Origin of the sequence: Haloarcula pelagica (genome assembly GCF_030127105.1) — an archaeon.
Lineage (GTDB): Archaea > Halobacteriota > Halobacteria > Halobacteriales > Haloarculaceae > Haloarcula > Haloarcula pelagica.
This window is the reverse complement of record NZ_CP126161.1, coordinates 170,211-278,858: the sequence shown is the minus strand read 5'-3', so window position 1 is coordinate 278,858 and position 108,648 is coordinate 170,211. Positions and strand designations below refer to the sequence as shown.

Genomic DNA, 108,648 nt, shown 5'->3' with positions numbered 1-108,648 from the left:
CCCGTTCGGACCGTGGACCATCGGAGGGCATGCGTCGGTCTACTGCCGTCACGACAGTAGGTCTTCGCCCTGTGTGGCACCCGATGGGCGTCCCGACCACGTGGACCGACGCGACCCGTTTTATCCGTCCAGCCCGTTCCGAGGGTATGGGAAAACTGCCGGAACGGCTGGCGGGCGTCGCGGATGTCGACTGTGACGGGATACAGGCACTCGTCACCGGATCGACGAGCGGGATCGGGCGGGAGACGGCCCTCGCGTTGGGGCGACTCGGTGCCGATGCCGTCGTCGTCCACGGGCGCGACGTGGCGGCCGGGCACGCCGTCGTCGACGAACTGACCGCGACCGGTACTACTGCGACCTTCGTCCCGGCCGACTTCGCCGACGTGGCCGCGGTCCGTGACCTCGCCGAGACCGTCCGCGAGGAGACCGACAGGATCGATATCCTGTTCAACAACGCCGGTGGCCTGTTCCGCGAGGGACGGCTGACAGACATCGGTATCGAGTACACGTTCCACGTCAACCACCTCGGTCCGTACCTCCTGACGGCGACGCTGCTCGACCATCTCCGGGAGGGCGCACGCGTCGTCACGACGGCGTCGGGGGCACACCGCGGCCCCTCGCTGGATCTGGAGCGGGTCCAGCGAGTCGACGACTACTCGGGCTTTTGGGCCTACAGTCACTCGAAACTCGCGAACGTCCTCTTCGCGGCGGAGCTGGCCCGGCGCCTCGACGCCGCCGGCCGGGCGGTCACCTCGAACAGCGTCCACCCCGGCGCGATCCCCGGCAGCGGGTTCAGTCGGTTCCTGCCGGGGCCGATCCCGCAATTGGTCCGGACGCTGGAGGCGGTCCCCGGTGTCACGTCGGTCGCCGACGGCGCGGCGGAGTTACTGTTCGCCGGCGTCTCGCCGCGTACCGCCGACATCTCAGGACGGTACTTCAGCGAGCAACAGCCAACCACTCCGTCGGAAGCTGCCCGTGACACGGCTGCCGCCCGCCGGCTCTGGGAGCGCAGCGCGGAGCTTCTCGATATCGACGAACCGCTCGCTCGGACGGACCCACCGGGCGGGACAGAGTGAGATGAACCACGATCGAATCCACGCGCGGGAGCCCAGCCACCACGTCGACCGGTGGTCGGTCGGGACCGTCGAGGCCGTCGAACGACGGGACGGACACTGGTACGTGACGGTTCGCCCGCCCGACGGCGACCCGGTAGAACTCGTCGTGACGCTGGCCGTCCGGGACCTCGTTCTCCGCCGATTGAATCTCGACGGCGACTCACCCGTCGGTGAACGTGTCTGGTACCGGAAACACGGCGGGTAGCGACAGCCGCTCTCTCAGGCGGTCGTCGGTGGCGTGATGATCACGTGATCCCGCACGGCTTCGAGGACGGTCGCGGGTAACTCGATGTGGCCGTCCGGACCCTGTTCGACGCCGAAGATCTCGGACCGGTCGGTTTCGACGATCACCGACTCCAGCGACCCGGACTCGGTGTCCATCGTGATGTTGTGCAGACGGCCGACGTGTTGTCCATCGGTACTCATCACCTGTTTTCCGGAGAGGGAACTCGCAAGCATCGGGGACACACTGGACGTGTGTTCGAGAGGTAAATAAAGGTATGTCGCCGTCTCGTCCGTCGGAGGAGATCGGGCGCTGTTCGGTGACCGTCGGCACGTAAAACGGAGAGCCAGGGGTGCGCTTTCAGCCAAACCCTTAACAGCCAACGAATAAAGGTAGAGGTATGCCCGATCCCGAACAGGGTGTCGCGACGCTGCGCGAGAAGATCCGCGAAGGCGAGCGCGAGATCGACGACGAGCGCGACCGTGAGGTCCTCATGGAGTTCAGCGACCAGCTGAAGCTCCTCCGGGAGACGTACGGTCACCATCGGCACCTGAAGCTGCTGAGACACTGCGTCCGGATGGCCGAGCACGCCCCGGCGTCGCTCGTCGACGCTCTCGACGATCGCGACGCCGCCGAGGATATCGTCCGCTGGATCCACGACGAGTACGACCTCGACGAGTCCCCCGAGACGAACCAGAACTACCGGGTCGCGCTGCGGGTCTTCGGCCGGCGTGTCACCGACGAGAACGGCGACGAGCCGCCCCAGTCCATCGACTGGGTCAACTCCACGCTCCCGCGTGACTACGACCCCTCGCCCGACCCCAGCGAGATGCTCCGCTGGGAAGACGACGTCGAGCCGATGCTCGACGCCTGCCGGAACGCTCGCGATGAGGCGGCGGTAGCCCTCCAATTCGACGCCGGACTCCGTGGTGGCGAGCTCTACGAGCTGTCCGTCGACGACATCAGCGAGTCCGACCACGGACTCACCGTCAGCGTCGACGGGAAGACCGGCCAGCGCTCGGTCGACCTGATCCCGTCGACACCCCACGTCAACCGCTGGCTCTCGGACCATCCCGGCGGCGCCGGCGACCCGCTGTGGTGCAAGCTCTCCAGCGCCGAGCAACTCTCCTACCAGTCCTATCTCGACATGTTCAAGCGACCGGCCAATCGGGTCGACGTCGAGAAGGACGTCACTCCCACCGCGTTCCGAAAGTCGAACCTCGCCTGGCTCTGCCGGCAGGGAATGAACGCCCGCCACATCGAGCGCCGGCAGGGCCGGGCCCATGGCTCGGACGCCGTCGCCCGCTACACCGCGATCTTCGACGACGACATCGGTGACGAGTACGCCCAGATGATGGGCCTCGAGGTCGCCGACGAGGACGACAGCAACGAGTTCGCGCCGCTGAACTGCCCGCGCTGCGACCGGGAGACGCCCAAGCGGGAGGACCGATGCATGTGGTGTGGGCAGGCGCTGTCGGCCGCTGCGGCCAGCGAGGCCTCCTCGCAGGACCAGGACATGATGGCGGCGATCGCCGAGCAGCCCGAACTCGCCGAGGCGCTGATGGATCTGAAGGAGATGACCGACGACGTCCCCGGCGTCCGGATCGCGTTCGAGACGGACTGACCTACTCGCCATCGTCGTCCTCCTGGGTGTGTTCGGCCAGCCACTCCAGGGCCGCCTCCGCTCGTGGAGCGAACGTCGTGTCGCTCTCGGCGACGGCCTCCAGCTGGTCGCGGTGGTCCTCCAGTGCGCTCGCGATGCGGTCGAAGTGGTCCTCAGTCTCGTGTTGTAGCGTCATCAGAAATCAGCCTCCTCCAGCGATCGTTCGGGGTCCTCGCGGATCTCTCGAGCCGCCTGGTGTAGTTTCCCGCGGGCCCGCAGGTCCGGCGCCGGCGCCGTGACAGCCTCGAAGGCGTCACGACTCCGCCAGCGCTCGGCCAGTTCGCGGGTGATCCGGCCGAGACCACCACAGAGCTTGCACGTGTTGTTCCCGTGCATACAGCGGTCCTGGGCGTGACACAGGTCGTCGTAACACTCGACGTACTCACCGGTGCCACGGCAGCGGATGCAGTCCATCCACTCGCCGCGCTCGTGTCGCATCATGGTATCACCAGCCAGACAAACAGCAGACTCGCGATGCCGATCGCGAGCACGACGACCCCGGTCTGTTGGGGGGTCACGCCTCTTCACCTCCGATTTTCGGGCCACTGGCGTCGACTGTGTCCGCGTAGCGACCGAGCTTCACCAGGACAGTCCTAGTCGCCCCCTCAGCCATCCCGAGATCTTCGGCGATCTCGCCCAGGTAGCCGTTCGGGCCGTGATCGTCGACGACATCGTGAACGTCCTCTTCGGAGACGTCATCCGGGAGCCGTTCCTGGACGGCGGTATCGCCCCCGCCCGTAGGGTCGACGAGCTCGGAGTCGTCAGGTTCGTGATCCAGCGGGACCGGGTCGTCGGCGTCGTGCATCTTCCCGTGATGCGTCGCGAGGTCGCGGGGCTGGTCCCAGGGACCGTCGCCACAGACGCCACACCAGACTGGGTCGGTATCGTCGTCGGGCTCCTCGACCGGGTCGCCGACGCGATGCTCGTCTTCCTGGTCGTCGTCGACGTCGTCCTCGCTCTCCTCCTTGTCGACGTCGTCGGCAAGTCGGTATAGGTTCCGGCGCTTGTCCTCGGGATCCTTCCGAGACTCGACACGCCCGTCGCGTTGCATCTTCGAAAGGACGTTCCGGTAGTGGCCCGACGACGTTTCAAGCAACAGTTCAATCTCGCTGCTGGGGAGCTCGCCGTGTTCCTCCAGGAGGTCGGCGATGTCACCTGCCATGCCGGGCCCCCCCTCGCTGTCGGAGTCGTCATCATGTGACCGGGCTTCGTGGATCGCCAGACCGCGCTCGGAGTCGGTCGTAAAGTCACAGCCGTCGACGTCGCAGGCCAGATCGTCGTCGAGGTCGTCGTCCTCCTCTTCGTCCTGGACCTCGTCGTCATCCGGCTCGTCGCCCCCGTCGACGACATCGGTGTCCTCCTGGCCGCCGCCGGCCTCCTCGTCGACCGACGCGTCGGCGTCGTCGTTCTCGTCGTCGGCGCCGTTCGCAAGCGCCGCTTCTTCGAGTTCGGTCCCGCGGTGGGCGAGTGCGAACAGCTCGTCGGCCTGGTCGTCGGTGACATCGACGACTTCGACGGGGTGCTTGTCCATCCCGGCCAGTCGCGCAGCTGCGACACGCTTGTGGCCGTTGATGATCGTGCCGTCCTCGCGGACGACAGGATAGCTCCCCGCGAACTGGTTGCGGTAGCAGCGCCGGAGGACGGCGTCCTTGGGCTCGAAGTCGTCGGGGTGGGCCGGGTGCGGCTCCAACCCGTCGACGGCGCGGAACTCGATGCGCTTGCGGGGCTTGAGGACCTGCACGGACTGCGCGGTCCGGACGAACGCCGACCCGATCTCGGCGTCGCGACTCTCGTCGTAGCAGTCGTGCAGGATGAGACTCCCGCGGGAGTGATGGACGCGATCGACCCACCCCTCGAGGACGCCGTGATCCGTGTGGACCCGGACGCGCTTGCCCTGCAGGGCCCAGTCCAGCGCGTCGTTGAACGGGTTGCTCACAGTCCCAACACCTCCCGCGCTCGCTCGACGAGGTCAGCTGCTCGCCGGCCGTGCATCCAGGGATGGAGCGCTCGGTCGTAGCCCTCCAGGACGGCCCCAGGCGGGACGTGACAGCCCTCGGCCTGCATGTGGTTGCCAGCGGCCACAACCCGGCGTTGCATGTCCCAGACGAGCGGACTGAGCCCCTCACGGTCCGGGCGGCTCTCGACCGGTGGGCGGACCGTCATGCGGTCTCACCCTCCCGGTAGGAGACGACGTCGCAGTCGCCGTTCGCACACCAGCGCTGACCGTGGGCCAGGACCTCGTCACCGTCGCCAACGACGTGACATGCCGGGCAGGATTCGGGCGCGGGTCGCCGATCGGCGACGTCCTCCCAGCTCTCGCCCTCGGCCTTCGCGACGCCGGGATCGTCGACGTCGTAGGTGTCGCCTTGGGGACTCACGACAGCGCACCTCCGTTTCCCTCGACGGCTCGGCGGTTCGCGACGGAGTGACAGTCGTTGCAGAAGTACTCGTGTGACTGCTCCCACCCCTCATCGGACGACCAGTACTCCACGCGGTCAACCTCCGCGGGATCCAGGTCGGCCCCGCACAGCGGGATGTACTGTCCGAGCCCGGACTCGATGTGGTTGACGCTGGCCTCCAGGATGTAGCAACCGTCGAGGCTCATTTTACCACCGCCACATCGGGGCCGTCCTCGACGATACACGCCGAGCACTCGCCACACTTCGTCCGCTCGTCGAGCGGGACGCCCTCGCGCTTCTCCCGGTCGTACGGACACCAGACCTCTTCGTCGCGGATCTCGGCGGCAGAGTCGACTGCCCGGTACCGGCGGTCGCCGTACTGGCGCTGGTCGTTGGACTGGTTGACGGTGATGTGCTCGGCGTCGGACCAGTCCAGATGCGAGCTCGCGCTGTACAGGAAGACCTCGACGTCGGCGCCGGCGTCATCGAGCAGCTGCGCGATGCGGTCGATCTTCCGGATGTCTGCCTCGTGTCGAACGTCCCCGGCCTGGGAGAACTTCAGCGCTCGTGCCTCCACCGAGTGCTTCCGATCGACGATCGCGAGGAAGGCCTCGGCGAAGGTCTGTGCGTCCAGGCAGTCCCAGAGGTACTCCTGCCGGCGGAAGTACGCCAGCACGTAGTCGTATCGCTTTTCGTCGACGACGGCGTAGCACTCGTCGCCGTCAACCTGACAGCGCTCGGTCCAGCGGTTGGGACAGTCGTGAGCGGCGCCGAGGTTGAAGATCCCGACGTACTTGCTGACCTTGCTGTTGTTCCCCCACTGGATGTAGTCGTTCAGCAGGAACGACCAGTCGCGGATGTCGTCGCAGTCTTTCATCCGGGACTGCAGGTCGCCGATGCCGTCGATCTCCGTGACCGGCGGGCCGACACGGCTCGGGATCATCGTCGCGCCCTTGCGCTGCTTACTCGCCATGGTCTCCCCCCAGGAAACAGTCCGAACAGGGCAGTCCGTGTTCGTCGGGGCAGTCTCGCGACCCGTTGGGACACAGCCCTTGGTCGCCCATGCCCCGGTACTGCTGGACGGCGTGGACGGCGCGTCCGCCGTCGGTCTGTGCTCGCTTGCTCGCTGCCTCACCGAGCCTGTCCGAGAACAGTCGGAGCTTGTCGCGACGGTTGTCCGGAAGCCGCTCGAAGACCTCGTCGACGCGCACCCCGGCGTTGATCGCCCGGACGAGATGGCGCGACGTGGTGACGCCGAAGCCGAAGTCGGTACTGCCACCCTCCCCGTCTGCAATATGAATCGAGAGGATGACGCCGTCTTCGTCGAGGTGGGTCTCGCCGCTGCCGTCCGTCGCGACGCGCTCGACGCGCACGTCGTGCATCTCCTTGCGCTCGTGACGCTCGGCGGCGTCGCTGGCCCCCACGAGGTCCTCGGCCTCCTCGGTCCAGGGACAGTCCTGGCAGTCGGCGCGGGGGGTCATCGCTCGCCCCCCAGCCGGTCGGACTCCTCGCGATGGATCAGTTGCGGGGCACCGCCCAGGAGATCCCGCGCCTTCGCCGCGGACGCGGACTCAGCAAAGCGAGCGTCGTTGCCCATCGTCGCCTGCAGCGCCGACCACCCCACGACTTCGTAGGATTCGTCATCGGGGTCATACCCGATCTCGGTGACGCCTGTGCTCGACCACGTCACGGCGACCAGCTCGCCGTCGGCATGTGAGAGCGTCCGCGACCAGTCGGTCGCCCCGGCAGCGCTGGCGGGCGCGTCCTCCTGGCAGACCTCGCGAACCCGGCTGACGGTCACTCGACCGTCGACGATCTCGTCGAGGACAGCCAGCGCGCGGTCGCTGGCGGGCTGGCCGATCGGCAGCGGCAGCCGGTCGGTCGAGAAGGGCAGGTCCTCGGCGGCGAGATGGGCTGCCATCACGCCTCACCTCCCCCGTCCGCCTGGCGCTCGTCCCACTCGAACTCGTAGTCGGGCTCGAAGTCCTCGTCACCGATCGTCAGCGCCGGCGACCCGGTTACGCCGCTCTCGTCGACATCGTCGAGGATACACCGCTTGCACGGCGCGTAGTTACGCTTCCAGCACCAGCCGCGCTCGACCGGTTCGGTCTCGACCTCCTGGCCGTCGACGTGCTGGCACTGCTCCTCGGTAGTGTGGTAGATCGGCGTCCCACAGGTCCGAGTCACTCGGACCCGGACGGTGTCTTCCGGGTCGCCGTCGTCCTCGGCGATGCGCTCGCGACGACTCTCGCGTGTGAGGTTCGGCATCAGCACACCTCCTCCAGGTCGACGGCGCGGTCGCTGATGATCCACGCATCGGACGTGATCCCGGCCGGCTGGCCGTCGCTCTCGCACTGGAGGTCGTCCTCAGGGACCCACACCGTCTGGCCGCCGCGGGTGACGGCCGTGACAGTCTGCCCGCGCAGTTGCGGGTGCTCGGTCCGGCGCCGGCGCTCGGCGCGGTCGGCAATATCGATCATCAGTGCCCCTCCAGCTGGTCGACGGCGTCGGCCCGATCGGCGGCGTCGGCCTGGACCAGTTCGGCGCCGGCGTCGCTCAGTTCGTACGTGTTGGTCCGCTTGTCTTGCCGGCGCTTCGCGACGTAGCCGGCCTCGACGAGGGCGTCGAGGTTGGGGTAGAGTCGGCCGTGGTTGACCTCCTCGCCGTAGTAGGCCTCCAGCTTGCGCTTGAGCCCCAGCCCGTAATCGGACTGGCCCTCGCTGGCCGCCAGGAGGTAGCAAATCTCCATCTGGAACCGCGTGAGGTCGCCACCGTCGGGGGCCGTCCCACGCTGTTCGGTCCGGGACATCACTCGGCACCTCCCTCGGTGTCGGGCTGTTGGGCGGGTTCGGCGCCGGCGAGGCGGTGGTCGCCCTCCTCGACCTGCAGTTCGATCGCGTCGGCGATCTGCCGGAGCTCGCTGGCGGCCTCCAGGAGGCCGTCGGCGTCGAGGACGGCAAGCCCGGTGCCGTCGCCCGAGCCGCCGGTCAGCAGCTGGGCGCCGTCGCCGTCGAGGTTGGCGAGTGCCATCAGCACATGATTTAGCGCGTCGGCAGCGTTGGTCCGTGCTTCCGAAACGTCGCCGTGGTTAGCTGTGGTTCGGAACCGAGACATCTTCTGAAGAGCACGCTGGGTGTGCGTCTCCGGGCCGGTGCCAACGTACCCGTCTGGTCCGTACTTGTTTTCCTTACTCGCGAGTCGTTTGACCGCCGCAGCGACTAGGAGCAAGCACTCGTGCTCCAGGTCGGCGTAGCCGTCCAGCCCGCCGAACTGGACGATTGGCCCCGAGCCGTCGGCGGCCACCTGTGCATCATCGCTGTCGGCGTTGTCGCACGGGAGGTGGGACTCGACACGGTCGCGCACGTCCTGTTTCGCACGCGCGATGAACGGCTCCTCGTCGCGCCGTGGTTCCATCCGCCACGTCCGGTTACACTCCGGACACGAACCGAGAACATCGCCGCTTGGGATCCGCCGAACGTCGATGCCGCCGTCGGCGCGGAGTTTCCGCTCCTGGTCGTCGCGGTCGTGGACGGGCTGCTCCAGTTTCAGCCGCCCGCGGGGGAAGGCGTAGCGCTGGTGGTCGTCCAGATCCTTGCTGGTGCGCTGGGGGTAGACCACCTCGATGACGGGGTCGATCGCGGGGAAGTCCTCGTTGTAGTCCGCGACCGTCTGCGGACCCTCGCCGAGGACGTAGTCTTCCGCCAGCGTCGCCGGCGTCGCGACGACGACCATCGTCGCCTGGTCTTCGTCCTCCTCGCGATCGAGGACGTGGTCGCCGACGTGGAGCGCGGGGCGTTCGCCATCCGCGAAGGAGTTGTCGATGGCGCCGTTGTCGTCGGCCGTCGCCCCGTCAGTGTTTTCACCGTCGCCGGCGGACGATTCGCCTGCAGGCGAGTTTTGGCCTGCACAACCCCCCAGCGTTTTCGAGCCCACGTCCTCGCGTGGGTTCTCGTCGGTCGCCGAGGAGTCGCTACTGTCACGACCGTTTGCACGGTCGACTGCGCTGTCGGTGGGCTCACTTTTAAGAGCCCGACTGTCTGATTTTTGCATGGCTTCGTAATCTCCCTTGGTAGGGACGGAAGCCAGCGGCCCCGAGGTGCCCTTAACACCATTTGAGGGGCCGTTTTTGCGAGTTAACGTGTGGCTTCCAAGTCGTGACAACGGGTAGCTGTCACTTAAACGTTACCGATGGTTACGCGATATCGGATACGGTCCATCGGTTATATAATGCCACATTACCAATGGTATATTTACGATGGCTACCCGATCCGATGGCGTAGTGAGACTGACGCCAGCCGACTTCGAGATCCTCGGCGTCCTTCGCGATGGGCGAAACCTCGCGACCAATATCGCCGCGGAGATCGACAAATCGAGGAAGTACATCAACAGGCGGATGGGCTACCTGCTGGATTATGAACTGGTCACGAAGGTGGGGCCTGTTGAGGACACCGGTCTGTACGAGATCACCGACCGCGGTCGACTGGCGTACGAGCATCGCGAACGCTACCACGACGAGGATATCGACTTCGACGACTTTCTCGACGAGCTCGCCGACCAGTCCTGACATCGTTCTACGCGGGCCTCGCGAGCAGTGCCAGTTCGTCCGCCAGCCACGCCGGCGTCTCCAGGTCGGCCAGCTCGCCGTCGCGATACGATGCCTCCACACTCACGTCGCCGTCGGGCTCGACCAGGACGATCCACTCGCGATCGTCGGGATGGGACACCCGCACGCGCTGGCCGTCGTCGGTCGTCTCGATCACGCGCACGTCGACCGCGGTCCCGTCGTGGGCCGTGATGGTTGTCTTCTGTGACATGCACCAGGACCGACGGGCGAGTCGAGCATAAAAAGGGGTTACATGTCCGGATCTTCGACGGCGACGCCCAGGTCGTAGGCTGACCGGACGGCCTCGTCAAGGACGCTGTAGCTCCGATCCCGCGACGCCCCCTCGCGCTCGATGAGGTCGTACTCGACGAGCTTCGCGAGCTTCCGGCGCTGGGACCGCTCGCTCAGGGGCTGGCGCTGGCGCCCCTGGTAGACGCCGTCGGCGACGGTCTCGTATCGACGATGGAGTGCTTCGCCGGAGATCGTCCCCGCCTCGCGCACCAGCTCGTACAGGACGTGGTGATGGAGCGCCAGCGAGTCCAGCGCTGCCTGGCGCATCCACTCGCGGGCGACGTCGTAGGCGTCGTCGACGTCCATCTCTCGAACCGTGTAGTGCCCCCGATCGACGGCGAGTTCCGCAGCGGCCAGGACTGAGTAGATCCCGTGGCGGGCGACGCCGGCGACGTCGTCGGCGATCCGCTCCAGCTGCTGGCGCGAAAGGACCTGGCGCTCCAGCCCCGTCGCGACGCGGGGTTCGAGGATATCGGCGAGTTCGTCGACGCCGTAGCGGTCCAGGGCGATCCGCTGGCCGTGGAACCGCGCGGCGATCGAGCGGGGCGCCTGGGCGAGCCAGTCGTCGGCGTCGTAGGCGACCACGACGAGCGAGATCGCCTCGACGTCGGCCAGCCGTTCCAGCGCTTTCGTGTCGTGGACCTCGGCGGCCTCGTCGAGGACCACTGCCAGGGGCTCGTCGACGCGCTCACGTAGGGAGAGCGCGAGGTCCTCGCGCGGGGTGTTCCGCGCTGGTCGGGGTCCGATCGCCGCCAGGACCTCGCGGATGATCCCCGCGGTGGTCTGGCCCATGCACTCGACGCGGGTCCACTGGATTCCGGCATCGTCGGCCAGCTGCGAGAGCGTGTGCCGGGCGAGGACGCTCTTGCCGACGCCGGGCGGGCCCGAAATGAGGACGTCCTGGCCGCGGCGCTGGAGGCGGGATGGCACGACGGCGCTGGAGAGCTGGTCGACGGCGGCGTCCCGGTGGAGGAGGTGGTCAGGGGACCAGGTGTCGTCGAAGACCGACCGGTCGGCTATCATGTTGGCTGTGAGTGACGATAGACCGGTATATAAATGGGTGCGTGATGTCCGGAAGCCGGCGGTCAACCCCTACCAACGCTGTCACAACCTTTTTTCATGGCTTATCTTTCTTTATCAGAGTGCTAGAATTTTATCTGTGGTGATGACTATCTTGCTATATAATGGGAAGAAGCCCACCAGCGGCGGTAAAACGTCAACTGAGAAGGGAAGCCAATTACGGGTGTGTGATCTGTGGAAAGCCCCTAATTCAATACCATCATATCGTGCCATACAGCGAGGAAGAACACCATGACCCAGATCGAATGGTCGCACTATGTTATGAACACCATGCTCACGCTGGGCCTGACGCGGAAGCACTAACACCAGACGTACTATATGACGCGAAAGAGGACCCACACAACTCAAAAAGGGTGGACTATCCGTTTTATTTTGATCCTTCGCGACCGGAGATCGGGGTAGGTAGCAACCGGTTTATTTTGGATCAAAGAGACCACATGGATATTCTTTCTATCGCTGGTGACCCGGTCATACAAATGGGCTACGACGACGGCTTTCTCACGTTTTCAACAAAGATGGGCAGAAAAAGCGGAAGAACCTGTGCTCGCGTAAATGAGAACGAGTGGTGGGCGCTGACAAACCGGGTTTGGGACCTGACGTATAAACCAGACGAGTTGAAGATTTGGCACGAGCAGTACGACATTGGGCTACACATCACCTATGATTCAGACGAAGATCTCGTCCGCATCCGCGGTTCCTTTTATAATAATGGCCTCCATGTCGAAGCTACAGAAAATAAACTAAAACTCGGAAGTAACATAATAAAAGGTAGTACGATCACAGATACTCAAGTCGGAATAGCCTTCGGGGCATCCAATTCATAGCTCCCTTTCTGGGTCAGAAAAGTGCTTACAATATCTCATTTGCGTGCTCACACCCAATGAGTTGATAGCCACAAATAGGGCATTGCTCTCTGTCGCACCCGGCCGCGTGTAACTCTCCTTCGGTGACACCACAGTCGGGGCATGTCGAGTTACGGGGTGGCTGATACACAATCACACCTAATTGCTCTGTCTGGTCTTCGTCACCGAAACAGACTCGTTGGGTGGATTGGTTCATCTGGGTTGGGCTGTCAACTGAAACCTCGTATTTGACTTAGTGCTGCTCTCTGTAAATATATTTGTATGTCGTAACACATTTGCTCTGCTCAGATAGAACGGTCTTACCCCTCCGCCACCGGTCAGCGACATGATGTGCCACCAAACTCCCGCTGGTCCAGCACGTGGACGTATCGGTAGGGATCCGACAGCGCCCGTATCACGTCGCGGTGGGGGTCGGGCTCGCTGCCGAGCCCGGTCAGGACGGCCTCGCTAAACTCGGAGCACGGCGCAGTGATGAATTGGCTGTCAGTCACAGCGAGCACCCCTCGCAGGCGAGCAGGTTCGGGCCGTCTCCAGGCCCATGTTGACGACCGTCTGGAGGTTGCCGCACGGATCCCGGCGGAGGCCCCACTCAGGAATCATCGCGACACCGCACCTCTTGCTCGACGTAGCAGTCGCCGTCGTAGACGATCCGGTACAGCCCTCGTGCCCGCTTTTCGATCCAACCGGCGTTCTCCAGGGCGTTCAGGGCGTCGTTGACACGCTGACGCTCGATCCCGGTCACGTCTCGGATCCGTCGGGGGTTGACCTGGTACTCGTCGCGAAGCACGTTCAGGACTTTGCGCTGCTGACTCGACGGGTCGAAGCTCTTGTTAGCCACGCTTGGTCGGTGATGTCTCACTCTGTCACCTCAAGTGTATCTATCGCCTGCATATCTATTGTAGCTTTTGGTGTCCGCTTTATTGTCCGTTACAACGTAACGGTTAAGTGCCTGCCTGTTGTACTATGAAGTAGAGCACGAGTCCGCTGTAGAAGCGGCCCGGCGCACCAACGCCGGACCAGTGCTCTGGAGATCAGAGCATGACTGACTACATCGAACCCACGGAAAAGCGTACCGTCCCCGACCACGCCGGCACGGTCGGCATCGACAGCGAGGGACGCACCCACTACTACCCAGCCGCGAAGGCTCGCGACGAGCGCGTGTTCGTCCAGGAGGACGACGTCGTCCTGGTCTTCGACCTCGCGGGCACCGACCGCGACCTCGACGACTGGGTCGGCCACGTCGACTGGTCCGAGTGTTACTACGACGAGGGCATCGTCGGCCAGCTGGAGCGTGGCCTGGAGGCAGGGGCATGAACGGCGAGCACCCGAAGGCCGACACGCGCCGGCGTGAGGCAATCGACCGCGTCGCCGACCGCTTCGAGAGCCAACTCCTGGGCGATATCGTCCGCGACCGTTGCTACTACGACGACGGGCCGGTCCTCCGCCTGGCCAACGTCATGGAGCGCGCCTACTCGCTCGCCGACGCCGGCGATGTCGAGACTGAGGCCGCGTCGAAGGGCGCCTTTGGCGCCGCCGAGGAGATCCGCGACGTGATCGACGCCGAGGCCGAGGCCCAGGTCCTCGCGCGGCTGGACGATGTTGTCGCCGACCAAGACGACATCATCGACCACCACGGCCCCGATGGCCTTCGCGCCGTCAACGAGGCGAACAAGTGCCAGGAACTGGGCGAGATCCCCGGTGGTGATGCGTGATGGCGTCGAAGCGCGCCGAACTCCGCCCGGCGACGGATCCGATCGACCTCGACGAACGCGACGCCCGGGCGCTCACGGAGGTCATGACCGTCACCGAGGGCGGCCGTGCCCGCGGCGCTGACGGGCTGTTCGAAGTCACCACTCAGTCGGGCAGCGAGTACCTGGTCGACATGCACGACGGCCGCTGTGAGTGCTGGGACGACTCAGTCCGTTCCGCTGGCTGCAAGCACCGGCGACGCGTCGCGTTCGCGACCGGGCGGCGGCCGATCCCCAGCTGGGCCGACCGCGCGGCGATCGACGACGATCTCGGCCGCTTCGTCGCCGGCGAGCCCGACTACCAACACTTCGATAACGGGGGGTCCGCCGGTGCCGAGTGACCACCCTGCGGGCTCTCCCCAGCAGCGCCTCGCGGAGATCCGCAAGCAAGCTGGCCTCGTCCTGGACGCGATCGACGAGGACGCCGACGCGGCGGTCGACGTGGCGACCATCGCGATGGCCGCCGACATGGCGCTGGACGAGCTGGGCGACGACCCCGACGAGAACGGCGACCCGGTCCGCGCCGACGGCGGGGGTGGCGTCGTGGTCGAGCACACGCTCCCGACGTGCCAGCGCCGTCGCTACCGGTGGGTGCCCGACGGCGACGAATGGACCCGCCACGTCGAGGAGCGCGACGGCGACGACTGGCGGCCGGTCGGCGACGAAGTCGTTGAAGACGTGACGATCACGCACCTCACGGAGGCGTCGCGATGATCCGCGTCGAGAAGGAGCTGTCGGTGCCCTACACGCGCCGGGCGATCGTCGTCAGCTACGACCGCACCGACGGCGTCGGCTGGGAGCTGGACTGATGGCCGGCTACTTATCGTTCGCGGCGCCGGAAACGGAGTTCAAGCTCGTCTGGGAAGAGGTCGAGATCGGGACCGGCGGGCTGACCGAGAAGCGCCCGACGGGCGAAATCCGCTGTGTCGAGTGCGGTGCGACGGCTTGGAACATCGACGACTTCCCCCACGAGCAAGACTGCCCCCAGCGGTTCGTCCACTCGCGGTGGTACGCCGAGCAGTTGCTGGGCTGACCGCTTATCGCGACATTTTCGTGCTGTTTTCAGTCTTCCACCGGAAAATAAGCACAGCGAGTGCCAACAGAATACCGCCCACGACGATTGCCGGGGCGTTCGCGAGCATGTCTTGAACGAACGGCAATCCGGGTACGGTGTCGACACCTGTCTGCATAGAGGCTTCTGTAGGGGGCGTACAATTAAATCATGTGTACCCGAGTAGCGTAAGGGGCTAATGGTTCAAATCGGGTAATATAATATTACTTAGATCCTGCGCGAGTATATGTGCGGAAACAAAACGGCTGATGAGCGTGAGCAAATGGCCGAAGAAGATGATCGCCATGATGACGCGATAGTTGTGGCCACTCCGAAGGCAGCATCACGTGGTGCCTATGCATATCACGAACCGGATGTAGACGGCGATCCGATGTGCAATGCAGGCCCTCCAGATACCGAATTTGTGCCGATGACTGTTGCCGAGGCTCAGAAGAAAAACATGGCCCCATGTGAATTTTGTGAACGGATTCGGTAATACCGCCATTGAGTGTGCCTTATTCTATCAATAAATGATACTTTTTCGCTAATTGACTTCACCAAAACCACCAGGCTGACCGAATCGCTACAGTCGCAAGCCCCTGTCATTCGTAAATTACAAAAATACACTCACGGAGTGGTATTTATGGATGATGTATCTGGGGTTGAAACTACACTGAGCCGATGGTTTAGGGGGCATTGGCAATCGGTTTTTATTATCGTGGCAATTGCTGGCGTTGCGATATATCTTGAATGGGGGCCGCTCACGAAACCTGGGTTCCCGTATCCAAATGACTTCTTTTCAAACCTCATTCCGGTGCTTCACGCTCGTGCCTCTGTCGCAAGCGGCGAGTTGCCACTCTATACTGAGCAGTGGTACGGTGGCGAGTGGCAGTTCGCAAACCCGCTGTGGAAAGGCTTCTATCCGCCATGGTGGCCGATGTTCCTGCCCTGGGTGCCGATGCTGGCATACTATAAGTTCCTGTATGCGGCCCACATCATCGCAACAGCGGCGGTATCATACGTCTATGGCCGGCGATACCTAAATCAACTCTCCGCTAGCGTGATCGCGCTATTATTCACGCTGATAATCATCCACTTCAACGGCCATATCGAAAAGGTGCTTTCATGGCCGTGGATTGTCCTAGGGCTGTGGCAGCTCCATCCATCCCAGATCGACACCGACCCCTCTCGTGCAGGACTCCTGGCCGGATTCGGTGTGGCTGCAGGCTATCTGTCTGGGAGCATCTATTTTGGGACGTATCTGTTGGTGGCCGCGGCCTGCGTTTTTGTGGCGCGTCGGAGTGCAGCAGCGATGAGAACCGCCGTCCTGAGCGGGCTGATCGCCACTCCGAAGATTCTCTCTCTAATCCCGGTCTTACTGCGGGACACAGCACGGCCACAGATGGGCGGTGGGCTGTCAGTAACGCAGATTCTCACAGGACTGTCGGGCTACTGGCTCGTCGAAAACGAGCTTTCACGTGGCCCACTCACTTTCGAGTCGTACGCTGTCGTCGGGTTTCCGATGGTGTTACTCGGAATCGCGGGGTTCTGGCTGCTGTACTATACCGAGGATACTGAACGCAAGCACTGGGGCGTGGGTGTGACAGCGGCCATCGTCCTTGGTGTGGCGCTGTCGATGGGCGTCAGGATCGCCTACGATCTCCCTGTCGTCCAGTTCCTTCGAGTCGCACCACGAGGGGTGTATCTGGTTCTCTTGGGTGTCGTTCTGTTAGCTGTTGTGGCAATCCGAGCCGGTGAGCGTGCTGAGTACAGACCACTAAGAGTGGCGATAGCAGTGGCGGTCGTCCTCGCAGCTGTGAATGGCGTCGCCGTCGCGGCCGAGACGCAACAATCTACTGGGGGATACAACGTTGAGACAGGCGACCAAGTCGCGGCCGCGCTCGCAGCGACGACATGTGATGATATCTGGGTTGAGGCAGGCGTCCCTGATGACCCAGAAGTCGGGTATACGCTAACAAAAGAGGGGTACCGGCTCCAGGTCACGTACTACGGTCGCTATGGGCAGGAGTACGCGATCAACAACAGCGACGGGACGGTCGCTTTCGATGCGTTGCTGGTCAACGAACCAATCTCGGTAGGCGGTCCGGTGAGGCTAACTGGGCAGTGGGGGGCTGCGCGTCAGTTTATCTTTGATTCCTCGCAAGTCCGGGAGTATACAACTGTCAATTCGACTGGTGGCCCAGTGTATATCTATACGAGGCCGAGTTGTCACCCCAGCGCAACCGCCTGACCCAACAAGCACGAGTTGACTATTACGCCCGGTCGGCCGTCTCCGACAGCTGAGACTGGATGTCACTGACGACCTCCGAGACCGGCGCTCGCGTCCCGCACTGGAGCGCGATGCGGCCGGGCTCTCTGGTCAGACTCTCGATCTCAAAGCCGTCCTCGCCGGGGATGTCCAAGACCACATCGTCAAGCAGCGACTGACCGGCGTCTAGCCGAGAAAGAACGAGCTCCGCGGTCACGCGGGGCGAGTCGGCGCCGCGGACGATCTGTGAGGCCGCCACCTTCGCCTCGCGGCTGGTGGTCACGCTGTTGATCGTCTGCGTGGGGAGCTCGCGATCACCGGCACTGAACGTCTCCGCCTGATAGCTCCCCACGGGCTTGAACTCGTACGAGATCGTCAGCGGCTGCCCGTCCGTGATGTCGCCGCTTGATAACGTTGTGATCGTCCCGGGCTGATACTCGATTGAGTAGTCGATACTCTCCTCGTACTCGGTCCCGTCGTTGGCGACCAACGACTCCCGGCCGGGCAGCAGGCGATCCTGATCGAGCGCCTGTGCGGTGCCGTGGTCGGCGATGATCGGCTCGCCGTCGCGGCGCCGGAAGCTGCCTTCGACGGTCGCCTTCTTGTAAATCCGGAGGTCCTTCTCGACACTGCGAGAGACGACGGCGCCGGGGGTCGCGCTCCCGCGAGTACCGCCGCGGGCCCAGTTGACCTCAATCGAGCCCGAGGCTGGATCCCACTGGAGCTCCCACAAGCTGTTGGCGTATGCCGCGACCACGTTGAGCCAATCCAACACAGAGCCGTTAAACGTCCGGTTTTGGAGGACCGGCGAGTCTTCGAGACGGGCGTAGAGCTCGTAGCCGTCAAGCCGCGTCGGATCGAAGCCGGACAGCGGCGTCGCCCCATCCCGGATTCCGCTGCGGCCGATCTGCGCGCGGAAGCGGAGCTGTCCGCCAGAGGAGGGGAACGTGAAGGTCGCGTTCGACGGCGACGCGGTCTCGTAAGTCCCGCCGTTGTTGTTGGAAACAGCAATCTGCGAGTCAGTCGTGAAGCCTGTAAACGACGAGTCGACCCGGGCGCCGACGACGGCAGCTGCCGTCGCAGCATCCTCGAAGTCAAGCTGTGGTCCGTTAGGGTAGAGCTCCGGGCCCGAGAGATGGTAGACACCGTCGCCGTCGGGGTCGGTTGTGTTGTTGTCGAACGTGTGTGAAAACCGGGTATCGTGTGGGGCGATCACGTCGATAAACCGCTCACCAGTCCCGTTGCCTTCTGTCCGAGCCCGGACTGTGTACGTATTCCCAGCTTCCAGCCGCGGCGCCTCGGCCCCGAAAACGGTCTCATAGACGCCGTCCCACGACATCGACAGCAGGTTGTTGGTCTCGCCGATCCGCTCCTCGCTAGTCGGGATGTCCGGGCCGGCAAGCTCCCAGATGACGAACGGCGCATCGGTGGTGCCGTAGTTCCTGTAAAAAATCTCGAACGCGCCCGCTGGGATGTCATACTGAGGCGTGAAATCGTAGTAGCGCACCGAAACCTGGTCGCGAAAGCCGATCGCCTCGTTGCCAGAGAGTGCCGTGTCGCCGGTCGAGCCAAACCCGTCGCCGGTTTCGTCGTCCCAGTCCTCGGCCTCAACCGTCCAGCAGGTCTGGAGTGATTCGATGCCGCCGTTCGTGAACTGCGCCGGCGTCGTATCCAGTAACTGCCCGTTCGGGTCGGTTTCCTTCTCCGCCAGCCGATTGAGCAAGTCCGTCTCGCTGCTGGCCTCTTGGACCAGCCGCTCGTCGGTCCCGCTGGCGGGATCGTCGAAGTCCGTCGCGTACGCTGTGTTGCTCTGGACGGCATCCCGAGCTGCGATGTAGGCCTCCTCCTGGTCGACCTCGATCGCGACCGGCGCGTCCAGTTGCTTGCCACCCTCGCCCACGAGGACGGCCCGATCGTCCTGGCGCTCGACGCGGCGGAGTTCGTCGATCGGGAGCCGCTGGCCGTTGAGCCACGCTCGCATGTCGGGCTCGGCACCCTCCCAGGAGTCGTCCAGCCACCGGTCGCTCTTGCGAACGGGGACTTGCAGCTCGGGCTTGCCGTTGAGGTTGGGAAGATACTGGGCTTGGTCGATGGGGTCGACGCGAAGCGTTGACCCGCTGGGGTGGTCGACCTCGATGCGATAGCGGTCACTCATATCTCGACCTCCGCCTTCGGAACGATCCCGCTGGTCGGCTCGGGCCCGGGCGCGTAGCTGGCGGCGATCGGGCCGAGCAGGTCTTGGAGGCCGGCGGGCGGCGCCCCACCACCGGGCTCGCGCCAGATAGCGTTATCGAGCCCGCGGATGAACGAGCCCAACACAGTGGCCGTGCTGGACCCGTCCGAGAACGTGAACCGGCCCACCACGACGGGCAGGTCGATGCGCTCCAGCGCCGCGGACTGGAGGTTCCACGAGGATGCGCCCAGCGAGACGTTGCTGTAGTTGACGCCGTCCCACCGCGACGCCGACAGCGAGCCGTCAGTGGTCACGCGCAACCGCTGGGTCTCGAAGCGGATCCCGCCGCGGGGGTCGTGCGTCGTCGAGTAGACGCGCTGCCACTGCGAGGGGACGGTCGTGCCGTCGATGGTCGCGCTCTTGGACCGACCGTAGTCGTCCCACACCCGGCTATCGGTCTGCCACTCTTGACCGTAGGCCACCGAGTAGAGCAGCGTCGGTCGGTCGAAGCTCACGCCCGTGGCGTCGTAGATCTCGATGTTCGCGTTCTCTCCGTCCTCGACGCGAGACGACGACGCAGAAGTCACGTCGCCGGTCGTCTCGTCCCACCATCGGATGTCGGACGCGGCGGCGGGCACGCCGATCTCGCCGATCGAGGGATCGCCGCTGCTGTTGGGCGTCGTCGTTGTGACGGCCCGCCAGTGGGACTGTCGCGAGCCCTTGAGCGTGAGCCGCCCGTCGAAGCGGAAGAGGCCGTCCGACCGCGGATCCGGGCGCTCGCTGCGGACGTTGTCCAGCGCGTAGTAGCCGTCCTCCTTGGTCGGCTGTGAGCGGCCGGCAAACGGGACCACGTCGATGCCGCTGGCGCTGAACAGCTCTTCGACTTCGCGGGCAGAGAGTTCGGCGAAGCGACCGGCGTAGTAGCCCGTCAGCGTCTTTTCGTCGGGGTCGCTGGAGATAGGCTCGACGGTCCCGGGGCGGCCGTTCAACTGCCCAAGCTTCGAGAGTTGTTTGCGCTGGTCGCCGCCGGCGCGGGTCTGTGCATCCGAGGGGATGTTGACGGCATGGAGCAGGCGCTGTGTCATGGGGTTCGCTCACCGCCCTGGAGGACGCTCTGGATGTCGCCGGCGTTGCCGAACGAGATCGTTCCCGAAAACGACGACGTGTCCTCGCGGGCGTCGGTCGGCAGCTGGAACTGGAGGACGACCACTTCACGGGGTTCGAACTTCCCGCCGGTGGAGAACTCCGAGTGTTCTAGGGTGGCCGGGTTGTCGCTGGAGATTCGCGTCCGTTCGAGGGCGTTCACGAGTTCGTCTCGCTTCGACCTGGCCGAGTCGTCGGCCGCAGAGTCGCCCCACTGCTCGGTGTTGCCCTCGTGTTGCGTGAACCTGACTTCGGTCCGCGAGACGGCGGCGCCGGCGCCGAGGTAGATCCCGTCGCCGGTGCCGTTCCCCTGGCCCGAGAGTCCGAGTTCTTCGAGGATCGCGAGGCCCTGCTGGGCGCCGTTGAACAGCCAGAGCGTCTCCCGCTGCGGGTCGACGGAGACGTTGCGCGTCGTCCGGAACACCGTTCCGTTGGGAAGCGTGAGTCGGATGCCAGAGAGCGGGGCCATTACCGACGCAACCCCCCGCGCTGGAAGTCGCGTTTGATCTTGTCGACTTCGCGCTTGACCTCGTCCAGTTGTCGCTGGACATCCTTGGACTGGTCGACCTCGATGTTGATGTCTCCCGTTTGGGTCTGGTTCCGGAGGTCGTTTGGGCTAGGCGGCTCTTCTTGCTCGTCAACGAGCTCGCCGGTCTGTTGGCGGTTCCGGAGTTCGTTCGGCCCTGGAGGGCCGCCTGTGGGGAGCGTTCCGGTTCGTTGTCTGTTCCGGAGTTCGTTCGGCCCGCGGTTTGTCGTCACATCAGAGCCAGTGTCCAGTGGGTCTGTCAGCGGATCCGACCGCGAACGGTTTCGGAGTTCGTTCGGTCCAGGCGGCCGCTCGCCTGCGGGGTCGGTAAATGTCTCTGCGGACTTGATCGCTTCTTTGATTTGTTTTGAGGCTTCGCGGCCGAGAATCCCGCCAATCGTTGCAGCGCCAAATCGCTTTTTTAACGCCTTTCCGGCTTCGAGTCCGATGTTCGCGCCCAACTGTGCTGGGTTAGTCGCCCCGAAGATCCCGCTCTGGCGAAGCGTGTTTTGCAACCCTTCAAGTCCCGTATCTTGGGCGCTGTTGTTCGCTGTATTCTGCTGGAGTTGTTCGATGCCCAAGATGCTCGCCAAGTTGAGTCCTGCGCCAGTGGTGGCCGCAAGCACTCCCAAACCGGCTGTGCCCGCAGTTCCCAAGGCCGCCCCGCCGCCGAGGCCGCCGATGAACCCGGTCGTTCCGCCACCACCACCGCCGGCAGCGCCCTGTTCCAGTTCGTCGAGGATATCCTCCAACACGGCGAGCTGCTCGTCGAGCGTGTCTTCGGCGGCGGCCGTGCCGCCAGCGGCGGCGACCCCGCCATCGGTCCGGGGGCGCTGTCCAACAGTCTGTGCGGCGCCGACCGTCACCTCACCGAGCGCCTCTTCGACCTCGTCGCGGGCGCTGGCGAGTGAGGACTGGTCGACGGTGACGGTCAGCGTCGCAGATGCACCAAACTCTGTCATCGGCCCCTCCAGTGGGTGTGGTAGACGATCATCGCCGCCTCCAGATCACGCTCGGGCCACTCCCGGACCGCGCGGGGATCGTGTCCGCAGCAGGCCAGACACGCGATCGCGTAGTCGACCCAACTGGCACGGTCTAACCCTCCTGGGCCGCTTTGAGCCGCTCGCTGAAGCTCCGAAAATCTTGGCGGCCGAGCGTGGTCAGGTCGTCGATCCACTCGTAGAGCCACTTCGCGACGCCCTCAGGGAGCTCGGCGACCGTGGCGACCTTATCCTCAAACGGGTCGCCACCGCTCAGTTCGCCAGGCTCCAGAAACGGCGCGTCGACGAGGCCGGCAGCGACCCAGACGTTCCGTCTCGTCCCGGGGTTGTCGCCCGGGCCGTCGTTGTGGGCTTGCACGTCGGCCATCCAGTCGTCGACCTTCGCGAAGCCGCCGGCAGTCAGCCCCTCCACAGTGACCTCGGCGTCGCGATCGTAGCCGTCGAAGCCCCGATCGTTGCCGTTGATGAGAAGCGAGACGCCACCGAGCGCCGCCTGCGTGGTCGAAACAGACTGGACGATGGATGCGCCAGTCTCTGTTTCGTCGAGGTCGTCGGCGTTAAGGATTGGATCGACGCCAGCGTCCAGCTCCGCGTCGAGTCGGTCGTATTCCTCGCCGAGTGTTCGCGTCTCCTGGGCGGTAAAGTCGGTCATGCGATGCTCACCCCGCCGTTGACGTGGAACGTCTGGGACTGCGTGAGGTTGTTCTCGCCGTCGATAAGGCTGTTCCACGACGTGCTCTGGGGCTTGCACGACGGGAGGCTATACTCGGCGACCGTGTTACCCTGAACGTCGTACGAGAGCGTCAGCGGGATCGCCTCCAACCGATCCTGCGTGCTGGTCGGCGAGGAGGTGCTGCCGTAGGCGATCCCGAGCTGAGTATCCTGCTGCTCGTCGTAGATCGCCTCTAACTCCAGCGTTGTGGTCGGCGCGGCCAGTGTCGCGTCGGCGGGTGTCGGCGTCTCGTCGCGATAGAACCGGTACATGTTGCTGATCGATAGCGTCGCCGACTGGAGCAGGGAGACCTGGGCACCGTCGGCGTCCAACTGACAGCCGTGGAACGGCACGTCGTTGCCGTTGGTCGCCCGCGAGACGCCGGTCGGCGTGATCGACGTGTTGCGCTCCTCGTCGGCGTAGCCCATGGTCAAACTCTCTCGGATCTCGCCGCCCTGGGTGTAGGTCTGGGAGTACTCCAGTGGGATGCACCCCTTGAGCACGCGCTCGCGGACGCTTGGCGGGTCCGACGGCGTCGGGAGGTACTCCGTCCCGACGTACCACCGACTCAGTGCCGCTCGCCCGCTCGTGAACCCGTTGCCGCCGTCGTTGAACACGATATCACGGATGTTGCCGTGCGTATCGTTCGACATCGTCCACGAGAGGCCGAACGACCCTTCCAGGTTCTGTGCGAGCGAGTCGACGGCCTCGGCGTTGTCCTCGGTCCGCATCCGAGTGAGGACGCGCTCCAGCGTCAGCTCCTCGACGGTCGGGTTGCGGCCGGGGGAGTAGTAGTTGGGCGAGCCGGGAACGCTCATGAACCCGTCGCTTTTGACGAACGCGAGTGACGCGGCGCCGGCGCCCGTCATGCTGTTCCTCCGGTCTGGGTGTTACTGGTCATGATTGTAGTCCTGAAAAGTCCGTGCCGGGTCTGGAGCTCGGCCCCGGCGGGCGTCATCGGTTGGTTTCAGCAGCGAGCGCGCGAATCAGCCGGGCACTGTGCCCGCAAAGTCACCGCCGGTAGACTCGGAACAAGATGTCGACATCCGCTGCCCCTGTCGTCTCCTCAACGACAAGTTTAGCCTGTCCGCCCGTGTCCCACCCTATCCGCTCTTCTATCTCGACATCGGAAGATGGGGTGTTCGCCGGGTCGAGAGCGACGCTTGTTTTAACCTCGTCCCACCCGACGCTTGGATTGCCCGCGAACGAGTTAACAACACTTGACGAGCCTGCTGAGATGGTTGCAGACCCACTTCGAACAAGTCGGTACCCATCGGGATAGCGAACGTTTGTCCGGGGTGTTGACGGATAGGTCACCGGCCCTTCGAGCGTGCTCTCATACGGGACGATAGAGACGTTAGATGCCCCCGACACTCCCTGGATATTGATTGCGTCGCCAGTGTTGGAGCCGTCGGTTTTGGGCGAAAATGGGATAACCACATCTCCGGTGCCCTCCTTGAGGATTCCGTCGCCGGCGCACTCACGGACGGCGTTGGGCATAAGGACAGCTGTCGCGTCCTTGACCCTGATACCGTGAGCGCCTTGGTCAGTGAATGTGAACTGACCGCCGTTGACGTAGAGTTGGCCGCCGCCGACCCAGTTGATGCAGGCCGCTCCCTTTGCCCCCTCCATATGGCAGTCAACGACCCGCGTCCGATTCCACGACGAGTTGAGACTCTCAACGATGTTGTTATGGGGGCCGACGAAGGTGCAACCGTTGATTGTCCAGTCCGACCCGGAGTTGCCGAGTGCATCGTCGGTAAAAGCGACGCCAGTGGCAGTGTCTGATCCTCCGCTAAAATCTGACCCTCTGATAAACCCGTTGAACCCCCGCCCAGTTATCTCAATAGCGGCGCCCTCATAGCCGCGCAGCTGGCAATTGCTGATGTGGTGTCCAGCTTCGCGGAGTCGCATCCCAGCCGCGGACCCCGGCATCTTGGCGTGGAGTCCGTCAACCCAAACGGATGCTTGGTCGTCTCCCGGCTCGTTAGACCCGTCCGACTCTTCGGGCTTGCCGGAGAGGTGCAAAAATGGGCTCCCATCTGAGATAGTCACGGTCAGCGACGCGCCCGCGGTTGCCTGCGCTTGCCCGCCACCGACACCTTGCACGGACACTGGGGTGGGGTCGTCGTCGGGCGTCGCAACAGTGTTCGCAAACTCAAACTGCGTGCCATCGGGAGCGAGGTGTGGCTGGTGAACCACGCCGCCCTGTGTGTTGGCGACCAGCCAGTCAACAGCAGCTTGTGTCGCCCCCTCATCTGTGCTGTGGTTTCGGGGGTCCTTGACAGAGACACCCGCCCCCGGAGAGAGCGCGACAACGAAGCCGCGAGCGGTCGCAGCGTGGACCGATTGCGGTTTTCCGTCGGTCTCCTCGGGCGAGATTTCGGGTGTGCTGACCGACGAGGGGGTGATGTCCGACTCGTTGATCGCGTCCCGCGCGGCGCTCGCGAAGTTCGAAATCTGGCTGGCTGCGTAGTCGCCGGCTTGAGCGGCAACCGCGCCTACTCGGCCGAACACCGACTGAACCGGCGCCGCCGCCGAGGCTTCACTGTCCGTGTAGCGTGCGTGGTGGTCATCGTCCGAGACGGTCGACTGGTCGATGTCGTCGTGGGAGATGTCGGCCGGATCGACGCCGATCGTCAGTGTACCGGTGCCGTCGTCGTAGGTTTTCGCGACCAGTCCCGAGGTCTGGATGAGTCCGTTGACAGCGTCTTGAACCTCCTCTTGATCCAGTGCCGACGTGTTGACGGTCAGCGCGTCGTTGGCGTCGTCGTAGCTGACCGTGACCTTGTCGCCACCGACGAGCAGTGCGGCGACCGCGTCCTCAACTTCTTCTTCGTCGAGGGCGTCGGTGTCCAGCTGGACTTCGTCGGCGCTGTCGTTGTGGGTGACGGTGAGATTGTCGCCGGCGACCAGCGTCTGGGCGATCCAGTCCTCAACCTGCTCGCGGACGGCGGCGACCGTGATCGTGTCGCCGGCGTCGTCGACGGTGATGTCGATCCCGGTGCCGGCCGACAGCGTTGATCCGATCTCGTCGCGGACTTCCTCGTCGTTGAGCGCGCTGGTGTCGATCGTGAGCGTGTTGCCGGCGTCGTCGTAGCTGACCGAGATGTTGCCCTCGGCCGCGGCCAAGCCCCCGACGACATCCTCAACAGCCTCCTCGAAGTCCTCGATGAAGCCCGAGGAGAGGCCTGTGACTCGCACGTCGATGACATCGTCCTTGATGAGCTGCTCGGCGTTGGCGCTGACGTAGACCTCGGCCAGCGGGACCGCCGTCAGGCCTGCGAGGTCGGGCGGCGCCGGCCGCTCGGTGTCGATACGCGTCGCATCGCTGGGGTCGCGCTGCTCCGGTTGGCCCTGGGCGACTTGGATGTCGCCGTTGCTGTCGATGTAGACGACGTCCTTGCGCGGGAACGTGTCGTCGGCCTCGGCGATCGTGACGGTGTCCTGTGCGACCGACACCCGCGACCCGTCGATGAGGACGGTCCCGTCGTTGACGACGAGCGTGTCTTGCCCGCCGACGGTGCCCGTGTTGATGTTGACCTCGCACTCGTTGCCGACGCCGGAGACGACAGCAGAGCCACCGAAGGCCTTGGCGAGAAGGTTGTAGTACAGTGCCTGCCAGCTCTCTTTGTCCTGGTACTCGATCATGATATATCACCAAAACGGGACTGTCCTGCGCTAGTCGTCCCGAAGCCGATGCCGGGGGCGTCCGGGATCGGCAGCGTCTCGTATCCGTTGAAAACCACGTCGAACGTCGCCAGGTAGTAGTCGCTGTGGCTGGCCGCGTCGTCGACCTCGTTGGCGAGCGTCAGGTCCGTGTAGCTGACGTGCCGAGCGCCGGCGTCAGGGAACGTCCGCCGGTTCGTGATCGCCCGCCGGACCGCCCGGACGGCGTCGGCCCACGGGATGCCACTCTCGCCGGCGGGGTCGATCTTGCCCCACTCGCTCGTGTGCATGCCCTCGATCCGGACGCCGACGATGGTCTCACGGCGGTGGTCGTATTCGGTCCCGATCGGCTCACTCGTCGTGTCGGCATGCGTGACACCGACGAAGACGCCGTCTTTGAGGTCGCCCGACCGCGAGCGGACGGAGCCAGACATGTCGAACGACCCGCTGCCGTCGTAGAGCTGTGACTCGTCGCGGTCGACGCGGATCAACTCGACTGGGTTGCCGTTGCTGTCGCTGTACCCAGCGGCGATGTTGGACTGAGCGCTGGCCAGCTGGTCCAGGACCCACGTCGTCTCCGGAGCAGTCACGACTCGACCTCCCGGCGGAGCCAGTGCAACGCGTCGCGGATCGCGCGGGTCTCCTCGATGCCCGAGACCTCGACCTCGGGCAAGAACGCGGTGCCGTCAGGAAACATGTCGTCGAGATACGGATACTCGTCGGCGTCGAATTCGAAGACGAGCACCGGGTCGCCCTCGACGGTGTGGTCCGATGTGCCGAACTCGAAGTACTTGATCGCCGGGTGGTCGTAGCCCCACCTGACGGTGATGGAGTTGCCCGATCGGTCGACCTCGGCGCCGGTGAACGAGTCGAGGATCGGTTCGACGTTGTAGTCCTCTTCGCGAGCGTAGCGCTCTAGCCGGCCGCGAACCCGCTGCGTGGCCTGGAACACGATGTTATCCCGGCTGCCGACCAGCTGGCGCTCGGCGTCGTCGAGGACGGCCTTTTGGAGGTCCTGCTCGAACCCGTTGTTGAGTGTGGTCATCGGTGGATCACCGCGCGCCCTGCAAGGTGGTGGTCAGCGCTGGTTCCGATGCGGCACAGTCGGGCATGCTCGCCCACGTCGACGCGATCGTCGGTCTCCGGGACCAGCGCGTCTATCGGGTCCCCGCAGTTGGGGCACAGCAGCGGGAGATGAGGGCCGTCGGCGTCGATGTCCTCGATGGGCGTGGCGTCGGGGTCGTTTGGCTCGCGGAGTCCGAGCGCGGTGGTGAGGCGGGTCCAGAGTCGCGTCACTGATAGACCTCCAGCAGCTCCTCGGCCTTGCGCTCGAACTGCTCGGCCAGCGACTCGACGTTGTAGACCTCGACGTTGTTCGGGATCTGGATCGCCGCCTCCTCGACGAAGTCCGACGCCGCCCGAAACGCGACGGCGCGGCGCACGGTCTGGGGGATGCCCTTGTGGCCGTACTCCCAGACCAGATACACCGCGTTCGCGAACGACTCCAAGACGTACTCGTCGTCCTCGTCCTCCTTGAGGAGGTTCTCGGTGTCGACGTACAGTCGCGACCAGCCACCGTTGTTGACGCGGAGGTAGTAGTCCTCGCCCGACGGCGGCCAGGATCCCTCGTCGTAGTCCGCGCTTGCCGCCCAGTCCTCGAAGGTCCCGTCGCCCTGGCGGACGTGGAGTGCCGACACGCTCTCGGCGTCGCGACGGGCGAGTTTGATCTTCGCGTACGTGCCTTGCGAGGTCTTGGGCGTCGGGCCGTCCTCGTCGACGACGAATGCCGACGCCGTCGGGATGTCTTCCTCGTCGTCGCGCTCCTTTGGGCTCGTGGGGATGTCGATCGCCGTCGCCTCGTCGAGGATGTCAGCGCCGGTGGGCGCGTACCAGTGGCGCTTCAGCGTCTTCTCCAGCCACTCGGTCTGGGCGGTGATGCTGTCGACGGCGATCTGTTGGTCCCCCTCGACATCGCCTGGGAGATCCGCCTCTCGGAGCGCTCGGCGGAGGTCCTCCAGCGTGCAGTATCCTGTGTCAGGCATGGGAAATCACCGCGGTCAGCTCGCCATCAGCGTGATCGTCGCCTCGTCATCCGTCGTGCCGGTCCCGCTCGTACAGCGGAGCCGGATCTCGTCGGCCCCGAACTCGAGGACGTCGTCGTAGTCAGCGCTGCCGGAGTACCCCGAGCGCACACCCTGAATCCAGTCGCGGCCGTTCTTCCGAACGTCCACCGCGTAGTCCGCCGTGCCGTCACCGCGGACGTGGACATCGACGATGTTGTTGTCGAGCAGCCGGAGTGCAACGGCGTTGCCGGCGCTCTCGATGTCGATCGTCTCCTCAGTGGTCGGCACGAGTCAGCCCTCCAGCTCGTCGCGACGTTCGTCGACGGCGTCGATCACCGTCTCGCTGGTCTCGGCGTCCTCAATCTCGGCGAGATAGTCGTCGAGTCCGCCAGCCCGGACTGCGTCGGCCCGGTCCTGATAGTCGTTGTCCAGCCAGCCATTCGCCGAGAAGTCAGTCGCGTCACCGGGATCGAACCGGAACTCACTGTCGCCCTCATCGGGATCGGTATCCTCGCTGTTGCCCTCACCGGCCTCGTCGAGGACCTCGAAGTCGTCGTGGTCGCCGAGGTAGCCGGCGAGATCGTCGTCGACGTTGTGCTCGTCACCAGGGTCGAAGCCGTGGCCCCCGACGCGGTAGTGCCCGCCATCACCGGTGTGCCGAACTCGGGGCATCGTCAGGCGCTCCCGGTCGCGACGACGACCCAGCCGCTTGTCGTCCCATCGACGTTTCGGACAGTCGCCGTGGCGCCAGCGCTCGTGATGTCGGCCGGCCCGGTTCCCACGAAGTCGGCGTCGGCGAACGACAGCGTCGGCGTGTTCGACCCGCCATTGTGGACGACGGTCACCTCGTGACCTTCCTGGGCAGCTGCGTCCAGATCGACGCTGTTGGTCCCGTCGGGGTTGACGACGTGTGTACGGGTGTCCTTCGCGACGGTCGTGGCGGCGCCGTTGCCGGGACTGACGGTCTCGGCGTACGGTGAGGCCTCACCCTCGAAGTGTTCGCGGATGCGGTTGTTGGTGGTCGTCATCGGGTCTCACCCCGGATGTCAACCACGATTTCAGTATCCGATCCGATCCGGTGGTTTTCTTCCAAGCTTTCAAGCTCGGACTCGGCTCCAGCTGCGGTATCCGAGACCACGACGACTTCGTCCACGGTATGTGCCATCCGTCACTCACCTCAGGCACTCGGCAGGTTGTTGATGAGGACGGCGCCGTTCTCGTCCTCGACCGAGAAGTCGTCCCGAGTCCGCATGAAGTACCGCGCGAACAGGTCGTTCTCCGCGGTCTTGTCGGTCGCGTCCAGCACCTCGATCTCGGTCTCCTGCCAGACGCCGTAGATGAGGTTCTCGGGGTAGGTGAACAGCGCCGTATCCTCGGGCCACGCCGCGAACCCGTAAACATCGTAGTTGAACGGCGTCATGTCGTCGTCCGAGAACAGCACGGCCGCCCCGAGCGGATCCTCCCGCTGGGTCAGCTCGTACTCGTAGTTCTCGATGTGCGACAGGTTCATCATGTAGACCGGGCTGTTGACGGTCTGGTTGCGCTTGAACTTGTTCGGCAGCGCTGCCCGAGCCTCGTGCCAGAGGCTGGTGTCGATCGCGCCGTTCTGGTGGTCGTAGGTGTTCGTGTCCGAGCGCTCGTCGAGGATCTTCAGCCAGCCGTCGTTCTGCGAGAGGAACGCCTCCGACGCCCCGCCCGAGGAGTCGTCCTCGTTACCGTTGATCCCGAGGTCCTGCGTGTCCGTCGACCACTGCGACGCCATCTTGTCCAGGACGATCTCGTCGACCTGACCGATGGTGTCCTCGACGGTCTCGCGCGGCAGGTCCCAGTTGAGGACGCCCTTCTCGGCGTCCATCTGGATGCCGTCGGTGTTGACCTCAGCGCTGCCGTTGCTGGTCCCCTCTTCAGTGTTGGCGCCGCGTCGCATCCGCTCACCGACGCCGATCCGGGCGAGCTCCATCTTCTGGCGCGGGAGGATCTCCGTCCGGACCATGTCCAGCAGCATGGACGTGTCCTGGACGCGGCGGAACCAGTCCTCGAAGAGGTCCCGCGGCATCACGCCGCCGGAGAGGTCGGCGGGCGCGACGTCCTTGAGCGCCTCTTCGTTCTGCTTGCGGACGCCGGTCATCCCACCGTACCGCTGGGCGCTCATCGGCGACCCCCCTGGGCGGCCTGCATCTTACTGAGCTTGCTGTCGGGGATGAAGAACGCCTGGCGTTCGCTGATGCCGCCATCGCCGCCGCCTCCCTTTTCGGTGCCGCCGAGCTGCTGGGACTCGGTTGTCCCGGTCTGCTTCGAGATCGCGTCGATGCGCTCGGCGTTCTTCTGGGTCTGCTCGACGACCGCGCGGGCCCACTCGGGGGCGTCATCCAGCGGATCGCCGTCGTCGTCGGCGTTCTGGATCTCGTCGAGGCGCTCGCTGTTCTCTTTGGTCTGTTCGATGATGGTCTGTGCCCACTCGGGGGGCTCGTCGTCCTTGTTGCTCATGTCGTCGGCGGCCGCTGTGCCGCCATCATCCGGCGTCTCGCCGCCGGTGGCGTCCTTGGCTGTCGATGCATCCGGGGGCTCGGACGTACTGCCGTCATCGGACCCGGTCAGCGCGCTGAGAACCGTCGTCGCCGCACGCGTCAGCCGACCTTTGCTCTTTGCGCCGGGCTCGCCGGCGCCGTCGACGTTGATCGCACGGTCGACCACGTCCCACATCCGCTGGGCCGCCTCCTCGCTGTGGCCGCGCTCCAGCGCTTCCTCGATGAAGCCGTTGGGGTTGCCAACGTGCTCGGCGAAGCGCTTCTCGGCGGCCGCTGCTCGTGCCTTCGACGCAGTCAGGATTTGGGCGTCCGGGACGGCCGGGAAGTCGACGGCGCTGACTTCTTGGATGATGCCGTCGGTCAGCTCGTAGTACTCCACGGCGTCGACCTCGTCGGGGACATCCACCTCGTCGGGGAGGTCCTCAGGATCTTCGCCACTGAACGACCAATCGACGCTGACGGCGCCGATAGAATGCCCGCCGAGGATGTCGTCCTCGACGAGTCCCCAGAGTTCGTCGTCGTGGTAGCCCCACGACTGGACCCAGGCGCCTTCGGGGACGGTCTCGCCGCCGATCTCTTCGGCTTCGGCGAGCACCTCGTTGCGCTCGAGGGTCATCCAGTCCGAGGGCCAGACCGAGTGGAGGATCCCACCGTCGGCCTGCTCGGCGTCGATGAAGGCATCGAACTGGGCGGCGAACGCCTCGATCGTCTCCGGGCGCTCCCAGTCGCCGTGGTGGTCGACCGTCCAGGGGACCATGACGACGCCCGTCGCGGTCTGGGCGTCCTCGTCCTTGGCGACGTAGTCGACGCGCTTCTCGTAGTGCTGTTCGTCGCGCTGTACTGGCATGTATCAGTCCTCGTCGGCGGCGTCGTCGGCGTCCTCGTCGTCGTTGGCACGACCGGTTTCGAGGACGCCCCGTTTCTCGCCGCGCTCCTTGTCGCTGTGTTTACTCATAGAGAATCGTGCCCGGTCGTGCCTCGCGCGGGGAGCCGGGAACTCCCGCGGTCATCGGTCTTTGCGTCAGTCGTCAGCTGGGGCCGGCGCCGACGCCCCGATCTGGGGCCAGCCGCTCGTGTCGGTCAGCTCCTCGTAGACGAAGTCCCACTTGATGTGCTCGTGGTGGTAGGAGCCGTGACTCTCGGCGTTCTTCAGGCCCTGCCAGGTTTCCTCGGGGACATCGAGGTAGACGTAGATCCGGTCGACGGGGTCGCCGTGGAACCGGATGTAGAGGTCCCGTGTCTGGCGGTCGTACAGCCCGGAGACGAGATTGCTACTCTCGAAGGCCATCATGTCCGTCCGGACCTCCTCAGGCGACAGCGGGTCGTCCAGCTCGACCGAGAGACTGGCCCGCGTGCCGACCTTGTTGGCCTTCGGTGGCGCATCCTCGGAGCGGCTGGCCTCCGAGTCGGCCTCAAACTCGGCGCCGACGTTGGCGACCAGCGTCTCGCCGTCGACGTCGTGGTCGTCGGGCAGCGGATCCTCGCCGATCATCTCCAGCGCCCGGTCGATTGGGATCGCGCCGCGGACGGCCTGGATCTTCGCCCGCGCCGTCCGTGCCTCCTCCTGTGGACGGTTCGCGCCCCGCAGCTCGAAGTCGATCGTCCAGTCGTCGACGCCGAGTGCGGTCTGATGGAGGATGCGATAGAGTCGCGCCTCGAACTTTGCCTGCTCGGGGGCGATCACGTCCTCGGCGAACTCCTGGACCTGCGCCTGGGAGTTCGAGCGGTTGGACGTGCTGGTGACGTTGATGAGGATCGGCGGGACCTCGTGGACCTTCGCGATCTCGTGCTCGTTGCGCTCGCGGAACTCCTGGAACTCCATGTCGTTGGAGTCGGTTGCCCCCAGCGGTTCGAACTCGATGTTCACATCTTTGGGGTCGCCCTCGTCGAGCGGGTTGTCGGACTCGAACTCGAAACCCTCGACCTCAAGGATGGCCGTCCGGTAGGACTCGCCCTTGAGGTTCTCCTGCAGCTCGCGGAGTTCTTCCTTGCTGTCTTCGGTGAGCGTCCCACCGGTGACCTTGATCGCGTAGTGAGGGATCCCCAGGTTGTCGAAGATGTCGTGGTTCCATTCCTGGGCGGCCTCGTCGGCGGCCATGGTCCGCATCGCTGCGACCCAGTCCGGGATCCCGTAGTACAGCGAGATCGGGCTGGGGTTCGGCACGAAGATCAGCTCGTTGGCCGGGCCGTTCGGGAGCGCGTCGGCACTGTCCGCGACCTCGCCAGTCTCTTTGTCGACGAACGTCGGGTCGTCGCCGTAGCGATCGCCGGCTTCGCCGAAGTAGCGCCGGCGCCCCTGCCGGATCTGGACGTAGCCGTGCCCGCTGACGATCTCCTCTTCTGTCTCGCCGTCTTCGGTCTCGACCTCCGTGGTCGTCTTGCGGACCCGAGTGGTCGCCGACGGAACGTGTGCCAGCCCGACCGGCGTGCCGTCGCCCTCGACGAGGATCTCCAGCGAGGCCCAGCCGATGCCGTGGTAGTCCAGTCGGGAGAGTTCCAGGACCTCCTCGGGCGTCGCGACGGTCGTGTTCTCCGGCCCGATCGACCATTTCGAGTCCGAACCGTGCCAGAAGTCATCGACCGTCTTGTAGGCGTCGCCGTCCGGGTCGGGGTCGCTAGCGCTCGGGTGCGGGACGATGTCGAAGCCGTAGCCACACTCGTAGCGGGCCTTCTTGCGCAGGCACGCCTGATGCGTCTCGTTCAGCTCCTGGAACGCGGCCAGCGTCTCGGGGTTGTACGGTGGGACGATCCCCCGGCCGACGTCCGTCGCGATGCGTCGCTCGTCGAGCTGTGTCGTCTCCGTTGCCTTCTCCATCGCCCCACTGTTGCCGGGCGTCGAGACGGAAAGGGAGACGCGCGTCGACTCCTCGTCTGATGAATCAGTCATGTTAGACGTAGCTCACCCCAGATCCGCTCCGGTCAGTGTCGGACGTCTTCGTGGCCGGCGCGTGCGTGAAGATCGCGTACCGCAGCGCGTCCATCGCGTGGTCGTTTTGCTTCAGTGGGTCGTCGCCATCGCCGCCGTCCCTGTACTGGTACTGTGGAAACTCGTTGCGGACGTTCTGACAGTGACGAACAACCCGGAAATCGTCCTGAAACTCCGAGATCTTCCGGATACCGGGCGACACCTCGTTGGCCGCCTTCTTCGCCGGCAGGCCGTAGTCCCGGCGGAACTCGTGGATGTTCGACGGCTCCGCTGGGTCGCAGTAGATGATTCCCTGCCCGTAGTCGTCGATGAACTCGCCGGCGGCGCGAGCCTGGTCGCCAGTCGTACACCGGCGTTCGTACCATTCGTCGGCGACGATCCACTGGTCACCGCGCCGACAGACGACCAGGACGACTGCGGGGTTGTTGTGGCCCCAGTCGACGCCGTAGACGACCTCGTCGTACTCCTCTGGTGGCTCGTCCATGAGGTGGTCGTCACTGAACCAGGGGTAGACCAGCCCCTCGAAGTCGGTGAATTGGCCCTTGACCTCCTGCTCGTAGAACCGACCCTCGTACTGCTCGACGATCTGGTCGGTGTAGACATCCGGCAGGTGCGGGTTGTCGCCGGTCTCGACGTCGTGGACGAGGTTGACGTCGTTGAGGGCGTCGTCACCGACGAAGGTATCGTAGACCCAGTTGTATCCCTTCGGCGTTCCCGTGATGAACGCGTTCAGGTACGACCCTTCACGGAGCCGGCCGACCATGATGTCCCAGGCCTCGGCCGCGATCGAGGATGGCTCGTCCATCCCGAACCAAGCGATGTTTGGGCCCCGGAGGCGCTGGATCTTTCGCGCGTTGTCGGCCGACTCGAAGATCACCGTAGCACCGTTCGGGAGGATCCAGCGCTTTTTGCTGGGCTGCCACTCGCCGATCTCGAGGTAGCCCCACTTTCGGAGCTCGGGGATGAGGACGTTCCGCAGCGACGGAACCGTCGGCGTGATCACGACGCCGGTCTCGCCAGGGTTCCAGTACCCGACGTTGAGGGCGATGCGCTGGATGAGCGCAGTCGTCTTGCCGGCGCCGATGCCAGAGACGAACGCGTTGTAGGTCGACCCGTAGGAGACAAACTGCTCCTGGTAATCCAGCGGTTCGAGCAACTCGTCGCGTTGCTCCTCTTCGAAACGCTCGGCAGTCGGCTCCGTGATCGGGCCGGCGTCGAGCGGTTGATATCCCTTGGGTGTGGCTGTCATGGGTCAGGCTGAGCGCTGTCTGGCACGACCAGCGGGATCCCCTCGGCGGCATCGCCGTCGCCGCCTTCCTCGTCGTAGGTATCGCCGTACTGGTCGTGGTGGATTTTATAAAGGGTTCGCGTGTCGCCCGTCTCCTTGGCCTGCTGCTTGACCTCGCTACGGTCCTGTCGAGCTGCGACTCGCCGTGCGCGCGCTGTTTCGTTGCGGAACTTGCGAAACAGTTCCTTGGCGTCGTCGTTGTCACCGCGTCGCCGCCACTTGTGGTACTGGTCGACGCTAATCCGTGCCTCTGCACACGCTTCGGGGACCGTCGCCCCAGCCTGGAGCGCGCCGGCCATCACTTCGATGATCGACTCGTCCTGCTCCAGAAGGGAGGTTCGACCGGTGCCACCGTCCTCGTCAGCATGGTCGATGCACGGGCCGGTGTCGGAATCACGCCCCCAACCAGCGCTACGCTGGCAGGGTTCACCGCTGTCCGTATCCGTGCTTCCGCAGATCTCGTCGTCGGTCATGATCAGTCTCTGTGGAAACGTCGGCTGTACTCCGCGCCGAGCAGAAATCCAAGCGCGACGCCGCCGACGAGGTAGTGCCACTCGTCGTAGGCGTTGGCGAACTCGCCGACGGCGCCGTCGGGAAGCGGACCGTCACTCACAGCTGACCACTCCCTTGAGCCAGCTCCAGGCCAGAACCACGACAATGTAGACCACGCCGACGGTCAGCAGCACGACCAACCGCGGGATCGCGATGTACCACGGGCCCTGCAGGGCCTCGTCGAACAGCGACATGGCGACGTTGTCCGACCGGCGATCGTCACTGCTCATCGGAGTCCTCCGTGGTGCTGCGGATCTCTTTGGCCTCGTCGACAGCGTCGCCGAACAGCCGCTTCCCGAACACGACGTAGGACGCGGCGACGATGATGGCCAACACGAGCAGGACGAAAAACGGACTGAGGCGGGTGCCGACGAGTCGGGCCCGGACCCAGAGCGCAAACGTCGTCGCGACGATCGCCGTCGACAGGAGCAGGCGGACGAGCCGGCGGTAGTTAGGCACTCCCACCACCCTTCTCGATGAAGTACTCCAGCCCCTCCGGCCCGGTGATGATCACCGCCATCATCGCGAACGTCGCGAGCGGTGGCGCGCCCAGGGACATCGCGTAAATCCCAGCGGCGACGCCGGTCAGCTGCGTGAGCTGCTTGATGATCTTGAACAGACGGAGTGACATGCCGTACTGGCTCCTCAGGCAGTGATCGAGGCGGTCGTTGTACGCGGCGAGTTCTTGGTTGAGTGGTCGTGACGTGGACATGGTGCCATAACTGCGATGGCCCGGTCGGGGAGTTGCACCCCACGCTCTCGCGAGCGTGCTGGATCCGGGCGGGGCGGCCGACTATGGTCGAGATGAGTCATGGCGTCGGCCGGTTGACTGACGATTCACTGCTGGGGGTAGGGGTGGGTGAAGCGGAAGCCAGTATGCCCTCGCCTTGCGGGTCATCGGGACCGGCCGGCGCGGACAGCCCTCGCGACGGCCAGCCGGAACGTCCCGAAGTCGTCGCCGGCGTAGTCCGGATTTCGCTTCAGGTCGGCGACCTCAACCAGGAGGACGAGCGGGTTGTGGGCGGCACCGAACTCGATCAACGTCGCGACGATCCCGACCGCGGCCTCCAGGGCCTCGTCACGCGACCGCGTCGACGGCGATCGGTGGTGATCGACGGCGCCGCAGAACGAGCAGGCCTTTCCCGAGCCGTCCTCGCCCGGCGGGTGGGCCTCGTCGCGACGATCGGCGAGTTCAGCCTCTTCCCAGTACTCTCGGTCGGCGGTGTTCCAGCGCGGTTCGCCTTCGGGGAGATCGTAGTCGACGAAGCTCAGGATATCGCCCACTTCGCGGCCCCAGCCGTGGTCGAACTCGAAGCGAGCGCGGACCCGCCGAAAGCACTGCTGGCAGCACAACGCCGGGTCGGCGACCAGCGTCTCGAACACGTCCTCGGGGTTGTCGGGGACATCGATGTCGTCGGTCGCGATGCTCGCCGTGGATGGGATCTCGAGAGACATAGCTGGGGGAGGTCACCGCCGGGCCAGGGCGGCTGGTAGCGCGTCGCCTGATAACTGCGGAGGAGTTGATATAAACGAATAGATAGCGCCGGTATACGGACCGGTATCCGGGCCGGATAGCGTTATGTGTCGTACTGCCGACATCGAGTGTCGCCTAGGACGTGGTCTTTGTCGACGAGACCCCGCTCGACGAGGTCTTCCAGTGCCTCACGCGCGGTCGTGTCTGGGAGCTGCGTCCGGGTCCGGATCTCGGTCAGGTCACACGGTCCGTGGGCTTCCAGAACTAGGTAGATGAGCTTCGCGCTCGGTCGCAGCGGAGCGATGTCGGGGTCAGTGATGTTGATACCGTCAGTCATGTGGTAGAGCGCGGGCTGTCGGGCCGCCCCGCGAACGGCCGTGAATCGGTCTCCGAGTCGTCAGTCTGACACTGACCGCCAGTCCCAGACCGCTGTGTCGTCCTGGTCATCGGTACTCGTCCCGGTGGTGAGTGCATCGACGGCTGGATCGGGGTCCCGAATCGCCAACGACCACGTATAGGTATCCAATACGGCATCGTTGGCAGTCTCACCGAGATCCACCACGCCAGTCGCCGGAAGCCCGTCGTCGGCGTACAGCGTCGCACCGTGGGCGCCGGCCTCCTCAAGAGCCTGCACCGCGTCCATGCCCTCGAGGCGATCGAGCGTCTGGCGGACGTGCTCTTTCGAGACGCCGGCGGTGTCGGCGATCTCGCGAGCGGTCAGCGAGGACGAGGCCGACCGGAGCTCCTCGACGATCGCCCGTTGGGCGTCGGTGAACGTCCACTCGATCCCCGAGACCTGGACGTCGGCGAAGTCGGTGGGCATCGCATCGGTCCGGACGAACACCGTCGCGTGGCTGTCGGGATCGTCGGGGTTACGAGCGTACCGGCCGGCGGCCTGTGCGGTGTGGTTCTCGCGAACGCTCGCGAGGATCTCCTGAGCCGTCTCGGCATCGGGACCCTCGAACCCGCGACCGTGGGCGCGCTCCTGGACGCCGTCGACGTCGACCGTCTCGGGGGAAGCATCCAGGTCGAGCTCTGCCAGCAGGTCGACGACGTGATCATCGCCGGGGTCGACACAGCCCTCGACGAGCCCGACGCCCTCGTCGGCGAAGTCGTTCCGTGACTTCTCCTCGCCGTAGTGCATCGTCTTCTTGGACTCGACCTCGCCAGTGGCGTCGCGACGAACGACGTTGTCGACGCCGGCGTCGGTGAGGATCTCCTGCAGCTGTGGCTCGACGCTGCTGGTCGAAATCGCGGTCTGGAACTCGTTGCCGTACTCCTGCCGGAGGTGCTCGACCATCGTCTCGACCTGCTGGCGCTGGAAATACTCGCCGCTCGCGAGCGGCCGGGTCGCCTCGCCCACCTGGACGACACGGAGGCCGCGCTCGTAGCGGCGCCACAGACGACGCTGTTCGGGATCGAGCACTGCGGTGGTGTCGATGTGGGGGACCGTATTCACGGCCCATTTCGGCTGGGCGGGGTGGGCATCCAGGCCGATCACGCTGCGGGCCTGGCTGAAGTCCGGCGCCGTCCGCACGGTCCGGACGTCGTTGTCCTCGTCGAGACAGACGGTCACCCAGACACGGTTCCAGCCGTCGTCATCGCCGACGTTCGCGTCCAGCCGCGGGGGCTGGTGGGGCGTCTTGCCGACGCGGCGGCCGTTCCCTCGGTCCTCGGCGTGAAAGATGGCCCTCGCGAGCGCCGGCGCCAGCGTGTGGGCGTCGTCGTGCTCGATGTACCACTCCCGATCGGGCTCATAGTCCAGCGAGTCCTGGAGCTGGTCGCGCTCCTTGGCGGCGTCGCCACCCCAGCCGTCGTGAGCGACCAGCGAGATGAACGACTCCCAGTTCGTGACGGGCGCGTCGGCGGCCTGTAGGTACGCCGTGATCGCGCGAGCGATCCGGTCCTTGGTGAGGTCCTGGGTGTAGTCGGGCTCCTCGTCGACGACGATGTTCGCCGACTGTCGGAGGCCGGGGACGTGCGCGAAGTTGTGCGTCGCGATGATGAGTGGATGCTCCCCCTCGCGGAGATCATCCCACTGCGTGACGCCACGACAGCCGTCGCCGCCACAGGGCAGTGCGACGCCCTGGTCGTTGTGGTCGGCGAGGTACTGATGCGCGGCAGAGAAGGGGATTCCCTTGCCCTCACACTGCCGGTCGAGCCACTGGCTGGCGGGCTCGCCGTTGATCGTGATCGGCTGCCGGTCGTCTTCCTGGCAGTGACGGGGGTCGTGGTCGCCCGCTGCGACGGGGCAGGCCTCATGCCGGGACAGCAGCACGAAGTGTTCACCACCGTGTTCTTCAGCAGCGGCGGCGGCCTCGTCGCGAGCGTCACGGGTAGCACTCAGGTGGACCACTCGCTGCCCACCGGTGACGTCCTCGAAGGCACCCCACCGCGTCGTCGCGACGGAGTAGGACTTCCCGAGTGAGGTCGGCGCGTCGACGACGGTCTCGTCCTCGTAGCGCATGGCCTGCTTGATCGTCGCGAGGAGCTCCTCGCGAGCGTCATCCGTCGACGGCCACTCCAGCCCTCGTTTCTTGGCCGCCCGGCGCCGTTCGTGCTGGGGCAGGGCCTCCAGCTGGGCGAGCGGGAGCGCACTGGTCGGCTCGCCGTCGACGTCGGCCTCCTGTTCGAAGGCGTCCTCGAGGAGCGGGTGGCGCTCCTCACCGTACTCCGGGTCATCGTCCTCCTCGGATCCGTCGGGGTCGTAGTACCAGTCCTGGTAGCCGACCTCCGAGAGCACGGAATCGCGATAACTGTCGTCCGGGCGCTCGGGCCACTTCTGGAGGTTGGCGCGGTCCATGAGCCGCCGGACCGTGGTCTCGTCACCGCGAGCGACCCAGGAGTCCAGGCGGTTGGCGAGCCAGAACTCGGCCGCCGAACGGTCGGAGAAGCCGGCGGCCTTGTACCGGCCGTTCCAGACACGCTTGATCCGATCGCCGTCGTGGCTGTTCGCGAACGCGAGTTCAAGGCGATCGTCGACGACGTCGTCGTCCGGCCGGTCGCCCTCGCCATCGAGATCCTCGATCGGCGACGGGCTGGTGTCGTTGTCACGGTCGCGGCGGTTGCTCGCCGGCCGCATCGAATCGTCGAGATCGTCGTCTGACAGCGTCGCGACGTCGCGGTCCTCGACGACATGATAGACCCCGCCGCTTGGGTGGACCGACCCTGGCGTGACTACATACCAGTTCTCGGCGCGGATCTCGCCGAGGTTGTCGCCGACGCGGGCGTTCTGTACGTCGCCGGCGTTCCGGTACGTCTCGTGGGCACCACGGCCCGATCCGGAGAGGACCTCAAGCGTCGGTTCGGCAGTGGGGGCCTGAAACGCATCGTCGTCGTGGTCGACGAAGACGGCATCCTCGGTCCCATGGTCCCACTTCCCGGCGTACATCGCGAAGCCGCGGGCGCCGTCTTCGCGGATCTGTCGGATCGCTTCCTCGCCGTCGACGAGGAACTCACGGCCTGCAGGGCTATCCAGGCTGGCCCGGCCCTGGATGATCGGCGCCTTTCCCTCCTCGTCGAGAGGCATGAGCCGAGGCACCTCACCAAACTCGTCGACGAACGCTTCCAGGTACTCCCGGAGCATGTCGGCACGTTCGTCGTCGGAGACGTCACAGACGTCGACCGGGTTCTCGTGGTCGTGTGGACACTCGTCGGGGTTGCTGTCCGAGTCAGGAGCACAGCCCTGGCAGATGAAACTGCCACCGAAGCGGTCGAGGTCCTCGGTGGCGCCGCAGCGGAAGCACTCCTGGGTCACTGGAACACACCTCCCTCTTCGAAGATGAGGTCACGGCGGCAGTCGGGACACAGTCGGCCGAAACTGGACCCCGAGCCGTGTGGACCGATCGACTCCTCGCGATCATCGCGAACCCGGTCACCGCAGGCCACACACCTGCTGGAGGTGAGTTTCTCTCTGCAGTCTGAACAGACCCAGACGATGACGGCCCCGCTCTCGTTGAAAACGTCGCACTTATCGAGGTCGTCGACAGGATCACCGCAGCCGTCGCAGTCTGTCGTCACCGCGACCACCCCCAGTCATCGAGCGTCGACTGGCCGTCGACATCGGGCCGGTCGGGCTCGTCCTCGGGGATCGGGACGTTCTCGACGCGCTCCTCGCCCTCGGCATCGATGCGGTCGTCGACGACGTCGACGGTCTCCCCGTCGTCGAGCTCCGGGCGCTCGCCGATCCACTGGACGGTGCCGTCAAGCGGGTCGCCGGAGTAGGAGCTCCGGCTCATGCCGAGCACCCCCCTGTTTCGACTGTTCCAGCCGATATGTCTATCGCGTTATATGGTGTATTGCTATCCGCCGGCGTCAGCGTCGCTCTATTTCGAGACTGCCCGGCGTTAGCATGTACGCAAAATGACCAGAGCCAGGGGTGGGATTTGAACCCACGAACTCTCGATTACAAGTCGAGTGCTTGGACCACCCAAGCTCCCCTGGCGCTCGCACTCGGTTGTTCTGGGGGGAGCGTTTAGAGAGTATCGCTTTCGGTCGACTTCTCGAACTCGACCCGGTGGGGCGTGTAGCCGTGGGCGTGGTAAAACCGGCGCGCACCGTCGTTGTCCGCCATCGCTTCCAGCGAGATGACATCGACGCCGGCGGCGGCGAGGGCGTCCTCCGCTGCGGTCAGGAGCGCGCTGCCGATCCCGTCGTCTCTGGCGCTCGGGACGACGTAGAGGTTCTCGACGACGCCCCGGACGACATCCTGCTCGTAGCGCCCCGTCTCGACCGAGAACATGACGAATCCGACGACCGCCTCGTCGTCGACGGCGACGCGCAGCCGATCGGTGACGATCCGCTGGAGGATCACCTCGCGGATCGCCGAGCGGTTCGCGTCCGTGGACAGGTGTGACCCGTGAGCGCGCTGGCCGGCCGCCAGCGCGACCCACTGGTCGGCGATCGTGTCGGCATCGGCTGTCTGTGCGGACCGGATCTCCACAGTACGGATCGGGCTGGGACGGAGAAAACGTTTGGCCCGGCTACACGTTCCGGCAGTCCGCACAGAGGAGCTGGCCGTTGAACGACGCGAGGTTCCGGGTGAAGGTCCCACAGGCCGAGCAGATCCCCTGTTGCTCGAACTGGTCGTCAGCGGCGGTCGCCGAGCCGTCCGCGGCGGCGACCTGCCCGGCGGTGGCGGCCTCCTGGCGGTCCGAGACTTGATCTGTCGTCTCGCTCTCCATCCGGGCGGCCGCGAGCACGTCGTGTTCGGTGACTGTCCCCACCGGGTCGCCGTCTTCGACGACCAGCAGCCATCCGGCGGACCACTCCAGCATCGTATCGCGCACGTCCGTCAGGCGAGCGTCCGGTGAGACCGAGGGGACCGACTCGACCATGGCGTCGCCGACTGTCGCGTCGTCGGCGTCGTCGGTGTCCACGAGGTGTCCGAGGAGGTCCTGCTCCGTGACGACGCCGACGGGGTCGTTCCCCCGGAGTACGAGTGCTGTCCGCTCGTCTTCGCGGACGAGTAACTCGGCGGTTTCGTAGAGGTCGTCGGACTCGCTGGCGCCGACGAACTCACGATTCATGACCTCTCGGGCGGTCACCGCAGTCTTCATGTGTGTCAATATCTCACGCGCCGTCTAAAAGGTACCTCCACCACGTTTATGCTACGCGGTGACGTACCTCTTTACCCTTCGTCGGCGAACGTGACTGGCCGGCCGGTCTCACGACAGGTTTCGAGCGCGTGTTTGGCGTCCATCCCGGCGGTGGCGGCGGTCCGGGCGCGCCCGACGCCGACCTTGAGTTCGACGCCGACCGTCTCTTCGACGTGTTCGATGGCGTCGCGGTAGTCCTCGTGGTCCAGCGCCGAGCAGACCGCGATGACGTTGTCGCCGCCCACGAAAAACGACAGCGAGTCGTGGGCAAAGCGCATGTACTTCATCAGCGCCGCGTACCCCTGTTCGATCCGGATGAACGTATCGAACTCGTTGAGCTGGTCGGTGTACTTCCCGGTCGCGTCGTCGACATCGAAGTGTGCCAGTTGCACGTCCGTCCCCGTCCGTTCGGCCGCGGGCAGAACGTCCGTTTCGAGCACTTCCCGTCGGCCGTCGTCCTGTGCACTCCCGGCCCGCTGGAGCCGCTCGGTCGCGGCCCCCAACGCCGCCGCCGGCGTCTCGGCGGTCGCCACCGAGAGGCTCGTCGAGACCGGATAGCGGTTCCCGACGGACTCCTGGATGCGTGCGTGGTCCGCCCGGTCGAGCCCGTTCGTGACGGCGATCATGTTGTCGAACCGCGAGAAGAAGAGGTAGCCGTCGTGGTTCCCGAATAGCTGCGCCAGGTCCGCGTACAGACGTGACTGGAGCGTCTGGAGGTCGACCTCGCGTCTCGGTTCCGGCGTGACCGTCCAGGGACCGTAGTTGTCGATCTGGACGTGTGTTACCTGCGTGTTCGTCACTGTCGGGACACGCTTGGGTGTCACACAGTATCGATCTGTCGGAACCGACTCAGTCGTGGGACGGGAGCACGTCCGGCCGCCGGAGTTCGACAGTGCCTTTCAGCGAGTCGTAGGCGACGATCCCTGTCGCGGTCAGTTTCGGGATGTGTCGCTCGTAGAGTTCCGTCCGAAGCGCCTGCACCGCCTCGTCGTCCACTGTGGCGGGGGCACCGTCTCGCTCGGCCGCCAGCACGGCGGCGGCGAGATCCGCGACGATCACCGGCCTCTCCCGGTCACGAAGCACTTCCAGGGCTCGTCGACAGTGCTCGTCGGCCCACAGCTCCTCGACGACGTGGTCCGGTAGTTGCGTCGGTCCCTCCGTTCCGTTCGAACTCCGTGTGGCCATAGTCGGCACTACAACAGCCCGGTACAAGTATGTGTCGTGGTCTCACACCGCGCGATCAGGCGTGGGTGAGCCGGTAGGGCCACCAGTCCGCTTCCCGCAGGGCCGCGCCCAGCGCCTTGTGGAAGTCCGGGAAGTCCTCGAACTCCTCCCGGTCGACGTACTCGAAGATGTCGGCGACGCTGACGACCGTCTCGTAGTCGATCCGGACCGGGTGGTCGCCGTACTGGTCGACGTAGTCCGCGGCCGAGAGGGGGAAGTCCTCTCCCTCGTCGATCTTCTTCGCGAGTATCGCGTGTCCGTACTTCCGGCGCCCTTCGCTGCCCTCCTCGCCGTCGGGGTCGTGCGGCCAGTCCATGCCCGACCCTCGGACCAGCGGAGCAAAAAGAATTGCCTTCAGCGTCACCAGCGGTTCGGGTCGGAGCCACCACTGGACCGACCACTGCGCCACAGTAGGCCACCGATGAGCAGGAATACGAGGACACCAACGCCCACGCCGACGACCAACACTGTCGGGAGGCCCGCGACCGTCGGCGGGAGCGAACTCGGCAACAGTCCGTCGCCGGCGGCCGGCCCGCCGCTACCACCGGTCCCGCTCCCTGCGGGCTGGCTCGTCGGTGTCGATGTCGCGGTGGTCGTTGCCGTCGGCGTCGCGGTCGGAGCGCCGGGTGTCGGGGTCTGTACCTGGCTGTCGACGATCCGGACGACGCCGACGGCCTGGTCGTTCACGCCCACGTCGTAGGCGCCGGCCGAGTCAGTGACCGCCGAGAGGGTCACCGTCCGCTCCTCGCCGGGCGCGACGGTGACGGTCGTCTCGTTGACCGACTCGTCGTCGAGCGTCATCGTCGCCGCGTAGTCGCCGGCGACGGCGCCGGTGTTCGTGACGGTCGCCTCGACGACGATCCGCTGGCCCGCCGGTGCGTCCTCCGTATCGAGCGCGGTCCCGGTGATCGAGAACGCGGGCGACATGCGGCCGACCGCGATGGTCGTGCCGTTGGGGACGGCCCCTTCGTAGACGATCGCCGTCGACTGGCGGTCGACGATCGTCGTCTCGACGGTGTGCCACTGGCTGTTTTCGTAGCTGTACAGCGACACCTCATCGGGCGTGAGCCCGAGCGACTGGAGCCGCGACTGGTTGACAGCGACTCGCGCCGTCGTCGACTCGACGGGCGCCGACGACGTGACGGAGACGACGCCGGCGACGGTCGCGTCCGTGGCCGGGATCGGAACCGCCGCTTCCGAGGGGTCGGTGTACTCCGTGACCGTCTGTTCGAAGCGGGACTCCCCGGTCGTGACGTTCCACTGCTGGAGACGCAGCGAGCGGTTCGTCGCCGCGGGGATCGGGACCCGGTGTGTCTCCCGAAGCGGGACGCCGTCGACGCGAACGCTGAGGGTCCGCTGGCTCTCCGTCCGGGCGTCGACCGTCGCGAGCGTCCGCGTCACCCGGACGTAACCCGCGAGTTCGTCGTCGGCCCGGAGTTCGTAGACGCCGGGCTGCTGAAAGCTGATGTTCGTCGAGGTGCGCTCGCGTTCGTCCGCTTCGACGACGACGCGGTTCGTCGCGAACCCGCTTCCGTTGCGTGTGAACTCGACCGTGTGTCCGCCGCGCGAGGTACCGAGGTTGCCGACGACAGCCGTGACGGTGACGTTCTCGCCGACGAGAACGTCCGACTGCCCGACGTTCGCGTTGGCGACGTACGTGCTCGGGACAGCGGCGGCCGGCGCCGCGGCCAAGCCCGCGATCGCGAGTGCGGTGACACAGACAGCGGCGAGACCGATCGCCGCCGCCGGGGACCGTTGCTGGTGCTCCATCGTCTCTGTCTGACCAACACCAGCAGTATAAAACTGCACAGTTGTTGTCTCACGGACAGGTCGGTGGCACGCGGCCAGCCGAAACCGCAGAGCGGGACTGGTCCGGGCCGGGGGCTCCTCGTCGACCGATCGAGCCGCGAGAGACGGTGGGACTGGGATTTGAACCCAGGAACCTTACGGTACCTGCTTTCAAGGCAGGCGCAATAGGCCGCTCTGCCATCCCACCGCGCCCGGCAGTTTCGTGTGGCTCCTCTAAGGCCTGTCGGTTCGCCGAACGACCGTGAGGTCGTCGCCGTCGACATCGAGGGCGAGCCCCAGGTCGGCGAGACAGTCGACGGTCCGGGGCGGGACGAGTCGCTCGGCTCGCCGGCGGGCGTTGAGCAGCGGCAGCACGCTCCGGAGGTCGTCGGGTCGGGCGAGGACCGGATCGCTCGGGAGGAAATCGACGGACAGGTCGGCCGCCCGGCCACGGTCGGTCAGCGTCTCGATCGCCGGGGTGGCGTACGCGTCCTCGAAGTCGACGGGCTCGGCGAAGGCGGCGTAGTAGACACGCCCCTCGGTCGAGGGACCGAGCACCACCTCGCTCGACCGGAGCTTCATCGCCGCACTGTCGATGCGCTGGCGCGAGAGCAGTGCCGCCGTCGGATCGACGGCCGCGACGGTGTTGACCTGCTCCTGTTCGAGGAGGTACGTGACGGTGTTGCCGACGCGGCCGGCGAACGTCTCGCCGACCTGGACCTCGTAGCGGGCCTCGTCCGGGTCGGTCAGCGCCGGTTCCAGCACGTCCCGGAGACGCTGTTCCGGCTCCACGTCGGCCGCGACCTGCTCGGCGGGACGATAGTTGACGAGGAGTTCCCCGCCGCTGTCCTCGACGGCGCGACACACGTCTCGCACCATCGCGGTGTACAACTCGACGGCCTCGCCAGCGTCGAGCGGGCCGTCGACGAACGAGTCGAGCACCGCGCCCTCGACCGGCGGCTCGGCCAGGACTGCAACAGTGGTCATACGTCCACTCCGGTCGTCCCGGGTTTGTCGGTTGCGTTCACGACCGGAGGCTTATCTCCCTGGCTCGCCCACGTGAGGTATGCTCGTCCGCGAGCTGATGTCGACCGACGTGGTGACCGTCGCGGTCGACGAGTCGATGGCGACGGCCGTCGGGCGGTTGCTCGACGCGGGCGTCGGCTCCTGTGTCGTTCTCGACGAGGACGGGACTCCGATGGGGCTCGTCACCGAGTCCGACGCCCTCGCGGCTGCTCACGAGACCGGGCGTCCACTGACGGAGATCACCGTCCGCGAGGTCGGCCACCGTCCCGTGGTCACGACGACTCCCGACCGGTCCGTCTCGGCTGTGGTCCGGACCATGACCGCGGAGGACGTGAAGAAAGTCCCCGTGATGTCGGAACTGGAACTCGTCGGGATCATCACGCTCACGGACATCGTCTGGCACCTCTCCGATCTCAAACGCGAACTCTCGACGACGGACCGCGTTCGGAATCGGTGGGACCCGTCCTGAACGGGCGTAGCCGGTCCATACCTTTGCCCGGTATCGTACGACAGGCTGGCATGGGGAACCGATCCGATTCAGCGGTGGACCAACCGTGTCCGTGTCGCAGGTGTCCGGCGACGGTGGACGGCGACCCCACACCCCGGTCGACGGTCACCTGTCCGGACTGTGGGCGTCGGCGGCGACTCTGCGGGGACTGCACCGCGCGCCGGGAGTACCGCCTCGGGTACGCGACGTATCGGGAGGGTCGCCGGCGACTGACCGCCGGTCTCGACCGCTACACCGACGAACGGTGGACCGACGCCCGGGCGCACATCGAGGCCGCGGCCGACCAGTTTCAGACCGCAGTCGGCCACTTCACGACCGCGGTCGGTCGCGCCGAGACGGACGGGATCACCGAGCCGTGTGAACTGGCCCGGCAGAAGGCGACCTGTCTCTGGCAGGCGATGGAGTGGCTCAGCGGAGCGACGTTCGCCAGTGAACAGTCAGCGGAGCTTCTCGCGGCACAGTTCCGCCACGACGGCCGCGAACGGCTGCAGACGGCCGCCGACTACGGGACGCTGGCCGAACCGACCGCGCTGGGCTGAGGCCGGTTATCTGCCTCGTCGTCCCTTCGTCTGGCGGTAGTCACGACCCAGGATGTCGCCGAGCGCGTCGAGAACGGCGGTCCGCTGTTCGTCGCTCTGTTCGGCCGGTGGCACCATCGGGAGCAGTTCGAAGCCCCGGCCGCGGATGGTCGTGGCGTGCTGGTCGACCACGTCGAGTTCGTCCGCGCTCATCGTGGTGTACTCGAAGGCCAGCGCTTCGAGGGCCGCCTGACCGACGGGCAGCAGGAGCTCGGGGTTGATCATCCGCACCTCGCTGTTGAGGTACGGCTCGCAGTTCATGACCTCCTCGTCGGTGGCCGTCCGGTCGGGGTGGCGACACCGCGTGACGTAGGTCAGGAAGGCGTTGTCGAGCGTCGGCTCGGCGGCGTCCGGATCCTCGCACATGTCGACGGCCGCGAGGATGTCGAGCAGGCCGCGTTCGTGCTCGCCGGTAAAGGGGACGCCGGAGTCGTCGGCCGCGGCGCTGGGCGAGTCGCCGAGGACGAGAAACTCCGCGCTCACGTCGCCGTAGCCGTGGACGACGGTTTCACGGGTCGCACAGAGCGCGTCGCAGTTCTGACAGTCCTCGTCCATCCCGAAGGGGTTCGACGCTTCGTCCTGGTTGGCGTCCATGTCAGTCCTCGTCGACGGTGGTCGCGTGGGTGTCTGCGTCGTCGGGGTCGTTCTGTGGGCTGGACGGGTGGTAGTCGGTATCGTACTGGCCCGGCTGGCCGTCGAGTCGGTCGGGGTTGATGCGGCCACCGAGTAGCATGAAGTCCAGTACCGTACAGGACAGCATCGCCTCGACGACGGGGACCGCACGCGGCGGCAGGACGGGGTCGTGGCGGCCCGTGACGGTGATCTCCTTCTCCTCGCCGGTCTCCCAGTCGACGGTGGTCTGGGTCTTCGGGATCGAGACCGGCGGGTGCCAGGTCACCTCGCCGTAGATGGGTTGGCCGGTGGTGATCCCGCCCTGGATGCCGCCGTGGTCGTTGCCCTCCGGCACGGGATTGTCTTCGGCGTCGAACTCCCAGTCCTCGTTGTAGTCGCTGCCGCTCGTCGTGCGGGCCTCGCGGCCGATACCGTACTCGAAGTCGTTGACAGCGGGGATGGAGTACATCGCCTGGGCGAGCCGGGAAGGGAAGCTGTCGAACCGCGGGGCGCCCAGTCCCGGCGGGACGCCGCGACACTCGAAGTAGATGGCTCCGCCGATCGAGTCGCCCTCTTTCTGGTGCCGGTCGGCCAGCTCGCGCATCTCCTCGGCGGCCTCGGGGTCGGCACAGCGGACCTCGTTCTCCTCGCTGTGTTCGAGCATGTCCTCGAAGGTGACCGGGCCGGCCTCCACGTCGCCGATCTGGCAGACGTGGGCCTTGATCTGTACGTCGTAGTCGGACTGTTCGAGGACCTGCTTCGCGACGCCGCCGGCGGCGACCCAGTTGACCGTCTCGCGGGCCGACGAGCGGCCGCCGCCGCCCCAGTTGCGCGTCCCGAACTTCGCCGAGTAGGTGTAGTCGCCGTGGGAGGGCCGGGGCGCCGTGATGAACGGCTCGTACTTGCCCGAGCGGGCGTCCTTGTTCTGGATGACCATGCCGACGGGCGTGCCGGTGGTGTAGCCGTCCTGGATGCCGGAGTTGATCGCGACCTTGTCCGGCTCGCCGCGCGAGGTCGTGATCATCGACTGGCCGGGCTTGCGCCGGTCCAGATCGGTCTGGATGTCCTCCTCCGAGAGTTCGACCCCCGCGGGGACACCGGAGACGACACACCCCATCGCCTCCCCGTGTGATTCGCCGTAGGTCGTCATGCGGAAGAGACGACCGAACTCGTTGCCGTTCATTACGAACGTTTCGGGGGCGGGGGCATTTGAACCTTGTAGATGCAGGCGTGACGGTGGACTCGCTCGGGGACCAACGGGAGTCGCGACGGCCGCTCGAACCGGCCCGGCTCCTGCCGACGGCGTTCTGCTACGACGCCCGTTCGACCTCGATCACGACTTTCCCTTCCGCGCGACCGGCTTCGAGGTAGCGGATCGCCTCCGGGACCCTGCGGAGCCGGAAGCGCCTGTCGATGACGGGCACGATGTCGCCGGATTCGAGGAGCGACATGACCGTCGCGAGGTCGTCGCGGTCGACCTGGAGGGTGAACCCGCGGAACGTCCGCGTGCCAGTCGCCGAGAGCAGCGGTCCGAGGACCATCGCTTGCAGGAACCGACTCGTCGGCCCGCCGACCATGACGTACCGACCGTCCGGGCGGAGCACGCGCCTGTACGCCCGCATCGGGTGCGAACCTGCCGTATCGAGGATCAGGTCGTACCGGGTCCCGGCGGTCGTAACGTCCTCTTCGGTGTAGTCGACGACGTGGTCGGCGCCGGCCGACCGGACCGTCTCCAGCTTCGCGGTGCTGCAGACGCCGGTGACTTCGGCGCCGAGGTGCTTGGCGATCTGTACCGCGAACGTCCCCACGCCGCCCGATGCCCCGTTGACCAGGACGTGCTCGCCGGCCCGGAGTTCGCCCGCGTCGCGGAGCGCCTGGAGCGCGGCGACGGCCGAGGTCGGGGCCGACGCTGCCGCTTCGAACGAGACGGTCGACGGCTTCGAGACGACGCCCGTCTCCGACGCACAGACGTACTCCGCGAACCCGCCGAACCCGCTCTCGGAGAGGTCGGCGACCACCTCGTCGCCGGGGCGGAACCCGGTGACGGTTCGTCCGACCGACTCGACTCGCCCCGCGACATCGACACCGAGTATCGGGAACTTCGGCCGGCGGTAGCCGCCGTAGATGAGGCGGACGAGGAACGGTGACCCCCGCATGAGGTGCCAGTCGCCCGCGCCGACGGACGCCGCGACGACGCGGATCAGGACCTCGTCGTCGTCGGGGACGGGCCGCGCCACCTCGGCGAATCTGAGTACCTCGGGGCCGCCGTACGCCGCGGTGACGACTGCGTGCATGCGCGGCGGGTCCTCGGCTGTCGCGGTCGCGGTCCGGGATGGAGCCTCCGAGCGTGCCGTCTCCGCCATCAGGTCGCTCCTGTCGCCGGTCGTCTCCTCCCGTCCTCGCCGGCGAGGCGGCGGCCGGCGGCTAGTACGGTCGTTCTGTTCGGTCTGGTCCGTCCGAGACGTGGCCGCCACGCCCCGACGGGATCAGTTGTCGTCGTTGCCATTGCGATACCTCGTGCTGTCCTGCCCGAACGTGCCGGACGATCGGTACGCCGGCTCTCGGCGCCAGTCGCCAGTCACGCCGGGCGAAGGACCGACGTAAAAGGAGGCAGTCGGACGACATAACGCTTCGTGCCAGATTGTCACACGATTCCCGTCGCTCCGCGCGGCTCAGCGCTCGACCGCGCCGCCCAGCGATTCCAGGAGGTCGAAGAAGTTCGGGAACGAGACATCGACGTGTTCGGCGCCAGTGACGATGGTCTCGCCGTCGGCGACGAGGCCGGCGACGGCCAGGGACATGATGATCCGGTGGTCGGCCCGGCCGTCGACGGTCGCACCGTGCAGGTCGGTGTCCTCGCCGTAGACGAGCAGTTCGTCCTCGCGCTCCTCGACGGCGGCGCCCATCTTGGTGAGTTCCTCGGCCATCGCGCTCACGCGGTCGGTCTCCTTGTAGCGGACGTGTTCGGCGTCGGTGATCCGCGTGACGCCGTCGGCGGCCGCGCCGAGCGTGGCGATCGTCGGCAGCAGGTCCGGCGTGTCCTCGACGCCCACTTCGATCCCCGTGAGGTCGCTCTTCCGGACCGCGATCTCGCCGGCCTCGCGGTCCCAGTCGAGGTCGGCGCCCATCCGGTCGAGGATGTCGACGATGGCCGTGTCGCCCTGCGCGCTGGGGACCGCCGAGGTGACGACCAGTTCGTCCGCGGCCGCCAGCGCACCCATCGCCAGGAGGTAGCTGATCGAGGAGAAGTCCCCGGGGACGTGGTACTCGCCGCCCGCGGGGGCGTAGGTCTGGCCGCCCGCGACGCTGTACCCGTCGGCCGTCTCCTCGGCGTCGACGCCGTACGCCTCCAGAACCTCCAGCGTGATGTCGACGTACGGCGAGGATTTCAGCCCGGTCGTCAGTTCGATGTCGATGCCCTCGTCGGTGACGGCACCGGCCATCAGCAGGGCGGTGATGTACTGCGAAGAGACATCCCCGGGGATGGCGACGTGACCGCCCGCGATGCCGTCGCCGACGACCAGCGGTGCCTGGTCGTTCCGGCGCGTGCTCTCGGCGCGCCCGCCCAACTGCTCGATGGCGTCCAGCAGCGCGCCCTGGGGGCGGGAGCGCAGCGAGTCGTCGCCGGTCAGGACCGTCAGGTCGTCCTGGAGCGCCGCGGTCGCAGTGACGAGACGGGTCGTCGTCCCGCTGTTGGCACAGTCGATGACGTTGTTCGGCGTCTCGGGGCGACCGTCGAAGCCCTCGACGGTCAGGGTCCGTTCGTCCGCCGAGAGGTCCGTGTCGCCACCGTAGGCCGTGACGGCCCGCATCGTCGCCCGCGTGTCGGCGCTGACGAGGGGATCGGTGACCACGGCCCCATCGGCGTAGCCGGCGGCCAGGATCGCGCGGTGCGTGTAGCTCTTCGACGGCGGGGCCTGTGCGGTCCCGTGGACCGTCGATTCGGCGATGGTAACGTCCATGCAGGGGGCGTTGCGGCCGGGCGACAAGAGGCTACCGCTCGCGGCTCCTGCTGTCTCCCAGAAGACACTTCACTCGCCCATCGTAACCAACGGGCGTGCGCCGCCGTGAGTTCCTCGCGGCGGGTGCGACTGCCCTCTCGACCGCCGTCGCTGGCTGTTCGACCGACTCCGCGTACGCCGGGTCGTTCGACCGGCCGACGGACCGCTGGCCGGCGGCCGGCTACGGCCCCGCCGGCACCAGTCACGCACCCGCCGGCCCCGACGCCCCGACCGAACAGTGGACGCTGGACCGCGAGGCAGTCGATCCGCCGCTGTACGGCTACCTCGGCCAGCCAGCCGTCGGCGACGCGGTCTACGTCGCCGGGATGGCCAGAGGCTACTACGACTCGGAAGACCTCGACAGCGTGCTGGCCGGGATCGACCCCGAGTCCGGCGAACCGCTGTGGACCCACACCGTCCCCGAGGGGATCACCGGTGCCCCGACCGCGATCGGTTCGACGGTCGTCGTCGGCACCGGCGACGGTCGCCTGCTTGCCGTCGAGGGCGGCGAGACCGCCTGGACGACCGGGCTCGACGGCGCCGGACTGACGCCCCGAGTGTTCGGCGAGCGCCTCTACGTCCCCGACGCCAGCGGGGCGCTCCGCTGTCTCGACCGGTCGGGATCGACCCGCTGGACCGCTTCTCGGAGCAACCCACTGGAGTGGCTGCTGGGCGACGGCGAGCCGATCCGCGCGGCGGTCCCGGCCGTCGACAGCGACCGTGTGTACGCCGCGTTCAGCACCGGCGACGGCGGTCGGTCGGTCGTCGCCGCTTTCGATCACAGCGGGCTGCGGCAGTGGCGCCTCGAACTCCAGTCCGAAACCGGGTACGACATCGGTCCCCGGGGGATCGCTCTCGCCGACGGGACGCTGTACCTCTCGTACGGCGGGACGATCGCCGCGGTCGACGCCGAAGCGGGCGAACTCGACTGGGAGTTCGTCACCGGCTACTACACCGCGGGCCCGCCGGCGACCGACGGCGACCGCGTCTACGTGGCCGCGAAGAACCTCTACGCGCTCGATCCCGCCGACGGAACGGAGCTGTGGCGCGTCGTCAACGAGTCGACCCCGCGGAACGACACCGATCTCGACGGCGTCCCGTTCCTCGCACGGCCGGCGGTCGCCGACGGGACGGTCTACCTCCGGGCAGCGGGGTTCGACCCCGCCGACGGGACGCGCCGCTGGGGGACCGACGCCGATAGCTGGGCGGACTCGGGGAAGTACTTCACCGACCCGTACGACCGCGTCCCGATGGCGAACCTGGCCGTCACGGCAGAGGGAGTCTACCTGACACACGCCACTCGGGGGGTACAGAAGTTCGCATGACCGACCGCAGTCGCCGGGAGGTACTCGGCGCGCTCGGTGCCGCCGGACTGGCCGGTGTCGCCGGCTGTGCCAGTGACGGGTCGTCGGACGACGACAGTTCCGAGTCGGTCGGCTCCTGTCCCCCGTACGACCCCACAGTCTCGCCGACCGCGGGGTGGACGACCCGGCTGGGCGGTCGGCGAGGAACCAGCACCGTGCCGGCGAACGCGATGCCCGGGCCGGAGCCGTCCCGCGACTGGACCTTCGAGTTCGACACCGCGATCGGCTACCACACGCCGATCGTCGTCGACGGGACGGTCTACGTCAGCGATCTGGACACGACCATGTGGGCGCTCGACGCCGCTTCGGGCGAGGTGCGCTGGGAGACCAGCGTCCCGGAGTACCCCGGTGCGCCGGCGGTCGCCGACGGGACGCTCGTCTACTTCGCCGATCAGGATGTCAGAGCTCTCGACGCGGCGAGCGGCGAGACGCTGTGGACCGCACTGGAGACGGGCGGTCGCCTGCTGGACGCGCGCCCGGTGATCGCCGACGGGACAGCGTACGTCCAGGTCGGTATCGCCACGTACGCCCTGGACCTGACGACGGGCGAGACGGAGTGGCGAGACGCCACCGGACTCCCCTCGGAAGTGACGCCCGCCGTCGCCGACGGCACCGTCTTCAGCGGCGGCGACGACACCTACGTCCGGGCGCTCTCGACGGCCGACGGGAGCCAACGCTGGCGGTACAAAGCCGGCGACCGCATCGAGGCGAACGTCTGCGTCGCCGGCGGCCGGGTGTTCGCGGGCTCCCGGGACGGGATCGTCCACGCGCTCTCGGCGGCCGACGGGAGCCGGCAGTGGTCATACCGGCTGCCGAAAGACGAGGGGGACCGACCGGAACCGGAGACGGTGACCAGCGATGGGAGTCGCGTCTACGTCCTGGCCGGCGGCAAACTGCACACGCTCGCGGCTGCAGACGGGACCGTCTGCTGGTCGCGTCCCGACCTCAGCGGGAGCTACAACACGGGGCTCGCGGTCGGTGACGGCCGTCTCTACGTGCCGACCGATCGTCGGGAAACCCAGTTCGCGACGCTCGACCCGGCCACCGGCGAGCGCCTCGGGACGTGGGGGGTCGCCGACGCGTACTTCGAGAGCGGCCCGGCAGTCGCCGACGGCGCTGCGTACGTCAGCGGGGGAACCGGCGTCGCGCGGTTCAGTTGAGAGGCGGTAGCTCTTTGCCGCCGACGCCCGGAGACGGGGGCATGGACCCCGATCTCTCCCGACTGGACGACTATCTCGACGAGACCGGTGCCGACGGCTACCTCGTCGACGCCGACTCGGAGCTGTCGGATCAGTACTACCTCTCGGGTTTCGACGCGCCCGATCCGTTCGTGACGCTGTACGACGGCGAGACCCACCTCCTCTTTCCCCGGAGCCTGGAGTTCGGCCGGGCAAAGCGGGAGTCCAGGGCCGAGACCGTCGAGCGGTACGTCGACTTCGACCACCAGCGCCTCGTCGACGAGCACGGGCCCGACGACGCCGTTTCGCACGTCCTCGCGGCGTTTCTCGACAGCTACGACGTGGGCTCGGTCGCCGTCCCGCCGCGGTTCCCGCTGCGGACGGCCGACGGGCTCAGGGATCGGGGAAGACCGTCACCGCCGACACCGACAGCGTCGTCACCGAGATCCGCGCGACCAAGACCGAAGCCGAGATCGAACACGTCCGGGCAGCCCAGCGGGCCAACGAGGCGGCGATGGCTGCCGCCGAGGATCTCATCGCCGCGACCGACATCGAGGGCGGACGGCTGGTCCACGCGGGCGATCCGCTGACCAGCGAGGCCGTCAAAGAGGAGATCGAAGTGACGCTGTTGCGCCACGGCTGTGCGCTGGACGAGACGATCGTCGCCTGTGGCGCCGACGCCGCCGACCCCCACGATCGGGGCAGCGGGCCGCTGTCGGCGGACGAGCCGATCATCGTCGACATCTTCCCGCGGGACAAGTCGACGAAGTACCACGCGGACATGACCAGGACGTTCCTGCGGGGCGATCCGAGCGACGAGATCCGCGAGTGGTACGACCTGACCGAGCGGGCCAAGGCCGCGGCGTTCGACGCGCTGGAACCCGGCGCGACGGGTACCGATGTCCACGACGCGGTCTGTGCTGTCTACGAGGACGCGGGCGAACCGACGCTGCGCAGCGACGAACGCACAGAGACGGGCTTCATCCACAGCACCGGCCACGGCGTCGGCCTGGACGTACACGAACTCCCGCGGCTCTCGCCAAACGGCGGGGAACTGCGCCCGGGCCACGTCGTCACCATCGAACCGGGACTGTACGACCCCGCGGTCGGCGGCGTCCGCATCGAGGACATCGCCGTGGTCACCGAGGATGGCTACGAGAACTTCACCGACTACGAGCAGTCGCTGGTCGTCTGAGGCGTCGACGTGGGTCGTGTGAACTGTCCACAGGATACGTCATGAACTTTTATTATATATGGGTCGAAAGGGAGTGGTACGCGATGCTTGTACCCAAAGCACACCCGATCACGACACGCCAGGACCCGACTACCGACCACGCGATGCGACCCACACGACCCCCAGGATGACGACACGAATCACGACACCCACCGACGACGAATCGTACCCGACCACCACACAGACGTTCGGCGACACCGGCCGGAGCGACCGGGCGCCGATGATGTTCTCGCCGACAAGCAGTGCGGCCATGGGCCAGTTCGACACTGAAGCCGACGAGCCACAGTAACAGAACGCATTTGGCCGGGGCGGTCGTCCCTCCACCATGGCCGATTACACGACCGTCTCGATCCCGAAAGACCTCGCCGACCGCGTCGACGAGACGATCGAGGGGACCAGTTTCTCAAGCACCTCGGACCTCGTCCGGTTCCTGTTGCGCAGCATCGTCGTCCAGCACCAGCGCCAGGGCGAACTCACGGAGGCGGAGTTCCAGGACATCGCCGACGAACTGCGGGACCTGGGCTACCTGGAGTAGTTAGGCCGGATACCGTTCCGGGGGCTCAACGTCGAGAATCTCGACGGTCTGCTCGCGGTCCGAGCGGTCGAACGCACGGAAACAGTCCTCCTCCCACGGCGGGATTGCCACGAAGATGACCTCGTGGAGGTCGTCGGTCACGTCGACTCCCATCCGGCCCGTCGGGTGCGAGATGAACCGACCGTGGGTCTGCCCGGCCGGCGTCCCCAGGTCCATCCCGAACACCGCGTTCACCGAACTGCCCGCAGAGGGGAGATAGAAGTCCGTGAAGACCGGTGTCTCCGGCGGGAGATCCACGTCGGGGAGGTCGCTGGCTTTCGTGACGGCCAGTGAGATCGTCACGGAGTCGGGTTCCGCGTCGCTCGCCATCCGTAACAGCGTCTCGACCAGACCGCGAGTGACGTATACCACGGGTACCCTTCGCGTGGCACGACTAAAACCCCGTCGCCACCCCGACCTCGCTCACCCGAAGACGAACGATCTGACTGTCTTGGCGTAGAGGCTCGGCGTCCGGCTCCGGGACCCGCGGATCGCGTAGGCCAGCGCCTCGGTGGCGTCGGTCATGATGCCGTGCCCGTGGCCGACCAGGATCCGCTCGGGTTCGAGCCGTGTGAGCTTCTTCGGCGGGAACAGCCGCAACATCGGGTGGACGCCCAGGCGTTCGCCCTCTGCCAGGAAGAACGACGCCGTCCCGACGGACTCGGGAACGACGAGCGTGTCGTCATCGTCGCCGTAGAGGGCCGCCTCCTTCCAGAAGGGGTTGTTCCGGAGCTTGTGGACGCCGTAGTCGGTCCCGGGGAGCTGTCTGTGGATGCGCTCGACGGGCGCGTCGAGGTCGCTCTCGACGCCGGACATCCATTCGGGGACATAGACGGGGACATCGTGACGGTTCGCGACGGTGTCGGTGTCGCGCTTGTGGCGGTCGAGCAGGAGCACCGTCCCGGCCACCTCGCCGTACTCGGCGAACAGGTCGTCGATGCCGTCGGCGTCGACCGGGTCGACGACGAAGACGCCGGCCTCGGTCTTGAGGACGTGACTCGCCCGTTGCATGTCCTCGTGTGGGTACGCGAGCCAGCTCGCGCCGCGGTCCCAGCGGTTCGTCACTTCCCAACTCGTCGCCGTGCCCGAACCTTTCATCGGCATAGCCGGTACTGGGGCTTTGATAGTATTAAGCCCGTTCACCCAGGCGGCACCGACACCCTACACGCCGGTCACCACGACGGCCCCGCGCATCCCGAACGGGTTGGTGACGCTGTCGCCACGGACGGAGGGAACCCGGTAGGGCGCGCCGTGGAGCGTCGAGTAGTAGAGGTAGTGGCCCCAGGTGCGGAAGGTGTGCGTGAACGGCTCACCGCCCGGGGGCCGCACTCCGCTGTCGAAACAGCCCACCGACAGCGCGACGACATCGCTCGGGAGCGCCGGATCGACGCCCTCGGCCCAGGTCCAGCGAACCGTCGTCCCCGGCGAGACGAGCACCGCCGCCGGGTCGAACGCGACCGGCGCGGTCGCCAGTCCGACGCCCGGAACCGAGACAGCACGGGCTTCGCCGACGGTCACCTCAACGGTCTCCTGGTCCGTCCGGTCGACGAGGCTCCCGTCCCAGACGGGCGGCTCGACGAAGGCCGCCGTCTCGTTGAGAAACGCGCCGAGTCGCCGGCGGCGCGCGTAGCTGGTCCGGCCACAGCCCAGCGGCTCGTCGCCGGATCGTGTCGGTCCGTCGGCGGACCCCGACCGAGGATCGGTGAGGACGGCCCCGACGGCACCCGAAACCGCGGCGACGGCCGCGAGGACGCCGCGGCGTGTCAGAGCGCGAGCGGCCATCGATGCCCTGGACGGGGCTCGGCACGACGTTTGTAATTCCCCGCCTACCCCGAACTATCGCTCAGAGCCGGTCTGCGTCGATCTCGACGCCCGGGGGCGTGACGACTAGGAAGCCACGGAAGTGCATCAACTCGCCGCCGGCCTCTTTGACGGGCCGAGCGAAACCGGCCGCGAGTCGGTTCAGGTCGCCGTCGACGTTCAACACGAGCACCGCGCCGTCCTCGACGGTCTCGACCCACTCGGCGTCCGGCGTCGTCCCGTCGAGGACTCCCAGGACCACGCGGTCGCTGTTGCCGTCGTCGCCGCTCCCGTCCATCTGGTCTTCGACCGCCTGCAGGTCGAGCCCCTCGAAGTCACTCATGCGGTGAGGGTAGACGGGCGGAGCAAAAAATCCTCCCCACGCCGCGGCAGTTTTCACGCTGGGTCGTCAACGGGCCGGGTATGCTCTCGACGCCCGCGTGGCTCACGCTGGAGGCGAAGGACCCGGACCGGCTGACGGCGTTCTACGAGGCGTTTCTGGAACTGGATGTCGTCTCCGAGTCCGAGCAGGAGGCAGTGCTCTCGGTCGGCGAGACGGCGCTTCGGCTGCGCGCACCGGGGGAGATCCCTCGTGGTGGCCTCCACACCCACTACGCGCTGACGGTCGCCGAACGCGAGTACGACGACTGGCACGACATCCTCGGCGAGCGGTTCGACCTCGTCGAACACACCTTCGGCGACCAGCGGTCGCTGTACTTCTACGACCCCGAGGGCAACTGCGTGGAACTGGGTGAGCGTGCCGACGCGCCGTCGGGCGTCTCGGACCTGTTCGAACTCGTCTTGGAGGTCGAGGACCTCGCGGCCGCCGTCGAGTTCTACACCGACCTCGGCTTCGAGGTCGTCGACGACGGCCACGAGGAGGGCCGGGTCCGGCTCTCGACGGGCGCGTTCGACCTGGAACTGTGGGAACCGCGGCTGGGCATCGCCGACGCCCGCGGAGGGGTCCACGTCGACTTCGGCGTCGTCGCCGAGGCCCCGGATTCGGTGGCCCGGAACGTCGCCGACCGGGCGCTCGCTGTCACTTCGGTCGAGGAAGGTGTCCGTATCCGCGACCCCGACGGCCACTACCTGACGCTGGTCGGGGAGTAGTCAGATACCCGACAGATCTGGGGCCGATGGACAACTATAAGTACCGGAAGCGACCAGATACGGGTGATTATGTCCAACATTGAGGGCACGTCGGAATCTCCGGCGGATCGAGTTCTTCCAGGGCACACTGGATTCCACGTCTGAGATAACAGACGCACGGATTTTCGACACCACGCTACGTGATGGCGAGCAGTCGCCACGCACGTCGTTCAACTACGAGGACAAACGCGAGATCGCGGCGATTCTCGACGAGATGGGGACTCACGTCATCGAGGCCGGGTTCCCCGTCAACTCCGACGCGGAGTTCGAGGCCGTCCGCGACATCGCTGAAGCCACCCACGGGACGACCTGTGGACTGGCGCGCGTGGTCGAGAAAGACATCGAGGCGGCCCTGGATTCGGGTGTGGACATGGTCCACACCTTCGTCTCGACGTCGGACGTACAGCTACAGGATTCCATGCACGCGACCCGGCAGGAGGCACTCGACACGGCAGTCGAGTGTGTCGAGATGATCAAAGACGCTGGCGCCGAGTGCATGTTCTCGCCGATGGACGCCACCCGGACCGACGGGGAGTTCCTCATCGAGGTCATCGAGGCGACCTCGGCGGCGGGCGCGGACTGGATCAACATCCCCGACACCTGTGGGGTCGCCACGCCGCGGCGGTTCTACGACCTCATCGAAGAGGTCGACGCCGCGACGGAGGCCCGGATCGACGTGCACACGCACGACGACTTCGGGCTGGCGTCGGCGAACGCCATCTCCGGCTTCGAGGCCGGCGCGAGCCAGGCCCAGGTGTCGGTCAACGGGATCGGTGAACGGGCGGGCAACGCGGCCTACGAGGAGGTCGTCATGAGCCTGGAGTCGCTGTACGATGTCGACACCGGCATCGACACGACCCGGATCACCGAACTGTCCCGACTCGTCGAGGAGAAGTCCGACATCCCGGTGCCGGCGAACAAACCGGTGGTCGGTCGGAACGCCTTCTCCCACGAGAGCGGCATCCACGCCGCGGGCGTCATCGAGAACTCCGACACCTTCGAACCCGGCGTCATGACCCCCGAGATGGTCGGCGCCGAGCGCGAACTGGTGTTGGGGAAACACACGGGCGCTCACTCCGTGCGGGAACGGCTGGTCGACGCGGGCTACGACCCGACAGAGGCCGAGGTCCGCGAGGTGACCCGCCGGGTCAAGGACTTCGGCGCGGAGAAACAGCAGGTCACCATGACCGAACTGGAGCGGTTCGCCCAGGAGGTCGGTGTCGACGAGGAGACCGAGGAGGTCAGGGCGTAGGCCTATGTCCTCGCCGGTCGCTGTCCCGAATCGTCAGCCACGGGTGAACTCCCGGGGCTCGCCGTCCCGGGCCGTTCGTCAGCACCTCTCACAGAACGTTTATTATCCGGGACGAATTGGTACCGCACGTGATGAGAGCGCGTGCTGGCAGACAGGCTCGTCCGGCCACCAGCACCGCGTCCATTCTTCTCGGCGAGGGTATTGTAGGGGCGCCATAGCCCCCACTACATCCCATCCCGACGCCGACTGTATCGAGGTTCGACCCGACACCAGCGACACCACAATGCACACTGCATCCACACCAACGACCGATCGACCCACAGGAGGGGACCCAATATGAGCGAACGCGCATCAGTTCCGAAAGAGGACGAACAGTCGACAGACCAAGACGAGGCAGCGGCCGACGACGAGCAGGCACCGGTCACGACCGGCGCACAGTCGGTCGTCCGAGCGCTCGAAAACGCCGGCGCCGAGTACGTCTTCGGCGTCCAGGGGGGCGCGATCATGCCCGTCTACGACGCGCTGTACGACTCCGACATCACCCACGTGACGATGGCCCACGAGCAGGGGGCGTCCCACGCCGCCGACGCCTACGGCATCGTCTCGGGCGAACCGGGCGTCTGTTTCGCCACGTCCGGGCCGGGCGCGACCAACCTCGTGACCGGCATCGCCGACGCCAACATGGACTCGGACCCGCTGATCGCACTGACCGGCCAGGTCCCCACGGAGTTCGTCGGCAACGACGCCTTCCAGGAGACCGACACCGTCGGCATCACCCAGCCGGTCACCAAGGAGAGCTACTTCGCGAGCCACTCCGACACCGTCGGCGACGACGTGAGCGAGGCGTTCGCTCTCGCGGACGCCGGCCGGCAGGGGCCGACGCTGGTCGACCTCCCGAAGGACGTGACACAGGGCGAGACCGACGTGGAACCGAAAGCGCCGGAGACGCCCGACACCTACGAGGTGCCCGAGGAGGCCGACGACGAGGCCGTGCAGGAGGCCGCGGAAGTCATCTCCGACGCCGAGCGGCCGGTCATCCTCGCCGGCGGCGGCGTCATCAAGGCCAACGCCTCGAACGCCCTCCGTGAGTTCGCGATGGAGTACGAGGTCCCGGTCATCACGACGATGCCCGGGATCGGTTCCTTCCCGGAGGACCACGAGCTCTCCCTGGAGTGGGCCGGGATGCACGGCACCGGCTACGCGAACCTGGCGATCACGAACACGGACTGCATGCTGGCGATCGGGACCCGCTTCGACGACCGCCTGACCGGCGGCGTCGACTCGTTCGCTCCGGACGCCGACATCGTCCACGTCGACATCGACCCGGCCGAGATCAGCAAGAACGTCTACGCGGACTACCCGCTGATCGGCGACGCGCGCGAAGTGCTGCGACAGCTGTTCGACGCCATGCCGCGAGCGCCCGACGCCGACGAGTGGCGCGAGCAGTGCCAGACGTGGAAACAGGAGTACCCGATGAGCTACGAGATGCCCGACGACGAGCCGCTGAAACCCCAGTACGTCGTCGAGCACTTCTCGGCGGTGACCGACGAGGACACCATCGTCTGTACGGGTGTCGGGCAACACCAGATGTGGGCCTCCCAGTTCTGGGAGTACACCGAGCCACGGACCTGGGTCTCCTCGCACGGTCTGGGAACGATGGGGTACGGCGTCCCAGCCGCCATCGGCGCGAAACTGGCCGCCCCCGACCAGGAAGTCGTCTGCTTCGACGGCGACGGTTCGTTCCTGATGACCGTCCAGGGGCTCTCCGTGGCCGTTCGTGAGCAACTGGACATCACCTACGTCATCCTCAACAACGAGGCCGTCGGGATGGTCCGCCAGTGGCAGGACGGCTTCTACGAGGGGCGTCGGATGGCTTCGGAGTACCCGTGGATCCCGCAGTTCGACAAGCTCGCGGAGGCGTTCGGCGCCGCCGGCTTCCGCCTGGAGGACTACGAGAACGTCGAGGAGACCATCGCGGCCGCACGCGAGTACGACGGTCCCAGCGTCATCGACGCCCACATCGACCCCGGGGAGAACGTCTTCCCGATGGTGCCAAGCGGCGGCGACAACGGACTGTTCGCACTGAACGAGGACCACTTAGACGAGATCTAACGATGACTGGAGGAATGCCTGGCCCTGCGCCACACGACCGGATGCGCCCCGAGGGACGACGCAACTCCCAGGGGATTCGCGTCGACCCCGAAGCGGAAGCGACTCACGAACCACGACAGGCCGTGCTCTCGGCGCTCGTCAAACACCGGCCCGGTGTGCTCGCTGAGGTCTCGGGCCTGTTCAGCCGGCGGCAGTTCAACATCGAAAGCCTCACCGTCGGTCCCACGAGTGACGAGAGTATAGCCCGGATGACGATCCTCATCGAGGAACCGCAGCCGGGAATCGAACAGGCGAAGAAACAACTGCAGAAGCTCGTGCCCGTCGTCTCGGTGATGGAACTGGAACCCGAGGCGCTCCGGCGGGAACTCGCGCTCATCAAGGTGGGCGGCGAGAAACCCGACGATGTCAACGCCGTCGCCGAGATGTACGACGGCCAGGCGGTCGACGCCTCGACCGACTCGGTGACCGTCGAGATCACGGGCAGCAAGCAGAAGATCGACGCCGCCGTCGCGGCGTTCGAGCAGTTCGACGTACAGGAGATCGTTCGCACCGGGGCCGCCGCGCTGGAGCGTGGCCCCAAGACACTGGAGAAACATGACTGACCTATCCACGACCGTCTACTACGACGACGACGCCGACGTATCGACACTCGAAGACGAGACCGTTGCCGTGCTGGGCTACGGCTCACAGGGCCACGCCCACGCGCTGAACCTCCACGAATCCGGGGTCGACGTGGTCGTCGGCCTGCGTGAGGACTCCTCCTCGCGGGCCGAGGCCACCGAGGCCGGTCTGCGGGTCGAGACGCCCGACGTGGCCGCCGCCGAGGCCGACCGCGTCGTCATGCTGGTCCCCGACACGATCCAGCCCGCCGTCTACGAGGCGATCGAGGACGGCCTGGAAGCCGGAGACACGCTCCAGTTCGCCCACGGGTTCAACATCCACTACGGCCAGATCGAGCCCGCCGAGGGCGTCGACGTGACGATGGTCGCCCCCAAGTCCCCGGGTCACCTGGTCCGGCGGACCTACGAGCGCGGCGAGGGGACGCCGGGCCTGATCGCGATCTACCAGGACGCGACCGGCGACGCCAAGGCGGAGTCCCTGGCCTACGCGAAAGCCATCGGCTGCACCCGCGCGGGCGTCATCGAGACGACGTTCCAGGAGGAAGTCGAGACCGACCTCTTCGGCGAGCAGGCCGTCCTCTGTGGCGGTGTGACCGAGATGGTGAAGGTCGGCTTCGAGACGCTCGTCGACGCCGGCTACGCGCCGGAGATGGCCTACTTCGAGTGTCTGAACGAACTCAAACTCATCGTCGATCTGATGTACGAGGGCGGCCACATGGGGATGTGGAACTCCGTCTCCGACACCGCCGAGTACGGCGGCCTCACTCGCGGTGAAGAGGTCATCGACCGCGAGGGGATGGAGCGGATCCTCGAAGAGGTCCAGAACGGCGAGTTCGCCCGCGAGTGGATCACCGAGAACCAGACGAACCGGCCCTCGTACAAGCAGTACCGCGACGCCGAGCAGAGCCACCAGATCGAGGAAGTCGGTGGCGAACTGCGGAAACTGTTCGCGTGGGGCGACGACGAGCAGGCCGCGGAGGAAGCGCCCGCAGATGACTGACGACGGAGATCGCTCCGGGACGACGGAGGCCACAGCATGAGCAACGGCACGCTGTACGACAAGGTGTGGGACCGACACAAAGTCACGACCCTGCCGAACGGGCAGGACCAGCTGTTCGTCGGGCTCCATCTCATCCACGAGGTCACGAGCCCCCAGGCGTTCGGGATGCTCCAGGAGCGCGGCCTGGAGGTCGCCCGACCCGACCTGACCCACGCAACCGTCGACCACATCGTCCCGACGGCGAACCAGGACCGGCCCTACGCCGACGACGCGGCCGAGCGGATGATGAGCGAACTGGAGGAGAACGTCCGGAACGCCGGCATCCAGTTCTCGGACCCGACGACCGGCGATCAGGGCATCGTCCACGTCATCGGGCCGGAGCAGGGGATCACCCAGCCCGGCAAGACCATCGTCTGTGGCGACAGCCACACCTCGACGCACGGCGCGTTCGGCGCGCTCGCGTTCGGGATCGGGACCAGCCAGATCCGGGACGTGCTGGCGACTCAGACCATCGCCATGGAGAAACAGCAGGTCCGCAAGATCGAGGTCAACGGCGAACTCGGCGAGGGCGTCGAAGCCAAGGACATCATCTTAGAGATCATCCGTCGTCTCGGCACCGAGGGCGGCGTCGGCTACGTCTACGAGTACGCCGGCGAAGCCATCGAGAACCTCGACATGGAAGGCCGGATGTCCATCTGTAACATGTCCATCGAGGGCGGCGCTCGCGCGGGCTACGTCAACCCCGACGAGACCACCTTCGAGTGGCTCGAAGAGACGGACTACTTCCAGGAACACCCCGGGAAGTTCGAGGAACTCAAACCGTACTGGGAGTCCATCCAGAGCGACGACGACGCCGAGTACGACGACGTGGTGGAGATCGACGCGAGCGAACTGGACCCCGTCGTCACGTGGGGGACCACGCCCGGCCAGGGCATCGGCATCGACGACCCGATCCCGGCGCCCGAAGACCTCGCCGACGACAAGCAGGACACGGCTCGACGCGCCCAGAAGCACATGCGCGTCGAACCCGGCGAGACGATGAACGGCTACGAGATCGACGTGGCCTTCCTGGGCTCGTGTACCAACGCCCGACTGCCTGACCTGCGCCGCGCGGCCCGCATCGTCAAGGGCCGCGAGGTCGCCGACGACGTGCGCGCGTTCGTCGTCCCCGGCAGCCAGCGCGTCCAGCGGGCCGCCGAGGAGGAAGGGCTCAAAGACATCTTCGAGGCGGCCGGCTTCGACTGGCGCAACGCCGGCTGTTCGATGTGTCTGGGGATGAACGAGGACCAACTGGAGGGCGACGAGGCCTGTGCCAGCTCCTCGAACCGGAACTTCGTCGGCCGCCAGGGCAGCAAGGACGGCCGCACCGTGCTGATGAACCCCCGGATGGTCGCCGCCGCGGCCATCACCGGCGAGGTCTCTGACGTGCGCGATCTGGAGGAGGTGGCGTTAGCATGACCGACGCGACCGAGGAGATCCCCGAGGTCGACTACGTCGAGGGGACCGGTATCCCGATCCGCGGGAACGACATCGACACCGACCAGATCATCCCCGCGCGGTTCATGAAGGTCGTCACCTTCGACGGCCTGGGCGAGTTCGCCTTCTTCGACCTGCGCTTCGACGACGAGGACACCCAGAAAGAGCACCCGATGAACGAGGAGCGATTCGGTGACGCCAACGTCATGGTCGTCAACAACAACTTCGGCTGTGGCTCCTCGCGCGAACACGCCCCGCAGGCGCTGATGCGCTGGGGCATCGACGCGATCATCGGCGAAGGGTTCGCCGAGATCTTCGCCGGGAACTGCCTCGCGCTGGGCATCCCGACGGTGACCGCCGACCACGAGACGATCAACGCGCTCCAGCAGTGGGTCGACGACAACCCCGACGGCGAGATCGAGGTCGACGTAGCCGCCGAGACGGTCCGCTACGGCGGCAACGAGGCCAGTGTCTCGGTCGACGACGCCCAGCGGCAGGCCCTCGTCGAGGGCATCTGGGACACGACCGCGCTGATGAAGGCCAATCGGAACGCCATCGAGGAGACGGCCGGCCAGTTGCCGTACCTCGATCAGCGCCGGTCGGACCTCGAAGCCGACGACTGAACGCCGGGCGGTTTTTCCGGGTGCGCGGTCCGTGATGCCAAGACCCATCTACCGTCGGGTCGGGTCTCCGACATGGAGCGGATACGCGAGATCCACATCGCCCCGCTGGGTCACGAGCGCGACCGCATCGTCGAGCCCATCCGGGAGCACAACGCCGACACCGTCTACTTGCTCAACCAGAGCGAGCGCCCCCAGCGGTTCACCCCGTACCAGCAGGCCCTCGTCGAGGACCTCGAAAGCGACGGCGTCGACATCGTCGTCCGGGAGACGGACCTCCACGACCTCTACGACGTGTTGGCCGTCGTGACGACGCTCACCGCCGACCACCCCGACGACATCGTCCGGGTCAACGTCTCCAGCGGGCCGAAGGTCGCGGCGATCGGGAGCGCCATCGCCTGCATGGCGACGACGGCGACGGCATACTACGTCCACCCGGAACGACACGTCCCAGCGGTCGCCGAGGAGCCACTCACTCGCGGGATGCAGCGAGCGGAGGTCCTGCCCTCGTACCCGATCGAAGCGATCTCTCGCGACCAGGTCGCGGTGCTCGACTGCCTCGACCGGCGGAACTCCGAGAGCTACACCGCAAAGAAGAAAGACCTCATCGAGTTCGCCGAGGAGACCGGGCTGGCGTTCATCGACGACGCCGACCCCGCGAACGACAAGGCGAAGTTCGCCCTGCTGAACGCGAACGTCGTCGATCCGCTGACCGAGGACGGCTACATCGCCGTCCGCGAGGTCGGTCGCACGAAACAGATCTCGCTCACCGAAACCGGACGGAACGTCCTCCACGCGTTCCGTCACAAGCTCTGAACCGGTACCCCGGGTCGATCTGCTGTCATCGGACTCCCGATAGTACAGAGACCACCCAGCCGTTTCGGGTACCAGTAGTATAGATAGTATCGACACTATCGTTTGTATCGAGAGTATACAGATAAAACGTACATACTGGTCCCTCCAAGCAGTGGATGCGCACGGGTCGGCGACACACCGTCGTCGGGTGCCCACCCGCTTCGGCCCTCCACCGCGGGCACCCCGGCGGCGTCGCCACCCCGCGCCCGCTCTCACTGCGTGCGGTGAGAGTGTGTCTCTGACACGCACAGCGGGCCTCTGCCCGAGGCCCGTTCGAACCGCCCCTGGTCCCCCTGACGCCACACGGTCCGTGACGGACGACCGCGGTGTTTTTCTCGCTGCCCCCGGAACTGCGACCGTGACACAGCACGGTCCCCTGCTGCCGTTGCTCGGCCTCCTGCTGGGCGTGACCGTCGGGTCGCTCGTCCTGTGGGTGGCGCTGGACGCCCGGATCAGAGACGAGAACCCGCTGCTGTGGGGGCTGCTCGCCGTCCCCCTGTATCCCGTGTTCCCGGTGGTGTTCTTCCTCCTGCGGCGCCGCGCTGCTCGGGTCGACCGGCCGGACACGCTGTTTTACTTCGCCAGAGCGTCGGCCGTCGGAACGGTCCTCGCCCTCGCTGTCGCGGGGCTGCTCTCGCCGCCGGACCCGTTCTCGCAGGCGACCTACTGGCTGGTCGCCGCTCCGGTCGTCGTCGCCGGCCTGTACGTCTACGACCGGCGCCGCAGACAGGCCCAGACCGTCGGCGGACTGTGAGTCCGGATGCCGGCTCGGTCCGCAACTGCGGGAAACCGAACCACTTTCACCCCCCGCTCGTCTCTGCTGGGATATGACACACGAGATCGCCGTGATCCCCGGCGACGGGATCGGCCAGGAGGTCACACCCGCCGCCGTCGAGGTGCTTGAGGCAATCGAGACGGTCGACTTCGAGTTCGTCGAAGGCGACGCCGGCGACGCCGTCGAGGCGGAGACGGGGACGGCACTGCCGGACGCGACCGCGGACCTCGCCGCCGACGCCGACGCGACGCTCTTTGGCGCGGCCGGCGAGACGGCCGCCGACGTGATCCTCCCGCTGCGGCAGGTCGTCGGCTCGTTCGCCAACGTCCGCCCGGCCGTCGCGTACCCCGCACTCGATGCGGTCCAGCCCCACACCGACCTCGTGTTCATCCGGGAGAACACCGAAGGCGTCTACAAGGGCATCGAGAGCGAGATCACCGACGGAGTGACCACGTGTACCCGTGTCATCACCGAGGACGCCTCCGAGAAGATCGCCGAGTTCGGCTTCGATTACGCGCGACAGAACGGCTTCGACGACGTGACCATCGCCCACAAGGCGAACGTCATGCGCCAGACGGACGGGCTCTTCCTGGAGACCGCCGAGGAGGTCGGCGCCGAACGCGACGCCGAGTACGACACCGCACTCATGGACGCGCTGGCGATGCACCTGGTGATGAACCCCGAGGACTACGGCGTCGTCATCTGTCCGAACCTCGCCGGCGACATGCTCTCGGACCTCGCGGCGGGGCTGGTCGGGGGCCTCGGTCTGCTCCCGTCGGCAAACGTCGGCGAGGAGAACGCACTGTTCGAACCGGTCCACGGCTCCGCGCCGGACATCGCGGGCGAAGGCGTCGCCAACCCCTCGGCGATGATCCTCTCGGCCGCGATGCTGCTCGATCACCTCGGCTACGACGAGGAGGGCGACCGCGTCCGGGACGCCGTGGAGACGGTGCTTGAAGCCGGCCCACGGACTCCCGACCTGGGCGGGGACGGCACCACCGAGGAAGTGACCGCGGCGATCCTCGACGCGCTGTAATCGAGCAAAAACAGTCACCTTCCGATAGAAAGGCGTAAAACCGAAGCGAAACAATCACACTGCGAGGATGCTCCCGGCCGAGCGCAAACGGACTATCGTCCGACTGGTGACCGAGCGAGACGGCTGCTCAGTCGCGGAACTGGCGGCGGAACTGGACTTCTCGAAGGCCACGATCCGTCGTGACCTCCGTGACCTCGAAGCCGAGGGCCGCGTCGAGCGGTCCCACGGCGGCGCCGTCCCCAGTTCGTCCGTCGGGACCGAACGCTCGTACGACCAGCGGGAAGTCGAGAACCTCGACGCAAAGCGTGCGATCGCCGGCCGGGCAAGCGAGGAGATCCGCGAAGGACACGTCGTCTTCTTCGACGCCGGGACGACGACGATGGAGGTCGCTCGCGCGGCCCCGGAGACGGACTTTGTCGCAGCTACGAACATGCCAGAGCTAGCGACGGAACTTTCGGGCCGCGATCTGGAGGTCAAACTGACCGGGGGGACGCTCCGCGCACGGACCCGCGCGCTCGTGGGACCGACCGCAGAGGCGTTTCTGGACCGGACGAACTTCGATCTGCTCGTCCTCGGGACGAACGCGCTCGACGCGACCGCCGGGCTGTCGACGCCCAACGAGGACGAGGCCGCGGTGAAGGCCCAGATGATCGACCGGGCCGCACGAGTGGTCCTCGTCGCGGACCACTCGAAGTTCGGCGAACGCAGTTTCGTCTCGTTCGGGGACCTGTCGGCGATCGACCTGCTCGTCACCGACAGAGCGCCGACAGGCCCGCTCGCGACAGCGCTCGACGACGCCGGCGTCGCCGTCGAGGGAGTCAACGAATGATTGTCACAGTCACCTACAACCCAGCAGTCGACCAGACCGTCCAGTTCGACGAGCCGATGGAACCCGACCGCGTCATGCGGGCCGAGAGCGCCCGCTACGACGCCGGTGGCAAAGGAATCAACGTCGCCCAGTTTCTCACCGCGATGGACAAACCCTGCGTGGCGACGGGCCTGGCCGGCGGGTTCACCGGTCGCTTCGTCCGGGAAGACATGCAGTCCGGCGGCGTCGAGACCGACTTCACCGAGATCGAGGGCATCACCAGACTCAACACGACCGCGCTGGCCGACAGCGAGGAGTACAAACTCAACCTCAACGGCCCCGCCGTCGATAGGAGCGTCGTCGACGCCGTTCTCGAACGTGTCCGCGCACACGATCCGGACTGGGTGCTCGTCGGTGGGAGCCTCCCGCCCGGCCTGGAGATCGCGGACATCGACCGGGTCGCGACGGCCGGCGACTGGGAGACCGTCGTCGACGTTGAAGGGACGATCCTCAGACGGCTCGACGCTCGCTACTCGATGTGTAAGCCCAACCGCCACGAACTGGGCGACGCGACCGACGCCGATGTCTCTACTCTGGAAGGGTGTGCGCGTGCCGCCGGCTCGTTCCGTGACCAGGGGTTCGACCGCGTGCTGGCGTCGCTGGGCGCCGACGGCGCGGTGTTAGCGACGGGCGACCAACTCCTGTACGCCGACGCGCTCGACATCGACGTGGTCGACACCGTTGGTGCCGGCGACGCGTTGCTCTCGGGTGTCCTCTCGGCCTGGGAAGCCGGGCAGAGCGACGAAGCGGCTCTCAAAACGGGCGTCGCGGTCTCGTCGCTGCTGGTCTCACAGGCCGGCACCGGCGTCCCGTCGTTCGACGCCGTCGATTCGCTGCGGGACGAAGTTGCCGTCCGGACACTGTAGCTCAGAACTTCTCGACGTAGTCCTCGACGAACGCGACGATCTCTGTCTGGGACGGTTGATCGGCCGTCCTGACGAAGTGGCCGGCGACCGCGTTGCCAAGCAGGATCGACGCCGCGGCGCCGAGCCCGAGGACGCGCCCGATCGCCAGCCCGGCGTTGAAGTGGTCGCCGGAGCTGGTCGTCAGCGCCGGGTCGTCGACGGCCGGGACCGCGACGCTGTGGGTCCCGTCGCCCGTGACGACGACAGAACGGTCGACGCCGTGGCCGACGAACCAGGTCGGTCCCAGGGCGTCGAACGCGACTTCTGCTGATTCCTCGAAGGTCCGGTCGGTCGCTCCGTCGTAGGCGTCCGCCAGGATGCCCGTCTCTGCGCGGTTCGAGGAGACGACCACGTCGGTCACCTCGTCGAGCCGGCCGATCGCGTCACGGCCGGCCCGGAGCCGATCCGTGTCGAGTTTCCGCACGTCGCCGGGATCGACAAGCACCGTCCCCGGCGGGTCCTCGATCCGGTCCCAGGCGTCCCGGAGACCGTGGTACACGTCCGGCAGGTCGGGTGTCTCGGACCAGTAACCGGTGCCCAGGAGCGCGGCGCCGTCGAGACGAGCCAGCAGCCGGTCGTGGCCGAACCGCTCGTCCAGCGTCGCCCAGTCTAAGTCCATCGTGTCGCCGATTTCGGTCAGCATCAGCTTCCCGTCGTCGAACTCGACGGCGTCGGTGACGCCGGGCTCGCCGATGCTGTGGAGATCGAGGTGGCCGAACTCCGCGTCGAACGGCTCCCGGACCGGATCGTCGTACATCCCGATCAACGTCGTCTCGAACCCCCAGGTGTCGAACGCCCGTCCCAGGTGGCAGGTGTGGCCGCCGGTCCGGCTCCCGTCCTGGAGCCACTCGAAGGTCAGCGAGCTCTCGGCGGCGACCGACTGTTCGACGCGCTCGCCGAAGCCAGCGAGCGTCGACAGTCGCTCGTAGGTCTCGGGGTCCGAGCGGTCGGCGACGACCTCGCGGACGCGGTCGAGGTAGCCGTCGAAGCCGAAGACGACGTGGCCGTGTGCGTCCGGAGCGAAGCCGGCTTCCAGGCCACGCTGTGCCTGCGCGACCGCGTCTCGGGTCTCGTGGTCCGGTTCGTCGGCTGGTGAGTCCGCCATCGCCTACAGCACGTCGTCGGCGGCCGCGCCCTCGAAGACGACCGGTTCGAGTTTGTCGAGGATCTCGTAGGGGTCCTCGCGCTGCCAGACGTTCCGGCCCACGGCGAGTCCGGAGACGCCCACGTCCATGCAGTCCTCGACGAGTTCCAGGAAGTCCCGGTCCGAGGTCTTCGACCCGCCCGACAGCAGGACGCGGTTGTCCGCGGCCGCGTCGACGGCGTGGGCCATCGCCTCCTTGCTGCGGGGGTACTTGACCTTCGTGAAGTCGGCGCCCAGCTCCAGTCCGAGCCGGGCCGCGTAGGCGATGATGTCGGGCGTCCGGTGGTCCTTGACGGCCTGCCCGCGCGGGTACGACCACATCGCGATAGGTAGGTCGTGGTCCCGAGCGGCCTCCTGGACCGGCCGGAAGTCCTCGAAGGAGTCGGGCTCGCGGTTGATGCCGGGATAGATCGTGTAACCGATGGCGTCGGCGCCGAGTTCGGCGGCGTAGTCGACAGACCAGTTCTGCGGGGAGTAGGGGTCACCCATCCAGAGGTCGGAACTGCCGTTGAGCTTCGCCAGCAGGTTCACGTCGTCCTCGTAGCTGGGGTAGTACGTCTCGGCCAGCCCCTTACCGACCGCCAGCGCGGTGACGGCGTCGTGGGTCGCCATCTCGAACACTTCCCGCGGGTCGAGGCGTTCCTCGACGCCACTGAACTGCTTGGGGCCGTGTTCCAGCCCGTGGTCGTGAGCCAGCACGAGCGTCTTGTCGTCGCGAACGATCGGGGAGTCATCCACAGGTCGCATGTAACCGAACTACCCAGAACGGCCATTAACCGTTTTCGGTATCGATCGTTTACTACTGTTCGTGTTCGTTTTTGCTCGTGACACCCGCTCCGGAAACGATACTGCTCGGTTCGCCGGCGCCGTTTTCTGGGTCAGGCCTGTTCGCGGACCGAGTCCCACCGGCCGTTCGACTCCAGTTGCTCCTGTAGTTCCTCGGCGTACTTCTGGGCCAGTTCGGCGGCTTCCTCTATGCGGTCGTCGTTCCCGCCACCACCGAGGCCGAGGGCGTCCTTGACACCCGAGAAGAGCCCGCCACCGCCCGACCCGCCCGAACCACCGGAGCCGCCACCCGGTGCTCCGCCCATCGCCGACTGCTGTTCGATCCGGTCGAGTTCCGGCATGATGCTCGGTAGCTTCGACGTGTTCGCGACGATCCGGGCCGACTCCGGGTCGTCGGCGTTCTCGATCTCGAACTCTACGGCAGTCATGACCAGCCCCCACTGCTGGCTGGAGAACGATGACACTTCGACCTGGTCGTTGAACTGCTGGTCGACCTGCATCCGCTCGGCGGCGATCCGGTCGGTCCAGTTGCTGTCGCTCATGCCAACCGGTTAGGTGGCCTGATGTATGAGCGTTTCCCGCCCCGAGTTACAAGACCCCTGGCCCCCAAGACCGCGCCATGACAACGGTCGGCTTCATCGGCCTGGGCGCGATGGGCGCACCAATGGCGTGGAACCTCGACGACGCTGGGTTCGACCTGGTCGTGTACAACCGGACGACCGACCGCGAACAGCCGTTCGCCGAGGCGGGCGTCTCGGTCGCGGACTCCCCGAAACACCTCACCGAACGCGTCGACGTAGTCTGTCTCATCGTCAGTGACGGCGATGCCGTCCAGCAGGTCCTCGAACGGGAGCGGGGTATCCTGGAAGGCCTCGACGAGTCGACGACGGTCGTCCAGATGAGCACCATCGGGTACGCCGAGACTATGGCTGCGGCCGAACTCGTTCGGGAGACGGGCGCCGAGTTCGTCGACGCGCCGGTCTCCGGGACGGTCGGCCCGGCACGTGAGGGGACGCTGGTCGGGCTGGCGAGCGGTCCGGACGCAGTCGTCGAAGATGTCCGCCCGGTCCTCGCGGCGATGTGTGACCCGGTCGTCCACTGTGGCGAGGTCGGCCAGGGGACCAACATGAAGCTGTTTATCAACCTCCTGCTGGGCGACGCGATGGGCGCGTTCGCGGAGGCGCTGGTGTTCGGCACGGCCAATGGGCTGGGTGTCGACGACATGCTCGAAGTCGTCGAGAACGGGGCGCTTGACTGCCCGCTGTTCGAGGGGAAAGGCGCGCTCATCGCCGACCGTGACTTCGAGTCGCGGTTCCCGGTCGACTACCAGCACAAGGACCTCTCGCTGGCGCTGGACCGGGCCGGCGACCTCGGCGTCCCGCTCTCGCAGACGGCCGCGGCCCGCGAGGCGTTCAGCGCGGCACGGGGCAGCGGCTACGGCCGCGAGGACATGGGAGCGGTGGTCAAGCCGCTCGAATCGACGGTCGACGTGACAGTCGAGGACGACTGATCAGAGGAAGTCGGTCATGTCCGGGGCGTCCCCACCCTGGTCGCCGCTCCCGCCGAACGCCTCGGCGATGGCGGCCATGAACGAATCCAGCCCGCGGGTCTGGTACCAGACCGCCCCCGGTCCGGTGAAGTCCATGACGAGTCCCTCGCCGCTGAGCAGCGTCGACTTCAGCCCGCCGATCCGCCGGGCGTCGAAGTCGACCGACTCGGTCCAGGCGACGACGTGTTCGTTGTCGACGGTGTAGGTCTCCCCGTCGGCCAGCTCCTTCCGTTCGATGCCGCCGAAGGCCTCGATGAGCACGTCACCGGTCCCTTTCAGCGCCAGCGGCGTGATGCTCGCGCCGGCCAGCATCGACTTCAGCCCGCCGAACTCCGAGTCGATGTCGATGGCCGGATCGGAGGCCAGATACGCCCCGTCGACGGCGTACAGCGTCTCTCCGTCCAGGGTATGATGGTTCACGTCCCCGGGTGTCGGCGGCGCGAGCGTGATGGTCCCGGAACCGCCCTCCGCGGTGAACTCGTTGGCCAGGAACGACTCCCCGCCCAGCATCGACTTCGCGGAACTGAGCAGGCCGTCCCGGCTGGTCGTCGTATCGATCGAAACGTTCGTCGTATGGCTGACCATCGCGCCGGGTTCGGCCATGATGGTCTCACCGTCTTCGAGGTCGACGACGACGTGTGTGTAGGATGGCTTGTGTGAGAGTTCGATCTCCATAGCGAGGGGTTCGCTCGGGATGGTATATAAAGTTAAGCTGAGGTACAGGATCGTGGTAGGCGGGCCTTACCGAACGTCGACCCACTCGCCGCTGTCGTCGCTGCGTTCGACGGCGTCGAGCACTCGCTGGACGGCCAGTCCGTCGGCGAAGTCCGGTTCGTAGTCGCCGCCCGCCGCGACGCTCGTGAGGAACTCGTAGTTCTCGTGGACGAACGTGTGTTCCCAGCCGATGACGTGGCCTGGGGGCCACCAGTGATCGAGGTAGGGGTCGCTTTCGTCGGTCATCAGGATCGTCTCGTACCCCCGACTGTCCTCGCGGAGCAGTTCGAGTTCGTTGAGCCGTTCCAGCGAGAACCGCAGGCTCCCCTTCGAGCCCTGGATCTCGATGGTGTGATCGTTCTTGTGGCCGTTGGCGAACCGCGACGCCTCGAGAGTCCCGACGGCACCGTTCTCGAACTCCACCTGTGCGCTGTAGGCGTCGTCGACGGTGACCGGTCGCGTCTCGTCGCTCCCCTCGACCGGCCGCTCGTCGACGAAGGTGGTGAGGTGGCCGCTGAGTCGGTCGATGTCGCCGACCAGGAACCGCGCGAGGTCGACCGTGTGTGCACCCAGATCGCCCAGCGCCCCGCTGCCGGCCATCTCGGCGTCGTTGCGCCAGGACCACGGCGCCTCGGGGTCGACCAGCCAGTCCTGGAGGTACCGGCCCCGGAAGTGGTGGATCTCGCCGAGTTCGCCGTCCTCGATCAGTGCCTTCGCGTACTGGATCGCCGGGACGAACCGGTAGTTGAACGCGATCCCGGCGGGCACGTCCGCGTCGCCCGCCGCGTCGGCCATCGCCTCGGCGTCGTCGAGTGTCGGCGCCAGGGGCTTCTCACAGAAAGTCGGCGTACCGGCCGAGAGCGCCGCGACGGTTGGTTCCCGGTGGACGTGGTTGGGACCGAGGTTGTAGAACACGTCCACCTCGTCGACGACTTCGCGCCAGTCGGTCGCGTAGCGGTCGAATCCGAGCCGGTCGGCGGCCTCACTGAGTGCGTCCTCGTCGCGCCCCACGATCACGTCGCGGTTCAACGCCGGCGCGTCGTCGAAGAACATCGGCAGCCGCGCGAAGGCGTTCGCGTGGGCCTTACCCATGAAACGATACCCCAGGACGCCGATGTCGAGTGGTGTGTCGGTCATGAGTTATTCCGCCCAGTAGGCGTCGCCGGGTGTCGTCTCGAAGACGGCCCGATCGAGCACGTCGACGGCCTTCTCCAGCCCCTCGCGCGCGCTGGTCAGCGAGTCCTCGTGCTCGATCGAGAGCGTCCCGTCGTAGCCGACCATCCGCAGCGTCGAGACCACGTCCTTCCAGTGGCTCTCGTCGTGGCCGTAGCCGATCGAGCGGAACAGCCACGAGCGGTTGGGTTCGTCCGTGTAGGGTGCGGTGTCGAGGACGCCCTTCTCGCGGGCCTCCGAGTCGTACACCTTGGTGTCTTTGGCGTGGAAGTGGTGGATCGCGTCTTCTTCACCCAGCAGCCGGATCGCCTCGGTCACGTCGATGCCCTGCCAGTACAGGTGCGAGGGGTCGAAGTTCGCGCCGACGTGGTCGTTGGTCGCCTCGCGCAGTTTCAGCATGCCGCGTGGCTCGTAGACGAGCATATTCGGGTGCATCTCGATCGCCACGTTCACGTCGTGCTCGGCGGCGTGGTCGGCCAGGTCGCCCCAGTAGTCGGTCGCGACCTCCCACTGGTACTCGTGGGCCTCGGCGTGCTCGGTCGGCCACGGCGCGGTGATCCAGTTGGGTACCTCGTCGTTCGGTCCGCCGGCGGGCAGCCCCGAGAAGCAGGTCACGGCGTCGACGCCCAGTTGGTCGGCCAGCCGGATCGCCTCCCGGAGTTCCGTGTCGGCCGCGGCCGCGCGCTCGTCGTCGGGATGCAGCGGGTTGTTGTGTGTCGCCAGCGCGCTGACGGTCATCCCGTGTTCGTCGAGCAGTTCCCGGAGTTCTGCCTGCGCGTCCTCGTCGTCGAGATACTGGTCTCGTGGCAGGTGGTCGTCGCCCGGGAACCCCCCACAGGCGAGTTCCACGGCGTCGACGCCGATGGTATCCAGGTACGACAGTGCCTCCGCAAGCGACTGGCCCCCCAGTGGGACGGTGAGTACACCGACTTGCATGGATGGTAGTGCGGAAATGATGATAATAAATCCTTGCTCCCGACCCGGAGTCGTCGCTCAGGCGTCGGTCTCGTAGCGCTCGAACAGCGTCGTCAACTGCTGGGCGCGCATCGTGAGCATCTTCGCGTTGACGTACATCTCGCCCAGCGCGAGGTTCTGCTCCTCGGCGATGGCCGCGACGTGTTCGGCCTCCTCGACGTTCTGGCGCGAGGTCTCGGCGACATCGTCGGCGATCGAGGCGACCTCCTCGGAGGTGGCCGCCTGGTCGTCGGTCGCGTTGCTGATCTCCTTGACGCCGGTGGAGGTCTTCTCGACGTGTTCCATGATCGACTCCAGGGCGGTCAGGCCCTCTTCGACGGCGTTCTGGCCGTCCTCGACCGAGTCTTGCATCTCGGTGATCTCGTCGACCGCGTCCTCGGTCTGGGCCTGGATGTCGCCGATACGGTTCTCGATCTCGTTGGTCGCCTCCTTGGTCTCCTCGGCGAGCGTCTTGACCTCGTCGGCGACGACGCCGAACCCGTTGTTGTTCGCGCCCCCGGAAGAGGCGTGGGCCGCCTCGATCGAGGCGTTCAGGGCCAGGATGTTGGTCTGTTCGGCGATGTCGTCGATGAGGTCGACGATCCGGCCGACCTCGGTCATCTGGTCGTCGAGGGTCCGGACGGTCTCGACGACCTCGTCGGTCTGTGTCACCGTCTCTGACATCGTCTCCTGTGCCGATCTGGCCGCTTCGATCCCCTCGACGGTCCGGCGTTCGGTCTTGTCGGCCATCTCCGTGACCTCGTTCGAGGAGGCCGCGATCTCCTCGATCGTCGCGGACATCTGTGACATCTCGTCGCTGATCGTCGTGATCTGCTGGTGTTGCTCGTGGAAGACATCGGCGATCTCCTGGACGGTCTCGGCGACGTTCTGTGAGGCCTCCTTGACCGCCTGGGTCGCGGCGGTCACCTGCTCCGAGGAGTCGGCCACGTCACCGGAGAACTCGTCGGCCGTCTGGATCGTCTGCTCGAAGGCCGCGGCCATCTCGTTGAACTCCGCTCCGAGTTCGTTCAGCGCCGTCGACGGGGTGTCCTCGGCCATCCGTCGGCTGAGGTCGCCGTCGTTCGTGGCGTCGATCGTCGCACAGCACTCGCCGATGTAGGCAGAGAGCTCATCGTGGCTCATGCCCTCGGCGGTCGAGACGCCTCCGTCGGCCGCCGCAGTAGCCTGTGTCCCCGTTCCTCTGGCCGCGGTTTCGAGATCGGCGAGTTTCGTACGTACCGTTTCGAGTTCGGCTTCGACCGCCGCCGTGGCCGCGCGTGCGTCGTCCCGTTCGGTTCGGTACTGTTCGCGGTCCGTCGCCAGTTCGTCCAGCCGTTCCCTGACGGCGACGATCGTGTAACCGCCCCCGACCGCCGCGACCACGGCGCCCCCCCAGCGCCAGCGGCCACCGCAGCCCCGGGCGGACCGAACCCGATCACGGCCACTTGATAGAGTGCGTGGAAGAACTGCCCAGCCACGCCAGCAGTAACCCACCTGTGTCCTGTCCGTGCCATAGTACGTCCTATCGACAGACCCGATATAAATTCTCTTGCCCCCCGTCTTCAGGATTGAGAATGCGCACGGTAGCTTGATAACCACCAGTCGAAAACTGGGGGGTATGTCACGGGCATCGACTGGGGGCGGGGCGGATGTCGAGTTGCTACATCGACTCGTCGGCGGCGACGGCGGGGCCGCACTGGAGGCGCTCTTGGAGGGGTTCACACAGCAACATCCCGGCGTCCCGCTGAGCGATGTCACCAACGAGAACCTGAGTCTGACAGTCAAGAGCCGGATTCTCAAGGAGGACCCCCCGGATATCTGGATCGAGTGGCCGGGCAAGAACCTCGAACCGTACGCCGACGCGGGCGTCATCGGTGACCTGTCGCCGGTCTGGAACGACAGCGACATGGAGCGCAACTACCTCGACGGCCCGACGGAAGCCGCACGGCTCGACGGGACCTATCGGGCAGTCCCGCTGAACATCCACCGCATCAACAACCTCTTTATCAATCCCTCGCTGGCCGACGAGGTCGGTGTCGACCCGTCACGGATCGACAGCCCCAGCGCGTTTGCCGACGAACTGGAACGGATCGACACCGAGACCGACCACGTCGGGATGTTGTTCCCGATGAAAAACCCCTGGACGGTGCTCCAGGTCTTCGAGACGGTCCTGCTGGGCGAGGAGGGCCACGACACTTATCGGGCAATCAGCGACGGCCAGGCGAGTCAGCACCGCCGTGAGATCGTCCAGGCTCTAGAGATCGTCCAGCGCTACGGCGCGGTCGCGACGGACGACCGCGTGTACCTCTCGCTGACGGACGCGAACGAACGGTTCGTCGAGGGCGGTTCGGTGTTCTTCCACCAGGGCGACTGGGCAGCAGGGGCGTACACGGAAACAGAGGGGTTCGATTACGAGTCCGAGTGGTCTCACGTCCCGTTCCCGGGGACGGAGGGCTACTACGCGATGAACATGGACTCGATCGTCTCTGCCGCCGACACGGACAACCCATCGGCCGTCGAGACGTTCCTGCGCTATGCCGGCTCCGCCGACGGCCAGCGCCGGTTCAACCAGAAGAAGGGGTCGATCCCGCCCCGGACGGATGTCGACACCGGCCAGTTCACGCAGTTCCTGCAGGACCAGCAGCGGGCGTTCCAGCAGTCCCGGAGTCAACCTCTCTCGATCACCCACGGTCTCGGCGTCCGCCCGGACCAGCTCATCGAACTCAAGACGGCGATGTCCGCGTTCGTCTCGACGTGGGACGTGGAGTCGGCCGCCGACGCCGTCATCACGGCACTGGAACACGCGGCGTGAGGGCGTTGGTCCCGCCACTCCGGCGGCGCCCAGACCCTCGTCTCCGACAGTGTGAGTCCCTCACGTGCACGAAGCACCGCATCGCGGTTTCCTCTACACTTTTGTAACGGGGGTAGCAATGGCCTGTCATGGGACAGGCAAACGACGTGGATTACGCTGACCTGCACGATCCGAACGCGGAGTACACGATGCGCGAACTCTCGGCGGAGACGATGGGCGTCACCGCGAAACGCGGTGGCGGCCGCGATGTCGAGATCACCGATGTCCAGACCACGATGGTCGACGGGAACTTCCCGTGGACACTGGTCCGCATCTACACCGACGCCGGCATCGTCGGGACGGGCGAGGCCTACTGGGGCGCCGGCGTTCCGGAACTCATCGAGCGGATGAAGCCGTTCGTCGTCGGCGAGAACCCGCTGGACATCGACCGCCTCTACGAGCACCTCATCCAGAAGATGTCGGGTGAAGGGAGCGTCGAGGGCGTCACGGTCACCGCCATCGCCGGTATCGAGGTCGCGCTGCACGACCTCGCCGGCAAGATCCTCGAAGTCCCGGCCTACCAGCTACTGGGCGGGAAGTACCGCGACGAGATGCGCGTCTACTGTGACTGTCACACCGAGGAAGAGGCCGACGCCGACGCCTGCGCCGAGGAGGCCCGCCGTGTCGTCGACGAACTCGGCTACGACGCCCTCAAGTTCGACCTGGACGTGCCCAGCGGCCTGGAGAAAGACCGCGCGAACCGCCACCTCCGGCCCGGCGAGATCCGCCACAAGGCCGAGATCGTCGAGAAAGTCACCGAGGAAGTCAAAGACGAGGCCGACGTGGCCTTCGACTGTCACTGGACGTTCAGCGGGAGTTCGGGGAAGCGCCTGGCCGAAGCCATCGAGGAGTACGATGTCTGGTGGCTCGAAGACCCCGTCCCGCCGGAGAACCTCGAAGTCCAGGAGGAGGTCACCAAGTCCACGACGACGCCGATCACCGTCGGGGAGAACCGCTACCGCGTGACCGAGGAACGCCGCCTCATCGAGAACCAGGCCGTCGACATGGTCGCACCCGACATGCCGAAGGTCGGCGGGATGCGCGAGACCCGCAAGGTCGCGGATGTCGCCAACCAGTACTACATCCCGGTCGCGATGCACAACGTCTCCTCGCCGATCGCGACGATGGCGAGCGCCCACGTCGGCGCCGCCGTGCCGAACTCGCTGGCCGTCGAGTACCACTCCTACGAACTCGGCTGGTGGGAGGACCTGGTCGAGGAGGATGTCATCGAGGACGGCTACATCGAGATTCCGGAGGAGCCCGGACTCGGCCTCACCCTCGACATGGACGCCGTCGAAGAGCACATGGTCGAGGGCGACACCCTCTTCGACGAGGAGTGAAGCGACTCGTCGAGCCGGCGGATCGCCGATTCGCGTTGGTCGACGCTGCGTAACCCCGGTTCACGCTATTCTCGCACTGTTGACGATTTTTTCCGTCCGGCCGTTAAGATCGCACGCCGTCGGGGGAGGGCCACGGTCCCGGAAACTGGGTTCACCAGCCCGGTGTACGCCCGTACACCGACGTACTCCCGAAACGAGTATATCCGGTGTACGGCCGTACAGCGCCGGTAAACGACCGTTCAGGGTTATATGCGGCTCGCACCTCGGCTCGACCTGCGATGTCGACGATTCGACTCCGACTCCGCTCCCGATCAGGGAGAGACAGCACCGCTCGCGACCGCCTGCGTGCCCATCCACGGGGAGGTGAGCCGTGACCCTCGCAACCGACCGCGAGTCCGACAGCGGTGCCTCGCTGCCCCCGCGAGTCCGCGCCGGGCTGGCGGCGCTCGGCATCACCGTCGTCGCGTTGGTGACTGGAATCGTCGGCATCGTCGCTGCCGGTGTGGTCCTCCGCGCCGTCGGCGTCCTGACGGCCCCCGCTGTCTGGGCCCTCAAGCTCCACTCCGTTCAGGTCGGGTTCGCGGCCTTCGCAGCCGTGTTTCTCGCCTGGCGCGGCGACCTCGGCCACTACTGCAAACTCCGCGTCCCGACGCTGGCAGACGCCGCCTGGATCGTCGCCATCCCGCTGGTGTTCGCGGCACAGGGCGTCGTCCTCTCCCCGGTGTTGGCCGCCCTGGGACTGCCACATCCCGATCAGGGGACTGCCGTAGGGAGTATCGACCTCGCGACCCGGCCGCTGCTGTGGCCGGCCGCGTTCGTCGGGATGTTCCTCTTTGCCGCCCCGGCCGAGGAACTCGTCTACCGTGGGATCGTCCAGGGGACGCTTCGTCGGGCGTTCGACGTGGCGGGCGTGGTAGTGCTTGGCGGACTCCTGTTCGGACTCATGCACGTCCTGATCGGCTTCCTCACGCCGAGCGTCGCGCCGGCCGGTGCGCTCCGCTGGGGGCTCACCACGGCTCTCCCGGGGATGGTGTGGGGGTATGCCTACGAACGCACGGAGAACTTGATCGTGACGGCGGTCACGCACGCGATGTCGTGGACGATTTCCTTCCACGAGCTGGTCCTGGAACTGGCCCCGCTCTGACGCCGGCCGCTCAGAGCTCCTCCCACACCGCCCGGAGTCTCGTTCCGGGGCGTCGAAGCAACGCCGCTGCGTCGCCGACCACAGCGGTCGGTTCGCGCCGGAACCGCCGACAGGCGGGGATGATGTCGTGTTTCAGCGCCTGTGCGCCCTTGATGAGGAGGACGCCCGCGAGCCCCGTCAGGACGACCAGCGCGGACAGAGCCATCACGATCCAGACCTCCGCTCGGGTCGCTAGCAGGTTCTGTTCGGTCACCGTATCGGCGAACCAGCCGACCAGCAGTGGTAACGCGGCGACGGCGGCGGTCTTCAGCAGGCCGTCGGCGCGCTCGTCCCAGCGGTTCCCGTGTTCGGCCGCCGCGGCCGCGCGGCCCTGCTGTCGGTAGGTCGCTGCCGGGACGAGTTCCACGCCGTCGAGGCTCTCCGTATCGTCGAGCGTCTGTGAGACCGCGTTCGCGCGGTCGCTGGCCCGATCGACGACCGCCTGGCGGTCGACTCCGTGGAGGGATCGCAGCCGTTCGGTGACGAGTCTGGCGTCGGCAAGCGCAGCCGTCAACGCTTCCTCGTCGAGGTCGTCGAAGGCGAGTTCGAACTGACGGTCGGGGTAGTCCGCCAACACCTCGAAGTCCGTGACCCCGGCACGCACCCGCTCGCGGATCTGTCGTTGGTCCCTTCGGCGCTGGTGTTCGTCCTGTTCGGCGAACGCCTCGCGGATGCGGGACCGCTGTGTCTTGGTCAGGAGTGACGCGGGCTTGTCGTCGGACCGGTCGCTGTCTGCCATCGGTATCAGCGCCCGATTCGCACGTGCTTGGGGCGCCGTGGCTCACGGCGATCACCGGCTGTGCTGTCCGGTGTCAGTTCCGTGTGGAGGGGGGTCATTACGGTCGCGGTAACGACCCCGGAGATAAAAACGGCCTTGGTACCCGGACACCTCGGTCCCGCGCTCGCTGACACCGCCGAGTATCAGTTCCTGTAATTAGACCGAACGTATTTATCAGCAATACAGAGTTTGACTGTGTATGGACGACCCGGTCGAAATTCTCCACGTAGAACCGACCCCGGAGTTCGCCGCGGAAACCCGCGAACACTTCGACCAGGTCGACGGCAACGTCCGAGTCAGGACGGTGTCGGGAGCGACCGCGGCGCTGGACGAACTGTGCACGTCCCGGATCGACTGTGTGATCTCCGACTACGAGATCCCCGATTCGGACGGGCTGGAACTCCTCCAACGGGTCCGCGAGGAGTTCCCGGACCTGCCGTTTATCATCTTCACGGGAGCAGGGTCGGAGGCGGTCGCAAGCAAGGCCCTGACCGGTGGTGCGACCGATTACATCTCGAAAGGGGACGACACGGAACAGTTCGATCTTCTGGCAAACCGCGTCCTGAACGCCGTCGAGCGGTATCGTGCGACCCGCAGAGCGGCCGCCGAGGAACGCGTCAGCCGGGTGGTCAGGGCCGTCGACCGGGCGCTGGTCCGGGCGGACTCCGAGGCCGACATCGAGGGGGACTGCTGTGAGATACTCAGCGACGCCGATCCGTACACGTTCGCGTGGATCGGTGGGGTCGACGAGGAGACCGGCCGGATCGAGCCTCGCGCTTGGGGCGGTGGCGCGGACGAGTACCTGGAGTCGATCACGATAACTGCCGACGAGACGCCGACGGGGAACGGCCCCGCGGGCCGGGCGGTCAGGACGGGGACGCTGGCCGTCTCACAGAACATCCACGACGACGAGGCGTTCGAGCCCTGGCGCGAGGCCGCCACGGAGTACGGGTTCCAGTCCGTCGCCGCGATTCCGCTCCACTACGAGTCACGGCGCTACGGACTGCTCGTGGTGTACGCGGACCGATCCCACGCGTTCGACGAGGCGGAGCGAGACCTGCTGACCGACCTGGGCGACGACATCGCCCACGCCATCCACAGCCGGACGATCCGGAGCGAACTCCGCCGGACGACCGCCCGTATGGAGGCGCTGTTCGCCGATGCGCCCGACATGATCACCGTCCACGACACCGACGGGACGCTTGTCGACGCGAACCGGACGACCCGCGAGCAGCTGGGGTACACGAGCGAAGAACTCGACGGGATGTCGGTCTGGGAGGTCGACGCGGAGATGGACCCGGCGGCAGCGCGGGCGTTCTGGGACCGGATGGACAACGGGAGCCGCCACGAACTGGAGACACAGTTTCGTCGGGCGGACGGGTCGACGTTTCCCGTCGCGGTCCACTTGCGCAAGACGAACGTGAACGGGGACACCCAGTTCGTCGTCAACAGCCGCGACATCACCGCTCGGAAGGAGCGCGAACGGCGACTGGAGACACGGTCCGAGGCGCTCACCGCTGCCATCGACGGGATGGCTATCCTCGACACCGACGACAGGTACGTCTTCGTGAACCCGGCCCACGCCGAGATGTACGGGTACGACGACCCGGACGCGCTTCTCGGCGAGAGCTGGCGGCTGTGTTACGGACCCGACGAGGAAGCCCGCTTCGAGCGCGAGGTGTTCCCCGAACTCGCCGAACACAGGGAGTGGTTCGGCGAAGCTACCGGACTCCGGGCCGACGGCGAGACGTTCCCGCAGGAGGTCTCGCTGACGAGACTCGACAACGGGTACCTCATCTGTGTCGTCAGGGACGTGACCGAGCGACGGACCTACCTCCGGAACCTCGAAGCGATCCAGCGCCGGACTCAGGCGCTGATGGAGACAGAAACCGTCGCCGAGACGGCGCAGGTGGCGGTCGAGACGGCACAGGACATCCTGGACGCGGAACTCAGCGGCTTCCACGTTCTCGACGAGGCGGACGGGCGGCTCCGGCTACTGACCGAGACCGAACCGATCGGCCGAACCTTCGAGCCACTGCCGGGGTACCACCGCCGGGACGACGACCCTGTCTCGGCGGTCGTCTGGGAGGCCTTCGACGCCGGCGATCCCCTCTACATCCCTGACACCGCCGACCACGACCGACTCGCCGGCAACACGCCGGCGCGGAGCGGCGTCATCCAACCGATCGCCGACCACGGCGTGTTCATCGTCTCCTCGACGCGCCCCGACGCCTTCGACGAGACCGACCGGGCGCTCGTCGACCTGCTCACGTCGACGCTGACGGTCGCGCTTCGCCGGGTCGACCGCGAGTCGCTCCTGCAGGAACGGGAACGCGAGCTCACGCGCCAGAACGAGCGTCTAGAGGAGTTCGCGAGCGTCGTCAGCCACGACCTGCGGAACCCGCTGGAAGTGGTGAGCGGGTCGCTGGAACTGGCCGCACAGACGGGCGAGGAGGAGCACTTCGACCGGGGCCGCCGAGCCGTCGGTCGGATGGAACAGCTCATCGACGACCTGCTGTCGCTGGCCCGGGAGGGACACCCGGTCGGCGAGATGGACAAGGTCGACCTCGGGACCGTCGCCGAACGCTGCTGGACGACCGTCGCCACCGACGAGGCACGGCTCCAGGTCGCGGAGTCCGTCGAACTCACCGCCAGCGAGAGCCGACTGAAACAGCTCCTCGAAAATCTGTTTCGGAACAGCGTCGAACATGGTTCGACGGGCAATCGGACGGGGTCCGATGACAGCGTGGAGCATGGCTCCACGGGCAGTCGGCCGGTGGGAGACGACAGCGTGGAGCACGGCGAGGAGGGGGTGACCATCACCGTCGGGGCGCTGCCCTCCGAGTCCGGGTTCTACGTCGCCGACGACGGGCCGGGGATTCCCCCGGACGAACGCGAGGCAGTCTTCGAGAGCGGCTACTCGACGGCCACCGAGGGAACCGGGTTCGGGCTCGCGATCGTCGACCGCATCGCGTCGGTCCACGGGTGGGACCTCTCGCTGGCCGAGAGCGACGACGGCGGGGTCCGGTTCGAAGTGGTGACCGATCCGTCGGCGTGAGCGGCGAGACGGGCCACGGTCGGTGGTCCGGAACAGGCTCCGATAGAGCCATTGGCTCGGCCGCCCAACCCGACGGCGTGGCGCCTGCCCTCTCGAACCTCGCCATCACGGTCGTCGTCGGTCCCGGTATCCTCGCCCACGAGTACGCCCACTACGTCGCCTGTCGGCTGGTCGATGTCGACGTGTACTCGCCGCCCGCGCTCCGTCCGCTGGCCGACGACGCCCTCCTGGAACACGAACCGGTCGACTCGTTCGCCGCGGATTTCCCGATCGCTGTCGCCCCCTTCGCCGTGAACTCGGTGCTCGCGTTCGCGGCCTTCTGGGCGCTCCACGCCACTGCTGGCCCGCTCCAGTGGGTGTGGCTCTGGCTCGGTGTCGCCTTCGGGTTCACCGCCCTGCCCAGCGCGACCGACACTGCCTCGCTGCTCCGAACGGCGGGGACACTCCCGGGAGCCGTACGGCCGCTTGGCTACCTGCTCGCAGCGCCGGTGTGGTTGGCGACCCGCTCGATGGCGGTCGCCGGCGTGTTGACGTTTCTCTGGACGGGCGTGTTGTTCGTCCAGAGCGCCGGTCCGGCCTGAAAAACGCGCGGCCGTGGCCGATCAGAGCGTGAACTGCTCGACGGTCGTCCCGGCGGTGTCCAGGTCGGTGCTCGTCGCGGCGGCGACGGTCACCTGGTTCTCACCGGGCACGACATCGAGCCTGACGACGAACTTCCCGCTCGTGGGCTCGGTGACGGTCGTCTCGGCCGGCGTCTTGATCGCGACGAGGTCGCCGTCGGTCTCGACGCTGACCACCAGTCCGCCGGACTCGTAGTTCGTGTCGACCCACAGGTCCGGGCCGGCGGGTCGCTCGGTCTCTAGGTACCGCTGCCGGACGACTTCGGGCGTCTCGATCGGCTCGCCGTTGTCGATCCCGTGGGCCAGTCGGACGAACTGGGCCATCGACCAGGCCAGCGGCGTCGCCGATCCGGTCCCCTCGCCGAACTCCCAGTTGTAGTCGCTGGGTCGCTCAACGTCCCAGACCTGCTCGGGGATCATCCGGCCGGAGTTGGCGAACCCTTCCATCGTCTCCAGCAGTCGGTCGGGCGCGTTGTCGCCGTCCGCGCCGGCCAGCAGTTCGTACTCCCCGCGCTCGCCGGTGAAGATCGGCCAGAGCCGACCCTTCCCGTCGGGTTCGTGGGGATGCCACGGTGCTCCTTCGGGATCACGTTCGAGTTCGCCGTAGCCGTCGCCGTTGTACCGGTAGAACGCCGGTCCGTGGGGCGTCTCGACGCGGATCGTGTCGTCGACCGCGGAGACGCTGTTGCGGATCGTCTCGTCGTCCCAGGGCTTGATCCCCAGGCGGACGAGTTCGAGGAAGCCGGCGTCGACGATGGCCCGCTCTTCGAGTTTCGGCCCGCCGTTCGCCAGCGCCCGACGGGAGCCGTCGTCGGGGTCCCCGTGTCGGGTGACCCGGCAGTAGTACGGCGTCTGATCGAGGCCGCTGGTCCCCTCCTCGGTGGCGGTCCAGTCCTCGACCTCGTCGACCCAGGCGTCGGCGACGGCGTGCCAGACGAGCGCGTCGCCCTCGTGGCCGGTCTCGGACGCGAGCCAGCCGGCACACGTCAGCCCGGCGATCTCCGCGGCAAGCGAACTCGGCGAGAAGCCCGACTCCTCCTCCCAGCGCTCCTGGGCGGTGACCGGGCCGTTCCGGACCACGTAGTCCGAGGAGCGACGGACGTTCTTGTAGTCGTAGTCGGCGTCGCCGAAGCCGATGCCCTGCTGTGCCAGGTGGTAGGCCATCACCTGCGGGAACGAGATGTTGTCCATCTGTTCGCCGCCCCAGCGGGTCCGTCCCTGGAGGTAGGTGTTTTGCGGGATGAACCCCTGGTCGTCCTGCTGGTACTCGTAGATGTACGACAGCGCCTCCTGAGCGGTCTCCAGTTCGCCAACCGCCTGGAAGGCGGTGAACGTCTGGTAGAGGTCACGCGACCAGACGAAGTTGTAGCCGTACGCTTTCGGCCGGTCGGCGGGGACGACCTCGCCCCACGGCACCGACGGGCTCGCGATCGCCGCACCGTGATACGTCTTGTCCTCGCAGGCCTGGAGAACCATCAACGAGGCCTTGTACTGGGCCGTCAGCGCCTCGTCGTGGGCGACCGAGGCCGGCAGTTCCTTGTCGGCCAGGAACGACTCCCAGCTGTCCTCGTAGGCCGCTCTGACGGTGTCGAACCCGCGTGCGAGGGCGCCGTCGGCTTCCCCGAGCGCGCCGGCGGTGTCCGACTCCTCGGCGAAGCCGAGCGCGACCGTCTCGCTGAGGGACTGGCCGGAGCCGATCCGGCCCACGAGGACGACGTTCTCCTCGTCGACCTCGTTCGAGGAGTGGGGGATCTCGCCGTCGACGAACAGACCGTCGATCCGGTCCGTGCCGGCCACTTCGGCGGAGGCCCAGTCGAAGGCGGACTCGCTGGTCAGCGCGACGGCGACGTTGAACGGCTCGCCGTCGTCGTCGACCAGTAGCGGGTCCTCGTCGTGCACGTCGAACGCGGCCGCGTCCCGGGCCGCGAGCGAGTAGTCCCCGGGCTTGCCGAGCAGGAGGCCCCGGTCGGTGTCGCCCGTGTTCGTCAGCGCCGTGTCCGCGACGGTAAAGACATCGTACGTACTGTCGTCGTCGGCCTCGAAGGTCACCTTCGAGAGCACGGCGTCGTGTTCGGGATCGGTGACGTAGTCGGCCACCAGCGTCCACTTGTGACCGTGCCCGTCGCCGGTCTCGGCGACGGTGTGTCGGTAGACGAGGGCGTCCTCCTCGAGGAGTTCGACCGAGCGCTCGATCGTCTCGGTGTGGTCGTCGGTGCGGTCCTCGTTGTGTGTCCGAGCGACGTAGTCGGAGTCCTCGTCCCTGTCGACGACCAGGAAGTCCATCGTCCGGAGGTTCATCGTGTCGATCCGGGGGTAGCGGACCTCGGTCAGCGCACCCTCTGTCAGGGTGAACCAGACCTTCGACGAGCCGTCGCTGTGGTGGTCGGCGACGGTCCCGACGCCGAACTTCTCGCCGGTCGTCCAGTGGGGTCTGTCACCGGGGCCTTCCGGTGCCGACGGCGTCGGCAGCGCGCCCAGGTCCCGCAGGACTGCCGTGGCTCGGAGCCGGACCGCGTGGCTCCAGCCAAGCGGCGCGGCGCTGTCGGTGTTCCCGTCGTCGAACACCTGCTCGGCCAGGAAGCCGGCGTCCGTGACGAACGGGCCGTCGTTCCGGAGATAGCTGTACAGCTCACCGGCCAGGTCGAGCGGCTCCTCGGCCGCTTTGCCCTCCGTCCGGAGGAGCATCCCGAGTTCGGCGGCTGCGGTGGTCCCCAGTGCGGTCGCGACCGACCAGAGCTTCTCGTGGGCCTGTTCGTTCGTCCGCCAGCCGTCGCCCTCGTAGCGGATCAGCCCGGTGACACCGTTGCCGGTGTCCCGATACAGTGCGTCGACGACGTTCTCGACGTGGGACTGCAGGCGGGTCAGCGTCACCTCGTCGACGGCTTCGACCTCGGCGTAGGCGCGGACGGCGCCGGCCAGTTCCAGCGCGGCGGAGTCGGCCACCTCGTCGAGGTCGCCGTCGTCGAGGCGCATCGCGTAGAACTCCCGGTCGGCGCTCCACAGTTCGTCCAGCGCGTCGTAGACACGCTCGGCCTGCGTGGCGGCGTGTTCCCGCAGCCCCGGCTCCAGGGGCGCGTCGGCGACTGTCGCGTACGCCTCCAGGTACTTCGCGGTGGTGTGGGCGAACTGGCCGGACATGTCCTCCCAGGCGTTCTGACACCGCTCGGGCAGTCCGTTCTCGGCGAGCGCGTCGTCGAGGCCGCCGATGGCGTCGTGGATGGTCCCGACGATCTCGGAACGGGCCTGGGCGTCGAGGATGTCCTCGCGCTCGTCGAGCAGTTCCGCCAGGTAGGTCGTGACGGCGGCGGTCTGGTCGGCCTGGTAGCCGTCGCCGTCGCCTTCGAGCCGCTCGTTGGCCCACCCGGGGGCGAGCCGCTCGTCGACGGCCCAGATCCGGTGTGGCCAGGTCCCGTCGTCGAGCTGGGTTCGACAGTACAGCATGGCGCTGTCGAGCAGTTGGTCGTCGAGGTCGAGTCCGAGTCGGTCGTCGGCGTCGAGCAGCGCGGCCGAGACCTCGCTGTCGTCCCGGAACCACGTGTAGCCGTAGCCGCCCGTGTGTTCGAAGAACGGATCGAACTCGGGCGCGGCCAGCCGAGCGCCGTTCGAACTCGTCAACAGGGAGAGCGCGCGGAGGTCGGCGGTGACCGCGTCCGCGTTGGGCGTGTCTTCCGGGACCTCGTCGATCGAGCGTTCGAGCGCTGCGTCCCGGAGCGCGTCGACGGAGGCGTGTGACCGCGCGGCGTGGGTCACGTCGATGAGTGCCTGTTCGCGGCTCGTCTCGTCGTGGTCCGAAAGCTGGGTCGCCAGTGTCGTCCGCGCGGCCCGGCCGACCCGTTCGAGGTCGGCGGTCACGACGATGTCGCCGGTCAGTGCTTCCTGATCGGGCTTGCCCTCGTGGTGCTCGCGCGGGTACTCGATCGCGGCGTCGTCCAGGAGTTCACCCATCGTCTCGACACGGTTGCCCATCGCCATCTCCAGTTCGGTCGAGGCGGCGACGTAATCGTGTTCGCGGCGGTGGTAGACTTCGACGACCCGCTCGTCGTCGTAGCCGGCCGACTCGTGGATGAGCCGGCTGACCTGTGTCTCCTTGCCTTCCGGCGCGAGGGTCATGAACGCGACCAACTGTGCGTCGGGCGGAACCTCCCCACGGAGTTCGACGTGGGTGAGGTGTGCCCGACCGAGCGTCAGGTCGTACTGGTGGACGCTGAACGCCCCCGCGTCGTATTCCGTCTCGACGAGGGCCGTCTCGCGGTAGTAGTGCTGTCGGATCGGTTCGACGTGATCGAACCAGAGGACGCCGTCGCCGGTGTCGATCCCCAGTCGGGAGCGGTCGACGCCGTGGAGTCCGGAGAGTTCCGCGGAGTAGTCACGGAACGATCCGTCACGCTCGACGTAGACGAGTCTGTCGCCGAATCCCGAGAAGGTCCCCGTCGTCGTGGGGGCCTCGCCAGGGAACGGCTCGTCGAGGCGACGTTTGTAGTCGTTGAGCGCTGTTCGCAGGCGCATGGTTGAGAGAGAGCGGAGATCATTCATAACACCTGTGATGGAGGCGAGTCTTATTACCACCCGTAGTACCCGATTGAGAAAGCTCTTTTAGGCAGTCCCGACAGGGTACACGTACAGATGCAACATCCAGGACCACCGAGGTTTCTCGCCGTCGGTGAGACGACAGAGCTCGCACCGCGTGACCCCGACCCTGCCGCGACCTACCGGTGGGTGCTCTCGGATCGACCCGAGGACAGTGCCGCCGACCTCCCCGACGACCAGGCGGTCGTCCACTTCACGCCGGACGAACCAGGCGAGTACACCGCCTCGTTGACGACGCCCGAGACGACCCACCACCTCACGCTTCGGGTGTTCCCGTCCGAGACCGCAGTCGCGGGCAGCGGGACGGGCGCGAGCGGCTACTCCGGCCAGTCGGGCGTCTCCGGCCGCTCCGGTGAAAGCGGCATGAGCGGCTTCTCCGGCGGTCAGAGCGGGAGCGCCCGCTCGGGCGACCTCGCCAGCCGCGAGGACCAGCGGGGCCGCCCCCGCCTCAAACTGAGCGGCGAGACCGAGGACGGCATCGTGACCGTGCGTGCGACGGTCAAGACCTCGCCCGGCAGCGACGAGGAAGACGAGACGCTCGACGTGGAGTTCGTCGTCGACGACCGTGACCCGACCCCCGAGGACTTCGAGACGAGCCACCGGGCGGCGACGTTCTCGCTCGCCTCGATCGACGAACCGGTCCGGGTCCGGGCCGTCGCTATCGGCGACCAGTACAGCGTCCCCGACACCGTCCGCGTCCACCCCGACGGCGCCGTCGAGAACCTCAACGAACCCCCCGAGTGGAGCACGGGGATGACCCTCTACGAGGTGTACGTCCGCGGCTACAAGGACGCCGACGAGGACCAGTCTGTCTTCGAGGTCATCCAGGAGAGCCTGGGCGAGATCCAGGATCTGGGGGTCAACACGCTGTGGCTCACCCCGATCCTCCAGCACGACGGGTACGACCACGGCTACAACATCACCGACTTCTTCTCGGTCGCCGACGACCTCGGCACCGAGGCGGAGTTCCAGGACCTGGTCGAGGCGGCCCACGACCGGGACATGCACGTCCTGTTCGATCTCGTGTTGAACCACTCGGCGCGTGACCACGAGTTCTTCCAGCGCGCCCAGGCCGGCGATCCGGAGTACCGCGACTACTACGAGTGGCAGGACGACGGCTCTCCCGGCACCTACTTCGAGTGGGAGTACATCGCGAACTTCAACTACGAGAACCTGGAGGTCCGGCGACACCTGTTAGACGCCGTCGACAAGTGGGCCGAGTACGTCGACGGCTTCCGCTGTGACATGGCGTGGGCCGTCCCGGACCCGTTCTGGCAGGAGATCCGCGAGCGTCTCCGCAGCAAGGACGACGACTTCCTGTTGCTCGACGAGACGATCCCGTACATCGCGGACTTCCACGACCTGGCGTTCGACATCCACTTCGACACGACGCTGTATTTCACGCTGCGCCAGATCGGCCGCGGGGACGCCGCTGCCGACGAACTGACCGAGGCCTACCGACAGCGCGCGGTCACCGGGTTCCCCGACCACGCCGGCTTCATGCTGTACATCGAGAACCACGACGAGACACGCTACGTCGAGGAGTGTGGCCGGGCCGCCACCGAGGCCGCCGCCGCCGCGCAGTTCACGCTGCCCGGCGTCCCGATGATCTACGCCGGCCAGGAGATCGGCGAGCGCAACCGCCGCGGGAAGATCTACTGGGAGCACGCCCAGGATGACCTCCGCGAGTACTACAAGACGCTGACCGGCACGCGCAACTCGATCCCCGCCCTGCAGTACGAGGGCGACTACGAGGAGATCGAGTACCAGGCCGACAGCGACGAGGTCGTCGCCTACGCCCGCGAGGCCGACGAGCGCTACGTCGTCGCGCTGCACTTCGGCGAGGGCGAGGCCACCGTCTCGTTCCCCGCCGAGTCCGTCGACGCGACCGACGCGGTGTCCGGTGACAGCGTGGCGGCAGCCGGCGGCGACGCGACCGTCGACAACGTCGTCGTCCTACCCGCTGGGGAGTAACCACGACCATGCCGGAGTACACCACCGACGCCGACGCCACCGAGGGCCTGATCGCGTTCCAGCGCGAGGTGTTGGACGCCCACGACGACCGGTTCGAGGCCGCGAAGGAACTGACGACGCGGCTTGGCGCCCACTGGCGTGACGGCCACGCGGAGTTTGGCTTCTGGACGCCTCAGCTCGACGAGGTCCCTGCCGAGGACGTTCGACTGGAGCTCCTGACCGCCGAGGACGACGTTGACCTGACCGCCGACGAACAGGAGGTCACCTTCGACCGGCAGTTCGTCGAGACCCACCGGGAAGGTGAGTTTACGTGGGCCGCCGTCGACGGTCCACGGCCCGGGACGCGCGAACAACTCGGGACGCTCTACCGACTCAGCTACGAGGTCGACGGCGAGCGCGAGACGGTCACCGACCCGTTCGCCGACTCGCTCCCGTTTGGCGCCTACGGCCCGGCTGAGCTGTACGACATGGCCCGGCTGGACGAGGAGCGCGCGGACCGCGAGTACTTCCAGCGGCTAGAGGACGACGGCGTCGCCCCCCACGCCCACGAGGACAAGGGGCTGCCGCGCTTCGAGCCCGCGACGAGCATGCTGGAGATCCATCCCGGAACGGCCACCGAGTCCGGGACACTGGCCGGCCTGAAGCGCCAGTTCGAGACCATCGGCGAGAAGCAGGCGGCCGAGGAGGACCTGACGCCGCCGGAGCGGAACTTCGTCGGCTACGACGCCGTCCAGTTGATGCCGGTCGCCCCGATCACCCAGAACGAGGACGAACTGGGCTACTGGTTGCCCGAAGTGTCCTCCGGCGACCGCCTGCGGGCGACACTCCGCCGGCCGGACATGGTCAACTGGGGATACGACATCATCATCTCCGGGTTCGGGACGGTCAACCCCGCCATCCTGGAGACGCGCCGCCCCGACGAACTCGTCGACCTCATCGCGACGCTGCACACCCTTCCTGACCCGGTGAAGGTGGTCTTCGACATCGCGCTGGGCCACGCCGACAACGGCGCGCTCCCCCTGCTCAACGAGGAGTGGTTCGCCGGCCCCGGGATGTACGGGCAGGAACTGGACTACACCCAACCCGTCGTTCGGGCCGGTCTGCTGGAACTCCAGCGCCGGAAGATGGATTTCGGCGCCGACGGCATCCGTGTCGACGGCGCTCAGGACTTCACGAACTGGGATCCCGAAGCGGAGGAGGAGTGGCACGACGACGAGTACCTCGCCGAGATGGACCGGGTCACCCAGGAGGTCGCCGGCGTCGAGTACCGGCCCTGGATGATCTACGAGGACGGCCGTCCCTGGCCTCGCTCGGACTGGGAACTGGCCTCGACCTACCGCACGCTGATCGAGGAACACCCCCACTCCTATCAGTGGGGGCCGGTCACCTTCGCGCACAACACGCCGGCGCTCCAGACGTTCTGGGCGACGAAGTGGTGGCGTGTGAAAGAAGTCCGGGACATGGGCGAGAACTGGATCTCCGGAGTCGCCAACCACGACACGATACGCCGCGGGACCCAACTCGAACCGGACCCGCCCTTCAGCCAGCCCCAGATCAACCGTTACCTGGGCGAGACGAGAAACGACCAGCTCCGGAAGGCGTACAACAACCCGGCCTCGACGATCCTGTTCCACGCGTTCATGCCGGGCTGTCCGATGGACTTCACCCACGCCAACATGCGCGCGCCGTGGGGGTTCGTCCGGGACACCGACGCCGTCTGGAACCTCAAGGTCCTCTCGGAGGAGGAGAACTTCCCCGAGTGGCAGATCCGCCCGCAGGACTTCGAGAACGACGCCCACTTCGGGCGGCTCAAGGAGTGGGGCTTCGAGGACCGCGACGAACTGAGCGAGTTCCTCGGACTGCTGGCCGACGCGGTCAGCATGACCGACTACGACAAGGAGGAGATCACGACGCTGCTCAACACCGCCGGGACGCCGATCGGCGACGAGTTCAGCGTCGCCGAACTCGAACAGCTCGGTCGGGAGTGGATGCGTGACCTGGGTGAGTTTTTCAATCTCTCCCACTGGCACGATCAGCAGGACGAGGAGCGCACCGCCTTCGACCTGCGGGTCCGGGAGTTCCGTCACGACCACGAGTGGGTGACGACGGAATTCACGGGTGCGGACACGCTGGAGTACGTCTACCCCACCGACGGGACCGTGCTGTACTACGGGCATCGTCGTGCGTCCGACGACAGCGAGGAACTGCTCTTCGTCGGGACGATGGAGGGCGTCGCCGAGACGGTGACGCCGACGGACCTGGTCGATGTCGACGACGAAGGCTGGGAAGTCGCGCTCGCGTCCCCCGAACTCGATGTCGAGGACGCGAGCGACGCGGTGTCGCTTGCCGACAGCCAGGCGGCGCTGTTCGTCCGGTCGCTGGACTGAACGGTAGGCGCCGCTTTCGGTCGCCCGTCTCCGTATCTCTCGATGACAGCTAGAGCAACGGTTATCCGCCCCTTCCCCCTTCGGTAGCCAACCAATGCGGTGTTCACACGACGGCTGCCGGTGGCAGGCGATCGCCGCCTCGGCGGCTGGCGCCCGGCGACAGTACGCGGAGCATCTGGTCGCGACGCACACGGAACAGGTCGACGCTGACGTACCCGAAGGCAAAGTGCAGGTCCGCGTCGACGACGAGTGGGAGACGATGACCGTCGAGCAGGCCCGGTCGTACCACGACCGCTTCGAGGCCAGCGACGACTGACGCCGGCGCCGGCGTCAGTCCCGCGCGTGGCGCTCGGTCACGTCCCGGAGCCGCTGGGCGACTCCCCGATCGAATCCGCCCTCGGTGATCCGCCACGTCCAGTTGCCCTCGGCCGTCCCGGGCGTGTTGAACCGCGTCTCGCCGCCCAGGCCGAGCAAGTCCTGCATCTGTGTGATCGCGAAGATCGAGTCGGCGGCCCAGACGGCCTCTGTGATGTCCCAGTTGATGTCGTGGCCGTCCGAGTCCACGTAGAAGTGCAGACAGTCCCGCTGGCGGTCGCCGGCCTCGTCGCGGTACCAGCCCATCACGGTGTTGGTGTCGTGCGTGGAGGTGTACGCGACCGAGTCCTGCGGGTAGACGTGGGGCATGTACATGTGGTCCTCCGTACACCAGTCGGCGTACAGCGCCACGTTCATGCCGGGCGCGCCCAGCGACTCGCGCAGTTCGCGCAGCTCCGGGGTGATCCCGCCGAGGTTCTCGACGATGATCGGTAACTCGCCCAGTTCGGCCTCGACGGTCTCGAACAGTTCCCGGCCCGGCCCGTCGCGCCACTCGCCGTCCGCGGCGGTCGGCGCGTCCGCCGGCACGGCCCAGTAGCTCTCGAACCCCTTGAAGTGGTCGACCCGGGTGATGTCGACCCGAGAGAGCAGCGCCTCGAACCGGTCGACCCACCAGGCGTAGTCGTCCTCGGCCATCGCCGCCCAGTCGTAGAGGGGGTTGCCCCAGCGCTGGCCGGTGCCGTCGCCGTCCGGGTTGGTCGGCATCCCGGCGACGGCCGCGGGTTCGTTGTGTTCGTCCAGGTCGAACAGTTCCGGGTTCGCCCACACGTCGGCGCTGTCCATCCCCATGTAGATCGGCATGTCGCCGATGATCTGGACGCCGTGATCGTTCGCGTACTCGTGGAGTCGGTCCCACTGCCGGTCGAAACACCACTGGACGAACTCACGGAAGCGCACCTCCTCGGCCAGTTCCTCACGATACCGGGCGAGCGCCTCGGGGTCGCGCTGTTTGATCTCGGCGGGCCACTGGGTCCAGCCGTCCCCGTCGAAGTGGGTCTTCAGCGCCCGAAAGAGCGCGTAGTCGGCCAGCCACCCGTCGTTGTCGGCGGCGAACTCGTCCAGGGCTCGCTGTTCGCTCTCGCCGGCTGTCTCCTGGAACCGCTCGAAGGCCGTCCGGAGCATCCCGCGTTTGTACTCGCCGACGCGGTCGTACTCGACCCAGTGGTCGTCGAAGTCCGGTCGGTCCGCGAGGTCGTCGTCGGTCAGCCAGCCGTCTGCGACGAGTTCCGTCAGACTCACCAACAGCGGGTTCCCGGCGAACGACGAGTGGGTCTGGTACGGCGAGTTACCGAACGCGCCGTCGGTCGGCCCGAGCGGACAGATCTGCCACAGCCTCTGGCCGGCGCTGTCCAGGTAGTCCACGAACTGTTCGGCCGGTTCGCCGAGCGTCCCGACTCCGTCCGGACTCGGCAGCGACGTGAGATGCAGGAAGATCCCGCTCGACCGCTCGAAGTGCATACCGGGACCGTTCGACAGGCGGACACAAAAGCCCGCCCCTCGCTACTCCGCGCCGAACTCGGCCTCGACGGCCTGGCGGTCGATCTTCGACGGGCCGCTCGTGGGCATCTCCTCGATAAACGCGAGGTGTCGCGGGTGTTTGAAGCCGGCCAGGCGGTCGTCCAGAAACTCCCGGAGGTCCGCGAGCGTCAGCGACTCGTCGCCCTGGACGACGGCCTTCCCGACCTGGCCCCACTGGTCGTCTGGGACCGGGATCACGACCACTTCGTCGACGCCGGGATGGTCGGCGACGGCGTCCTCGACTTCGGCGGGGTAGACGTTCTCGCCGCCGCTGACGTACATCTCCTTCTTGCGACCCTCGATGTGGAAGTAGCCGTCGGCGTCCTCCCGGGCGAGGTCACCCGTCGCGACGAACGCGCCGAAGGTCGCGGCGGTCTCCTCGGGGTTGTCGAGGTAGCCGTCGGCGGCGTGGGGCGACCGCAGAACCAGTTCGCCGATCTCGCCGCGCTCGACCGGGTCGCCGTCGTCGTCGACGATCCGGGCGTCGACGTGGAGCGCCGGCTTGCCGACGGCATCGGCCTTCTCGCGGGGCCAGCCGTCGGGCATCGCGAAGTTGTTGGGGCCACACTCGGTGAGGCCGTACCCCTGCGAGAGATCGATCCCCCGGTCCCACCAGGTCTGCATGACCGACTGTCGGCACGGGCCGCCGCCGGACTTGGCGAAGCGCAGTTGCGAGAGGTCGGCCGAGTCCCAGTCGTCGTGGTCGGTCATCATCCGCAACACGGCGGGGACGGCCACGAGGACGGTTCCGCCCTCCTCGTCGATCACCGAGAGGACCTGCCCGGGATCGAACTCCCGGGCGATGACGACAGTGCCGCCCATGTGCCACAGCGGCACCGTGAGGACGTTCCAGCCGCCGGTGTGGAACATCGGGAACACCATCGGCGTCACGTCGTCGTCGCGCAGGCCCCAGGCGGTGATCGTGTTCACCGAGTTCCAGACGATGCCTTCGTGTGTGAGAACCGTCTCCTTGGGCGTCCCCGTCGAGCCGCCGGTGTGCAACAGCAGGTGTGGGTCGTCGGGGGCGACCGCCGGCGTCTCGACTACCGATCCGTCGGCCGGAAGCGCCGCGTCGTAGCCCGGTGCCTCGGGGAACTCGCTCGTCACGTCCCCGCTGTCGGCACCCAGTACGACGACCGACGGGTCGACGCCGCTCGCCGAGAGCGCGTCGGCCACGTCCGCGGCGAACGGGGCTTCGACCACGAGGAGCCCCGGATCGACGCGGGCCAGTAGCTCGCCCAGTTCCGGCGGCGCGAGACGGTGAGACAGCGGTGCCAGAGTGGCGCCGGCCTTCGCGGTCGCGAAGAACAGATCGACGACGGCGGGACGGTTGCGCGAGACGACGGCGACGCTGTCGTCCGCGTCGACGCCGCGGTCACGGAGGAGGCGGACCGCCCGGTTCGCCCGCCGGTCGAGGTCGGCGTAGGTGAACCGCTCGCCCGTCGTCGCGTCGACTAGCCCCTCGCGCTCGGGGGTGAGCGCGGCCCGCTTCTCGCTCCAGGCGCCGACCCACTCCTGGGGCGCCGACCGATCAACCATCGTCGAGGAACTCCAGCAGGCGGTCGGTGACCCGCTCGTGACGTTCGATAAAGAGGAGGTGTGGGGCGCCCTCCAGGGTGACGAACTCGACATCGGGGAGCCCCGCAGCCAGCAGTTCGCCGTTCTCGTAGGGGACCACGCGGTCGGCGGTGCCGTGCAACAGCAGCGTCGGCTGGGTGATCTCGTCGAGCCGGTCGTGAACGTCGAAGGCGTCGACGCCCGCGGCCTGCCAGCCCCGGGCCTGTTCGCTGGCGTCGCTGTCCAGGCGCCACTCGACGATGCGGTCGATCAGCTCCTGGTTGTCGTTCCAGAACCCCTCTGTCAGTGCCGGCCGCATCTTGTACCGGATGGCCTCGCGCTCGTCGGCGTCCTCCGGGACGTTGAACATCCGGTCGAGCGTCTTGTCGGGGATGGGGACCTCCTGGGGACCACCCGGCGAAGTACACATGAGCGTCAGCGACTGCGCTCGGTCGTACTCCAGGGCGTACTGCTGGGCGATCATCCCGCCCATGCTCGCGCCGACGACGTGGGCCGACTCGACTCCGGCGTCGTCCAGAACCGCTTCGAGGTCGCTCGCCATCTCCGGGACAGTGTAGGGTCCCTCGGGTTCGTCGGAGGCGCCGGTGCCGCGGTTGTCCCACCGGATGCTCTCGTAGTCGCGGCTGACGGCCCGGTGTTGGAACCGCCACATCCACCGGCCGTAGCCCAGTCCCTCGACGAACACGACGGTCTCGGCGTCCGGTGGCCCCTCGCGCTCGTAGGCCAGGCGGACGCCGTCGTTGCTCGCATATGGCATAGACAATCGTTCTCCCGCGTTCTCCTTCAAGGGGGACGTTACCATGTGAACATCGCGGGGTTACGCGGTCCACTCTAGGACGCTCGCGGCCCAGGTGTAGCCGGTGCCGGCCGCCAGACAGAGGACGATATCGCCGTCGCCGAGGCGGTCACGGCAGTCGTCGAGCGCGAGCACCTGATCACAGCTCTGGACGTGGCCGTAGTCGTCCAGATACCGGTGCTGGTCCGCTGTCAGCCCGAACTCCGAACAGAGGTACTCGTGGAAGGACCGTTTCATGTGGGTGATCGCGGCGAAGTCGATCTCCTCGACTCCGTAGCCCGACCGTTCGAGGGCGTCCGTGGCGACCGACGTGAAGTTCGGCAGACTCTCCTCGGCGAGCCGTTCTTTCATCGACTCATGGTCGGGCACCCGAAGGGAGTGTGCGCCGGTCTCGACCGTGTCGTGGCTCGCCGGCCGCGCGGTCCCGCCGGCGGGGACGATCACGTCCCGGGCGAAACTGCCGTCGGTCACGCTCGCGCTCTCGCGGACGCGGGCCAGCGCTCGGTCTTCGGCGTCGGTCTCGACGACCGCGGCCGTCGCACCGCTGCCGAAGTTGAACATGAACGACGTATCGTCGTCCGTGTAGTCGACGAGGTCCTCCTCGCGGCTGGCGGCGACGAGCAGAATCCGCTCGGTCGCTGGCTCGGCCGCGAGCAGGGCCTTCGCCTCCCGGAGCGCGACGGGAAAGCCGGCACAGAGCGCGTAGCTCTCGGTCGCGCCGGCGCCGGTCGCGCCGATCTCCTCGGCCACGGCGGCCGCGGCGTTCCAGACCACGTGGTCTTTGTACTCGCTGCCGTGGTACCGGACCATATCGAGCGTGTCGGCGGCGACATCGGCGTCGGCGAGCGCCTCGCGGGCCGCGGCGACACACATCTCAGAGGGGTGGTCCTCCTCGGGCCGGCAGACGTGTTTCCCGCACAGCCCCATCTTCTCGCGGATCACGTCCTCGGGAATCCCGCTCCGGTCGGCCACGTCCGCGGCGGTCATCGTCCCATCGGGGAGGTAGGTCCCCAGGCCGGTGACGTGGACGGTCATTCGTCGTCCCAGACCTTCGCCGGGAGAGCGTCGGCGACGGTGCCGCCGATTCGGTTTCGGATCGTCCCCAGCAGGCCGTCGGGGACGTAGAGGACGAACAACACGAACACGATACCGACGTAGAGACTGGCGTGGCCGTTCAACAGGGTGTCGATGAGGCCGCCGACGGTCATCCCGCCGACGACCGGCGTCGAGAGGGTCCCCTCGCCGAGCAGCAGGCGGAGATAGGGGAGCAGGCCACCGCCCTGGCCGGACTTCGAGAGGAACTCGCGGACCGTCTCGTCGAACAGCCGGCCGTACAGCGGGCCGGCCAGCGTCCCGAACCCGCCGATGATACTCGCCAGGAGGGCGTCACCGGAGACCAGGAAGTAAAACGAGTTCTCGGGGCTTGCCGAGCGCCTGAAGCCGGCGAACAGCGCGCCGGCGACGCCCGCGAAGAACCCGCTCATACAGAAGGCGGCCAGCTTGTAGACGTAGGTGTTGTAGCCGATCGCGACCGCCCGCTCCTCGTTCTCGCGAATGGCGATCATCACCCGGCCGAAGGGCGAGTGGATGATCCGCTGCATCGCGAAGTAACAGACCAGGACGACGAGTCCGACCATGTAGAACGAGACGGTCGTCCCCGACAGGGTCGTCCCCAGCAGGGACACCTCGTCGCCGGTGAGAACACCGATCGCGAGGTTGAGTTGGTCGACCCAGGGGACGCCGATGTCGAAGCCGCTGGCGTGGCTCGGCCCCACGGCGGGACCGTCACGGGGGTTGCGTGCCACGTAGTCCCAGCCCCGGATGAACACGTACAGCACCTGGGCGAACCCGAGCGTGATCATCGCGAAGTAGACCCCGGAGAGCCGGAACGAGACCAGCCCAACCAGCAGCGCGACGACCACGGCCAACAGCCCCGCGACCAGCAGCGAGATCATGAACGGGGTCTCCGGGCCCAGGAGCGGGAACTTCCCGTTGGCGACGAGGATGACCGTGTAGGCACCGGTCCCGTAGAAGGCCGCGTGGCCAAAGGAGAGGTAGCCGGTGTAGCCGCTGATGAAGTCGAAGGACATCGCGAACAGGCCGAAGTACAGCACGCCGACCATCGTCTCGACGGTCGGTAACAGCATCTCGGCCTCGTACTGGACCGGCGAGTTCAACAGCGTGTGGTAGATCGACGGGTACACCGCGAGCAGCAGGATGATCGCCACGTGGGCGGCGTGCGAGCGGAGGTAGGCCACTGGCCAGGAGACCTCGGTGGTCGTCCCGGCCTGGGTTTCGGTGCTAATGGCCCCCCACCTCCTCGACGCCGAACAGTCCCTGTGGCCTGACGATCAGCGTCACCACGAGCACCAGGAACAGCACCAGTTCCGGCAGCCCGGTGAACTGGATGTAGTTCTGGAACCACCAGGTCATCACCGCGTCGGTCATCCCGACGACGACGGCGGCGACGACGGTTCCCCGGAAGGTCCCCAGGCCGCCGACGATGACGACGATGAACGCAGGGAGGAGCGTCTCCGCTGCCAGCGGGACGCTCGCGCCCCAGGTGGCGTCCCACATCAGCAGGGTACCGGCCGCGCCCGCCAGTCCGATGCCCAGCGCGAAGACGACGGTGAACACCTGGCGAACGTCGATGCCGAGCGCCGCGGCCATCTCCGAGTCCTCGCTACCGGCACGGATGTACAGGCCGTATCGGGTCTTCGTCAGGAACGCCCAGATGCCCACGACGGTGACGATTCCCAGCAGGATCTGGAAGACGGCCATCCAGCGGACGCTGATCCCGGCGACGGCCGCGGGCTCGCGGAGGAACTGCGGTTTCGTCGCCAGGGCTGCCTGCCAGTCCGAGATGGGCTGCATCCCGAACACGCCCAGGACGATCCGGACGATCTCGTCGATCACCAGCGTCAGGCCGAAGGTGAGCAGGATCTGGTAGATCGGCGGGCGGTCGTACAGCGGCCGGATGAGCGTCGTCTCGATGGCCCCGCCGAGGACGCTGAGCCCACCGAAGACCAGCAGGATCGCGACGAAAAACACCGCCAGCCGCGTCACCGACCCGGTCGCCTGCCCGACGACGGTGACCATCACCAACCCGGCCAGGTACGCGCCGACCATCGTCAGCGAGCCGTGTGCGAAGTTCAACACGCCCATCAGCCCGAAGATCAGCGTCAGTCCGCTGGCGATCATCACGTACAGCGCGGACTTGGCGAGTCCGTTGACGACGACGGTTCCCAGTTCCGGGACCGTCAGGAAGTCCGCCAGTGTCTCGACGATCATGCCGAGAGATACCTCCTGAACCGCTCGTCGTCGGCTGAGACCGCGTCGGAGTCGCCGTCGTCGACGACGACGCCGTGGTCCACGATGTAGAACCGATCGGAGAGATCGAGCGCCAGCGGGAGGTTCTGCTCGACGAGGAGGATCGTCGCTTCGGCACTCGCTTCGGAGAGTGCCTCCGCCACGTCGGCGACGATCTGTGGCGCCAGTCCCTCGCTTGGCTCGTCGACAAGCAGGAGGTCGTTCTCGCCGACGAGTCCGCGGGCGATGGCGAGCATCTGCTGTTGGCCCCCGGAGAGCGTCCCCGCTTCCTGTCGGCGGCGCTCTTCGAGGATCGGGAAGGCGTCGAAAGCCAGGGCCAGTCCTTCGGCGATCGAATCCGTGTCGGGAATCGCCGCTCGGAGGTTCTCCTCGACGGTCAACTGCCCGAAGATCCGCCGCTCCTCGGGGATCCAGCCGACGCCGCGGTCGGCGACCTCGTGGGTCTCCAGGCCGACCAGTGAGTCGCCCCGGAACGTGATCTCGCCCTCGCGTGGCGGGTTCAACTGGAGGATCGAGCGCAGCGTCGTCGTCTTCCCGACGCCGTTTCGCCCGACCAGTGCGACGACTTCCCCCTCCTCGACGGCTAGATCGACCCCCTGGAGGATGTGGCTGTCGCCGTAGTAGGTGTTCACGTCGGAGAGTTCGAGCAGGCTCACACGACACCACCCTCGTCGGCAGGCTCGTCGGCGTCGTCGAGACTCCCGGGTTCGTAGCCACCGAGATACGCCGACTGGACATCGGGGTTCGCACGGACCTCCGCCGGCGGACCGTCCGCGATGACCGCGCCCTGGTGGAGGACGACGACCCGCTCGGAGACATCCATCACGATGTCCATGTTGTGTTCGACAAGCAACACGGCGTGGTCCTCGGCTACGTCCTCGATGAGGGCACGGACCTCGTCGACGCTCTCGGAGGAGACGCCGGCGTTGGGTTCGTCGAGCAACAGCACCGACGGATCGCCGGCGAGTGCCATCCCGACCTCCAGTTTCCGCTTGGCGCCGTGGCTGAGCGTGCTGGGCGGGTCGTGGGCGCGGTCGTCTAGGCCCACTCGTTCGAGGATTTCGTGTGCGCGCTCGGTGTGCTCTTCGAAGTGGTCGACGTTGCGCCAGAACCGCGTCGAGTCGCTCCCGCGGGCCTGTTCGGCCACGCGGACGTTCTCCAGGACGGTGCTGTTGGGGAACACCGACGTGACCTGGTACGAGCGGTGGATGCCTCGCTGGGCCGTCTCGTGTGGTGCCGCGTCGGTGATATCGTCCCACTGGCCGCTCCGCCGGAGTTCGACGGTCCCCTCCGTCGGGGCCAACACCCCCGTGAGGAGGTTGAAGAACGTCGTCTTGCCGGCACCGTTGGGCCCGATGAGCGAGCACAGTTCGTCGCCGAGTTCGAACGATACGTCGTCGACGGCGGTCAGCCCGCCGAACTCCTTCGTGAGACCCCGCGTCCTGAGCATGTTACAGCGAGCAGTCCATCTGGTCGCTGTCTGCCGGGATCGTCGTCTCGTCAGCGCCGATCCGTGACAGCGGCTCGCCCGGCATGATGGCCGCACCCCAGTTCTCCGACCACTCGTCGGTCGTCGGGATGGGGTCGGCGACGGTCATCGCCGAGCGGGCCTGGTTGTTGTACTCCTGGAAGGTGTAGCCGCCCTCGCCTTTCGGCGTGTCGGTGACGGTCATCCCCTTCAACGCGCTCGCGATGTCGGGACCCTCGGTCGAACCGCCCTCCTGGACGGCCTGGTGGATCGCCGAGGCTCCGGTGAACGTCCCCGAAGTGAACAGGTCCGGCACGACGCCGTACGTGTCGGTGTAGGTCTCGACGAAGGTGTTGTTGATGTCGTTGTCGTACTGGTTCCAGTGGTACCGGGTCGTAAACGGCCCCAGGTTCGAGTTGCGGATCTTCTCCTGGGTCAGTGGCTCCCCCAGGACGTTCTGCATCGTCCCGCCGACGACGCTGTTGGTGATCCGCGTCGCGTAGCCGCCGAACACCCGATAGGAGTACTCCCCCGAGAGGAAGGCGTTGAACATGCTGGGCAGCGTCGCAACGGTGAACCCGCCGACGACGCCCTCTGCGCCGGCTTCCTCGGCGTTGTCGAGGAGCCCTTCCCACTCGGCGTACCCCTGTTCGACGAACCGCTCGCCGACGATCTCGACGCCCTCGTTCTGGAGGACGGCCTTGTAGTTGTTGACGACCGCGCGGCCGAAACTGTAGTCGGCCCCGAACAGGTAGACACTCGATACGTCGGTCTCGTTGGCGACGTACTTCCCGCCCGAACGGGCGTCCATCGCCGTGTTCTCGCTGGCCCGGTACACCAGGTCACCGCAGGTCTCGCTGTTGGAGGTGATCCCCGCGGAGGCGGCCGGGCCGACCATCATCGGGACGCTGGCCTGGTTGACGACGGTCGTGACGACGCGACTCGCCGACGCGGAGGACGCACACCCAGCGAGGATGTCGACGCCCTGGTTCTCGACGAGGTTCGTCGCGGCCGTCTGTGCGGTGTCGGCCGAGAACTGCGTGTCGCGGATGTAGACCGTATACTCAACATCCCCGACGGTCATCGTCAATTCGCCGGTGCTGGGTTCGGCCGGCGGGGAGTCGCCGGCCTTGTAGGCAAGCCCCGAGAGGAAGCCCCACAGCGACTGCTGGCCGTAGTAGGCCAGGTCCCCGGACAGCGGCTGTAACATCCCGATCGAGACGCTCGTCGTTCCGCTCGATCCGTCGCCCGTGCTCCCGCCGTCACTCGATGAGTCGCCGTCGCCGTTCATGTCTGATCCTCCGTCGCTCCCGTCGCTCCCGCTGCTCCCGTCACCGCCGTCACCGCTTCCACGGTCTTCGCTGACACAGCCAGCGAGCCCGGTCAGTCCGGCACCGAGTGCGCCCAGGACACGGCGTCGTGTGGCATAATCTCTCATACGGAGTAATCTATCGTGTACGATACGCATAGTAGCGGGCGTTTACATGTTAACGCCGCCCGCGAGAAGGTGTCGTTACTCGTCGATGTCGTCCAGCGCCTCGACGACGCGTTCGATCATCTTGCGCTCGCCCCGCCGGAGGTTCTTCGAGACGGCCGGTTTCGAGACGCCGAACTCGTCGGCGAGGTTCCCCAGGGTCGCGCCCCGCGGGCTCTCGAAGTACCCCTCCGAGACGGCCGTCTCCAGCGTCTCGCGTTCGGTCTCCGAGAGGTCCCGACAGCCGTTGACGAGCGTCATCGCCGCGCCGGCGTTCTGGACCACGTCCTGTAGCTCCGGGAGGCCGGTGTTCTCCCGTTCGACCACGTCGAACTCGTTGTCACGGTCCAGGTCCGAGAGGGTCCGGTCGGCGTCGTGGCTCGTGTCGAAGCCCACGTGCCACACCTCGCTGCCGGCCTCGATGTGGAACGGCCCGGTGATGTAGCCGTCGTGTCCACGGATCGTCCGCATCGCCGCCGTCTCCTCGATGACCGTCCTGATCTGTGCGACCTCGCCCTGCCGGCGCAACAGCGAGAGGTCGTTCATGTTTCCGTGTGCCTGTAACGCCTCCAGCCCGTTGTCGAGTGCATCCCTGCCGTCGGCTTCGACGACCATCCGCGTCTCTAACTCGCGGACGCTCTGGTCGAACTCCCACTGCATCGCCGCGAACGCCACCTCGTGGTCGGCAGTGGTGTCGATGAACGGACAGTCGTACTGTTCCATGTCCAGGGCAATGTCAATCATGCACAGTGTCCGCTACTCCAACAGCGAACCTCCACAATCATAAATGATTCTTCCTACGTAGGTTTGAAAAACACGGTGGTTCCGGTGAGCCGTCTGTTCTCACACTGTCAGATCGATCGACATTATCGTCCGTTCAGGCCGCCAGCGACCCGGTTTCCATCACGAACGACCACGCACGTTGTGGGTTCGTGCCACCCCGTTTCAATACTGTTTTAGGGCTCCACTCTGGAGGGACTGGTATGAATTTGCACGCCAGAGATCTCCCCCAGGATGTCAGGGAACTGGGCGAGTTGCTGGGCGACGTACTGGAGACGCAATCCTCCACCGAAGCGTTCGAGATCGTCGAAGATATCCGCACGTCGTCGATCGACTATCGGCGCGGCGACCTGGAGACGCGGGAGTCGATCGGGCGGACGCTTGACCGCCTCGATCCCGAGATGGAGGGGGTCGTCGCTCGGGCGTTTACCACCTACTTCGAACTGATCAACCTCGCCGAAGAGCGCCAGCGCGTCCGGGAGATCCGGGAGGCGAGCCAGGCCGGGACGCTCGAAGACAGCGTCGGCGCTGCGGTCGAAGAACTCGCGGACGCCGACATCGGCTCCGAGACGGTCGAACAGGTCCTCGACGACGTGTTCATCGAACCGACGTTCACCGCACACCCGACCGAGGCCCGCCGGAAGACGGTCAAGGCGAAGCTCCGAAGCGTGGCGAACGACCTCGAAACGCTCGACGAGGTCCGCCTGACCGACCGCGAG

At 66.7% G+C, this 108,648-nt stretch carries 121 protein-coding genes, 2 tRNA genes and 1 pseudogene (2 of these 124 running past the window's edge); 40 read left to right on the top strand and 84 right to left on the bottom strand.

Going from position 1 to position 108,648, the window contains the following annotated elements:
• On the bottom strand, nt 1-31 hold the 5' portion of the coding sequence (locus P1L40_RS01475) for a hypothetical protein (protein ID WP_284009542.1). Its footprint begins 170 nt before the window's first position; the window shows 31 of its 201 coding nt (coding positions 1-31); the start codon lies at nt 29-31; the stop codon falls past the left edge of the window.
• Nucleotides 32-146: 115 nt separating this feature from the next.
• On the opposite strand from P1L40_RS01475, the gene P1L40_RS01470 reads away from it, so the two are divergent.
• Together P1L40_RS01470 and P1L40_RS01465 are read left to right on the top strand one after the other, a co-directional pair.
• Nucleotides 147-1,076 (top strand): SDR family NAD(P)-dependent oxidoreductase, encoded by a 930-nt coding sequence (locus tag P1L40_RS01470; protein WP_284009541.1) that lies wholly within the window; start codon nt 147-149, stop codon nt 1,074-1,076.
• Nucleotide 1,077: 1 nt separating this feature from the next.
• Nucleotides 1,078-1,320, top strand: a complete 243-nt coding sequence (locus tag P1L40_RS01465; RefSeq protein ID WP_284009540.1) for a DUF7861 family protein — start codon at nt 1,078-1,080, stop codon at nt 1,318-1,320.
• A gap of 14 nt (nt 1,321-1,334) precedes the next feature.
• Here P1L40_RS01465 and P1L40_RS01460 read toward each other — a convergent pair whose 3' ends face one another.
• Entirely contained in the window at nt 1,335-1,541 is a 207-nt protein-coding gene (locus P1L40_RS01460) for a PRC-barrel domain-containing protein (protein ID WP_284009539.1), read from the bottom strand.
• 197 nt (nt 1,542-1,738) lie between these two features.
• Between P1L40_RS01460 and P1L40_RS01455 the strand changes: the two genes are divergently transcribed.
• Entirely contained in the window at nt 1,739-2,962 is a 1,224-nt protein-coding gene (locus P1L40_RS01455) for a tyrosine-type recombinase/integrase (RefSeq protein ID WP_284009538.1), read from the top strand.
• A 1-nt stretch (nt 2,963) separates the two neighbouring features.
• On the opposite strand, the gene P1L40_RS01450 is transcribed toward P1L40_RS01455, so the two are convergent.
• The 13 genes from P1L40_RS01450 to P1L40_RS01390 form a co-directional block, all read right to left on the bottom strand.
• A complete protein-coding gene (locus tag P1L40_RS01450; protein WP_284009537.1) occupies nt 2,964-3,137 on the bottom strand; it encodes a hypothetical protein in 174 nt (57 codons plus the stop codon).
• Nucleotides 3,137-3,439 carry a hypothetical protein gene (locus P1L40_RS01445; protein ID WP_284009536.1) on the bottom strand — a complete coding sequence of 101 codons (303 nt, stop codon included), beginning with the start codon at nt 3,437-3,439 and terminating at the stop codon, nt 3,137-3,139. Before P1L40_RS01445 ends, P1L40_RS01450 begins: the two co-directional genes overlap by 1 nt.
• 76 nt (nt 3,440-3,515) lie before the next feature.
• Complete coding sequence (locus tag P1L40_RS01440) at nt 3,516-4,937, bottom strand: ParB N-terminal domain-containing protein (RefSeq protein WP_284009535.1); 1,422 nt, start codon at nt 4,935-4,937, stop codon at nt 3,516-3,518.
• Entirely contained in the window at nt 4,934-5,164 is a 231-nt protein-coding gene (locus P1L40_RS01435; RefSeq protein ID WP_284009534.1) for a hypothetical protein, read from the bottom strand. Before P1L40_RS01435 ends, P1L40_RS01440 begins: the two co-directional genes overlap by 4 nt.
• Nucleotides 5,161-5,379: a hypothetical protein gene (locus tag P1L40_RS01430; RefSeq protein ID WP_284009533.1), complete on the bottom strand. Its 219-nt coding sequence runs from the start codon at nt 5,377-5,379 to the stop codon at nt 5,161-5,163. Before P1L40_RS01430 ends, P1L40_RS01435 begins: the two co-directional genes overlap by 4 nt.
• Nucleotides 5,376-5,606 (bottom strand): hypothetical protein, encoded by a 231-nt coding sequence (locus P1L40_RS01425; protein WP_284009532.1) that lies wholly within the window; start codon nt 5,604-5,606, stop codon nt 5,376-5,378. Before P1L40_RS01425 ends, P1L40_RS01430 begins: the two co-directional genes overlap by 4 nt.
• Nucleotides 5,603-6,373, bottom strand: a complete 771-nt coding sequence (locus P1L40_RS01420) for a hypothetical protein (protein WP_284009531.1) — start codon at nt 6,371-6,373, stop codon at nt 5,603-5,605. Before P1L40_RS01420 ends, P1L40_RS01425 begins: the two co-directional genes overlap by 4 nt.
• The gene (locus tag P1L40_RS01415) at nt 6,363-6,881 is read right to left on the bottom strand and encodes a hypothetical protein (protein WP_284009530.1); all 519 of its coding nucleotides are present in this window, start codon (nt 6,879-6,881) and stop codon (nt 6,363-6,365) included. The genes P1L40_RS01420 and P1L40_RS01415 overlap by 11 nt, the downstream gene beginning before the upstream one ends.
• Nucleotides 6,878-7,321 (bottom strand): hypothetical protein, encoded by a 444-nt coding sequence (locus P1L40_RS01410; RefSeq protein ID WP_284009529.1) that lies wholly within the window; start codon nt 7,319-7,321, stop codon nt 6,878-6,880. Before P1L40_RS01410 ends, P1L40_RS01415 begins: the two co-directional genes overlap by 4 nt.
• Complete coding sequence (locus P1L40_RS01405; protein ID WP_284009528.1) at nt 7,321-7,668, bottom strand: hypothetical protein; 348 nt, start codon at nt 7,666-7,668, stop codon at nt 7,321-7,323. The genes P1L40_RS01410 and P1L40_RS01405 overlap by 1 nt, the downstream gene beginning before the upstream one ends.
• Nucleotides 7,668-7,880 carry a hypothetical protein gene (locus tag P1L40_RS01400; protein ID WP_284009527.1) on the bottom strand — a complete coding sequence of 71 codons (213 nt, stop codon included), beginning with the start codon at nt 7,878-7,880 and terminating at the stop codon, nt 7,668-7,670. The genes P1L40_RS01405 and P1L40_RS01400 overlap by 1 nt, the downstream gene beginning before the upstream one ends.
• Complete coding sequence (locus tag P1L40_RS01395) at nt 7,880-8,209, bottom strand: helix-turn-helix transcriptional regulator (RefSeq protein ID WP_284009526.1); 330 nt, start codon at nt 8,207-8,209, stop codon at nt 7,880-7,882. The genes P1L40_RS01400 and P1L40_RS01395 overlap by 1 nt, the downstream gene beginning before the upstream one ends.
• Nucleotides 8,209-9,450, bottom strand: coding sequence for a hypothetical protein (locus tag P1L40_RS01390; RefSeq protein WP_284009525.1), 1,242 nt, complete (start codon nt 9,448-9,450; stop codon nt 8,209-8,211). Before P1L40_RS01390 ends, P1L40_RS01395 begins: the two co-directional genes overlap by 1 nt.
• 229 nt (nt 9,451-9,679) lie before the next feature.
• Here P1L40_RS01390 and P1L40_RS01385 point away from each other — a divergent pair, with 229 nt between their 5' ends.
• The gene (locus P1L40_RS01385; protein ID WP_284009524.1) at nt 9,680-9,964 is read left to right on the top strand and encodes a phage repressor protein; all 285 of its coding nucleotides are present in this window, start codon (nt 9,680-9,682) and stop codon (nt 9,962-9,964) included.
• Nucleotides 9,965-9,971: 7 nt separating this feature from the next.
• Here the strand turns inward: P1L40_RS01385 and P1L40_RS01380 are convergent, their stop codons facing one another.
• Nucleotides 9,972-10,214 (bottom strand): hypothetical protein, encoded by a 243-nt coding sequence (locus tag P1L40_RS01380; protein ID WP_284009523.1) that lies wholly within the window; start codon nt 10,212-10,214, stop codon nt 9,972-9,974.
• A gap of 38 nt (nt 10,215-10,252) precedes the next feature.
• A complete protein-coding gene (locus P1L40_RS01375; protein ID WP_284009522.1) occupies nt 10,253-11,317 on the bottom strand; it encodes a Cdc6/Cdc18 family protein in 1,065 nt (354 codons plus the stop codon).
• Between the two features lie 161 nt (nt 11,318-11,478).
• Between P1L40_RS01375 and P1L40_RS01370 the strand changes: the two genes are divergently transcribed.
• Nucleotides 11,479-12,198, top strand: a complete 720-nt coding sequence (locus P1L40_RS01370; protein WP_284009521.1) for an HNH endonuclease — start codon at nt 11,479-11,481, stop codon at nt 12,196-12,198.
• A 356-nt stretch (nt 12,199-12,554) separates the two neighbouring features.
• On the opposite strand, the gene P1L40_RS01365 is transcribed toward P1L40_RS01370, so the two are convergent.
• Nucleotides 12,555-12,728 (bottom strand): hypothetical protein, encoded by a 174-nt coding sequence (locus P1L40_RS01365; protein WP_284009520.1) that lies wholly within the window; start codon nt 12,726-12,728, stop codon nt 12,555-12,557.
• A 98-nt stretch (nt 12,729-12,826) separates the two neighbouring features.
• On the bottom strand, nt 12,827-13,075 hold the full coding sequence (locus tag P1L40_RS01360) for a MarR family transcriptional regulator (protein ID WP_284009519.1): 249 nt from the start codon (nt 13,073-13,075) through the stop codon (nt 12,827-12,829).
• Nucleotides 13,076-13,275: 200 nt separating this feature from the next.
• On the opposite strand from P1L40_RS01360, the gene P1L40_RS01355 reads away from it, so the two are divergent.
• The 6 genes from P1L40_RS01355 to P1L40_RS01330 all read left to right on the top strand — a co-directional run bounded on the left by P1L40_RS01355 (nt 13,276) and on the right by P1L40_RS01330 (nt 17,287).
• Nucleotides 13,276-13,551, top strand: coding sequence for a hypothetical protein (locus P1L40_RS01355; RefSeq protein WP_284009518.1), 276 nt, complete (start codon nt 13,276-13,278; stop codon nt 13,549-13,551).
• The gene (locus P1L40_RS01350; RefSeq protein WP_284009517.1) at nt 13,548-13,949 is read left to right on the top strand and encodes a hypothetical protein; all 402 of its coding nucleotides are present in this window, start codon (nt 13,548-13,550) and stop codon (nt 13,947-13,949) included. The genes P1L40_RS01355 and P1L40_RS01350 overlap by 4 nt, the downstream gene beginning before the upstream one ends.
• Nucleotides 13,949-14,326 (top strand): hypothetical protein, encoded by a 378-nt coding sequence (locus P1L40_RS01345; protein ID WP_284009516.1) that lies wholly within the window; start codon nt 13,949-13,951, stop codon nt 14,324-14,326. The genes P1L40_RS01350 and P1L40_RS01345 overlap by 1 nt, the downstream gene beginning before the upstream one ends.
• Complete coding sequence (locus P1L40_RS01340; protein WP_284009515.1) at nt 14,316-14,699, top strand: hypothetical protein; 384 nt, start codon at nt 14,316-14,318, stop codon at nt 14,697-14,699. The genes P1L40_RS01345 and P1L40_RS01340 overlap by 11 nt, the downstream gene beginning before the upstream one ends.
• 94 nt (nt 14,700-14,793) lie before the next feature.
• The gene (locus P1L40_RS01335; protein WP_284009514.1) at nt 14,794-15,018 is read left to right on the top strand and encodes a hypothetical protein; all 225 of its coding nucleotides are present in this window, start codon (nt 14,794-14,796) and stop codon (nt 15,016-15,018) included.
• Nucleotides 15,019-15,679: 661 nt separating this feature from the next.
• Nucleotides 15,680-17,287, top strand: coding sequence for a hypothetical protein (locus P1L40_RS01330; protein ID WP_284009513.1), 1,608 nt, complete (start codon nt 15,680-15,682; stop codon nt 17,285-17,287).
• A 22-nt stretch (nt 17,288-17,309) separates the two neighbouring features.
• On the opposite strand, the gene P1L40_RS01325 is transcribed toward P1L40_RS01330, so the two are convergent.
• The 38 genes from P1L40_RS01325 to P1L40_RS01140 all read right to left on the bottom strand — a co-directional run bounded on the left by P1L40_RS01325 (nt 17,310) and on the right by P1L40_RS01140 (nt 46,956).
• Nucleotides 17,310-19,460, bottom strand: coding sequence for a hypothetical protein (locus tag P1L40_RS01325; RefSeq protein ID WP_284009512.1), 2,151 nt, complete (start codon nt 19,458-19,460; stop codon nt 17,310-17,312).
• On the bottom strand, nt 19,457-20,563 hold the full coding sequence (locus P1L40_RS01320; RefSeq protein WP_284009511.1) for a hypothetical protein: 1,107 nt from the start codon (nt 20,561-20,563) through the stop codon (nt 19,457-19,459). Before P1L40_RS01320 ends, P1L40_RS01325 begins: the two co-directional genes overlap by 4 nt.
• Complete coding sequence (locus P1L40_RS01315; RefSeq protein WP_284009510.1) at nt 20,560-21,090, bottom strand: hypothetical protein; 531 nt, start codon at nt 21,088-21,090, stop codon at nt 20,560-20,562. Before P1L40_RS01315 ends, P1L40_RS01320 begins: the two co-directional genes overlap by 4 nt.
• Nucleotides 21,090-22,109: a hypothetical protein gene (locus tag P1L40_RS01310; RefSeq protein ID WP_284009509.1), complete on the bottom strand. Its 1,020-nt coding sequence runs from the start codon at nt 22,107-22,109 to the stop codon at nt 21,090-21,092. The genes P1L40_RS01315 and P1L40_RS01310 overlap by 1 nt, the downstream gene beginning before the upstream one ends.
• A 133-nt stretch (nt 22,110-22,242) precedes the next feature.
• Nucleotides 22,243-22,800, bottom strand: a complete 558-nt coding sequence (locus P1L40_RS01305) for a hypothetical protein (RefSeq protein WP_284009508.1) — start codon at nt 22,798-22,800, stop codon at nt 22,243-22,245.
• Nucleotides 22,797-23,729 (bottom strand): phage tail tube protein, encoded by a 933-nt coding sequence (locus P1L40_RS01300; protein WP_284009507.1) that lies wholly within the window; start codon nt 23,727-23,729, stop codon nt 22,797-22,799. The genes P1L40_RS01305 and P1L40_RS01300 overlap by 4 nt, the downstream gene beginning before the upstream one ends.
• 142 nt (nt 23,730-23,871) lie before the next feature.
• Nucleotides 23,872-26,511: a hypothetical protein gene (locus P1L40_RS01295; protein WP_284009506.1), complete on the bottom strand. Its 2,640-nt coding sequence runs from the start codon at nt 26,509-26,511 to the stop codon at nt 23,872-23,874.
• On the bottom strand, nt 26,508-27,119 hold the full coding sequence (locus tag P1L40_RS01290; RefSeq protein WP_284009505.1) for a hypothetical protein: 612 nt from the start codon (nt 27,117-27,119) through the stop codon (nt 26,508-26,510). Before P1L40_RS01290 ends, P1L40_RS01295 begins: the two co-directional genes overlap by 4 nt.
• Nucleotides 27,116-27,574, bottom strand: coding sequence for a hypothetical protein (locus tag P1L40_RS01285; RefSeq protein WP_284009504.1), 459 nt, complete (start codon nt 27,572-27,574; stop codon nt 27,116-27,118). Before P1L40_RS01285 ends, P1L40_RS01290 begins: the two co-directional genes overlap by 4 nt.
• Nucleotides 27,571-27,825, bottom strand: a complete 255-nt coding sequence (locus P1L40_RS01280; protein ID WP_284009503.1) for a hypothetical protein — start codon at nt 27,823-27,825, stop codon at nt 27,571-27,573. The genes P1L40_RS01285 and P1L40_RS01280 overlap by 4 nt, the downstream gene beginning before the upstream one ends.
• Nucleotides 27,822-28,571 (bottom strand): hypothetical protein, encoded by a 750-nt coding sequence (locus tag P1L40_RS01275; RefSeq protein ID WP_284009502.1) that lies wholly within the window; start codon nt 28,569-28,571, stop codon nt 27,822-27,824. Before P1L40_RS01275 ends, P1L40_RS01280 begins: the two co-directional genes overlap by 4 nt.
• 15 nt (nt 28,572-28,586) lie before the next feature.
• A complete protein-coding gene (locus tag P1L40_RS01270; protein ID WP_284009501.1) occupies nt 28,587-28,880 on the bottom strand; it encodes a hypothetical protein in 294 nt (97 codons plus the stop codon).
• Between the two features lie 3 nt (nt 28,881-28,883).
• Nucleotides 28,884-29,264 carry a hypothetical protein gene (locus tag P1L40_RS01265; protein WP_284009500.1) on the bottom strand — a complete coding sequence of 127 codons (381 nt, stop codon included), beginning with the start codon at nt 29,262-29,264 and terminating at the stop codon, nt 28,884-28,886.
• 2 nt (nt 29,265-29,266) lie between these two features.
• Nucleotides 29,267-29,620, bottom strand: coding sequence for a hypothetical protein (locus P1L40_RS01260; protein WP_284009499.1), 354 nt, complete (start codon nt 29,618-29,620; stop codon nt 29,267-29,269).
• Complete coding sequence (locus P1L40_RS01255) at nt 29,617-29,745, bottom strand: hypothetical protein (protein ID WP_284009498.1); 129 nt, start codon at nt 29,743-29,745, stop codon at nt 29,617-29,619. Before P1L40_RS01255 ends, P1L40_RS01260 begins: the two co-directional genes overlap by 4 nt.
• Nucleotides 29,746-29,769: 24 nt before the next feature.
• The gene (locus P1L40_RS01250; protein ID WP_284009497.1) at nt 29,770-30,744 is read right to left on the bottom strand and encodes a phage major capsid protein; all 975 of its coding nucleotides are present in this window, start codon (nt 30,742-30,744) and stop codon (nt 29,770-29,772) included.
• Nucleotides 30,741-31,967: an XkdF-like putative serine protease domain-containing protein gene (locus P1L40_RS01245; RefSeq protein WP_284009496.1), complete on the bottom strand. Its 1,227-nt coding sequence runs from the start codon at nt 31,965-31,967 to the stop codon at nt 30,741-30,743. Before P1L40_RS01245 ends, P1L40_RS01250 begins: the two co-directional genes overlap by 4 nt.
• 174 nt (nt 31,968-32,141) lie before the next feature.
• Nucleotides 32,142-34,007 (bottom strand): phage portal protein, encoded by a 1,866-nt coding sequence (locus tag P1L40_RS01240; RefSeq protein WP_284009495.1) that lies wholly within the window; start codon nt 34,005-34,007, stop codon nt 32,142-32,144.
• Nucleotide 34,008: 1 nt separating this feature from the next.
• A complete protein-coding gene (locus P1L40_RS01235) occupies nt 34,009-35,295 on the bottom strand; it encodes a PBSX family phage terminase large subunit (RefSeq protein WP_284009494.1) in 1,287 nt (428 codons plus the stop codon).
• Complete coding sequence (locus P1L40_RS01230; protein WP_284009493.1) at nt 35,292-35,807, bottom strand: hypothetical protein; 516 nt, start codon at nt 35,805-35,807, stop codon at nt 35,292-35,294. Before P1L40_RS01230 ends, P1L40_RS01235 begins: the two co-directional genes overlap by 4 nt.
• 2 nt (nt 35,808-35,809) lie before the next feature.
• The gene (locus P1L40_RS01225; protein ID WP_284009492.1) at nt 35,810-35,947 is read right to left on the bottom strand and encodes a hypothetical protein; all 138 of its coding nucleotides are present in this window, start codon (nt 35,945-35,947) and stop codon (nt 35,810-35,812) included.
• Nucleotides 35,940-36,116 (bottom strand): hypothetical protein, encoded by a 177-nt coding sequence (locus P1L40_RS01220; RefSeq protein ID WP_284009491.1) that lies wholly within the window; start codon nt 36,114-36,116, stop codon nt 35,940-35,942. The genes P1L40_RS01225 and P1L40_RS01220 overlap by 8 nt, the downstream gene beginning before the upstream one ends.
• The gene (locus tag P1L40_RS01215; RefSeq protein ID WP_284009490.1) at nt 36,106-36,345 is read right to left on the bottom strand and encodes a hypothetical protein; all 240 of its coding nucleotides are present in this window, start codon (nt 36,343-36,345) and stop codon (nt 36,106-36,108) included. Before P1L40_RS01215 ends, P1L40_RS01220 begins: the two co-directional genes overlap by 11 nt.
• Nucleotides 36,338-36,598 carry a hypothetical protein gene (locus P1L40_RS01210; protein WP_284009489.1) on the bottom strand — a complete coding sequence of 87 codons (261 nt, stop codon included), beginning with the start codon at nt 36,596-36,598 and terminating at the stop codon, nt 36,338-36,340. The genes P1L40_RS01215 and P1L40_RS01210 overlap by 8 nt, the downstream gene beginning before the upstream one ends.
• A 182-nt stretch (nt 36,599-36,780) precedes the next feature.
• Nucleotides 36,781-37,341, bottom strand: a complete 561-nt coding sequence (locus P1L40_RS01205; protein ID WP_284009488.1) for a hypothetical protein — start codon at nt 37,339-37,341, stop codon at nt 36,781-36,783.
• Between the two features lie 122 nt (nt 37,342-37,463).
• Nucleotides 37,464-37,697: a helix-turn-helix domain-containing protein gene (locus P1L40_RS01200; RefSeq protein ID WP_284009487.1), complete on the bottom strand. Its 234-nt coding sequence runs from the start codon at nt 37,695-37,697 to the stop codon at nt 37,464-37,466.
• A gap of 60 nt (nt 37,698-37,757) precedes the next feature.
• Nucleotides 37,758-41,117 carry a bifunctional DNA primase/polymerase gene (locus P1L40_RS01195; RefSeq protein ID WP_284009486.1) on the bottom strand — a complete coding sequence of 1,120 codons (3,360 nt, stop codon included), beginning with the start codon at nt 41,115-41,117 and terminating at the stop codon, nt 37,758-37,760.
• Entirely contained in the window at nt 41,114-41,389 is a 276-nt protein-coding gene (locus P1L40_RS01190; protein ID WP_284009485.1) for a hypothetical protein, read from the bottom strand. Before P1L40_RS01190 ends, P1L40_RS01195 begins: the two co-directional genes overlap by 4 nt.
• Nucleotides 41,377-41,598 (bottom strand): hypothetical protein, encoded by a 222-nt coding sequence (locus P1L40_RS01185; protein WP_284009484.1) that lies wholly within the window; start codon nt 41,596-41,598, stop codon nt 41,377-41,379. Before P1L40_RS01185 ends, P1L40_RS01190 begins: the two co-directional genes overlap by 13 nt.
• Before the next feature lie 132 nt (nt 41,599-41,730).
• Nucleotides 41,731-41,804 (bottom strand) — tRNA-Thr (locus P1L40_RS01180).
• Between the two features lie 30 nt (nt 41,805-41,834).
• Nucleotides 41,835-42,302 carry a GNAT family N-acetyltransferase gene (locus P1L40_RS01175; protein ID WP_284009483.1) on the bottom strand — a complete coding sequence of 156 codons (468 nt, stop codon included), beginning with the start codon at nt 42,300-42,302 and terminating at the stop codon, nt 41,835-41,837.
• 40 nt (nt 42,303-42,342) lie between these two features.
• Complete coding sequence (locus P1L40_RS01170; protein WP_284009482.1) at nt 42,343-42,918, bottom strand: CBS domain-containing protein; 576 nt, start codon at nt 42,916-42,918, stop codon at nt 42,343-42,345.
• A gap of 71 nt (nt 42,919-42,989) precedes the next feature.
• A complete protein-coding gene (locus P1L40_RS01165; RefSeq protein WP_284011095.1) occupies nt 42,990-43,757 on the bottom strand; it encodes a GTP cyclohydrolase III in 768 nt (255 codons plus the stop codon).
• Between the two features lie 49 nt (nt 43,758-43,806).
• Nucleotides 43,807-44,142, bottom strand: a complete 336-nt coding sequence (locus tag P1L40_RS01160) for a DUF7344 domain-containing protein (RefSeq protein WP_284009481.1) — start codon at nt 44,140-44,142, stop codon at nt 43,807-43,809.
• A 55-nt stretch (nt 44,143-44,197) separates the two neighbouring features.
• Complete coding sequence (locus P1L40_RS01155) at nt 44,198-44,497, bottom strand: DUF5785 family protein (protein WP_284009480.1); 300 nt, start codon at nt 44,495-44,497, stop codon at nt 44,198-44,200.
• A gap of 44 nt (nt 44,498-44,541) precedes the next feature.
• Entirely contained in the window at nt 44,542-45,951 is a 1,410-nt protein-coding gene (locus P1L40_RS01150; protein ID WP_284009479.1) for a CARDB domain-containing protein, read from the bottom strand.
• A 144-nt stretch (nt 45,952-46,095) separates the two neighbouring features.
• Nucleotides 46,096-46,177: transfer RNA gene (locus P1L40_RS01145), tRNA-Ser, on the bottom strand.
• A 26-nt stretch (nt 46,178-46,203) separates the two neighbouring features.
• Nucleotides 46,204-46,956, bottom strand: a complete 753-nt coding sequence (locus P1L40_RS01140; RefSeq protein WP_284009478.1) for a hypothetical protein — start codon at nt 46,954-46,956, stop codon at nt 46,204-46,206.
• Between the two features lie 79 nt (nt 46,957-47,035).
• Between P1L40_RS01140 and P1L40_RS01135 the strand changes: the two genes are divergently transcribed.
• Together P1L40_RS01135 and P1L40_RS01130 are read left to right on the top strand one after the other, a co-directional pair.
• Entirely contained in the window at nt 47,036-47,464 is a 429-nt protein-coding gene (locus P1L40_RS01135; RefSeq protein WP_284009477.1) for a CBS domain-containing protein, read from the top strand.
• A 113-nt stretch (nt 47,465-47,577) separates the two neighbouring features.
• Complete coding sequence (locus P1L40_RS01130) at nt 47,578-48,042, top strand: hypothetical protein (RefSeq protein WP_284009476.1); 465 nt, start codon at nt 47,578-47,580, stop codon at nt 48,040-48,042.
• Between the two features lie 6 nt (nt 48,043-48,048).
• Here the strand turns inward: P1L40_RS01130 and P1L40_RS01125 are convergent, their stop codons facing one another.
• The 4 genes from P1L40_RS01125 to aroA all read right to left on the bottom strand — a co-directional run bounded on the left by P1L40_RS01125 (nt 48,049) and on the right by aroA (nt 52,655).
• Nucleotides 48,049-48,675, bottom strand: a complete 627-nt coding sequence (locus P1L40_RS01125; protein WP_284009475.1) for a uracil-DNA glycosylase — start codon at nt 48,673-48,675, stop codon at nt 48,049-48,051.
• Nucleotide 48,676: 1 nt separating this feature from the next.
• Nucleotides 48,677-49,876: a chorismate synthase gene (aroC, locus tag P1L40_RS01120; protein WP_284009474.1), complete on the bottom strand. Its 1,200-nt coding sequence runs from the start codon at nt 49,874-49,876 to the stop codon at nt 48,677-48,679.
• A gap of 127 nt (nt 49,877-50,003) precedes the next feature.
• Nucleotides 50,004-51,056 (bottom strand): NAD(P)-dependent alcohol dehydrogenase, encoded by a 1,053-nt coding sequence (locus P1L40_RS01115; RefSeq protein ID WP_284009473.1) that lies wholly within the window; start codon nt 51,054-51,056, stop codon nt 50,004-50,006.
• A 309-nt stretch (nt 51,057-51,365) separates the two neighbouring features.
• Nucleotides 51,366-52,655, bottom strand: coding sequence for a 3-phosphoshikimate 1-carboxyvinyltransferase (gene aroA, locus P1L40_RS01110; RefSeq protein WP_284009472.1), 1,290 nt, complete (start codon nt 52,653-52,655; stop codon nt 51,366-51,368).
• A 95-nt stretch (nt 52,656-52,750) separates the two neighbouring features.
• Between aroA and P1L40_RS01105 the strand changes: the two genes are divergently transcribed.
• The 5 genes and pseudogenes from P1L40_RS01105 (at nt 52,751) to P1L40_RS01085 (ending at nt 57,005) form a co-directional block, all read left to right on the top strand.
• On the top strand, nt 52,751-54,019 hold the full coding sequence (locus tag P1L40_RS01105) for an outer membrane protein assembly factor BamB family protein (RefSeq protein WP_284009471.1): 1,269 nt from the start codon (nt 52,751-52,753) through the stop codon (nt 54,017-54,019).
• Entirely contained in the window at nt 54,016-55,218 is a 1,203-nt protein-coding gene (locus P1L40_RS01100) for an outer membrane protein assembly factor BamB family protein (protein WP_284009470.1), read from the top strand. Before P1L40_RS01105 ends, P1L40_RS01100 begins: the two co-directional genes overlap by 4 nt.
• 41 nt (nt 55,219-55,259) lie before the next feature.
• Nucleotides 55,260-56,431, top strand: a pseudogene (locus P1L40_RS01095) (M24 family metallopeptidase).
• Nucleotides 56,432-56,597: 166 nt separating this feature from the next.
• A complete protein-coding gene (locus tag P1L40_RS01090) occupies nt 56,598-56,759 on the top strand; it encodes a hypothetical protein (RefSeq protein WP_284009469.1) in 162 nt (53 codons plus the stop codon).
• A gap of 36 nt (nt 56,760-56,795) precedes the next feature.
• Nucleotides 56,796-57,005, top strand: a complete 210-nt coding sequence (locus P1L40_RS01085) for a ribbon-helix-helix domain-containing protein (RefSeq protein WP_276221101.1) — start codon at nt 56,796-56,798, stop codon at nt 57,003-57,005.
• On the opposite strand, the gene P1L40_RS01080 is transcribed toward P1L40_RS01085, so the two are convergent.
• The 4 genes from P1L40_RS01080 to P1L40_RS01065 all read right to left on the bottom strand — a co-directional run bounded on the left by P1L40_RS01080 (nt 57,006) and on the right by P1L40_RS01065 (nt 59,187).
• Nucleotides 57,006-57,416 carry a JAB/MPN domain protein-containing protein gene (locus P1L40_RS01080; protein WP_284009468.1) on the bottom strand — a complete coding sequence of 137 codons (411 nt, stop codon included), beginning with the start codon at nt 57,414-57,416 and terminating at the stop codon, nt 57,006-57,008.
• Nucleotides 57,417-57,467: 51 nt separating this feature from the next.
• Nucleotides 57,468-58,148 (bottom strand): hypothetical protein, encoded by a 681-nt coding sequence (locus tag P1L40_RS01075; RefSeq protein WP_284009467.1) that lies wholly within the window; start codon nt 58,146-58,148, stop codon nt 57,468-57,470.
• Between the two features lie 57 nt (nt 58,149-58,205).
• Nucleotides 58,206-58,826 carry a cupredoxin domain-containing protein gene (locus P1L40_RS01070; RefSeq protein ID WP_284009466.1) on the bottom strand — a complete coding sequence of 207 codons (621 nt, stop codon included), beginning with the start codon at nt 58,824-58,826 and terminating at the stop codon, nt 58,206-58,208.
• A 61-nt stretch (nt 58,827-58,887) separates the two neighbouring features.
• Nucleotides 58,888-59,187 (bottom strand): DUF5779 family protein, encoded by a 300-nt coding sequence (locus P1L40_RS01065; protein WP_284009465.1) that lies wholly within the window; start codon nt 59,185-59,187, stop codon nt 58,888-58,890.
• Nucleotides 59,188-59,267: 80 nt separating this feature from the next.
• On the opposite strand from P1L40_RS01065, the gene P1L40_RS01060 reads away from it, so the two are divergent.
• From P1L40_RS01060 to pfkB, 12 genes are all read left to right on the top strand, one after another.
• Nucleotides 59,268-59,954, top strand: coding sequence for a VOC family protein (locus tag P1L40_RS01060; RefSeq protein WP_284009464.1), 687 nt, complete (start codon nt 59,268-59,270; stop codon nt 59,952-59,954).
• A gap of 79 nt (nt 59,955-60,033) precedes the next feature.
• On the top strand, nt 60,034-61,245 hold the full coding sequence (locus P1L40_RS01055; RefSeq protein WP_284009463.1) for a LeuA family protein: 1,212 nt from the start codon (nt 60,034-60,036) through the stop codon (nt 61,243-61,245).
• Nucleotides 61,246-61,581: 336 nt separating this feature from the next.
• Nucleotides 61,582-63,357 carry a biosynthetic-type acetolactate synthase large subunit gene (ilvB, locus tag P1L40_RS01050; protein ID WP_284009462.1) on the top strand — a complete coding sequence of 592 codons (1,776 nt, stop codon included), beginning with the start codon at nt 61,582-61,584 and terminating at the stop codon, nt 63,355-63,357.
• A 14-nt stretch (nt 63,358-63,371) separates the two neighbouring features.
• Nucleotides 63,372-63,959: an acetolactate synthase small subunit gene (gene ilvN / locus P1L40_RS01045; protein WP_284009461.1), complete on the top strand. Its 588-nt coding sequence runs from the start codon at nt 63,372-63,374 to the stop codon at nt 63,957-63,959.
• The gene (ilvC, locus tag P1L40_RS01040; protein WP_284009460.1) at nt 63,952-64,977 is read left to right on the top strand and encodes a ketol-acid reductoisomerase; all 1,026 of its coding nucleotides are present in this window, start codon (nt 63,952-63,954) and stop codon (nt 64,975-64,977) included. Before ilvN ends, ilvC begins: the two co-directional genes overlap by 8 nt.
• Before the next feature lie 36 nt (nt 64,978-65,013).
• Nucleotides 65,014-66,435 carry a 3-isopropylmalate dehydratase large subunit gene (gene leuC / locus P1L40_RS01035; protein ID WP_284009459.1) on the top strand — a complete coding sequence of 474 codons (1,422 nt, stop codon included), beginning with the start codon at nt 65,014-65,016 and terminating at the stop codon, nt 66,433-66,435.
• Entirely contained in the window at nt 66,432-67,076 is a 645-nt protein-coding gene (leuD, locus tag P1L40_RS01030) for a 3-isopropylmalate dehydratase small subunit (RefSeq protein ID WP_284009458.1), read from the top strand. Before leuC ends, leuD begins: the two co-directional genes overlap by 4 nt.
• A gap of 72 nt (nt 67,077-67,148) precedes the next feature.
• Complete coding sequence (locus P1L40_RS01025; protein WP_284009457.1) at nt 67,149-67,889, top strand: HFX_2341 family transcriptional regulator domain-containing protein; 741 nt, start codon at nt 67,149-67,151, stop codon at nt 67,887-67,889.
• Between the two features lie 397 nt (nt 67,890-68,286).
• Complete coding sequence (locus P1L40_RS01020; RefSeq protein WP_284009456.1) at nt 68,287-68,682, top strand: hypothetical protein; 396 nt, start codon at nt 68,287-68,289, stop codon at nt 68,680-68,682.
• A gap of 73 nt (nt 68,683-68,755) precedes the next feature.
• Entirely contained in the window at nt 68,756-69,739 is a 984-nt protein-coding gene (locus P1L40_RS01015) for an isocitrate/isopropylmalate dehydrogenase family protein (protein WP_284009455.1), read from the top strand.
• Between the two features lie 67 nt (nt 69,740-69,806).
• On the top strand, nt 69,807-70,568 hold the full coding sequence (gene glpR / locus P1L40_RS01010; protein WP_284009454.1) for an HTH-type transcriptional regulator GlpR: 762 nt from the start codon (nt 69,807-69,809) through the stop codon (nt 70,566-70,568).
• Nucleotides 70,565-71,473 carry a 1-phosphofructokinase gene (gene pfkB, locus P1L40_RS01005; RefSeq protein WP_284009453.1) on the top strand — a complete coding sequence of 303 codons (909 nt, stop codon included), beginning with the start codon at nt 70,565-70,567 and terminating at the stop codon, nt 71,471-71,473. Before glpR ends, pfkB begins: the two co-directional genes overlap by 4 nt.
• A 1-nt stretch (nt 71,474) precedes the next feature.
• Here pfkB and P1L40_RS01000 read toward each other — a convergent pair whose 3' ends face one another.
• The 3 genes from P1L40_RS01000 to P1L40_RS00990 all read right to left on the bottom strand — a co-directional run bounded on the left by P1L40_RS01000 (nt 71,475) and on the right by P1L40_RS00990 (nt 73,984).
• The gene (locus tag P1L40_RS01000; protein ID WP_284009452.1) at nt 71,475-72,617 is read right to left on the bottom strand and encodes a hypothetical protein; all 1,143 of its coding nucleotides are present in this window, start codon (nt 72,615-72,617) and stop codon (nt 71,475-71,477) included.
• Nucleotides 72,618-72,620: 3 nt separating this feature from the next.
• Nucleotides 72,621-73,403 carry a class I fructose-bisphosphate aldolase gene (locus P1L40_RS00995; protein WP_284009451.1) on the bottom strand — a complete coding sequence of 261 codons (783 nt, stop codon included), beginning with the start codon at nt 73,401-73,403 and terminating at the stop codon, nt 72,621-72,623.
• A gap of 131 nt (nt 73,404-73,534) precedes the next feature.
• Nucleotides 73,535-73,984 carry a DUF5799 family protein gene (locus P1L40_RS00990; RefSeq protein WP_284009450.1) on the bottom strand — a complete coding sequence of 150 codons (450 nt, stop codon included), beginning with the start codon at nt 73,982-73,984 and terminating at the stop codon, nt 73,535-73,537.
• Between the two features lie 77 nt (nt 73,985-74,061).
• Here P1L40_RS00990 and P1L40_RS00985 point away from each other — a divergent pair, with 77 nt between their 5' ends.
• A complete protein-coding gene (locus P1L40_RS00985; protein ID WP_284009449.1) occupies nt 74,062-74,952 on the top strand; it encodes an NAD(P)-dependent oxidoreductase in 891 nt (296 codons plus the stop codon).
• Here P1L40_RS00985 and P1L40_RS00980 read toward each other — a convergent pair whose 3' ends face one another.
• The 4 genes from P1L40_RS00980 to P1L40_RS00965 all read right to left on the bottom strand — a co-directional run bounded on the left by P1L40_RS00980 (nt 74,953) and on the right by P1L40_RS00965 (nt 79,215).
• Nucleotides 74,953-75,666 carry a TIGR00266 family protein gene (locus tag P1L40_RS00980; RefSeq protein WP_284009448.1) on the bottom strand — a complete coding sequence of 238 codons (714 nt, stop codon included), beginning with the start codon at nt 75,664-75,666 and terminating at the stop codon, nt 74,953-74,955. It abuts the gene before it with no gap.
• 66 nt (nt 75,667-75,732) lie between these two features.
• Nucleotides 75,733-76,842, bottom strand: a complete 1,110-nt coding sequence (locus P1L40_RS00975) for a Gfo/Idh/MocA family protein (RefSeq protein WP_284009447.1) — start codon at nt 76,840-76,842, stop codon at nt 75,733-75,735.
• A gap of 3 nt (nt 76,843-76,845) precedes the next feature.
• Entirely contained in the window at nt 76,846-77,814 is a 969-nt protein-coding gene (locus P1L40_RS00970; protein ID WP_284009445.1) for a sugar phosphate isomerase/epimerase family protein, read from the bottom strand.
• A gap of 57 nt (nt 77,815-77,871) precedes the next feature.
• Nucleotides 77,872-79,215, bottom strand: a complete 1,344-nt coding sequence (locus P1L40_RS00965; protein WP_284009443.1) for a methyl-accepting chemotaxis protein — start codon at nt 79,213-79,215, stop codon at nt 77,872-77,874.
• Between the two features lie 235 nt (nt 79,216-79,450).
• Between P1L40_RS00965 and P1L40_RS00960 the strand changes: the two genes are divergently transcribed.
• From P1L40_RS00960 to P1L40_RS00950, 3 genes are all read left to right on the top strand, one after another.
• On the top strand, nt 79,451-80,644 hold the full coding sequence (locus tag P1L40_RS00960) for an ABC transporter substrate-binding protein (RefSeq protein WP_284009442.1): 1,194 nt from the start codon (nt 79,451-79,453) through the stop codon (nt 80,642-80,644).
• Nucleotides 80,645-80,772: 128 nt separating this feature from the next.
• Nucleotides 80,773-82,023: a mandelate racemase/muconate lactonizing enzyme family protein gene (locus P1L40_RS00955; RefSeq protein ID WP_284009440.1), complete on the top strand. Its 1,251-nt coding sequence runs from the start codon at nt 80,773-80,775 to the stop codon at nt 82,021-82,023.
• 370 nt (nt 82,024-82,393) lie between these two features.
• The gene (locus P1L40_RS00950) at nt 82,394-83,167 is read left to right on the top strand and encodes a CPBP family intramembrane glutamic endopeptidase (protein ID WP_284009439.1); all 774 of its coding nucleotides are present in this window, start codon (nt 82,394-82,396) and stop codon (nt 83,165-83,167) included.
• Between the two features lie 10 nt (nt 83,168-83,177).
• On the opposite strand, the gene P1L40_RS00945 is transcribed toward P1L40_RS00950, so the two are convergent.
• On the bottom strand, nt 83,178-83,945 hold the full coding sequence (locus tag P1L40_RS00945) for a hypothetical protein (protein WP_284009438.1): 768 nt from the start codon (nt 83,943-83,945) through the stop codon (nt 83,178-83,180).
• 238 nt (nt 83,946-84,183) lie between these two features.
• Between P1L40_RS00945 and P1L40_RS00940 the strand changes: the two genes are divergently transcribed.
• Both P1L40_RS00940 and P1L40_RS00935 read left to right on the top strand, forming a co-directional pair.
• On the top strand, nt 84,184-87,042 hold the full coding sequence (locus P1L40_RS00940) for a PAS domain S-box protein (RefSeq protein WP_284009437.1): 2,859 nt from the start codon (nt 84,184-84,186) through the stop codon (nt 87,040-87,042).
• A gap of 77 nt (nt 87,043-87,119) precedes the next feature.
• On the top strand, nt 87,120-87,623 hold the full coding sequence (locus P1L40_RS00935) for a hypothetical protein (RefSeq protein WP_284009436.1): 504 nt from the start codon (nt 87,120-87,122) through the stop codon (nt 87,621-87,623).
• A 21-nt stretch (nt 87,624-87,644) separates the two neighbouring features.
• On the opposite strand, the gene P1L40_RS00930 is transcribed toward P1L40_RS00935, so the two are convergent.
• The gene (locus P1L40_RS00930; RefSeq protein ID WP_284009435.1) at nt 87,645-92,168 is read right to left on the bottom strand and encodes a DUF7997 domain-containing protein; all 4,524 of its coding nucleotides are present in this window, start codon (nt 92,166-92,168) and stop codon (nt 87,645-87,647) included.
• Nucleotides 92,169-92,285: 117 nt separating this feature from the next.
• On the opposite strand from P1L40_RS00930, the gene malA reads away from it, so the two are divergent.
• The 3 genes from malA (at nt 92,286) to P1L40_RS00915 (ending at nt 96,926) form a co-directional block, all read left to right on the top strand.
• Nucleotides 92,286-94,223, top strand: coding sequence for an alpha-amylase MalA (gene malA / locus P1L40_RS00925; protein ID WP_284009434.1), 1,938 nt, complete (start codon nt 92,286-92,288; stop codon nt 94,221-94,223).
• An 8-nt stretch (nt 94,224-94,231) separates the two neighbouring features.
• Entirely contained in the window at nt 94,232-96,610 is a 2,379-nt protein-coding gene (gene gghA, locus P1L40_RS00920; RefSeq protein ID WP_284009433.1) for a glucosylglycerol hydrolase, read from the top strand.
• Nucleotides 96,611-96,704: 94 nt separating this feature from the next.
• A complete protein-coding gene (locus P1L40_RS00915; protein ID WP_284009432.1) occupies nt 96,705-96,926 on the top strand; it encodes a hypothetical protein in 222 nt (73 codons plus the stop codon).
• 14 nt (nt 96,927-96,940) lie between these two features.
• Here P1L40_RS00915 and malQ read toward each other — a convergent pair whose 3' ends face one another.
• The 10 genes from malQ to P1L40_RS00865 form a co-directional block, all read right to left on the bottom strand.
• Entirely contained in the window at nt 96,941-98,443 is a 1,503-nt protein-coding gene (malQ, locus tag P1L40_RS00910; RefSeq protein ID WP_284009430.1) for a 4-alpha-glucanotransferase, read from the bottom strand.
• Between the two features lie 42 nt (nt 98,444-98,485).
• Entirely contained in the window at nt 98,486-100,042 is a 1,557-nt protein-coding gene (locus tag P1L40_RS00905) for an AMP-binding protein (RefSeq protein ID WP_284009428.1), read from the bottom strand.
• Nucleotides 100,035-100,838, bottom strand: coding sequence for an alpha/beta fold hydrolase (locus P1L40_RS00900; protein WP_284009426.1), 804 nt, complete (start codon nt 100,836-100,838; stop codon nt 100,035-100,037). Before P1L40_RS00900 ends, P1L40_RS00905 begins: the two co-directional genes overlap by 8 nt.
• A gap of 60 nt (nt 100,839-100,898) precedes the next feature.
• Nucleotides 100,899-101,912, bottom strand: a complete 1,014-nt coding sequence (locus tag P1L40_RS00895) for a 3-oxoacyl-ACP synthase (protein ID WP_284009425.1) — start codon at nt 101,910-101,912, stop codon at nt 100,899-100,901.
• Entirely contained in the window at nt 101,909-103,069 is a 1,161-nt protein-coding gene (locus P1L40_RS00890; protein WP_284011094.1) for a branched-chain amino acid ABC transporter permease, read from the bottom strand. Before P1L40_RS00890 ends, P1L40_RS00895 begins: the two co-directional genes overlap by 4 nt.
• A gap of 109 nt (nt 103,070-103,178) precedes the next feature.
• Nucleotides 103,179-104,168 carry a branched-chain amino acid ABC transporter permease gene (locus tag P1L40_RS00885; RefSeq protein ID WP_284009423.1) on the bottom strand — a complete coding sequence of 330 codons (990 nt, stop codon included), beginning with the start codon at nt 104,166-104,168 and terminating at the stop codon, nt 103,179-103,181.
• Nucleotides 104,165-104,863, bottom strand: a complete 699-nt coding sequence (locus tag P1L40_RS00880) for an ABC transporter ATP-binding protein (protein ID WP_284009421.1) — start codon at nt 104,861-104,863, stop codon at nt 104,165-104,167. Before P1L40_RS00880 ends, P1L40_RS00885 begins: the two co-directional genes overlap by 4 nt.
• On the bottom strand, nt 104,860-105,657 hold the full coding sequence (locus P1L40_RS00875; RefSeq protein ID WP_284009419.1) for an ABC transporter ATP-binding protein: 798 nt from the start codon (nt 105,655-105,657) through the stop codon (nt 104,860-104,862). Before P1L40_RS00875 ends, P1L40_RS00880 begins: the two co-directional genes overlap by 4 nt.
• Nucleotide 105,658: 1 nt before the next feature.
• Nucleotides 105,659-107,113 (bottom strand): ABC transporter substrate-binding protein, encoded by a 1,455-nt coding sequence (locus P1L40_RS00870; protein WP_284009417.1) that lies wholly within the window; start codon nt 107,111-107,113, stop codon nt 105,659-105,661.
• Nucleotides 107,114-107,188: 75 nt separating this feature from the next.
• Complete coding sequence (locus tag P1L40_RS00865) at nt 107,189-107,893, bottom strand: helix-turn-helix domain-containing protein (protein ID WP_284009416.1); 705 nt, start codon at nt 107,891-107,893, stop codon at nt 107,189-107,191.
• Between the two features lie 239 nt (nt 107,894-108,132).
• Here P1L40_RS00865 and ppc point away from each other — a divergent pair, with 239 nt between their 5' ends.
• Nucleotides 108,133-108,648, top strand: partial view of a phosphoenolpyruvate carboxylase gene (ppc, locus tag P1L40_RS00860; protein ID WP_284009415.1) — the 5' portion only. The gene runs 2,181 nt beyond the window's last position; 516 of the gene's 2,697 nt are visible here — the first part of the coding sequence; it begins with the start codon at nt 108,133-108,135; the stop codon falls past the right edge of the window.

Excerpts from the sequence above, each read along its gene's own strand:
- P1L40_RS01070 (WP_284009466.1), bottom strand. The coding sequence starts at position 58,826 with ATGGCCGCTCGCGCTCTGACACGCCGCGGCGTCCTCGCGGCCGTCGCC.
- P1L40_RS01370 (WP_284009521.1), top strand. The coding sequence starts at position 11,479 with ATGGGAAGAAGCCCACCAGCGGCGGTAAAACGTCAACTGAGAAGGGAA.
- P1L40_RS01135 (WP_284009477.1), top strand. The coding sequence starts at position 47,036 with ATGCTCGTCCGCGAGCTGATGTCGACCGACGTGGTGACCGTCGCGGTC.
- P1L40_RS01155 (WP_284009480.1), bottom strand. The coding sequence starts at position 44,497 with ATGGACTGGCCGCACGACCCCGACGGCGAGGAGGGCAGCGAAGGGCGC.
- P1L40_RS01275 (WP_284009502.1), bottom strand. The coding sequence starts at position 28,571 with ATGCCTGACACAGGATACTGCACGCTGGAGGACCTCCGCCGAGCGCTC.
- P1L40_RS01410 (WP_284009529.1), bottom strand. The coding sequence starts at position 7,321 with ATGGCAGCCCATCTCGCCGCCGAGGACCTGCCCTTCTCGACCGACCGG.
- P1L40_RS01240 (WP_284009495.1), bottom strand. The coding sequence starts at position 34,007 with ATGACTGATTCATCAGACGAGGAGTCGACGCGCGTCTCCCTTTCCGTC.
- P1L40_RS01260 (WP_284009499.1), bottom strand. The coding sequence starts at position 29,620 with ATGACGACCACCAACAACCGCATCCGCGAACACTTCGAGGGTGAGGCC.
- ilvB (WP_284009462.1), top strand. The coding sequence starts at position 61,582 with ATGAGCGAACGCGCATCAGTTCCGAAAGAGGACGAACAGTCGACAGAC.
- P1L40_RS01125 (WP_284009475.1), bottom strand. The coding sequence starts at position 48,675 with ATGGACGCCAACCAGGACGAAGCGTCGAACCCCTTCGGGATGGACGAG.
- P1L40_RS01085 (WP_276221101.1), top strand. The coding sequence starts at position 56,796 with ATGGCCGATTACACGACCGTCTCGATCCCGAAAGACCTCGCCGACCGC.
- P1L40_RS00940 (WP_284009437.1), top strand. The coding sequence starts at position 84,184 with ATGGACGACCCGGTCGAAATTCTCCACGTAGAACCGACCCCGGAGTTC.
- P1L40_RS01060 (WP_284009464.1), top strand. The coding sequence starts at position 59,268 with ATGCTCTCGACGCCCGCGTGGCTCACGCTGGAGGCGAAGGACCCGGAC.
- P1L40_RS00995 (WP_284009451.1), bottom strand. The coding sequence starts at position 73,403 with ATGCGACCTGTGGATGACTCCCCGATCGTTCGCGACGACAAGACGCTC.
- P1L40_RS01220 (WP_284009491.1), bottom strand. The coding sequence starts at position 36,116 with ATGAGCAGTGACGATCGCCGGTCGGACAACGTCGCCATGTCGCTGTTC.
- P1L40_RS01415 (WP_284009530.1), bottom strand. The coding sequence starts at position 6,881 with ATGACCCCCCGCGCCGACTGCCAGGACTGTCCCTGGACCGAGGAGGCC.
- P1L40_RS01345 (WP_284009516.1), top strand. The coding sequence starts at position 13,949 with ATGGCGTCGAAGCGCGCCGAACTCCGCCCGGCGACGGATCCGATCGAC.
- P1L40_RS01115 (WP_284009473.1), bottom strand. The coding sequence starts at position 51,056 with ATGGCGGAGACGGCACGCTCGGAGGCTCCATCCCGGACCGCGACCGCG.
- P1L40_RS00895 (WP_284009425.1), bottom strand. The coding sequence starts at position 101,912 with ATGACCGTCCACGTCACCGGCCTGGGGACCTACCTCCCCGATGGGACG.
- P1L40_RS01300 (WP_284009507.1), bottom strand. The coding sequence starts at position 23,729 with ATGACGGGCGCCGGCGCCGCGTCACTCGCGTTCGTCAAAAGCGACGGG.
- P1L40_RS00945 (WP_284009438.1), bottom strand. The coding sequence starts at position 83,945 with ATGGCAGACAGCGACCGGTCCGACGACAAGCCCGCGTCACTCCTGACC.
- P1L40_RS01450 (WP_284009537.1), bottom strand. The coding sequence starts at position 3,137 with ATGACGCTACAACACGAGACTGAGGACCACTTCGACCGCATCGCGAGC.
- P1L40_RS01310 (WP_284009509.1), bottom strand. The coding sequence starts at position 22,109 with ATGACAGAGTTTGGTGCATCTGCGACGCTGACCGTCACCGTCGACCAG.
- ilvN (WP_284009461.1), top strand. The coding sequence starts at position 63,372 with ATGCCTGGCCCTGCGCCACACGACCGGATGCGCCCCGAGGGACGACGC.
- P1L40_RS01200 (WP_284009487.1), bottom strand. The coding sequence starts at position 37,697 with ATGACTGACGGTATCAACATCACTGACCCCGACATCGCTCCGCTGCGA.
- P1L40_RS01100 (WP_284009470.1), top strand. The coding sequence starts at position 54,016 with ATGACCGACCGCAGTCGCCGGGAGGTACTCGGCGCGCTCGGTGCCGCC.
- malQ (WP_284009430.1), bottom strand. The coding sequence starts at position 98,443 with ATGCACTTCGAGCGGTCGAGCGGGATCTTCCTGCATCTCACGTCGCTG.
- malA (WP_284009434.1), top strand. The coding sequence starts at position 92,286 with ATGCAACATCCAGGACCACCGAGGTTTCTCGCCGTCGGTGAGACGACA.
- P1L40_RS01380 (WP_284009523.1), bottom strand. The coding sequence starts at position 10,214 with ATGTCACAGAAGACAACCATCACGGCCCACGACGGGACCGCGGTCGAC.
- P1L40_RS00905 (WP_284009428.1), bottom strand. The coding sequence starts at position 100,042 with ATGGTTGATCGGTCGGCGCCCCAGGAGTGGGTCGGCGCCTGGAGCGAG.
- ilvC (WP_284009460.1), top strand. The coding sequence starts at position 63,952 with ATGACTGACCTATCCACGACCGTCTACTACGACGACGACGCCGACGTA.
- pfkB (WP_284009453.1), top strand. The coding sequence starts at position 70,565 with ATGATTGTCACAGTCACCTACAACCCAGCAGTCGACCAGACCGTCCAG.
- P1L40_RS01460 (WP_284009539.1), bottom strand. The coding sequence starts at position 1,541 with ATGAGTACCGATGGACAACACGTCGGCCGTCTGCACAACATCACGATG.
- leuC (WP_284009459.1), top strand. The coding sequence starts at position 65,014 with ATGAGCAACGGCACGCTGTACGACAAGGTGTGGGACCGACACAAAGTC.
- P1L40_RS01315 (WP_284009510.1), bottom strand. The coding sequence starts at position 21,090 with ATGGCCCCGCTCTCTGGCATCCGACTCACGCTTCCCAACGGAACGGTG.
- aroC (WP_284009474.1), bottom strand. The coding sequence starts at position 49,876 with ATGAACGGCAACGAGTTCGGTCGTCTCTTCCGCATGACGACCTACGGC.
- P1L40_RS01160 (WP_284009481.1), bottom strand. The coding sequence starts at position 44,142 with ATGGCCACACGGAGTTCGAACGGAACGGAGGGACCGACGCAACTACCG.
- P1L40_RS01405 (WP_284009528.1), bottom strand. The coding sequence starts at position 7,668 with ATGCCGAACCTCACACGCGAGAGTCGTCGCGAGCGCATCGCCGAGGAC.
- P1L40_RS01335 (WP_284009514.1), top strand. The coding sequence starts at position 14,794 with ATGGCCGGCTACTTATCGTTCGCGGCGCCGGAAACGGAGTTCAAGCTC.
- P1L40_RS01075 (WP_284009467.1), bottom strand. The coding sequence starts at position 58,148 with ATGCCGATGAAAGGTTCGGGCACGGCGACGAGTTGGGAAGTGACGAAC.
- P1L40_RS00875 (WP_284009419.1), bottom strand. The coding sequence starts at position 105,657 with ATGCTCAGGACGCGGGGTCTCACGAAGGAGTTCGGCGGGCTGACCGCC.
- P1L40_RS01455 (WP_284009538.1), top strand. The coding sequence starts at position 1,739 with ATGCCCGATCCCGAACAGGGTGTCGCGACGCTGCGCGAGAAGATCCGC.
- P1L40_RS00915 (WP_284009432.1), top strand. The coding sequence starts at position 96,705 with ATGCGGTGTTCACACGACGGCTGCCGGTGGCAGGCGATCGCCGCCTCG.
- gghA (WP_284009433.1), top strand. The coding sequence starts at position 94,232 with ATGCCGGAGTACACCACCGACGCCGACGCCACCGAGGGCCTGATCGCG.
- P1L40_RS01400 (WP_284009527.1), bottom strand. The coding sequence starts at position 7,880 with ATGATCGATATTGCCGACCGCGCCGAGCGCCGGCGCCGGACCGAGCAC.
- P1L40_RS01305 (WP_284009508.1), bottom strand. The coding sequence starts at position 22,800 with ATGACCGACTTTACCGCCCAGGAGACGCGAACACTCGGCGAGGAATAC.
- P1L40_RS00865 (WP_284009416.1), bottom strand. The coding sequence starts at position 107,893 with ATGATTGACATTGCCCTGGACATGGAACAGTACGACTGTCCGTTCATC.
- P1L40_RS00990 (WP_284009450.1), bottom strand. The coding sequence starts at position 73,984 with ATGAGCGACAGCAACTGGACCGACCGGATCGCCGCCGAGCGGATGCAG.
- P1L40_RS01390 (WP_284009525.1), bottom strand. The coding sequence starts at position 9,450 with ATGCAAAAATCAGACAGTCGGGCTCTTAAAAGTGAGCCCACCGACAGC.
- P1L40_RS01250 (WP_284009497.1), bottom strand. The coding sequence starts at position 30,744 with ATGAGCGCCCAGCGGTACGGTGGGATGACCGGCGTCCGCAAGCAGAAC.
- P1L40_RS01170 (WP_284009482.1), bottom strand. The coding sequence starts at position 42,918 with ATGAAGACTGCGGTGACCGCCCGAGAGGTCATGAATCGTGAGTTCGTC.
- P1L40_RS00970 (WP_284009445.1), bottom strand. The coding sequence starts at position 77,814 with ATGCAAGTCGGTGTACTCACCGTCCCACTGGGGGGCCAGTCGCTTGCG.
- P1L40_RS01285 (WP_284009504.1), bottom strand. The coding sequence starts at position 27,574 with ATGACCACACTCAACAACGGGTTCGAGCAGGACCTCCAAAAGGCCGTC.
- P1L40_RS00930 (WP_284009435.1), bottom strand. The coding sequence starts at position 92,168 with ATGCGCCTGCGAACAGCGCTCAACGACTACAAACGTCGCCTCGACGAG.
- aroA (WP_284009472.1), bottom strand. The coding sequence starts at position 52,655 with ATGGACGTTACCATCGCCGAATCGACGGTCCACGGGACCGCACAGGCC.
- P1L40_RS00870 (WP_284009417.1), bottom strand. The coding sequence starts at position 107,113 with ATGAGAGATTATGCCACACGACGCCGTGTCCTGGGCGCACTCGGTGCC.
- P1L40_RS01355 (WP_284009518.1), top strand. The coding sequence starts at position 13,276 with ATGACTGACTACATCGAACCCACGGAAAAGCGTACCGTCCCCGACCAC.
- P1L40_RS01465 (WP_284009540.1), top strand. The coding sequence starts at position 1,078 with ATGAACCACGATCGAATCCACGCGCGGGAGCCCAGCCACCACGTCGAC.
- P1L40_RS01140 (WP_284009478.1), bottom strand. The coding sequence starts at position 46,956 with ATGACCACTGTTGCAGTCCTGGCCGAGCCGCCGGTCGAGGGCGCGGTG.
- P1L40_RS01295 (WP_284009506.1), bottom strand. The coding sequence starts at position 26,511 with ATGATCGAGTACCAGGACAAAGAGAGCTGGCAGGCACTGTACTACAAC.
- P1L40_RS00885 (WP_284009423.1), bottom strand. The coding sequence starts at position 104,168 with ATGATCGTCGAGACACTGGCGGACTTCCTGACGGTCCCGGAACTGGGA.
- P1L40_RS01425 (WP_284009532.1), bottom strand. The coding sequence starts at position 5,606 with ATGAGCCTCGACGGTTGCTACATCCTGGAGGCCAGCGTCAACCACATC.
- P1L40_RS01435 (WP_284009534.1), bottom strand. The coding sequence starts at position 5,164 with ATGACGGTCCGCCCACCGGTCGAGAGCCGCCCGGACCGTGAGGGGCTC.
- P1L40_RS01470 (WP_284009541.1), top strand. The coding sequence starts at position 147 with ATGGGAAAACTGCCGGAACGGCTGGCGGGCGTCGCGGATGTCGACTGT.
- P1L40_RS01320 (WP_284009511.1), bottom strand. The coding sequence starts at position 20,563 with ATGACACAGCGCCTGCTCCATGCCGTCAACATCCCCTCGGATGCACAG.
- P1L40_RS01065 (WP_284009465.1), bottom strand. The coding sequence starts at position 59,187 with ATGAGTGACTTCGAGGGGCTCGACCTGCAGGCGGTCGAAGACCAGATG.
- P1L40_RS01025 (WP_284009457.1), top strand. The coding sequence starts at position 67,149 with ATGGAGCGGATACGCGAGATCCACATCGCCCCGCTGGGTCACGAGCGC.
- P1L40_RS01000 (WP_284009452.1), bottom strand. The coding sequence starts at position 72,617 with ATGGCGGACTCACCAGCCGACGAACCGGACCACGAGACCCGAGACGCG.
- P1L40_RS01185 (WP_284009484.1), bottom strand. The coding sequence starts at position 41,598 with ATGAGCCGGAGCTCCTACTCCGGCGACCCGCTTGACGGCACCGTCCAG.
- P1L40_RS00975 (WP_284009447.1), bottom strand. The coding sequence starts at position 76,842 with ATGACCGACACACCACTCGACATCGGCGTCCTGGGGTATCGTTTCATG.
- P1L40_RS01395 (WP_284009526.1), bottom strand. The coding sequence starts at position 8,209 with ATGTCCCGGACCGAACAGCGTGGGACGGCCCCCGACGGTGGCGACCTC.
- P1L40_RS01150 (WP_284009479.1), bottom strand. The coding sequence starts at position 45,951 with ATGGAGCACCAGCAACGGTCCCCGGCGGCGGCGATCGGTCTCGCCGCT.
- P1L40_RS01245 (WP_284009496.1), bottom strand. The coding sequence starts at position 31,967 with ATGCCAGTACAGCGCGACGAACAGCACTACGAGAAGCGCGTCGACTAC.
- P1L40_RS01230 (WP_284009493.1), bottom strand. The coding sequence starts at position 35,807 with ATGACCGACGACGAGATCTGCGGAAGCACGGATACGGACAGCGGTGAA.
- P1L40_RS01265 (WP_284009500.1), bottom strand. The coding sequence starts at position 29,264 with ATGCCCCGAGTTCGGCACACCGGTGATGGCGGGCACTACCGCGTCGGG.
- P1L40_RS01235 (WP_284009494.1), bottom strand. The coding sequence starts at position 35,295 with ATGACAGCCACACCCAAGGGATATCAACCGCTCGACGCCGGCCCGATC.
- P1L40_RS00985 (WP_284009449.1), top strand. The coding sequence starts at position 74,062 with ATGACAACGGTCGGCTTCATCGGCCTGGGCGCGATGGGCGCACCAATG.
- P1L40_RS01205 (WP_284009488.1), bottom strand. The coding sequence starts at position 37,341 with ATGTCTCTCGAGATCCCATCCACGGCGAGCATCGCGACCGACGACATC.
- P1L40_RS01375 (WP_284009522.1), bottom strand. The coding sequence starts at position 11,317 with ATGATAGCCGACCGGTCGGTCTTCGACGACACCTGGTCCCCTGACCAC.
- P1L40_RS01445 (WP_284009536.1), bottom strand. The coding sequence starts at position 3,439 with ATGCGACACGAGCGCGGCGAGTGGATGGACTGCATCCGCTGCCGTGGC.
- P1L40_RS01015 (WP_284009455.1), top strand. The coding sequence starts at position 68,756 with ATGACACACGAGATCGCCGTGATCCCCGGCGACGGGATCGGCCAGGAG.
- P1L40_RS01090 (WP_284009469.1), top strand. The coding sequence starts at position 56,598 with ATGACGACACGAATCACGACACCCACCGACGACGAATCGTACCCGACC.
- P1L40_RS00980 (WP_284009448.1), bottom strand. The coding sequence starts at position 75,666 with ATGGAGATCGAACTCTCACACAAGCCATCCTACACACACGTCGTCGTC.
- P1L40_RS00900 (WP_284009426.1), bottom strand. The coding sequence starts at position 100,838 with ATGCCATATGCGAGCAACGACGGCGTCCGCCTGGCCTACGAGCGCGAG.
- P1L40_RS00960 (WP_284009442.1), top strand. The coding sequence starts at position 79,451 with ATGTCACGGGCATCGACTGGGGGCGGGGCGGATGTCGAGTTGCTACAT.
- P1L40_RS00955 (WP_284009440.1), top strand. The coding sequence starts at position 80,773 with ATGGGACAGGCAAACGACGTGGATTACGCTGACCTGCACGATCCGAAC.
- P1L40_RS01350 (WP_284009517.1), top strand. The coding sequence starts at position 13,548 with ATGAACGGCGAGCACCCGAAGGCCGACACGCGCCGGCGTGAGGCAATC.
- P1L40_RS01210 (WP_284009489.1), bottom strand. The coding sequence starts at position 36,598 with ATGTCCACGTCACGACCACTCAACCAAGAACTCGCCGCGTACAACGAC.
- P1L40_RS01330 (WP_284009513.1), top strand. The coding sequence starts at position 15,680 with ATGGATGATGTATCTGGGGTTGAAACTACACTGAGCCGATGGTTTAGG.
- leuD (WP_284009458.1), top strand. The coding sequence starts at position 66,432 with ATGACCGACGCGACCGAGGAGATCCCCGAGGTCGACTACGTCGAGGGG.
- P1L40_RS01325 (WP_284009512.1), bottom strand. The coding sequence starts at position 19,460 with ATGAGTGACCGCTATCGCATCGAGGTCGACCACCCCAGCGGGTCAACG.
- P1L40_RS01420 (WP_284009531.1), bottom strand. The coding sequence starts at position 6,373 with ATGGCGAGTAAGCAGCGCAAGGGCGCGACGATGATCCCGAGCCGTGTC.
- glpR (WP_284009454.1), top strand. The coding sequence starts at position 69,807 with ATGCTCCCGGCCGAGCGCAAACGGACTATCGTCCGACTGGTGACCGAG.